Origin of the sequence: Pseudarthrobacter sp. WHRI 8279 (genome assembly GCF_040224115.2) — a bacterium.
Lineage (GTDB): Bacteria > Actinomycetota > Actinomycetes > Actinomycetales > Micrococcaceae > Arthrobacter.
In genome coordinates, this window is record NZ_CP168162.1 from 2,283,875 (window position 1) to 2,396,359 (window position 112,485).

Below are 112,485 nucleotides of genomic sequence, written 5' to 3' on the forward strand. Positions count from 1 at the left end.
GGGCAAAGAGGAGCGCAAAGACCACCAGTCCAAGGGCTCCTCTGACGGCGAGTTCGTCCCAGCTCACGCGACGCCGATGTTCAGCAGGAAGGCAGGGCGAAAGGAGACGCTCATGAGAAGCCTCTCCCTTGCCGTGGAACTCCCTGAGGAGTTGCGGAACATACAGAAGCACCCTCGGTGCGCTTCGAGACCGGAAGCTCAGGGTGCTTCTAATAGTGTACGGAGTGGACATTTGACGCTACAACTTTTTGTGTACCCGTCTTTTTGCTACCCCACTACTTGGATTGACGGGGCCGCGGAGAGGCGTACGAAACATGCCCGAAACCCGGCAGTGGGATCACTTGGGCAGTAACTTCCTGCCGGCCACGTGGGGCAACGTCCCTACCGTAATATCCGCGCACACATGCGCATGGGCAGTTGCATCGCGCGGAAGGTTATTCGACACGTCATCAGAGAGAAATACGCGTTCAAGAAAGACCGGGGACCTATGGTAGCCCTACATACCTACGGGAGACCGGAGCAGCAAGTGACGCCGAGCAAAACCCCATCAGACGTGCCTGATCACAATGAACCAAGAGGTACGAACGGGCACGTGGTTGCCGCGTACATCACAGCGGCTGCGGCCATTCTTGCCGCGCTCGTCACCGCTTTTGCCCCCAAAGTATTCCCTGGGGGCGACGAGTCGCCTGCCCCTCTCGCAGAGGCCACCGAGGCAATGACAGCAAGTTCAGTTGTCCTCGTCGACGACCTACCCGATACCATCGCGGCCGACGACCTGGGTGTCACCATAAAAGGCCGGCTCTCGCATCCTCTTCCCAGCGGAACACAACTCTGGACGGCAACGCGCCAGAGCCCCAATAAAGAAACTGATGACATCGGCGGGCCAGGGTTCTCTGTTTCAGAGCTCTGTGACGTTAGCGACGATTCCACCGCCTTCAATTGTGGGCTCTCGCAGCTGGGGAACGATGAACTTCCTCCGGGCCGATACATCGTCTACCTTGGACTGGCCGATTCATCGACAGCGCGGGACCTTCTAAATATTCGCATTGAACAGGAGCGAGATGACAATTGGGGTCACACCGTTCCACGCGGATTTGATGCGCTGGAACCAGAAATTGTGGTGCGCAACTAGTTACCGCAGATCGGCGGCTTGACGGGTCGGTTGGTGACACGCAAGGGCTCAGCGGCGATCCAGTCCTGCTTGAGGGGATCGAACCCGCCGTGCCAGTCGCCGCGGAAGATGGTCATCACCTGCACGGGGTCCACGCCGCGGGTCATCACGGCCACGGCGTCGCGGTAGGTGGGGAACATCCAGTCGCCCTGGGAGAGGCACAGGGCGGCCGCCACCTGGCAGGCCTCCTGGCCGTGGCTGGAGGGGTACACGGCCATGCGGCCCTGCCGGACCAGGGCGGAGTTCTGGTCATTGACGCGGCGCCCGACGACGAGCTGCTCGTACGCGGCCAGCAGTTCGTCATCGCCGGGCAAAGGGTATTCATGGCCGGGTTCGGTGCCCTGCTCACCTTGGGGCTTGAGCCGGCCGTCCGGGTCCACCATCTCGATCTGGTGCCGGGCGGGGAGCATGTAGTCCTCGGCCGTGATGCCGAACTTCTTGGCGGCCTCGGTAAGGGCGTCCTCGGCGAGTGCCTGGCTGGTTGCGTCCGGGTGCGCGGTGTGGTCTGCGGAGATCGTCATTGTTCCGTCCTTCTGTTGCCACTATTCCTTCCCAGTATCGTCCTGTGGCCGGTTTCGTATCCAGCACCTGACGGAATCGTGGAGAAGCTGCACAATAACGCCGTTTCTGAAAGACGATTTGGCAGTGTGAGCCAGGTTACGGATATGCGTGGTGGACAAATTGGCTGGTCGGCTAGGGACGGAAGGCCCTTGACCCCTATCCGCAGGGGGAACACACTCAGGGGGACGCGATTGACGGAACGGTCTCTCCGTTGCATCACAAGGGATCTTTTCCACGCCTCGGGCGGGGAGAAGACTCCGTACCAGGTGGCAGGGTTTTCCCGTGTTGGGGGCGCATGGTGCGGCGATGGACGCGGAGGGGACAGTGCGGTTCCCTCCGCCCCTGAATCATTTTCCATCGGCCAGCAGCCTTTCCTGCGGCTGCCCTGGACCGGAGAATCTCGCGCCGCCCGTACCTCGGGGGCGCCGAATCATGCATGCGGAAAGTACAAAGGGCGGGGCAGCTGTAATGGGCATTGAGAACTTGTGGGACCGGCTGGAACCAGAGACGCGGCAGTGGCTGGTGGAGAACCCCGGCTGCAGGATCCTTCCCCGGACGGTGGTGGCGTCGATTGCCAAGGCCACCGGCACCGAGCTGGAGCAGGACAGGCACGGTGAAATCAGCCTTTCCTCCAGCGACTGCGACTTCATCCGCAGGGCGGCCGAGCTTCGGGAGACTGAGAGCCGCACGTCCTCGTAGCTGCACCTCCGGCTGCGTTTCGTATCCCCCAGCTGCCCGGGCTGCTCACAGCTGTGCCGTTCGCCCTACACTGGGAGACGAATTGCAATGTGAGACAGCTTACTGACGGGGGCCTTGGGCAACGTGGCAGCAAGGGATGCCGGGACTGAACCTGTCCCGTTGGACGACATCGACCGAAAAATCATTTCGGAGCTGACCCGCGACGGCCGCATGTCCGTGACGCAGGTGGCGGAGAACGTCCACATCTCCCGGGCGCACGCGTACACGCGCATAGCCCGGCTCACTGGTGAAGGCGTACTGTCCAGGTTCACCGCGCTGGTGGACCCGATCAAGGCCGGGCTCCGGTCCTCCGCCTACGTGACGCTGAAGCTGAAGCAGGACGCGTGGCGGGAACTCCGGGACCAGCTGGGCGCAATACCCGAGGTGCACCACGTGGCCCTGGTGGGCGGCGACTTCGACGTGATCCTACTGGTCCGTGCCGTGGACAACATCGACCTGCGCCGGGTCATCTTCGACCAGCTGCAGTCCATGCCCGGCGTGCTGGATACGCAGACGTTCCTGGTGTTCGAGGACTTGGATACACGGTAGGTCAGTGGCGGGCTTTCGCCCGGGTGAGCCATGCTGCCAGAAGAGCCGCCCGCAAAAGATGCCACTATGCGGCGACGTGATGAGCTCTTATCGGTCTATGGGTCCTGCACAGCTCTGTCACGGCTCAGAGGGGGCATAGATTCGTTCGGCCTTGTCCCTACCAGGGTCTGTCACGTTGGCACAACATAGCGTCGCGTCCCTGAGTGGCTGGCCCTCCCCTGGTAAGCGCCGAGCCTTGGCAATGACAGCCAGCCGAACAGCAGTCTCGCTTAGAGCTGGCTGGAAAGGGATATGAGATCGACATAGTTACCGTCCGCAAGCTGTATGCCTTGAAGATCACGCTGATCCAAACTGGCAATCCTGCTCGTCAGCAGCCGTTCCGCCGCCGCCACTACCGCCGCATCCGACGCCCCAAGTCTACGGGATTTATAGGTCTGGGCGAGTTCAAGTACGCGCTCCCACTGGTCCTCGAAATAGACAGGTACTATCTCGCGGTCTACGACGGCTTCTAGTAGCCCAAGTTCGGCTTCTGCCCCCAGCTCTCTGTCGATGAAGTACGACGCCTCAGCAAGTGCCAGCACCGGAACGTACAGTGGTGCCCCTATTGCCGTCACAATTTCGGCGGCCTGTAGGTGCCGATCATCGGAGTTAATATAGGCGGCGATAATGACATTGGCATCTACCACAACTAGTGTCATGTGACGCTTCGACGCTCCTCGTCGAAAACGCTAGATAAATCCCGACGTTCAGTAAATCTGGAGCCCTGGCCGACAAAACTCGGCAGTTTCTTCACCGATTCAGGGGCGCCCTTCAACGTGGCTTGGATAGCTGCCACACTCGTTACGTCAGGTATGTTGATTTTCGGCACAACAACCCTCGACAGGTCCACCTTCGGCACAACAACCCTCGACAGGTCCACCTTCGGCACAACAACCCTCGACAGGTCCACCTTCGGCACAACAACCCTCGACAGGTCTAGCTTCGGCACAACAACCCTCGACAGGTCTAGCTGTGGCAAAACTATCTTGGCGGCGATAATCCGTCCGTCGATCGTGGACGGTGAAATTTTAAGGTCCTCCGCCCCGGCTAGGCGGTTACGATGGTGCGCCTCGGTCATGATGCCGCAATTTGAATCTGGGAGCGGAAGAGTTCAGCAAAATCCTTGGGGCCCGCGAAACCGATCATTTGGAAACGGCAACGTAAGAACGTGCAATTCTCCATCTGAATCGCTCCAATAATTTGAAGTCGCTCAGGAGGGATTTCCCACAGAAGGGCGTCCACATCACCATCGAAAATGCACTCTTCAAGGGTCGATCCAACAAGCGCTAAAACAGCAGGGCCGAGAATCAAGCAATCTTCAAATATGCGATCTCTTATGACCGAAGTAGTGACAGTAAGATCGCTAATCCGCAGGACCTTCCCAACCTCACGTCCGTTCGATATAGGCATGGCATCATCCTCTCACGAGCGAAGGTAGCCGCAGTAGTGCTACCGATATCCGTCCACAATCGCCGCGGCAATTTCCTTATAGGCGCGGCGCGTTTCAGGTTTGAGCACGTCCAAGGTGACGAGGTCCCCGTCGGCCACACCACGGTCGTGTGGGACAGCAATGAGCTCGCGGCAGATACCAGCCAGGTGCTCCTCGATGGCGTCCTTGTCCACGCGCGACGAAACCTCGTCCTTGTCGGTGATCACCACAATGGCGTTCCGGGCCAGGTCCTCGTACCCGTGGCTGGCAAGCCACTGCAGGGTGCTGCGGGCACGCTTGGCACCGCTCACCGCATAGCCGGCGGCGATCACGAGGTTATCTGCCGACTGCAAGATCCCGCTCATAGCGTTATGGGTCACTCCGGTGCCACAGTCGGTCAGGGCCACGGAGTAGTAGGCGGAGATCAGCTTGCGGATCCGCAGGTACTCCTCGGCAGTGAGCGAGTCCGAGACCTCAGGGTCCTGCTCCCCCGCAATCAGATGAAGCCGGCCGGCGTGGTGCATATACCTGGACAAGGAGGTCAGCGAATCGATGGACTCGATGTTCTCCAGTAGATCTGAGATAGTGCGCGGGCTGGACTGCTGGTAGATGCCCTCCCCCAGTGCACGCTCCACCAGGTCCCCAGAGTCAGGGTTGGCGTCGATAGCGCAGGGAGCATCCCCGCGGTATTCGGCGAGGGTTAGACCCACGCCCACGGTGGTCGATGTCTTGCCGATGCCGCCCTTGAGGCTCAGCACAGCGGTGTTGTAGCTGCCCTGCAGCTGCCGGGAAATGCGGCGGCCCAGCTCCTCTTCCTGGCGCTGCTTGGGGCCCGGGCCCACGTTCCAGGCGCCGCCGGTCATGTTGTAGATCGCACCCCGGATGCCGCCGACGGGCCGGGGTTTCTGTTCCTTTACAAACAGTCCAGGGGAGCTGATGAAGTCGGGCATGGGGTTTTCAGCAATGGTGTCAGCAACTGTGGGGCGGGCCCGGCGGAAGGTGGGAGTTTCAGAAGGAGCGGCCGACGGCGTCGGCCGGGCTGCCGCAGCAGCTGCGGCAGGCACAGAGGTAGTAGAGTCCACCCCAGCCGGCCGGGCAGATACAGGCGGCCGGGTGGGTGCCGGGATGCGCGAGTCCGGCTTGGCTGCATCAGCCGCCGCGGCCGCCTCCGCCCAAGAGGTTCGTCGCGTCAGGGGCGCGCCCGGCTCCGGCTGGCTGGAAGAGTTGGGGGTTACGGCTGGCATGGTTCCTGTCCGGGCATCCGCCAGCTCCCCGTCGCCGCGACGAAGGGCACGGCGACGGCGCCGCTGCGGCTGCCCTGCATCCTCTGCGTGGGCGCGTGCGTTTTGATCCGCCGGATCGGGCATTTCTGTCCCCCCAGGACGTTCGGCAAACTCTTGTGCAGCACTTGTTCTAACAGCAAGTCTAGAGGTTGTGGCATCTTCCCCCGGTCAGATGCGAGCAAGTGCAGCGGCAACCACTGCGGTAGTGAGGACCAGAAGAAGCGCGACAACGGCGTAAGCCTGCCACTTGGGGCGGCGTCTATGGGGATTGATGTCGACGTACGGCATAGCTAACGGCGGCCACCTCGGCATGATGCGAGATCAACGCTCCGGATGGTACGGCGCTTGAGCCGAAGCATCTGGTACAGAACAGCAAAAGGAATAAGCAGGGTGCCCATCAGCATGCAGAGCCCCAGCACAAAATCGGCAATAGCCAAAACAGACCTCCGTTGGCGAGCAGTGATCCCCCATGTCAGATCGCTTGGACGTTACCCGGCCGGTCATGACATTGACAAGTCATGTCAACTCTCATGGGCGGGACGCGCTGACCAGGTGCACGCATTTGTCGACCGATCCCGCTTCCAAACGGGGAATCATGAGTGGCAGGCCTCTCAGACGCCGGTTTGCGAACCTCTCAAGTCATGGACAACATGACTCGCGTGGTTCCACTGAGATGTGAAAGGAGGACTTATGGTCCCTGCGGGGGCTTAGGAGCGGCTTGGCCCATCGATATGCGCAGTCGTGCCGTCACCTACATTCCCGGCGTAGAACCGACATTCTCTTTTTGATTTATGGCCCTAACATGAAATGCTTGCGGCGTGATCCTCATGTTGGATCAACACGATCTGAAGGGCTGATGTTGGCGAAAACTCTAGTTATTGGCGCAAACGGATTCATCGGTTCACACCTCGTCGACGCTTTATCCTTGGACGGACATGAGGTTACGGCCTTTGACAGGTTCCGATCGGACCGAGCCAATCTCTTCGCAAGTGACGCACGTCCGCTCGCGGGTGATTTCCTCAGCCGCTCCGACATCGAACGTGCCGTGTCCGGACAGGATTATGTGTTTCATTTTCTTTCCACGACGACACCAGCGACGGCGGAAAACGATCCGACCTTCGATCTCCGAACCAATGTCGCGCAAACGGTGGAGCTCTTGGAGGCATGCGTTGCGGCTTCGGTAAAGCACTTCTACTTCGCCTCAACCGGCGGTGCTATATACGGCAGTCAAGGCCAGTCCCAATATTTCGAGACTGACCGGGCCCTACCCATATCACCTTATGGAATTGGGAAGCTGACGATCGAAAATTATTTGAGTTACTTTAAGGCCAAGCACGGCCTCCATTCAACAATTTTTCGTATATCCAATCCTTACGGCGGACGCCAGCGAGCCAACCGTAAACAAGGGCTTATCCCAATCGCTCTGCGACAGATAGCGTTGGGGGAGCCCGTTGTACGGCTAGGTGACGGTCAGATGGTGCGTGACTACATTTACGTTGATGACTTGGTGAGTATGATCGCTCGTGTAGTCGGCAAATCCCCGGAGCACACGGTGTACAACCTTGGGAGCGGTCATGGGCATACGGTTGCGGAAGTTCTTGAATCTTTGCACCGTGTGACGGGCAAGGACTTCGATATCGTTGAGCAACCAAAGCCTCCGACCTTCGTTGATCGTGTGGTGCTCGACACCTCTCGATATGTAGGTGAGTTCGGTCCTCACGACTTAACTCCCCTGGACGAAGGTATAAGCAGAACCTACGGGGACATTCTGGAGCAGCTTCGCCGCGAGCTGGATGCCGCAGCGAACAATTACAAGTTAAGTTCCGTCAGACAGCCTCACTGATCCTCGCGGCACAGGTGATCGTTGTGTTCATAACAGTCGCATGGCTCAACGAAAACCCAGAGCGGCTCGTTCAACGTCTGCTGTTGGTACTATCGAGCAACAGCACCTTGACGTGATTCGGCGATTTATCGCAAAGCCAACTTCGCTTCCTTCAGCACTAAGAACGAAGAGCCTGGGCTCTTCGGTAAGGTTCGAGGATCTCTGGCCTGCCTAGATCCCAGCCATCACGGCAACTCACGCGCTCTAGAATGGACTTCTCGTTGACTCAACCCATGGTGTCTCTGTGCATACCAACGTATAACCCAGACATCGTCTACTTACAGGAATTGCTCGAATCAATCGAACGCCAGACATGGCCGAATATCGAAGTATTAATTTCCGACGACAATAGCTCTAACTTCGACGATTTTGCCGCCACCTTGCAGAATACAAGATTCCGTCGGACCGTCGTAAGGGCGAATAGACGCCTTGGAATGGCTCAAAATTGGAATGAGGCTGCCCGGTCCGCCCAGGGTGATTATCTACTCGTTGTGGGACAAGATGACTTACTTCAGGAAACCGGGGTTGCAACGCTCGTGGAGGCGGCAGCACACAGTGGCGCCGGCTTAGTCTTCGGTGGCCAAGGCCATATCGGGCCCGAAGGTCAACGCGTGTCAAATCCTAGCCGCAGCCTAACCCGGAATTCTGTTCTACCTGAAAAAGGCATGGAGCTGTCGTCAGCAGCCGTGATTGCACTCGGACTATCCTTCGGAAATATCCTCGGCGACCCTTGTTCAACCCTTATACGACGGGATGCCTTTGAAGATGCAACGGGATTTAGTCCCGACTTTCGACACGCGGCTGATCTTGAACTCTGGCTCCGCCTCGCGTCGGCAGGAGTAACTGCTGTGAGCTTATCCACCGAGGTTGCCTTTCACCGCTCACACAAGGCGAATGCAACCGCCACACACGTCAGCTCCGGCATTGCAGAGATTGATCGCTTGGGACTTCATGAGAGGTACGGGGCGTGGATCTCGGACGACAAACTGTGGAATCGCTCTGTTTTGCGCCTTTACCTTCATGCCGCATACGACGTGATTCGATACCGAATACGTCCTACTGCTGGTTACCCACGAATGCGAGGTGGGACTCACGCTTGCCTAGAGGCATGGCTCAGGGAAGTCGCAGAGCAGCTGCGGCTGACAAGACCTGACCTGTCCACACTCGTTTGACAGACATCTTTCGCTTGCGATCTGGGGGAGTACTAATGAATGAAGTTCGAAATAAGAAAGTCGTCATGTGGCGACGCGAACTTCTGCCAGGATCTGAAACTTTTGTTCGTAGTCAGATAGAAAATTTGTGCGCATGGCGGAGTCTTGCTCTTGGCCTCGACAAGGTTCCCTCTCCTCTGGCGGCTGATACAGATGAAGTCCTCTTTGGACAGAGTTTCACCGATCGCATGCGCAGGGGGCTCTTTACGTACACGCGATTGTCCTGGACGCTCGTTCGGCGCCTTCGGCAGATCAAGCCGGATGTCGTACATGCACACTTCGCGATGGACGGCATTCTGATTGCGCCAACTTGTCGCCAACTCGGCATACCGCTAATAGTGTCCGTCTATGGGATAGACGTAACGGCACTTGCTGCTCGGTCCGGACTGCGGGGGTACATCTACAAGAGGCGCCTTGCTTCAACTTTCAAAGGCGCATCGAAAATTTTGGCCGTGTCCAAGCATCTGGCTGATGCAGCCATCCAACTTGGCGCACCCCGCCATAAAGTCGTAGTGCATCGCCTCGGAATCGCTGTCCCAGACGCCGTCACGAGAAGCGATACGAGCGTCTGGGACTGGGATGTATTGGTTGTAGGGCGACTCGTGGAAAAAAAGGGCATCGATGACCTTATAGAGGCCGCTTCCTCTATTGCCCGACCGGATGGTAGCGGGGTTCGAGTCGCTGTGATCGGTGATGGACCACTACGCCAGTCCTTGGAGGAGCGGGCGACTCTCTTGGGGGTGCACGTAGATTTTCTTGGCGGGCAGAGCCCCAGCGACGTTGAATCTATAATGAATCGCTCACGCGTGCTGGCCGTCCCTTCGAAGACGGCTGGAAACGGGGACCGGGAGGGGCTACCAATGATCCTCCTGGAGGCGTCTGCACGTTATATGCCCATTGCAGCAACGCGTCATAGCGGAATTCCAGAGTTTATAACGCATGGTGTTTCAGGGTTGCTTTCCGAGGAAAAGGACATTGAAGCACTAGCGGCCAACATTCGGCAACTTCTTAAAGATGAAGCGTATGCGAATACGCTCGCCTCACGGGCTCGGCAGAAAGTAGCGACAGAGTACAACATTCGAATACAGTCAAGCATCTTGGAACAATTTTACGACGACACCGTAAAGTCAAGTTGAAGTGAACCACACCCCTAACGTTGGTCGCGGAATTGCAATCAGCACGATCGGCAATCTCGGGGCCCCACTCGTAGCCTTAATCAGTGCTCCCATCCTTGCCCAGTCACTTGGTGTCGCCAGTCGAGGGGAAGTTGCTGCGGCCACAGCCCCGTTGCTACTTGCAGTAAATGCACTTACGCTCGGGCTTCCCGAAGCGATAACTTATTTCACAGCAGCCGGCAAACGGGATTCAACCAAGGTCATCGTCCGAGGTTCCCTCTATCTGACCGCGCTCGGTCTAGCCGGAAGCCTTGCACTGTGGTTGCTAGCACCCGTCCTAGCCCCTCCGGTATCACCGGTTTATGAGGCGATGTCACTGTCGGCACTGGCCTTGGCGCCCTGCCTAATACTTGGTGGTTTACGAGCCTTTGCGGCGGGCCAGGGTCGGTGGACCCTAATCAGCGTAGAAAGGTTCTTCAGTGCCACAATACGGCTAGCCGCTTTTCTTGTCCTGGTCGCTCTTGACTCACTAACCGTGATCTCCGCCTCGGTTGCCATCTCGGCCTCTAGCTTCGCAGGTCTCGCCGTCTACCTGCTGTTACTCCGGAAGAAGACCACGCATCTGAGGGGAAGCAGGGTTCGTAGAAAAACACCGTTGATGTCTTACGGCATGAGGGTCTGGATCGGGGCGCTCACCGGGATTCTGCTGTCCCGGCTCGACCAAGTACTCATGATTCCCCTCTCAAACGTCTACCAGATTGGGCTGTACGCGGTAGCGGTAAGCATCAGCGAAGTAACACTGGTATTCAATAGCGCCGTCCGGGATGTGCTTTTTTCCGCTGAATCCGGAAAAACAAATAGCGCGCGTCTGACAAGAGCATCCAGAGTCTCAACATTTCTGACATTTATAGGTGCAGTGGCAGTAGGAATTACTTCTATTTGGCTGGTCCCCCTCTTATTTGGACGTGACTTCGCTGACGCCGTGATCGTTATTGAGATATTATTGATAGGCGTTGTTCTAGGAAATCCGGGGTCGGTAGCCGGGGCCGGGTTATCTGCTCGTGGCCGCCCGGGACTGCGCAGTGTCGCGCTGTCTGTAGCCTTTGCCTGCAATTTAGCAATGGTCTTCCTCCTAGTTCCACGCCTTGGTGCTGTTGGTGCTGCTTGGGCGACCGTCGTAGGAAATGTCGCGGCCGGAATGCTTTGCGTAATTTTCATGCGCGCGTACTTCGGCTTTTCCGTAGCAAGTTTTTTTGGTATCCGCAAAGGAGATCTGGCAGGTCTTTCCAAGGTGCTGACGTTTAGCCGATCAAAGAAGCAAGCGGACAGTGTAGGCCCCTCCGTCGAAACACCAGTCGGCCACAAAGCGTAGCGGAGTTACACCGCCATTCGCGGTTCCCGGGAAAGGAAATTCGGATAATTTGATGTCACGGGACGAAGCGCATTTCTCGGAGCAGAACTGATTCGCCGCTTGGTAGGCCTTAGCCCGCGGCAGTTTGTTGATGCTAGATGCGGGCGAAGGTTGCGGTGACGATCGGACATCCATCCGAGCACTATGAGGCCGTCAGCGGAATGAGCGCACCCATTGCCCAGGGTGCGGGACACTGGCTCCAGTCAATGCGGCGCGGCAATTGACCAGGGGCTGGCTAGCTGCGGCTGTCTCGGCAACGGTCGGGAAGAACTGATGATAGCGAAAAGATCCAAGTGCCTGCCGGTCGGACCGTACATAGCGCATTATCTGGTTGTTCAATTTTATGGACGAACCGCGGAAAGACAATCTTCAGTGCCTTCGCTGTTGGAGCACGGCCACTACGCATGCCTAGGAATGTCCAGCATTCGTTAGAAGCGGGGGGACTGCCCCGGCCATTGTCTGCGGGGCTGCGAGGGCGGCGCAGGTAGGGCTTCCGAATGGCTTATCTGTTTCGAGGCTCTTCCTAGTCGTGGGGAAAGGGATCTTAGGAATGAGGGTCCTGCCGCCGTCGTTACCACACTTCTCAAGAAGATAAGTGAGCTGTAGTTGGCGGCCTTACGGTAGCTGCGGGCAATTCGCTTGATGTTCTGGATCGCGGTGTGTTGGCCGAAACCTTTGGCGGGGAGGCGCCGGTGATGACCAGCACCCGATTTCACTCCACCACCGGCGAATGGTGCGGTAGAACCTGTTCGGTGGGGGCTACCCGCTGCCTTGCCCAGTTCCTCGAGTTTTGCCTTGGCTGCAGCGTCTTCAGGGCGCCCGGTGCGGAGCAGGGCCCGGAGTTGTCCCTTTCCTCTCCAGACGGCTTGCAGGGCACCGGTTAAACGGTCCGGGAGGAGACTTCCTCGAGTCGGATGGCGGCCCGCCAGTTGGGCATGTGCCCACCGATCAGCGGGATCTTGCGATTTGCCCAACACCTTGTAGATATGTCAAAGGCAACCTAGGAATGACCGGTGGCGGCAGGTTGGTTTGCCCGTTGGCGGCAGGTGATTGACCGGTCACGGCAAGTATTTTTGGACAGGGTCAGGCGCCCCGGGCGTGCCGGGTTTTGGGGCGCCTGACCGGGTTTTGGGTTAGTTCATGGGGCGGGTGCCTTTCCCGTTTTGGGCTTGCATGAGCCTGACGGACTCGCCGCTGGTTTGGCAGAGGTGGGCGTGGTGGAGGAGCCGGTCAACGGTCGCGGTGGCGATGGTTTTGGGCATGAGTTCATCGAACCCGGAGGGGTGGATGTTCGAGCTGATCGCCAGGGACCGCTTTTCGTAGGAGGCTTCCACGACGCGGTAGAAGCCCTCGGCTGCGTCCGCGGAGACCGGCAGCAGGCCTATGTCATCGATGCAGATCAGGTCCACGTTGGTGGCGCGGGTGATGGCTTTGTTGACGCTGTCGTCGATGCGGTGCCGGCGCACCAGGGCGCCGAGGTCTTCCATGCTGAGCCAGGACACGGACATGCCCTGATCGATGGCCAGTTGGCCGAGGGCTTCCAGGAGCAGTGTCTTGCCGGTGCCGGAGGGCCCGCAGGCAATCAGGTTCTCCCGCCGCCGGACCCATTCCAGGGTCCGCAGGAACGACGTTGTTGCAGCCGGCAGGGTGGAGAGGGCTTCGTCCCAGACATCGAAGGTCTTCCCTGTGGGGAATCCGGCACGTTTGCGCCGGGTGGCCAGCATCGAGGCGTTCCGGCCGGTGGCTTCGGCTTCGAGCAGGACGCGGACGACTTCGGTGGGGTCCCAGCGTTGGGCTTTGGCGGTGGCAAGGACCTCGGCGACCACGGCCCGGGCGTGTGGCATCCGGGTCGTGCGCATCAGTGCGATCACGTTCTCCACCGCCGCGTCAGCCAGGGGCGGGGTTATGGTGTTAGCGCTCATCGATGGCTCCTTCAAAGTCTTGATCAGTGGTGGTGTTAGGGGTGGTGCCGAAGTTGGCCCAGGCGCTGGTGCCCTGACTCAGCCACCGGCCCTGGTCGGTAACGGTGTGGGTGGCGCCGGTCGTGTGGCTTTTGCCGTTGCCGGTGTTGACGATGGAGATCAGGTCCTCGTGGGTGAAGCGCTGGTGCACCGCTGCCGCTCCCAGGCCCTTGTCGACCTCGTCGACGCCAAGGACCTTGGCGAGGGTGACAGCGCGTTCCATTTTGTGCCGGATCTTCTGGGTACCCGCGGCAGCGGCTTCCTTGAGCCAGAGCGCGGCTCCGGCGCCGAGGGCCAAGAACTCCTCCTCTGCCTTGTTCGTCGGGCGGATCACCCGTTCCAGGGCCCCTGCAGGGGCCGGCGGGAAGTGGGTCTCGATGATCGCGGGGGTGCCGGGGCGGGTGAGCTTATGCCGGGCGACCTCGACCGGGCCGGAGTCCCCAACGTGGACGATGATCACCTCGGTCTCGGTGCCCCGCACCCACACCATCTGACCCATCAGGGTGTGCGGGACGGAGTACCGGGACTGCTGAAAGGTGATCATGGGCATGTTCGGCGGGACCTGCCGGGTATGGCCGAAACTCGCTGTCACCGGGGTCGCCGGAACCGGGTGCAACCGGGGCTGTTCGAGAACCCGGAGCATGTCCTCCGGGATCTCGAGAGTGGCCCGGTGCACCCGCGAATTCACCTCCTCCATGAACGCCTCGCAGGCAGCCTCCAGCTCGGAGAAGGACCGGTATTCGGGCAGGAGGTTGGTCTCTTTCGGGACGATGTCGGCTTTGGCGATCTTCACCGCGTTCTCCACCCCGCCCTTCGAGGCCGGGTCCGCCGGCAGACACGTCTGCAGCGAGGTTGAGTAGTGCCTCGCGAAGGCCACGATCTGATGGTTGCGGACCGGGATCCCGGCGACGTGCTCGACCGTGACGGTCTTCTCGTTATCGGTCAAAATGTAGGTCGGGACCCCGCCGATCAGGCGGAACGTCCGGTCGAGGGCGGCGAACACGCTCGGCATGGTCTTATCCCGCAAAGCAATCACAATCCGGAACCGGGAGAACGCCAGCCAGGCCACGAACAGCACAGTCTTGACCCCGTCCACGATGGGACCGTCGCCGTAGTCATACTGCAACCACAGACCCGGCTCAGGAGTCCAAGGACGGTGCACACGCACGTTCCGTGCACGGTATTTCGCCTTCAGTTCAGCCAGCGTGGTCCTGGTCGTCCGCTCACACCCGGTGAACCCCAAAGCGACGAGTTTCTCATGCACCACGTCGCCGCGGATCTTCCCGCGGGACTGCTCGACCCAGGAGATCATCTGTGGCAGGAACGGGTCAGTCATCCGGCCGCGCTGCCGGGCCACCGGCGCCTGCGCACCGTCCTGGCGGGCTTTCACATAAGCGCGCACCGTGTTGTGTGAGACGCCGCAGATCTTCGCGGCATCCCGGTACGACCGGGTTAAATCGTAAGCAGCTAAAATTTCCATGAACTCTCCTGGAGACTTCACAACGAGCCCCTTCCTCCCCACAACGGGTGAAATACAGACGATTGGCATCGCCATTTCACCGCGGAAGGAAGGGGCTCTCCCCGTAACGACACGAGGGATGGACAAGAGGAATCCCAGCACGCCCAGCCACACACCGTGGCCTACTGCTGTCCAAAAATGCTTGCCGCCGCTGGTCAAAACAACTGCCGCGAACGGTCAACCAGTTTTGCCGTCTCCGGTCAGTTTAAAGTTGCCGCTTACATAGATAAAATGGGCGGATGCCCTTGACCTGCTGTGAGAGGTCATGCAGGCTCTCACTCATTTGCCGGTTGTCCAGGGAGATCAGGTGGGAACGATCAACCGTGCCAGCCGACCTAGTATTCGGCCACGTCCGCAACGCTTTGCAGAACGCAGCAGAGGGTTGATCGCCACGACCTGAAGTTCCAGTCACCAACGCCCTTTTGGTCCCGGCCGTCGACCACGCCCGAGACAGGACCAGTAGCCAAATCCGCGACGGTTGGTCGTGGACACGGTTCGAACCGTGTCCACCCTCTGTTGAGTGACACCGCAGACTCAGGCACCTGTCAGCTCGTCCGCTTCGATAATGACCTGCCTGCAGCCGGCCGTCACAGCGGTGGTGATGACGTGCTGGTAGGGCTGGTTGAGGAGGATAATGGCAGCGTCGCCTGCCCGAGTACGCTCGATCAAAGGCTCGTAGCCCTGTTCCAGGTGGAATACTGAACACACTCATCCCACAACGGGGCCACAGGCCCCCTTGTCTTCAACGCCACGAACTCAATTCCGTACTGTCCACGAAGAGCCGGTTCAGTCAAGGCTCTTGTCCCGTTGACTCATAAATTCCTCCTAGCGAACTCATGTCAGGAGGGTAAATAATTTCTTCTGTCCTCTACGAAAGAAGATCAGCCACCGCGAACTGGCTACGCTCTGCAGTAAGTTGCATCCAGAAAGAAAAAATCATCGGCTTGGAGTTACTTCGAATCGTTTAGTGTCAGTTCGGCATTGAGACGCACTTGCTGGGAGGAGAAGAGTCGTCCCATGCGTCCACCGTTTAGCGAATCGCGGATTGCAGGGTATACGTTCTCTGACTCAATCTTTTTGACCTCAAAAAGCGGCCCTGAGGCCGCAATCACGAACAAGGTCATCAGAAGATTCCAACTTAACGTATCAAAAGAGAAAAACGTTACCGCAAGACAAATTAGAACCAGACGGGACGGGACATTTCCTCTTCGTAAGCCTTCGAGTAGTGCCAAGACGAGCAAACTGAAACCGATAATACCGGTAGCCGTAAGAGTACGGATATATTCCTGGTCGAAAACCTGTATACCACTTCCCCCGGCAAAGACGGACGACTGAAGCAGCGATGAAATCGAAGTAAAGCCTGAACCAAAAAAGAGCTCAAAAAGATCGCGCTGCCACAGTTGGGGAAAAAACTCAAGAACATTTGCGCGGTGCGTATATGACTCGGACGCAGAGAATCCGGACATCCCCGGAATTGTCTCCGGATCAACGGAAGATATAACTATCAGAAAAGCCATAGTAGCTAATACATAACTGGGAAGTCTTCTTGGCCCGCCAGTAGTGCTGAACCAGAAAACAATAGCAACAATGAGAGCAAGAATAGCACTACGAGTTCCGGAAAAGAGCAGGACAACCGCGGCAGCGACGGCAATTATCCAATAGCTCGTCCGCCCCTTCTTGATCGCCGCCCACAAGCAAAGGACTACACAGATTGCCATTAGTATTCCCAAGGGAATCGGATGGGAGGTCGAACCAAGAGCACGACCGGCCAGCCATGGAGCGATTGGATTCAGCCTATGAGCAATGACATCGCTTCCATTCGTGAGCGGCCACAGCGCTTTTACACCCAAGAACTCCTCCGTGCCGGACAACACAAGTTGGACAATGACGATGACCGGAACGAGAAGGAATGGAACGGGAGTCCGGTACATATGGCGTTGCGAGGCGAGAACGGCGACGAGGAGGTAAGACACGCATGTAAGGAGGATGAACGATGCATAAGGGCCGTCCGACTCGAGAAACGATACAAGTGACGAGTAGAATATAAAAAGAACCAAAAAAATATTGGGAACACCCCTGGCAACCAAGGAATGACCTCGGCTAACTGCAACGCATAGGATGGCAACCGACCCCCCGACTGCAACCAAGAGAATGTCACGCGAGGGAGTGTGGGAAGGGACCAACACCGCTAGTCCTACAACAAAAAAGAAAGCGTATTGCGATGATCTCGAAGCTTTACAGAAAGCCGTCAGAATAATACCGGTTAATGCGGCTGCTATGGGTAGCGCAATCATTGTACATCAACAATCAAACGGGAAACTGTCGACTCACTCATAATACAATTGCAGGCTAATGGAACCGCTCGATTGTTTATCATCTCAGCGGATTCGTATCAGGAGTTTAGCCACGGCGGTCTGTAGAATTAAACTCGCGGCGTAAGCTATTGCCCAACCTCCAGGTCTACCTATCCTAAGGCCCGTACGGAGCGTTCTAATCATCGCAATAAGAGACCCTGAATTCTTTGCTCCCTGGATTGAATGAACAACGACAAAATCGCCGATTGTTCGGCGATCCGCGGGATCGAGCCTGTCAGCCCATGAGATAGATTGGGACGCAGTTATTTTTCTAGACACGGTAGCCGAGCCAATATAATAGATAACTGATGGTTTCGGGGCCTGATATACGGCAATGTCATCGTCGAGTTTCGATAAGTCGACGAGCCAACTCACATCCTGGTGAAACTTTAGGGCTTCGTCGAAAGGAACTTCTAGAGCGAGCTGCCGAGGAAAGAGTAGCGTTGAGGCCTGGATGAAGCCGACACCACCTACGAGCGATGTCTTCCGGAATATGTACTGCGGAAGCGTTTCGGACGCGCTCATCAAACGTTGCGGCCAAACTTCCGAATCTCCTTTTGCGTCCTGTGCAAACAACCTTGAGCTGGCGATCCAATGCACATTAGCTGGGTCTTGAGGAATAATGTCATGCTGATTGGCTAAGTGATCATGAAGCCACTCATCGTCGTCATCTAACAACGCAATTAGCTCACCTTTTGCTGCTACAATGCCAGCCTGACGAGCGACGTTTCCGCCGGCCCCAGGGCCCACCCGCAGCAGCTTGACCAACGGATGATCCGGAAGGTCGATAGGGGCTAGCGTGTCGGCAACAACCAGAATTTCAGAGGGCATAGCCTGCTGAGACAAAGCCGATGCTATAGCACGTCCGAGCTCGGGCCTACCCACAGTGGGAATAACAACGGAGACAGAGCGCATTTCTTTTCCTCTCTGGCTGGCCATAAAAGGCCGGGCAACAGGCAACATGGTGTTCGCAGCGGCAGTGCAATGCTCAGCTTCGGACATTTAAGAACTTGGCCGTTGGCTGACCGCCAACGTATCGGGCACAGAAAGTGCACGGTATATGGATATAGACTCGGCGCCAACCCGCGTATCCAGGAGGGCGTCCCCGGCCCATTCCACCGCCGCATGAGACATCTCAGCGCGGAGTATGTCGTCGGTGAGAAGTTGGTGAACGCGCAAAACTAGTTCGTCGTCAGATGAACATACAAAACCGGTCCGGCCATGAACGACGCTATCTACATTGCCGACTACGTCCGATACGACCGCCGGAACGCCTTGGGCCTGTGCCTGCATGAGCGACAAGGCCATCCCTTCCCAGAGGGTCGGAAATAGGAGAATATCCAGTTCATCGATTTGACGAGTGAGTTCCTCCGGGGTTAGCCAACCAGTTATGGAGACAGCGGTGTCATCAAGCCAACGCTCGACATCATCTTGCGCACCTCCGCCGATCCACACGAACTCAGCCTTGTTCTTCAGTGCGCGCGCGACCGTAGTGAATCGCCAAGGTGCCTTCTGATAACAAACCCTACCTATCATCCCGACACGCAAGGGTCGATGTCCCCTTGTCTCAGCTGCAGCGGACGGGAAGCGGAGCTTCTCCTTGGGGATACCAGTATTAAGAAGATGCGTACTAGCACCCAGCATGTTGGATTCCGCCAGCTTGCGTTCAGAGTTCGATGTTAAAACGAGGCCATCACAGTATTTTGCGAGCATAACCTCGGCAAGCCGTGTGGCTCCCCGTTCAAATTTACTTGTATCTTCTCTTAGGAAGGCAAACCCGTGTGGTGAGTAAACCACCGCACCGGTGCGGTTTTTAATGAATAGCGTCGCAAGCCGACCAACAGCACCGGCCTTGGAAGAATGCAGATGTATGGCGTCGAAGTTGCCTCTTCGAGCTGCTTCCCGCACCGCCCCAACTAACGCGCCGTAGCGCCTAACGCCAGTACATTCTTCTGAGAGTCGCCGCAAAACGACATGCTCGTCAAACATGTCTTCCAACTCGTAGTCATGTGGCGTTTCAGGGCGGGGGAGGAACCAAACCTCAACCTCTGCTCCCTGTTCTGCCTGCCGTCGGCTGAGGGTATCCATTAAGGTGAGTACCCCTCCACCCATTGCCTCGGTTACGTGCAATATCCTCAATTTAGGACTCCCCCGCTAGTTTCCTAAGCTCAACCGGCACAGCGATGCTCGCGCCCCGACATTGGAACAGCACTAACCGGTAGACCACCGTCGTCACCGGAAGTCAGTCGGCCCCTTCGAGTGTTCTCCGCGTTTAGTGCCGTCCCCGATGACTAATACTGCAAAACCGGCGCGTACCGCTTTGCCGCTCCATGTGATATGAGACCTGCGCAAACACAGACATCTACGCGTCTAGTATTTTAGCAGCCCGAACCGAAACCCACGCGCGCCCGATGAAGGCCTCTCGAATCCCTATTGGAGCAATAGCACCCCTCCCAGCGTCCCTCGCCTTTTAAGTACGAGCTTGCGATGTGCCAGTGGTGCTACGAGGGTTGACTGAAACAGTTGAGCTACCGGCGGTACGTCCGAGAGGAGTCGGCGGTGCTTTGAACGGCAACCTATCGCTTGCTAGTCAAAAGACCTTGCCTCTCGTCACGTGTCTCAGTGGTAGTTGTGCAGTATGGCAAAATCATGACGGGGGCACCGCGCTACCTGATCAAATGTCAGATTGCCGCGGCCGGCGTGGTCATGCTTAAACGCTCCAGTCTGAAACCAGTTCAATGAGAGGTCTCGATATTGGAGCTCAACGAGTACTTGAAGATAGCCAAGCGCAATTGGCTGACTATCGTCGCATCCGCCCTCTTGGGCCTACTGATTGCTGGAGCTGCGTCTCTCATCGTTAAGCCAAGCTATGTGGCGGAAACCAAGCTTTTCGTCGCTATCCAGGGCTCGGGGTCTATAACCGAGTTGCAGCAGGGCAATACGTTCAGCCAAGCGCGAGTCAGGTCTTATGTAGAGACCGTGAGCACACCGGCCGTGCTTCAGCCAGCGATAGATAGGCTCGGATTGGAGCTCACGGCCGCTGAACTTCAAGAAAAAGTCGACGCCGGAGCCGATCTGAATACGGTCATAATCACGATTTCAGTCAGCGACGCTTCTCCTGTCAGTGCAGCGGCGATTGCTCAGGCTGTTGGCACAAGCCTTATTGAAGTAGTCAACACACTAGAGAGTCCGTCTAGCGACGGACTCTCGCCGGTAAAACTGTCGGTAGTAACGCCCGCTACAGCGCCTGTAGCTCCATCGGCGCCTAACACTCGCTTGTACCTTTTAGTCGGACTCATTGCTGGCGCAAGCCTGGGTGTGGCCGTTGCAGTTCTGCGGACAACGTTGGACACGCGCGTCCGGGGGGAACAGGACGTACGTCGGTTGTCCCAAGCCCCGGTGCTAGGAGGGATTGCTTTCGACAATGAAGCGGCGAGGAACACATTGCTTACGCAAGTACACCCCCAGAGCCCCCGTGCGGAATCCTTTCGACAGATCCGAACCAACCTTCAGTTTGCCCACGTAGGACACAAATCAAAAGCCGTTCTCATCACCTCGTCTCTTCCAGGAGAGGGCAAAACGACTACAGCAACAAATCTCGCTATCGCATTGGCACAGGCAGGTCAGTCCGTTGTCTTAGTCGACGCCGACCTTCGGCGTCCTCGTGTCGACGACTATTTAGGTCTAGACCGGAATGCTGGTCTTACGACCGCACTTGTCGGCGCCGCGGACGTAAATGACTTGTTACAGCCGTGGGGAGAAGATGACTTCTTCGTCCTAACATCGGGGCAGATTCCTCCAAATCCGAGTGAGCTTCTGGGGTCTGAAGCGATGAATCAACTGATTTTGGGGCTTGAAGCTGCATTCGACGCGGTCATAATCGATGCCCCGCCGCTCCTACCTGTGACGGATGCAGCTGTACTCGCACAACAAGTCGGCGGCGTCGTCCTCGTCATCGGGTCGTCCAAAGTTAAGTCACCCGAGTTGGAGAAGTCTCTTCGTGCACTCGAAATGGTTGACGCAGATTTATTGGGAGTCGTATTGAATCTTCTCCCTTCTAAAGGGCCAGACGCTTACGCCTACGGATATGCCACCTACCAGACCACGCCTGGACAGCCTCAGCAGGACTTGACTCGTCCTGCAAGACGGCTCAGTAACGCCCGGAACTCGAAGGCTTCCGCCACTCCGGAAACCTTTTACCAAGAGTCGCGGTCTGAGTGACAGCTGAGACGACTAAGAAGTCGGTTGGGGGCACTTTGACTAGGCAAGACTCGAAAAGTTGGCGAACTCGAATGTCCAGACTTTTGAAAGTCAGCGACGCTTTCGTAATCACTTGGGCAGTGACTGGTGCCTTCGTGGTGCGTTTCGGCGCGGATTCTGATCTCACGGTCGTTGGCCAGGACATAAGCTACATCTGGTTGTCCATCGCCCTAGCCGCTTCTTGGTGGCTAATGCTGGGCGCGTGGAACAGCCGCCAGAGCAGAATTCTCGGCTCGGGACCTGATGAATACAAGCGCGTAGCAGCTTCTTCCCTTTGGCTTTTCGGACTCGTAGCGATCTTTTCGTACGTATTTCGTGTCGATACCGCGAGAGGCTATGTCGGTATCGCACTCCCTACAGGTCTCGCTGGCCTTCTCTTAGCGCGATGGCTTCTTCGTCAGCACCTAAGTGTTGATCGGCAAAAAGGCGAAAGTATGTCGAGGCTGCTTTTGCTCGGTGGTCCAAGCGCTGTGGCGCATCTGGCGGCATCCTTGGAAAGAGCAAAGCATTCTGGATATCTTCCTGTGGCTGCTTACACTCCCGGCGCCCAAAATGATGCACGAGAAGAGCAGTCTTCAGGACTACCTATTCTCGGCTCTCAAGCGGACACAGCCTCGATACTATCGGCGATTGAAGTGTGCCAGGCCGATGCAGTTGCTGTCTCAGCCGGCGTTCAACTCCATCCCCAAACTCTCCGTCACTTGGGTTGGGAACTAGCCGCTCGAAATATTGGCCTCATCATGGCGCCTGCACTAACGGATATCGCAGGGCCTCGCATACACACTCAGCAAGTTGCGGGCCTGCCGCTTATACATGTCACGACTCCGACTCTGGAGGGCGGGCAGCGGGTCGCTAAACGACTATTCGATGTCGTCGTCTCCGGGGGGATGATCCTTGTGTCGAGTCCGCTCATGCTGTTGATTGCTGTCGCAGTCAAGCTGGATAGCCCGGGTCCTGTGCTCTTTGTCCAAGAGCGTGTTGGGATGCAAGGTAAACGATTTGGAATGCTGAAATTCCGGTCTATGGTCGTTGATGCTGAATCAAAGCTTGATGCCCTCGCAAATCAGAACGAGGGTCATGGTGTGCTGTTTAAAATCAGGAATGATCCCCGCATAACGCGGATTGGCAGATTTCTTCGGAAGTACAGTCTTGACGAGCTCCCGCAGCTCATCAACATTTTTATGGGTTCGATGAGCTTGGTCGGACCGAGACCTCCACTACCACGTGAAGTTGAAGCGTATGAACATGACGTTAGGAGACGACTCCTGGTCAAGCCCGGACTTACAGGTCTATGGCAAGTAAGCGGACGGTCTAACCTATCTTGGCAGGATTCCGTTCGATTAGATCTCTACTACGTAGAGAACTGGTCTCTGGCGGGGGATCTCGTCATCATTCTTCGTACCGTACGTGCCGTTTTTCACAGCACAGGTGCTTACTAATATCAATTTTGCACGAATGCCCTCTTGGGGAAGGAAAGATACATTGCGTATATCCGTAATAGGCTGCGGTTACTTGGGTGCCGTCCACGCCGCTTGCATGGCCAAACTTGGTCACGAGGTTGTTGGCATAGATGTCGACGAGAAAAAAATTACGGAGCTAGCACAGGCTGTTGCGCCCTTTTATGAGCCTGGGCTGGACCTGCTGTTAAGGGAGGTCCAAGAGACGGGACGGCTGACCTTTTCAAGAGACATGTCCAAAGCAGCCGGCAGCGATGTGCACTTTATATGTGTGGGTACACCACAGAAGAAGGGCGAAAACGGCGCCGACATGACGTACGTCGACGCCGCCCTGCATGGGCTACTACCCCATTTGTCTCCCGGTAACCTTGTTGTTGGTAAATCCACAGTCCCCGTAGGAACTGCGTCCAGGCTCGCGGAGCTCGTGAAGGCCCGAGACGAGACCGCGCATTTGGTTTGGAACCCCGAATTTCTTCGCGAAGGACACGCGGTATCGGATACCCTCAATCCCGATCGTTTGGTTTACGGCGTCGCTGATGGCTCAGAGGACCACCCTGCGGTTGCAGTTCTAGACGAAGTGTATGCCTCGTCCCTGAGTAACGGAACTCCGCGCCTAGTAACAGATCACCCGACTTCTGAACTGGTAAAGACTGCTGCCAATTCTTTCCTAGCTACAAAGATATCTTTCATAAATGCGATGGCTGAGGTTTGCGAGGCTGCGGGGGCCGACGTTACACAGCTAGCCGACGCCATAGGAATGGATGATCGAATTGGCAGGAAATTTCTCAATGCCGGTATTGGATTTGGAGGGGGTTGTCTACCCAAGGACATCCGTGCGTTCATGGCCCGCGCCGGGGAACTTGGAGCCGACCAGGCTCTTACATTCCTGCGCGAGGTTGACGCTATCAACATGCGCCGACGCTCAAGAGTCGTGGAGCTGACTCGCGAGGTTTGTGGTGACATGCTCCTCGGTCAAAGGATTACGGTCTTGGGAGCGGCCTTCAAGCCAGAGAGCGATGATGTCCGCGACTCTCCTGCTCTGAGCATCGCTGCGCAGCTACAGCTTCAAGGTGCTGTTGTGACGGTCACCGACCCGAAGGCATTGTCCAGTGCGGCACGCAGATTCCCGGAGCTCCACTATGAACCCGACCTAGATTTGGCAATCAAGGGCGCGGATGCGTTGCTTCTTCTAACGGAATGGCAGCAGTTCCGCGACCTGGATCCCTATGCGATCGCTGGAGTGGTAGCCTCACCCCGTATACTTGACGGCCGTAACGTTCTTGACGCCGCGAAGTGGCGGGCGGCCGGCTGGACCTACCGTGGACTTGGACGCCAGTAGCGATGAGCGAAGAGCTCAAGAAGACAGTCACTCAGGAGACCCGGTCTAGCGCTCAGCAAGCTTTGAAGGGTGGACAACCGAAACCGCGTAGCCGTCGAATTTTCACTGTCCTCTGTCTGGGATCAGCTGCGGCAATATTCTGTGTCGCGACCACTGCCTGGCTTGGCGCTAAAGCTACAAGCATCAACTCCGAATTAAGCGCGGCTTCTCAACTAATCCCTTCAATAAAGGGCGCCCTCGCCGCTAACGATTCAAACCGAGCGATTGCCGTGGCCGGTGAACTTCGCCTTCACACCTCCGCAGCGAAGGAAGCTGCTGAAGACCCGGTTTGGGTTCTCGCTTCGTCACTTCCGGTTGCCGGTCCAAATTTTAGCGCCGTATCAGAAGTCTCCCGTACAGCAGACGATGTCGCCACACTAGGGCTAGCTCCCCTAGTCGGAGTTTTCAGCGCTCTGGACTGGGATGAATTGTTACCCAGTAGTTCGGGTGCCGATCTCCGTTCCCTGGAATCTGCTGCACCGGCTGTTACCTCCGCAGCGCAGGCGGTACGCCTTTCTGCTGAAAGGCTCCAGCAAATTGACGATACGCAGTTGCTACCGCAGATTGCAGATCCTTTGAACCGCGCACGCGGGGAATTACTGGACGTCACAGAAACCCTGAATGCGGCTTCACATGCGTCAGAGACCCTGCCCGCCATGCTGGGGTCGAATGAGCCGCGAAACTACTTGTTAATCATCCAAAACAACGCGGAATCTCGCACTTCTGGAGGTATTCCTGGCGCGCTTGCGATCCTAAGCGTCGACGGCGGCAGGATGACTCTGGGTTCTCAGAGCAGCGCAAGCGAACTAGGAGTCCTGTCTCCCCCGCTGCCCGTCGACCCTGCGCAGCAACAAATCTACTCAGCACGGCTCGGCAAGTTCATGCAGGACGTGAATCTCACTCCAGATTTCCCGACAGCGGCCAGCACTGCACAAGCCATGTGGGAAAGAAAGACTGGGGATCGGGTAGATGGAGTCGTCTCTATCGACCCTGTCGCACTCAGCTACATAATGGCGGGAACGGGATCAATCAGTCTTTCCACCCAAGAGCTAAGTGCCCTAGAGGTCAGCGGCCTTCCCACGGAACTGACCAGCTCGAATGTAGTTACGACGCTACTGTCCGACGTGTACGCAGAGATCGAGCAACCCAACCTCCAAGACATCTACTTCGCCGGGGTAGCGAAAGAAGTTTTCGCGAAACTGTCTAGCGGTGGTGCCGATCCCCAAAAGCTGCTGGATGGGATTGGAAAGGGTATATCCGAAGGCCGTGTTTTGGTCTGGTCCAACAGGTCGGAAGAGCAATCCGTAATTAACCGCTACCCTCTCAGCGGATCAGTCGCAGGGCCGAGCGTATCCCCAGCACAGTTCGGTGTTTACTTCAACGACGGCACTGGCGCGAAAATGGACTACTACGTGAAGCGCTCTGTTCAATTGGTGAAGGAATGCCCCCGCGACGGTTACGAGCAAACCACCGTGCGCATTACCAACACCAATACTGCGCCTGCGGATGCGGCCACTTCCTTGCCCGCATACGTTACGGGTGGTGGAATCTACGGCGTGCCACCGGGGTCCGTGCAGACAAACATCGTTGCTTACGGCCCTGTACAGTCCAATGTCGAGATGGCGAAGGTGGACGGCCAGAAAACCGAGTTTGCACCTCATTTGCACGGCACTAGGCCGGTCGGGGTTCTCGCCATACGACTGTCACCAGGCGAGAGTAAGACCGTCGAGTTCACGTTCGGAAAAATCGTGCAGCATACTGAACCTAACGTAGTTGTCACGCCTACTGTTCAAGACGTAAAGGACGTGACTTTGCCCACCGAAAACGCACCTTGCCACTAGAACGTGGGGATGACGCGTTAACACTATGTAAACCGTCTTGATTGACGTTGCTCACAAACGGCGGCAGATGGTAGCGTCTCTGTTGGGATCATTATCCGTAAGTTCCGCATAGGTCTCGTGTGGAGAGGAAAATTTCCTCAAGATCGGGTACACCAAAAACTTAAACGTCTCCGGGGGGACAATCATGAAAAAAACACTCGCAGCACTCGCACTTGCTGGCTCAATCGCCCTTATTGGTTCACCGGCCGTCGCAGCCGAATACCCGGCACTCCCGCCGCAGGCTGCGGTTTCTGATGGCACCGTGGGCCCTGGCGAAAACTTCGTCTTCCGGGGCCAGGGCTTCCTGGCCGGTGAATCTCTCACCATTACCGTCACTCCCGGCAATCCGCCGGCAGCCGGTGGCGCCAACATCGCCGGTGGCACGTCATTCGCCGCCAAGATTCCTGTGTTCGCGGCTCCGCAGACCCTTTCCGCAACGGCTGACGCACAGGGTGCATTCTCCCTGCCGATTTCAATCAGCGAAGCCGGCACCTACAGCCTGACGGCAACGGGCAACACCTCCGGTGTCACCGTTGGCCCCGTCACGGTCACCGTGGCAGCCTCACTGGCCAACACCGGTGGCAACGCTGGCGGTGCTCCCCTGGCCAACACCGGCAGCGGACTGGCCAACACCGGCGCCGATTCCGGTCTGGTCCTCTGGACCCTTGTGGGCGCAGGCGCACTGGCCGCTGGCGCAACCTCGGTAGTGGTAGTTCGCCGCCGCGCCAAGGCTGAGGTCGCTGCATAACTGCACGCCTTAACCAACGAAGAAGGTGGGTGTACTCCGGAAACGGAGAACACCCACCTTCTTCGTTTAAGGTCTCAGCGAGCTAAGCTGACCAGCCGGGCGGCCGGGCTGTGGTATCAATATGAGCTATGGGGAGACATTGGCGCAAAGCACCACGGGAGTACGACTTTGCGTTTCCCCTCCCCGGTCCCCAGATGCTCCCCTACGTTCTGCTAGCGCTGCTGGCGGTCTCTGCCCTGGGTACCGCAGCCTTGGCCCTGCTATGGACCTCCTGACGGCCACGTGAAACAACTTGCGAACTCCCGACTGTGGCGTATGGTCCTCATCGCCATAATGGTCCCCCTGGCGTTTATCGCCTTCTGGCCTAACCCCGTGGACCAGCCCGTACAGGGCCAGCTTGCAAGCGTCCTGAACTTCCTTCACCGCCACGGAATTCCAAAGTGGGTCAATTACAAATTTGTGGAGGCGTCCGCCAATGTGGCCCTTTTTGTCCCAATTGGACTTGTAAGCTCGCTGGCGTTTCCCAGCTGGCCCTGGTGGCGAATCGGCTTATTTGGACTGCTGATTTCCTGCTGCATGGAGCTCGGCCAACTGTTGTTTCTTCACGACCGTTTTCCAAGCGCCCTTGATCTTGTGACAAACACGTCAGGTTCTGTCATCGGCGCCCTTCTGGCTGCGGCAGTCCTCGAAAAGCTGTGGGCCCGCAGTATTTCTGCTGCGAGCCCGCATGGCCCCGGAAACATCGTCTAGCGGGTCTACTGGCCTTGTTCCTTGTACTTGGCTTCGGTCTGCGCCTTCTGCGGGCGCCACCAGTTTTCGTTCTCGCGGTACCAGGCGATGGTGTCCTCGATGCCGGCGTCAAAGTTGGAGAACTTCGGTTCCCAGCCGAGCTCGTCGCGGAGCTTGGTGGAGTCGATGGCGTAGCGCAGGTCGTGGCCCGGGCGGTCGACAACGTGGTCGTACGCGTCCGGGGCCTGGCCCATGTGCTTCAGGATCAGTTCAACAACGTCCTTGTTGTTCTTCTCCCCGTCGGCACCGATCAGATAGGTTTCACCGATCCTGCCGTTGGCGATGATCGCCAGCACGGCCGAGGAATGGTCGTTGGCGTGGATCCAGTCGCGAACGTTCTCGCCCTTGCCGTAAAGCTTGGGCCGGATCCCGTCAATCACGTTGGTGATCTGGCGCGGGATAAACTTTTCCACGTGCTGGTAGGGCCCGTAGTTGTTGGAGCAGTTGCTGATGGTCGCCTGCAGGCCGAAGGACCGGACCCAGGCGCGGACCAGCAGGTCAGAGCCGGCCTTCGTGGAGGAATAAGGGCTTGAGGGGTTGTACGGGGTCTGCTCCGTGAACCGCTCCGGGTCATCCAGTTCCAGGTCGCCGTAGACCTCGTCGGTGGAGATGTGGTGGAAACGCTTGTTGTGCTTCCGTGCAGCCTCGATCAGTGTGTAGGTACCAATAATGTTGGTGTCCAGGAAGGGGCGAGGATCATGCAGCGAGTTGTCGTTGTGTGACTCCGCCGCGTAATGGACAACGACGTCGGTCTCAGCCACCAGGCGGTCCACCAGCCCGGCATCGGCGATATCTCCCTGAACAAACGTAAAGCGGTCCTCAGGAAGGCCCCGCAAAGATTCCAGGTTCCCGGCGTAGGTCAACTTGTCCAGCACAGTGACCCGGTCATCTGTGCTTTCCAGAACGTAGTGGACAAAATTTGAGCCTATGAATCCGGCACCGCCGGTTACGAGAAGTTTTTGCATTTATACATCGTTCCATGCCCACACGATTTGGCTGAATTTGCAACACCCCGGAAAATGGCGGTATGCGCGGAATAATCCTCGCCGGGGGAACCGGTTCACGTCTTCATCCAATTACGCTCGGCATCAGCAAGCAGCTAGTGCCGGTGTATGACAAGCCCATGATCTATTACCCGCTCTCCACACTCATGCTGGCGGGGATCCGGGACATTCTCATCATCACTACGCCGCATGACGCAGACCAATTCCAGCGGCTCTTGGGCGATGGCAGCCGCTTCGGCATCAATCTCACCTACACTGAGCAGCCGTCACCAGACGGCTTAGCCCAGGCTTTCGTCCTTGGGGCAGACCACATCGGCGACGGGCCAGTTGCGCTGGTCCTTGGCGACAACATCTTCTATGGCCAAGGCATGGGCACGCAGCTGCGCCGCTTCGAAAATATCGACGGCGGAGCAGTCTTTGGATACCGGGTGGCAGACCCGTCCGCTTACGGTGTGGTGGAATTCGATGAGAACGGAAAGGCAATCTCGCTGGAGGAGAAACCAGCAAGACCCAAAAGCCATTACGCCGTTCCCGGTCTATATTTCTACAACAACGATGTGGTGCAAATTGCGCGGGACCTTAAGCCCTCGCCAAGAGGCGAACTCGAAATTACTGACGTCAACCGCGTATACCTGGAACGCGGAAAGCTTCAGGTGGAGATCCTGCCGCGCGGCACCGCCTGGCTCGATACCGGGACGTTCAACGACCTTAGTGATGCCGCAGAGTTCGTGAGGACTGTACAGCACCGCCAGGGACTGTCCATTGGGTGCCCGGAAGAAATCGCCTGGCGCCTTGGCTTCCTGACGGACGATGAACTGCGGGAGCGGGCAGAGCCCCTCGCAAAGAGCGGATACGGCAAATATCTTTTGGAATTGCTCGCTGAGGATGCCTTATCCGAAGACCGTCTACAACTGGTAGGTCGGTAACCAGCACTCCCCCTCTTAACGAACTACGGGCCACCCCTTCCTGAGGGAGGCCCGTAGTTCGTTTTGCTGTAGCGTCGCCTAGTTGACGAAGCCCTTCATCCAGGTCTTCAGGTCCTCGCCGAACTCCACACGCTCTGAAGCGAGGGTGATCACGGCCTTGAGGTAGCTGAGCTTGTCACCGGTGTCGAAGCGGCGGCCCTTGAACACCACGCCGTACACGCCAGAGCCTTCGCCCTCGCCGGCGGCCAACGTCTGCAGCGCATCCGTCAGCTGGATTTCGTTGCCGCGGCCCGGCTCGGTCTCCTCAAGGATGCCGAACACGGCCGGGTGCAGCACGTACCGGCCGATCACGGCCAGGTTGGACGGGGCATCCCCCACGGCCGGCTTTTCCACCAGGCTGTTCACGCGGACGTAGTCCTCGCCGTCCACAGCGGTGATGTCCGCGCAGCCGTACGCGCTGATCTGGGCCGGATCCACCTCAATCAGGGCGATCACCGAACCGCCGGTCTTCTGCTGCACCTCCATCATGGTGGTCAGCAGGTCCTCGGCCTCGTCAATGAGGTCATCACCCAGCAGCACGGCAAACGGCTCGTTGCCCACGTGCTGGCTGGCGCACAGTACCGCGTGGCCCAGGCCCTTGGCCTCGCCCTGGCGGACGTAGTGGATGGGGCCGAGTTCGGAGGCGTACTGCACGGACTCCAGTTTGTCCTTGTCCCCCTTGAGCTCCAGCGCGCGCTCCAGGCCGGGCTCGCGGTCAAAGTGGTCCTCGAGGGAGCGCTTGTTGCGACCCGTGATCATCAGCAGGTCGGTGAGGCCGGACTTCACGGCCTCCTCAACGACGTACTGGATAGCCGGCCGGTCTACCACCGGCAGCATTTCCTTCGGCATTGCCTTGGTGGCGGGCAGGAAGCGAGTTCCCAATCCGGCAGCAGGAATGACGGCTTTGGTTATTGCTTTCCCCGTTGTCATAGCTGAACCTTACAAATCAGCGGCAGGCAAAGGCAATTTCGTCCCGGTAAGTCAGCGCCTGGAACAGCGGGACCTTCAGCCCTAGAAGCCGGCCGCCTTTGGACGGATCCTCGAAGAAGACCCACCGGGTCCACCGCTCCATCCCCTGCCATCCTTCCCCGAGCGATCCCTCCCTATGCCATGAACTCCCACCGGACTATGCCAGCCCACGGCGCCACCGCCACGGACGCGCCAGTCCCATCGCGGCGCCGTCGGGCCATTGGCTGGAAGACAGCCCTCGCACTGGTGGCCGCCTCCATCCTGCTCCTGCCGGTGGTGCTGCTGCCCCTTACCACGGGGTTCCGGTCCTGGCCTGGCTGCCCCTGCTGCTGGTGGCGCTGGCTGCGGTGGCCTGGCTGGTGGTCCGCCGCCGGCAGCCCTACGCCCAGCCGGCCGGCCTGGGGGTCCTGGTGCTCATCGCCGTCGCTGCCGTCCTCGCCTCGCACGTATTCACGACGACGGCGCCCATCATCGGCGCAGACGGCCGCCCCCTGCCCGGCAGCATCGCGAGCGTTGAGAAAGTGGAGCTGAACGGCAGCGAGCAGTGGATCATGGTCCGGGGCAGCGACACCTCCAACCCCGTGCTGCTCAACCTGGGCATGGGCGGCCCGGGCGGCGGCGGGTTCTTCAATTCCATGGAGTTCCGGCCGCTCGAGGAGCACTTCACGGTGGTCAACTGGGACGAGCCGGGCACCGGAAAATCCTACGGCGCCGTGCCCTTCAGCGAGCTGGACAAGGAACGGTACGTGGCTGACGCCGTGGCCCTCACCAACCTGCTCCGCGAAAGGTTCGGGCAGCAGAAAGTCTTCATCTACGGGGTGTCCTGGTCCAGCATCATCGGCATCTGGCTCGTCCAGGAACACCCGGAGCTGTACCACGCGTTCGTCAGCAGCGGACAGATGGTGAACACCACCCAGAACGACCGCATGGGCTACGAGCTGGCCCTGCGGCATCTCGAAGAGCAGGGCGACACCGGGCGGGCGGAGGAGCTGCGCCGCAACGGCCCGCCGCCCTACCGCGGGGACAACGTGGTGGCCCCCTATGTCGACTTCCTGGACGTGCTCAACGAAATCATGGGCACCCCGCGGTTCACGGTCATCGTGCCCCTCATCCCGTTCTTCGTCCCCGAATACGGCTACATCGACAAGATCAACCACACACGGGGGCTGATCGAAACGTTCAACGTGGTGTACCCGCAGCTGGAAGGCCTGGACTTCAAGGAACAGGCGGCGGAACTGCAGGTGCCGTTGTACTTCTTCGTCGGCCGGCACGACGTCAACGCCATGGCCTCCCTGGTGGAGGAGTACTACAACGCCCTGACGGCCCCGGACAAGAAGCTGGTCTGGCTTGAGGGCGGGCACGGCCTGGGCAGCGCCGACAACCAGAACGTGTTTATGGACGAGATGGTCAACCACATCCGCCCGTTGTCCGGGGCTGGCTGATGACCCCGCCTCCCGCCGGTCCCCTGCCACTCATCAAACGGCATCCCGTGGCAGCCTTCGTGGTCATAGCCGTCACGCTGTCCTGGGCCGCCCAGATCCTGTCCCTCCTGCTGCTGGGCAACATCCAGCCCGGAATCCTCGCCGAACTGCTGATACTGCTGGGCACGGCCATCCTGGTCACGGGCGCCGCGGACGGCCGGCCAGCGGTCCGTGAGCTTTTCCGCCGGGCGTTCCGCTGGCGGGTAGGCACAGCCTGGTACGTGATGGCGGTTCTGGCCCTTCCCGCGCTGACGGCCCTCATGGCTGCGCTCACGGGCACCTTCCACGCGCCGGCTGACGGCTGGGCGCCCCTGGCAGGGAACTACCTGCTGAACACCGTGATCATCGGCGCCCTGCTGGCCAATATCTGGGAGGAGCTCGCCTGGACCGGCGTGGTGCAGCACCGCCTCATGGACCGGCACGGACCTGTCATGGCTGCCCTGCTGACCGCCATCCCGTTCGCACTCATCCATCTGCCCTTCGCCTTCGCCGAGAAGGGCTTCGCCGGCACGCCCCGGACCGACGTTGCCGTCTCCTGGGCGGTCCTGTTCCTCTTCGCCCCGTTCTTCCGCCTGCTCATGGGAATCGCTTACTTTAGGACGGGCTACTCCCTCCTGATCGTGGGGCTGCTACACGCGTCCTTCAACGCTTCCGCATCCACGAAGCTTGACGTGTTCGACGGCGAGTGGCAGCAGATTGCCGCGGTCATCGTCCTGCTGGGGATTATTGCCGCGGCTACCGCGTCCCGCCCGGTCCGCTCCAGGCCTGCGCCTGCCTGAAGGAGCACATGGACCTTCCTAAATGACTGAATCTTCGGTGCCTTTTCCCTGTCTGGAACAAGCCGAAAAAGCCCCACCCTCGATGATCGAGGGTGGGGCTTTCCGCCGTTCCTATTCGCAGGCGATGCCGTCGGAGTCGCCATCCAGTGCGGAGCGGTAGCCGGGCTGCCAGCTGTAGAGGGGCGCTTTCCCTGCAGCACGCACTGCATCGCAGTTCGCGTAGTAAACCGGGGCCGGAGCGGGTGCCGGCGCAGGTGCGGGTGCGGGTGCGGGTGCGGGTGCGGGCTGGTAGGCGTCGGACGCGTACTCGATGCCAACACTGCCGGAGCGCCACGTGATGCGGCCACCCTGGTAGTCCTGCGAGTACCCGCCTCCGCTGGCACCATACTCATTGGTGGTCGGGTAGCCCAGGCGTCCTCCTTCGGAGCCCTGGCCGACCCACGCTGCCCTGATTCCACCGGTCATGACGCGCGCGCCCGAAGCAGGAGACCAAACCACCTCTCCGCCTTGGAAGTACTGCTTCGCACCGCCGCCGACAAGGCCACCGACCTCATCCGATGTAGGGTAACCCAGTCCGCTGTTAGGCCCGCCAGCGTTGATCCACGTCTGGCCGATACCGCCCTTGATGAACCGGGAGCCCGTTGCAGGCGACCAGACGATCTGCCCGTACTGGAACGCCTGCGTCACGCCTCCATTGGCGGTGGCGTACTCGTCCGTGGTGGGGTAGCCAAGGCCACTGAGTGGACCTCCTACTTTGTCCCAGGTGGCACCGATACCACCCTTTGTGATGCGAGACCCGGTTGCAGCGTTCCAGGAGATCTTTCCGTACTGGAAACCCTGCATGACGCCGCCGGGCATCGGAGCGTATTCATCCGTTGTGGGATAACCGAGACCGCTGAGCGGGCCGCCCGCGTTGTCCCACGTGACGCCGATGCCACCCTTCGTGATCCTGGACCCGGTGGCCGGGTTCCACGATATTTTGCCGAACTGGAAGTTCTGCATCACGCCGCCGGCCATCGGCGCGTACTCATCAGAAGTCGGGTAGCCGAGATCGCTGTCTTGGGCGCCGATTGAATGCCATACGGCGTTGATGCCGCCGATGACAGCGTATGCGCCGAACTGCTGGAGGTAAGCGATAGTCCCACGCTCAAAGAGCTGGTAGGACCCGCCGAACCGCTGGTTGACGAACTCCTGGGAGGTGGGAGAACCCAACACCCCCGCTGCTGCTGCATGTTTGTCGGCAATAGCGCCTTGCACTAAGTACGTTCTATCGGCAGTCGGTTCGGTGGTGCCGGCCTTCTCCGGGTAGTACAACGTGTCGTAGCCGCAACTTCCGAGGGAGAGGATCCGCTCGATCCCATAATATTCGTCTTGATCCACAGCCAGATTCCAGCGGTACTTAACCTTCAGCCAGGAGGTCGCGTACCTGCACCAAACTGAGGGGTCCGCCGGCAGCCAGCCGGTGGGGTCATGATCGCTTTTGCTCTGGTTGACAGCCGACGGGACGGCCTCCAGCGATTCGCCGATCACCATGTCATTTGCGAAGGCACGGCGCTGCTCCGGCGTCCAATATGCAGCGCCCGAGTCCCACGCCTCCGACAGGGCAACAAAGTGGTCGATCTCGATGGCAGAGGCATCATGTGCCGTGCCTCCTCCGTACCATCCAGTCCAGAGGCCTGCTGTCACTGTGCAGCCTGCACCGACGGTGGCCGGGACCTGCGATTCTGCAATCAGGACTTCTTTGCGTGTGTGGCAGCCATCCCCATCAGCATCAATCCAATGCTCAAACAGGGACCGGTCGTACTGCACCGTCGACTCAGGCAGAACCTTCAGCGAGCCCAGGAGCCCGAAGACCTGGCCGAACGTGGTGCCGGATTCGCTGGCGGTGTTCAGGCTTTCAGCCGAGGCCACCTGGGGTGCTTCCGAAGTTACATGCGGAGCCGGTTCCGGGGGGACAGTTGCAGGAGCGCTGGGCCCTTCTGTCGGTGCTGGCTTGCTTGCCTCTGTGGCGGGAGTCGCCGCCAGGGTTTCAGCGGGAGCCGTTCCCGTTTCGGCGGGTGAATTTGTTGGTTCCGTAACCTGCTCGTTGGTTACAGTCGTTGGTGCTGCGATGGCCGGTGCAACAGATCCGAAGCTGCATGTTGCGATGGCAAGTGAAGCAGCGGCGGCGAGAAGCCGCCTCTGAGATGCCCCCATGTTGATTCTTTTCTCATTCGTGCTGCCACGGCGCATCGACAGGTGAGAGAGCACCATTTGCTGTGGAAGCGACCGGCATATAACTGCCGGAATGAATGCTGAATCGGTGACGAGCCGAGTCCCACGTCACCCATCGGGTTGCCGCTCGCCCCGGCCGGATTTTGCTTACCGGCTCGGTGCAGCGTGCTGTGAACTGGTTTATCCAGGCTCGCTCACTCTTTCGAAGTTGAATCAAGGTCACCGCAGCTGTAGCCCAATATTGGCTCAAGATCTATGAAGGATGACAGGCAGATTGAATGGACGAGTGGAGGCTTTAGACAGCTCCGTCAGCGGGTTTCGGTTTCGACGAGCTCAACCACCGCTGGCGGCAGGCTCACCCAGCGAAACCGATGAATTTCGGCTCACGCTTTTCCTGGAAAGCCCGGAAACCCTCGGCGTAATCGTCCGTGGTGCAAAGGCGCGCCTGCTCGGCGTTCTCCTGCTGCATGGCCTCCCACAGGCCAAGGCGCTGGTCCCGGATGTGCGCCACCAGCTCCTTGCTCGCCACAAACGCACCGGTAGCGCCGGAAGCGACCCGGCCCACGATCCCCCGCGTGATTTCCAACAAGGAATCCGCGGGCATGGCACGGCTGAACATCCCCTGCGCCACGGCCTCGGCGCCGGAGATCAGGTCCGCCGTGTAGATCAGGTCCAGCGTCCGGTGCATGCCCAGCCGCTCGGTGAAGTACCAGTGACCGCCGGAGTCCAGCGTGGCGCCCAGCTTGGCAAACGGCGAGCCGAACTTCGCGTTCTCCGCCACGTACACCACGTCCGTGGCCAGCAGCAGCCCCAGCCCCACGCCCAGGCACGCCCCGTGCGCCGCGGCAAAGGTGGGCGCCGGGAACTCCGCCATCTTCTTCAGCAGCGGCTCCACCAGCCCACCCAGGTATGCGGCGGCGTCGTCGCTCTCCGGCGTCACGTTCTGGATGTCCCGGCCCGCGCAGAAGGCGCGGCCCTCTCCTCTCAGCAGCAGTGCCCGCACCTCACCACGGGAGGCGGCGGCAGCAGCGTCGTCGTACGCCTGTGCTAAATCCTTCAGCGCCTGCTCATCCAGCGAGTTCAGCTTGTGCGGGGCGTCCAGCACCACCTCGGCAACGGCGTTGTTGATGGAAAGCGAAATCATGGGGCTCCTTCGATAAGACCGGGCAAAGACTTAGACGTCGAAGTCGACGGTGACTTCCTTGCTGGTGGGGTGGCTCTGGCAGGTCAGCACGTAGCCCTTGTCCAGCTCATCCTGCTCCAGCGCGTAGTTCTCGTCCATGGTCACGCTGCCGGTGACCACCTTGGCGCGGCAGGTGCCGCACACTCCCCCGGCGCACGCGAACGGCACATCCGGGCGGACCCGCAGCGCGGCGTTGAGGATGGACTCGCGGGCGTGGGTGGGGCTGGCCACCTCGCCCTGCAGGCCGTCCAGCTTGAACGTGATCTTGTACGTCTCCTTGGACTCGTCCACCAGCACGGGACGGCCGGCGTTGCCCTCCGGCTTGTCCGGCTTGCCGGAGGTGAACAGCTCGAACCGGACGTTCTCCGGCTTCACGCCGCGCTCGGCCAGGGTGTCCCGGCACAGCTGCACCAGCTCGAACGGCCCGCACAGGAACCACTCATCCACATCGTCCGCGTGGATGGCGGTGCCCAGCAGCTGCTGGAGCTTCTCCGAATCAATCCTTCCGGAGAGCAGCGGCGCGATCCGCTGCTCGCGGGAGAGTACGTGGTGGATGGCCAGCCGCTGCGGGTACTTGTCCTTCAGGTCCGCCAGCTCCTCCAGGAACATCACGTCCATGGCGGCCTTGTTGGCGTAGATCAGATCGAACCGGCACTCCGGGTTGGCGGCCAGCAGCGTGCGGGCGATCGCGATCACCGGAGTGATGCCGGAGCCGGCGGCGATGGCCACAAAGCTCGCTTCCCCCTGAGAGGCGACGTCCCCCGCCAGCTCCTCGGGGTTGTTCATGGAGTTCATCCGGTTCTGCTCCACGGCCTGCCCGTCGCGGCCGAACTTGGAGACGAACGCGCCCATGGGGCTCATGACGTCCAGGGTGTCCCCGGCCTTCAGCTCGGCGTTGGCCCAGGTGGAGAAGAGCCCGCCCAGGTCCTTCTTGATGGCCACGCGGATCTCGCTGGTGCCGTCCTCGAAGCTGCGCGGCTCTGCGCAGATGGAGTAGCTGCGGCGGATCTCCTTGGGCTCGCCGGACTCGTCCGGCAGCGTGGTGCGCAGCGCCACGTACTGGCCGGGCAGGTAGTCGAACTGGCCGGCGAGCTCCGCGGGCACGTGGAAGGACACCTCGATGGCGTCATCGGTGAGCCGGCGCACCTCCTTCACGGCCAGGGTGTGGAAGGACGGACGACGGCGGCCGGTGGCCTGCGCCTCCTCGGCGGCAGTCTGGCGGACAACAGGCATGGGGCTTCCTTACAGCACTTTGAAGTAGTCGAACGGTTCCTTGCAGTCCTGGCAGACGTAGAGCGCCTTGCAGGAGGTGGAGCCGAAGCGGGTGAGTTCCTTGGTGTTCAGGCTGGCGCACTGCGGGCACTTGACGGCCATGGTGAGGCGGATGGGGCCGGCGTGCCGTGCTGCATGGGATTTCCCCGTGGGCGGGGCGATGCCGTACTCCTGCAGCTTCTGCTTGCCTTGCTCGGTCATCCAGTCCGTGGTCCAGGCCGGGGAGAGCACCAGGTCCACCTCCACGTCCTGGTAGCCCTCCTTGGCGAAGGCCGTTTTGACGTCGTCCCGGATGGCGTCCATGGCCGGGCAGCCCGAGTACGTGGGGGTGATGGTGACCTTTACGTGGTCCCCTGCAACTGCGACGTCCCGAAGGATCCCCAGGTCCGCGATGCTCAGCACGGGGATCTCCGGGTCCACCACGGTGGCGGCGATGTCCCAGGCCTTCTGCCGCGGCGTGGCTGTCCGGGATTCGAAATCGGAGATGTACATGGCTGCGGTCACCACTTCGCTCCGGGGTACTCGCGGGCCAGCACCTGCATCTCGGCCAGGATGTAGCCCAGGTGCTCGGAGTGCCTGCCCTGCCGGCCGCCGCCGGGGGCTGCGGGAACGTCCGGCACCTCGAGTTCTGCCTCATCGAGGATTTCGCCGGTAAGCCGGTCAAAGTCCTCCCTGAGCGAGGAAGGCGCGACGGCGATGCCCGCCTCCGCGAGCCGTTCCGTCAGGGCGTCGTCCCGGAAGAGTTCCTCCACGTAGGGCCACATGATGCGGAAGCCGTGGATCATGCGCTTCCGGGATTCGTCGGTGCCGCCGGCCAGTCGGAGGACCCACTGGGCGGCGTGGTCCCGGTGGTAGTCCACTTCCTTCACGGCCTTGGCGGCGATGGCTGCCAGGGTGGCGTCCTTCGATTCGGTGAGGCGGCTGTAGAGCAGGAACTGGTAGTAGCTGACGACGAACTGGCGGGCGATGGTGGCCGCGAAGTCCCCGTTGGGCTGCTCGAACAGCTGCACGCTGCGGAACTCATGCTCGCGGCGGAAATAGGCGAGGTCGTCCTCAGACTTGGCAGAGCCGTCGTCGTTCGTCATGGCGCCGCCGGCGTAGCTGAGGAAGGAGCGGGCGTGGCCCAGTTCATCCAGGGCGATGTTGCCCAGGGCGATGTCCTCCTCCAACTCGGGGGCGCGGGAGATCCAGTGGCCCAGGCGCTGGGCCAGGATCAGGGCGTCGTCGCCCAGCCTGAGGGCATACTCGGCGGTGTCCTCGCTTGGCTTCGCGAGGCCGGTGCGGACCTCCAGCGCGATGTCCTCGGGGCGGAGGGCGTTGCCGGGGGTGATTCTTGTTGCGGAGGCGTTGGCTTCACTCACAGGTGCTTCACCCCTTCGCTCTTCGTGTAATACGTGGCGTGGCGGTAGTCCTTGCCCTGGGGGGACTCGAAGAACGCGCCCTTGGAATCGGGATCGCTGGCGGCGATGGCGTCCGCGGGGACAACCCAGATGGACACGCCCTCGTTGCGGCGGGTGTAGAGGTCCCGGGCGTTGCGCAGGGCCATGGCGGCGTCCGGTGCATGCAGGGAGCCGGCGTGCACGTGGCTCAGGCCGCGGCTGGACCGGACGAACACCTCCCAGAGGCCCCAGGCGTGGTCTGTGTGTTCCTGCGGCTTGGGGGATGCCTTGGGGGCTTCGCGGTTGATCTCGGTGGCGGAACTGGCGGGGGCTTCCGGGTTGCCGTGGGGGCTCATGCTGCGTATTCCTTCGTCGTCATTGACTGTTTCTGTGCATAGGCTGCGGCTGCCTCGCGGACCCAGGCGCCGTCGTCGTGCGCTTCCCTGCGGCGCTCAAGGCGCTGGGAGTTGCAGGGGCCGCGGCCGGCCAGGACATCGTGGAACTCGTCCCAGTCCAGCGGGCCGTGCTCCCACTTTTTGGTGTCCTCGTTGAAGCGGATCTGGTCATCCGGGAGGCTGAGGCCCAGGACCCGGACCTGCTCCACCATCATGCCCACGAAGCGGCTGCGGAGCTCATCGTTGCTGAAGCGCTTGATGTTCCAGGCCATGGACTGCTTGGAGTTGGGGGAATCGTCATCCGGCGGGCCGAACATCATCAGGGCCGGGGCGTACCAGCGGTTCACGGCGTCCTGGGCCATCTGCTTCTGGGCGGGGGTGCCGTTGGAGAGTTCCAGCAGGATCTCGAAACCCTGGCGCTGGTGGAACGATTCCTCCTTGCAGATGCGCACCATGGCCCGGCCGTAGGGGCCGTAGGAGGCGCGGCACAGCGGGACCTGGTTACAGATGGCGGCGCCGTCAACCAGCCAGCCGATGGCACCCATGTCCGCCCAGGTCAGCGCCGGGTAGTTAAAGATGCTGGAATAGCGGGCCTTGCCGGCGATCAGCGCGTCCGTCATCTCGTCCCGGTTCTGGCCCAGGGTCTCGGCGGCGGAGTAGAGGTACAGCCCGTGACCGGCCTCGTCCTGGACCTTGGCCATGAGGATGGCCTTGCGCTTCAGGCTGGGTGCGCGGGAGATCCAGTTGGCTTCCGGCTGCATCCCGATGATCTCGGAGTGGGCGTGCTGGGAGATCTGGCGCAGGAGGGTCTTACGGTAGGCCGCCGGCATCCAGTCCTTGGGCTCGATGCGGGAGTCCTCGGCGATGACGCGGTCAAAGTTGGCCTGGCCGTCCGCCTCTGCCGTTTCGCTGGTTCCAGCCGTTAGCTCGACCGGCACTGACTGCAAGTTCTGGGCTGCCATGGTTGCTCCTATGCAAAGACCGTCTGGGACGTGCGGAATTATTTACCGACCGTTCGTTCAGGATATGCGGAAGCCCGAGGGCCCGTCAAGGCCACCCCTCCCCGGCCTTCCCCCTCCCGCCTGCCGGCCCCGCCCCCTGCCTCTTGTCCGCCCCGCCCCCTGCCCTGCCTCCCTGCCCGCGGGTGGTGCGGGCCGCCGTCGTGCGTTCCTGCTCCCTGCTTCCGTGCGGCAGGCCGTGACGCCCGGATTCGTTTTCGACGCGCTCGTTCGCCCGCGCGGCCCACATAGCCTGTGCGCCACCTATCCTGCGAGTCGAAAACGGAGATGCGCGTCGGGCAGCACTTCTCCACATAGTGGAACCCGCCCCTACCACCGGCGGGCGCGCAGCTGGCAACGTCGGTTCATGCCCGATCTTCCGCCGCTCCTGCTGTCCCGCGACCGCCTCCTGCATGGCCTCACTCCGGACGAGCTCACCAAGCGCGTGAAGGCGGGTGCCCTGGTCCGCATCCGGCACGGCATCTACACCGATGGCGCTGCCTGGCGGAGCTTGAAGCCCTGGGAGCAGTACCGCCTCCGGGTCCAGGCAGCGGCCGAAACGTTCGAGAAGCCCACCGTGTTCTCACGGCACTCTTCGGCCAGCGTGTGGGGAATATCTACCATTGGCCTGCACCACCCGGTTCAGGCCCTCACTTTCACGAACGACGGCGGCAGGTCGCGTGCCGGAGTCAGCCGGCACTATGCCGCGCGCGCCGGCCTCAACGTGGTCCGTCGTGAAGGCCTGCTGGTCACGGACCGCATCCGTACCGTCCTGGATCTGGCGGCGTACACGCCTTTCGCCGAGGCTGTGGTTCCCGTGGACCATGTGCTTCGGCCGGACAGGGCGCGCCGGTTGCCCGCGGTGACCAAGGCAGAGCTCGAGGCGGGAATCGGATCGAATTATTCCGCGGCGGCCGGCCGGAGGATCCGGGCGGTTATTGAGTTCGCCGATCCGGCTTCGGGCTCGCCTGGGGAATCGCTAAGCCGGGCACTGATCCATGTGGCCGGCTTCGAAACCCCGCTCCTTCAAAGTGAGATCCGCGACCGCGATGGCCTGGTGGGCTACTCGGACTTCTACTGGAAGCAAGCAAGAGTTGTTGGTGAATTCGACGGCGAGGAGAAGTACGCCAAGCCCGAACACCTCAACGGCCGGACCCCGTCCCAGGCCGTGGTGGGAGAGAAGAATCGCGAAAACCGGATCCGGGCCACAGGATTGAATGTGGTCCGCTGGGACTGGGCCGAGCTCATGGATCCGAGGACGCTGGAACGCAAGCTGGCGGCGGCGGGCGTGCCCCGTCGTCGTACGCGTTCTGCGATTCTCGACGCGCAAGTGCGTATGTGATGTGCACGTTCGTTGGCGCTAGGGGTATTTGAGCGTCGTATCCGGATATGCGTGTCGTAACCGAAGATGTGCAGCGAGGGCCCACGGCGGCCCACCTCTGCAAGCCGACCGATCTGGGAACGCGGGCACACAACGGGCCGGACTTCTGAAACAGCTGACCAGTAACGCGGCAGTAACGGCTCCTTGCTCTACTTGGCGTTGGGAGGTTGTGCCGTGCCCAGGAAAGCCAAACCGGAGAAACGGAACCCCCGGTACAGGCCGGCCAAAACATCCGCCGGCGGTGCAGGGGCGGGAAAGACCAAGCGCACAAACAAACCTCCCTGGTACAAACGCACCTCAACGTTCATCATCGCCGCGGGCGCTCTGGCGGCCGCGATCCTGGGTGTGCTGAACCTCTGGGACAGGATCTTCCCGCCGCCGGACGACGACGTGGCCCGCATCGAAGCAATCCACATCATCAAGCGCACACCGCTGACCGGCTTTGCCCCGGAAGGGATCGGCGGGCTCCTGCCCCTGACCGCCGTCCCTGAGGCTGCCTCCGCGGGGCGGATTTACGACGACGGCGGGCTGGCCGGGGCGGTTGTCGCCGAGGCGGAGCCAGCAGCCGTACGGAACGCAGTGGCCACGCCACAATTCACGGGTCTGGAACAGTTCACCATGCGTCCCCTGCCCACCGTGCGGCCGGTTCCGAGGCCCACCTTCCGGACATTCACGCCAACGCCCACCCCCACGACGCCCACGCCGACGCGTACGACGGCGACGCCCAGTCCCACGCCCACCGGCACCTCTACAGGGACGGACAGCCCGACTCCCTCCCCCGGACCGACAATGACAAAGCTCAGGGTTCCTAAGCCGTTGACAGCGGACGTCAGGGACGTCATCGCGGAGCAGAAGGTCCTCGCCATCTACGTCCCCGAGGCTGCCAAGCGCGCCATCCAGTACTTGAGCATCGAGCCGGTGGACGAAAAAGGCCAGACGCTCCCCCCGGCCGAACTGGCCAAGGAGCTGGCGAAGGCGCTGGAGGAGGTGGAGTCAACCACCGGCCCGCAGGGCGAGGATCCGCAGGGCTGGACCGTGGCCGTCAGGGTAGACCTGCAGGGACTCGCGGATGTCCCCCTGCTCCTGACCTGGTCACTTGACGGCCTGGATGTACCGCTCACCTGGCAGGCCGAAAAACTCGCCTACAGGGTGGTGGGAGGCACCCCTCACGATGCGGGGGTGGCCGAGATCTGGGTGCCGGACCTCAGACGAGCCGGCAGCTACAACGTCAACATCAAACTTTCCTACGAAGACACCGGGATCATTGCCGACTGGCGCCCGCTGGCGTTGCCAGACACGGGAGTCACCCAGGGCGGCTGAGTCCCGCAGCCGCCATAACCGGCGTTCAGAGGCGGGCGCCGGGCTGCAGGCGGCAGAGTTCCAGTGCCGTTTCCCGCAGCGTGCTTGGAAGGAAGGGCTTTGTGAGATACGCGGCGGCTCCGGCCGAGAGCCCGGCAAGAACGTCGTCGTCTTCTGCCCTGGCCGTAAGGAACAGCAGAGGTGCAGGGCTCAGCTTCCGCAGCTCAAGGCTAAGGTCCCGTCCTTCGATGTCCGGCAGGCCCAGGTCAAGGGTGATCAGGGCCAGGGTGGGACCGGCTGCGGCGGCTGCTGCTTTGCCCTCGGCCCCTGTGCCGACGGCGAGCACTTTGAATCCGGCACGGCTCAACACGGCGGTAATCAATCCGCGAACGTCAGGGTCATCTTCAATGACCAGGCAGACGTGTTGTTCTTCCACTAAGCGCCCCCCGGCTCCTTGTAGTTGTGGCCAGTGTACGGCTGACCGGCCGGGACCGGAGATTAAAAGCGGAAACATTTCGTCCCCTTGCCTGGCGGTAAAAACGCTCAGTATTCGCGGACAACGACGACCGGCCTATTCTGTATCCGGGTGAGCCTATCCGCCACCGCACCCTCCATGCTCCTGCCGAGTTTGGCGAGAACGCCGGGCCGGCCGTTGCCCACCATGACCATGCAGGCACCGGTGCTTTCAGCCAGCCGCGCCAGTGCGGTGCTGACGTCGCCGTGCAGTTCCCGGAAGGACCATGCTGTTCCGTCCGGCCCAAGAAGCCCCGTGATGCGTGAACGTACTTCCTTGGCAGGGTAAAGCGCTTCTTCATTGACAACGGGGTCGAGCGAGAGCGCTGTACGTATCCGTTGGGGCTCCCACTCGGTGAGAACACTGGACGGATCAACGTAGGCGCAGACAAGGTGGACATCCAGTGCGGCAGCCAGCTCTGCGGCAGAGTAGACAAGCCTCGGCGGAACCGGCCACGGGGCCCCGAGAATCAGCGGCCCTTCATAAGCCATACCGAATTCAAGCATGCTTGACGCCCGGCAATGCCACCCCCACAATTTGTCGGATGGACCAGGACCCAGAGGAACCCCTTGTACTGCGCGTGGTTGATCGGCTTGCTGCAAGCTATCCGGACACCCCCAGGGACTACATCGAGGACATCGTGGCTGCCGAATTCGGCACCCTGGGCCACGCCCGCATCCGCAGCTACCTGCCGATCCTGGTGGAACGCAGCGCCTGGAACCGGCTTCACCGGGAGGCCGGCCACCGGCCGGGCTGATCATTCCGCCTCACACCTGCCGCAACTGTTCACCGTCCGTTCACTCCCGCAGAGTAACTTCAGCCGGTGAATGTTTCTGATCTGACTGAACCGGCCGGGAAGCAGGCAGCATACCTGCCCCAGTTGGCCGGAGGCGGCAGGGCTGCACCGCCGCGCACCCTGGTCCAGGTTTTTGAGGAAACGGCCCGGCAGTTCCCTGACGCCTCTGCGCTCGACGACGGCAGGGCCTCCCTCAGCTACGCGGACCTTCACGCCGCGGCCAAGGCGTATGCCCGGCGCCTGCACCGGGACGGGATCGGGGCCGGCGACAAAGTCGGGATCCGCATCCCGTCGGGCACCAACGAACTCTACGTAGCCATCCTCGCCACCCTGCTGGTGGGTGCAGCCTACGTTCCGGTGGACGCGGACGACCCCGAAGAGCGGGCGGCCCTGGTCTTCGAGGAAGCCGGGGTGGCGGCGGTCCTCCGCGCCGGTGAGATCTTCACCGTTCCCGGCAGACAGGGCCCCTTCCCGGCGCCCCGGCAGCCCGGGGTTGAGGATGACGCCTGGATCATTTTCACCTCCGGCTCCACGGGCAAACCCAAGGGCGTGGCGGTGACGCACCGGTCAGCCGCGGCCTTCGTTGACGCCGAAGCCAGGCTGTTCCTTCCTGAGAACCCCGTGAACTCCTCCGACCGCGTCCTGGCGGGGCTCTCGGTGGCCTTCGATGCGTCCTGCGAGGAAATGTGGCTGGCCTGGCGGAACGGCGCCTGCCTGGTGCCCGCCCCGCGGTCCCTGGTGCGGACCGGGATGGATCTGGGCCCGTGGCTGATCACGAACGGGATCACCGTGGTCTCCACCGTTCCCACCCTTGCCGGCCTGTGGCCGGCAGAGTCGCTGGAAGCCGTCAGGCTCCTGATCTTCGGCGGCGAAGCCTGCCCGCCCGAGCTGGCGGCCCGGCTTGCCGTGGACGAACGCGAGGTCTGGAACACCTACGGGCCCACCGAGGCCACCGTTGTGGCTTGCGCCGCACGGATGGACGGATCCGGCCCGGTCCGGATTGGGCTGCCGCTGGACGGGTGGGACCTCGCCGTGGTGAACGCCGCCGGCGTTCCCGTGGACGAAGGCCAGACCGGTGAGCTGATCATCGGCGGTGTGGGCCTGGCCCGCTACCTGGACCCGGCCAAGGACGCGGAAAAGTATGCGCCCATGGACACGCTGGGATGGGACCGCGCGTACCGCAGCGGTGACCTTGTCCGGTACGAGGCTGAAGGCCTGGTGTTTGTGGGCCGGGCCGATGAGCAGGTGAAACTCGGCGGGCGCCGGATCGAACTGGGCGAAATCGACGCCGCGCTGCAGTCCCTGCCCGGCATCCAGGGCGCGGCCGCCGCGGTCCAGGCCACCGCTGCAGGGAACCAGATCCTGGTGGGCTACCTGGCGCCGGCGCCAGGCACCACTCCTGACCTGGACGAGTCACGGCGCCTGCTGGCCGCCCAACTCCCCGCGGCACTCGTTCCGCTGCTCGCCGTCGTCGAAAACCTCCCGGTGAAGACCAGCGGGAAGGTGGACCGCCATGCGTTGCCGTGGCCGCTGGCGCAAGCGTCTGCAACGGAAACCGCGGCCCTGGATCTGGACCCCCAGTCAGCGTGGATCGTTGAACAGTGGGCGGCCGTCCTGGGGACGCCACCGGACAGCCTGGACGCCGATTTCTTCGCCTACGGCGGCAGCAGCTTGGCGGCCGCCCGCCTGGTCTCCGCCCTCCGGGTGCGCTACCCCACCATCACCGTGGCAGACGTCTACGCCCGCCCGCGGCTTGGCGCACTGATTGAGCTCGCCCGGCTTTCATCGCCCGACGGCGGCATGGCGGCTTCCGAGCAAATGGAACGTTCAGTGCGGCCCACCGCCCGGAAATCGCAGGTCTTCCAGATCCTGGCCGGGCTGCCGCTGCACGTGCTGGTGGCCATGCGCTGGCTGACCTACCTGATGGCCGTCAACAACATCCTCGCCGCGTGGGGTGTCCTGACCAATGCCCCCACCGTGTCCTGGTGGTGGGTGCTGGCGTCCTGGCTGGTTTTCGTGAATCCGCTGGGCCGGATGGCCATCTCCGTCGCAGCAGCCCGCTTGCTGCTCCGCGGCGTGGTTCCCGGCAGTTATCCCCGGTCCGGGAAGGTGCACCTGAGGCTGTGGCTGGCAGAACAGATCGCGGACCTGTCCGGAGCTGTGAGCCTGGCCGGTGCCCCCTGGGTTCCGTACTACGCCCGGGCCCTGGGCGCCAAAGTGGGCAAGGATGTTGACCTTCATTCTGTCCCGCCCGTGACCGGCATGCTGAGCCTCGGGGCCGGCTGCTCGATCGAACCCGAGGTGGACCTTTCGGGCTGGTGGATCGACGGCGACCTGGTCCACATTGGGCATGTCCGGGTGGGCCCCGGGGCGACGGTCGGTTCGCGGAGCACCCTGATGCCCGGTGCGCGCATCGGTGCCGGGGCGGAAGTTGCCCCGGGCTCGGCCGTCCTGGGCAAGGTCAAGGCGAACCAGCGGTTTGCCGGCTCGCCGGCCCAGCGCCTCGGCAAGGCACAGCGGGACTGGCCCGCCCGGCCGCCGTCGGGCCTGAAGTCGGTGCTCGCGTTTGGTGCCTATGCGCTTGCCGCGGCGGCGCTGGCGCTCATCCCCTTCGCCTCCGCCGCGCTCGGCGCCCTTTCGGTGATCGCCGCCGTCCAGGGCCAGGACACCCTGTTCTCCTCGTGGCCGCAGCTGCTGTGGGCCGTGCCCGCTGCCGCCGTCGTCTGGTTCCTGTCCAACATGGCCCTGACGGCCGCCGTCGTCCGTCTGCTGGGCCTTGGACTCAGGGAAGGCCACTACCGCGTGCGCAGCTTCACGGGATGGCGGGTGTGGGCCACCGAACGTGTCCTGGACATGGCCCGGGACCTGCTCTTTCCCCTCTACGCAAGCCTGTTCACGCCGGTCTGGCTGCGGCTGTTGGGGGCCAAGGTGGGCCGCAACGTTGAGGCGTCCACCGTACTCCTGCTGCCCTCCATGACCACCGTGGGCGACGGCGCGTTCCTGGCCGATGACACCATGATCGCCTCCTACGAACTCGGCGGCGGATGGATGAGGATCGCTCCGGCGAAGATCGGAAAACGGGCGTTCCTGGGGAATTCGGGCATGACCGGGGCAGGCCGGAGCGTGCCCAAGAACTCGCTGGTGGCTGTGCTGTCCGCGACTCCGGCGAAAGCGAAATCGGGGACGTCCTGGCTGGGCAGCCCGCCGGTGCGCCTGCGCCGTGCACGGATGGAGGTTGACCAGAGCCTCACCTATGACCCTCCCCTGCGGCTGAAGATCTACCGCGCCTGCTGGGAACTGTGCCGCGCCGTCCCCGTCATCCTCACCGCGGCTATCGCCGTCGCCCTCCTTGCGGTTCTGGACTGGATAGCCGGCACCGCCGGGTATGCCGCCGCCGCTGTGCTCGGGGCGCCGGTGGTGCTGGCGGCCGGGGCTGGGGCCGCGGCAAGCTCGGTGGCGGCCAAGTGGCTCCTGGTGGGGAAGATCGATGCGCGGGAGCACCCCCTGTGGAGCTCATTCATCTGGCGCAATGAAGTGGTGGACACCTTTATCGAGATGGTCACGGCGCCCTGGTTCGCGCGTGCTGCCGCGGGCACCCCTGCCCTGGTCTGGTGGCTGCGCGGGCTCGGGGCCAAGATTGGCTCCGGTGCGTGGTGCGAAAGCTACTGGCTGCCCGAGGCGGACCTGGTGACGCTGGGTGAGAACTCCACCGTGAACCGCGGCTGCGTGATCCAGACCCACCTCTTCCACGACCGGGTGATGAGCATCGACACCGTTACGCTTGAAGCCGGGGCAACCATGGGCCCGCACGGGGTCATCCTGCCGGCAGCCCGGATTGGTGCCGGCGGTACAGTGGGTCCGGCATCCCTTGTGATGCGTGGCGAGACCGTTCCGGCGGCCAGCTACTGGATCGGAAATCCGGTCAGCCCATGGACATCCCCGGCCGCCGCCGTTCCCGCCCGAGAGGCCCAGCCACAGTGACCGCACACCAGGAGCACCTGCCGGCCGGATCGCGGACGGCAGCACCCTCCCGTTCCCTGCCGGACTCCTACACGCCGGGGCACGGATCCGCCGACTATGGGGTGTCCCGCTACGAGCTGTACCTGGACTACCGCGTCTCCACCAACAGGCTCTCCGGCCACGCCGCCATCACAGCGCACGCCCACGTGGAGCTGGCCACAATAACCCTGAACCTGGCCGGGCTGCGGGTGCTGAAAATCCAGCTGGACGGGCAGCGAGTACAGCGGTTCAGCCAGCGGGGAAACCAGCTCTTTATCACCCCCGCCCGTCCGGTGGCCGCCGGCAGCGACTTCAGCCTGGACATCCGGTACGAGGGCTCCCCGGGTCCGCTGCGCGGCAACTGGGGGGAAGTGGGCTGGGAAGAGCTCACCGACGGCGTGCTTGTGGCCGGCCAGCCCACCGGTGCGCCGTCCTGGTTCCCCTGCAACGACCATCCCAGCCAGAAGGCCAGCTTCGGATACACCATCACCACGGAGGCCAACTACAGGGTGGTCTGCAACGGTGTGCTGGTCTCGCGCCATGCCAAGGCGAGCCGAGAAACCTGGGTCTTTGAACAGGCCGAACCCATGGCCACCTATCTGGCCACGGTGCAGATAGGCCGCTACGAGCTTCTTCCGCTGGCCATCCAGCCCTCTTTCCCGGCGCACCGGGCCGTCATACAGCACGACGGCGGCCAAGGCCCCGTCCCGCAGTTCGTTGCGGCACCCCGGGCGCTCATGGCCGCCGCCACTGCCGCCCTTGGCCGGCAGGGCCAGATGATGGAGACTTTCGAGACCTGCTTCGGCCCGTACCCCTTTGCGAGTTACACGGTGGTGGTGGCGGACGACGCCCTCGAGATCCCCCTGGAAGCCCAGTCGCTGTCCGTGTTCGGCCCAAACCATCTCACCCAGCAGTGGGAGGACCAGCGGCTTATTGCCCATGAGCTTGCCCATCAGTGGTTTGGAAACTCCCTGACCGCCACCGCGTGGGCTGACATCTGGTTGCACGAGGGGTTCGCCTGTTACGCCGAGTGGATCTGGTCCGAGGCGTCCGGGAACGCCACCGCAGAGCAGCGGGCCGGCAGCGCCTGGCAGCTGCTCGCGTCCCAGGCGCAGGACCTGCTGGTGGGCGACCCCTCACCGGAGCTGATGTTCGATGACCGGGTGTACAAGCGCGGCGCCCTTGCCCTGCATGCCCTGCGGCGTGCCACCGGGGATGTGCTGTTCTTCGGGCTCCTGAGGACGTGGACGCACCGGTACCGTTTTGGCGGCGTCAGCACAGCTGACTTTGCGGACACTGCCAACCAGGCGTGCGGCGAACTCCCCGGTTTCGATGCCCGCGCCATCCTGGCCCCCTGGCTCTACCAGTCCGCACTCCCCCCGCTCCCGTGACGCCGCTCCAGGGCCTCTCGCTGGCAGCCGTCCGGCTGTCCGACGCGGACCTGGGCCTGACTCACATCCTGGACGAGGCGGAACTGGCCAGGGCCGCAACCTTCCGCTCCCCCGCCCTGCGGGACACCTTCACAGCCGGCCGGATAGCGTTGCGCCTCCACATCAGCGCACTGACCGGGGACAGCCCAGGGTCGCTCACGGCGGACTATTTCTGCCCGACCTGTGGTAACCGCGCCGGCCACGGGATCCCCCAATACCGGCTCCCTTCCCGTACCGGCCACCTCCGTGCCAGCCTCAGCCGGTCCGCGAACTGGTGCCTGCTGGCCGCCAGCCTGGATGAAGGCCTCGCCGGTATCGGGGTGGATCTTGAGGACGGGTCCGCGGCGGACTTTGACGGTTTCCCGTCACTTGCGCTGACCGCGACCGAGCGTGGCCAGCTGCAGGAAGTGCCGCCCGCGCTGAAGGCCAAGTTCCAGACCCGGCTTTGGGTCCGCAAGGAAGCAGTCCTGAAAGCACTCGGGACGGGCCTGGCGAAGGCACCCTCCGCGGTTGATGTGTCCGGCCCAATTCCCGCAGGACTAAGCGGGCCTCCCGCCGCCGCCCTGTGGAAGGTTGAAGATCTAAGCCCCGCCGCTCTGGGCCTGCCAGGGGGCTTCGCTGCCGCAATCGCCACCTGGCAACCCCGCGACGTCCGGGCCAGCTGGCCTGATGGGATTGGGTCTTTACCTCCGCGGTGATGCGTCACGCCAGCTGGACGGTGGGGCGCCAGGGTTGCCCGCCGGTGGGGCGCCTTCAGCTGGCTGCCGGCGGCCCCTGGGAAGGAAGCGCTCCATCCGCGGCTCCACCGCCGGCGGGGGCAGGCGGACAATGTCGATCTCTGACACGTCGATAAGGCGCCTGGAACCGGTCACGGTGTCCAGGATCCAAAACAGGCCACACTGCGGAATCGCCTCCACCACCGGTCCGCGGTGAACCATCCTGCCGTTGCGGTACGCTTCCACGGCATCGCCCGGACGCAGTTCCTTAAATGAGCCGGCAACCGGGCCGTCACCCGTTGTCATGCCTAGTGGCTGTCCCGGGCCATGAGCATCTCGGTCAGCTGGCGCGGCGTGGCGCGGGCGGCCGCGAGGGCCACGATGGCCAGCGGCGGGACTGACACGAGGACCATAACAAGGAGCGCGACGGCGGCCTCAACAGCTGGTGCGTCCATTGCGTTATTCCTTCCGCTTGGTTTGGTTGTGATCGGCACGGCTGCCTGGCCGCCCCTTTCGCTGCAAGGACTCCCCCGGCTCCAATGCTGCCGCCGCCAGGTTGACTGCAGGTGTCTTCGGGATGATTTTTGCCCGATGTTTAGGGCTGGCCGAGGTGTGCATCTGCTGCGTTCTGACGGGTCATCGATACATCAGGTCATGAATACATCCAAGGCTGTACTATTCAAACCATGGAGACGCTGACCCATTCCTCTGTCCTGGCCCGATTCGGGTACGCCCTGTCCGATCCCACCCGGGCCCGGATCCTGCTGGCGCTGCGGGATGCGGCGTCGTACCCCAGCGATCTGGCCGAGCTGATCGGCGTGAGCCGGCAGAGCCTCTCCAACCACCTCGCCTGCCTGCGGGGCTGCGGCCTGGTGGCGGCCGTCCCCGAGGGCCGGCGCATGCGCTATGAGCTGGCCGATCCGCGGCTTGGGCTTGCCCTGACCAACCTCCTGGGCGTGGTCCTGGCCGTCGACCCCGAGCACTGCAGCGTCAGCGCAGAGGAAGGGTGCTGCTGATGGCCGCCCCGCACACCACAAAAACTGCGAACCGCGAGGCCGTCCTGGCCCGCCGGATCCGCCTCCTGGTGGCGGCAACCATCTCCTACAACGTCATCGAGGCGATTGTGGCCCTCAGCGCGGGAACAATTGCCTCCTCCACGGCCCTGATCGGTTTCGGCCTGGATTCGGTGATTGAAGTGTCCTCGGCGGCTGCCGTCGCCTGGCAGTTCTCCGGCCGAGACCCGAAGTCGCGCGAAAAGAAGACACTGCGGCTCATCGCCATAGCCTTTTTCGCCCTTGCCGCCTTCGTCACCGTGGGCGCTGTCCGCTCACTGCTGGGGGCAGGTGAGGCGGAGCATTCAACGGTGGGCATTGTCCTGGCGGCTGTCAGCCTGGCCGTGATGCCGTTCCTGTCCCTGGCCCAGCGCAGGGCGGGCCGCGAGCTCGGCTCACGGTCCGCCGTCGCCGACTCCCGCCAGACCCTCCTGTGCACGTACCTGTCCGGCGTCCTGCTGCTGGGCCTGGTGCTGAACAGCACCCTGGGCTGGTCCTGGGCCGACCCCATGGCGGCGCTGGTCATTGCGGCAGTGGCCGTCAAGGAAGGCCTGGATGCCTGGAAGGGCGAGGGATGCTGCGCGCCCGCCCCTCCGGTCTCCACGCGTGCAGGCCAGCGAACGACGACGGCGGCACCGGCCTCCGGAGTGGACGCGCCTGCCGCCGGGCTGCTGATCCCGGAGAAGGCGGGCGATGGCGCCGACGCGTGCGGCTGCTGCCAAGACGCCGCAGCGCAGACCGCCTCGCAGACGGCAGCACCCGGCCAGCCGCGCCCGAGCTGAGGGGGCGCTGCCGGCCGGGTGCCCTAATGGCCATCAGGGTTTTAGCCCTGGCGTGCTTTCATGCGGGGATTCTTCTTGTTGATGACGAAGGTCCGGCCGCGGCGGCGGACAATCTGGGCTCCCGGAATTTTTTTCAGGGCGCGCAGTGAGTTGCGAACTTTCATGAACTGCTCCTTTCTGGGGTCTCGGCGGTCTGGTTCAGGCCAAAGGGGTCCGGGAACGAGTCTTCGCTGGCGGCCATTTCCGCCTCGGTCAGTTCACAGGCGTTGAGCAATTCGGCGACCTCGGCGGCGTCCAGGTCGTCCCCCGTAAAGGCCACGATGGTGCCGCGGTCACCGTACTCGGGATGCCAGTCTTCCAGGCCAGCGCCCGGCATATTTGGCACAACCGGAAGGGACTCCGGCTTGCCTGCCAGGGCCCGGTGTTCTCCAGCCAGACCCGCGGCCCAACGCCCTGGACGGCGATCCTGCAATCCGGCGCCGATGCCACCCAGAGCCGCCCGCGGAGCCAGCAGCACGCCTCGGCTAGGGCAGCCAGGGCGTGGCGGAAGCGCTCCGGGTGCAGGGGCCGCTCCACCCGGTGCACCACGGTTGCGAATGGAGCCGAGGATTCGGGGGCTGCCTGCACCGAACCGGGCATGCTGCGCGCGGTGGCCTCCGCGAGGCTGTGGACTCCGGTGCACACGTCGCCGTCGCTCTCGGCCAGCACCGCATACGGCGCCAACTCGCGGATCAGCTGGACCCCCCGGACGTTCATGGAACACAACAAGGGCACCCGGCTGCTCGGCGGCCAGTGCGGCACAGGCTTTCTGGCGGCTAAAAACGTCAAGGGAGCTGACAAGGGTCAAAGACATACCGGAGATATTACATGCGAACCATTCTCATTATACGGAAGTCCAGCCGCCTACTCTCGCCCTGATCTAAAAGCCCTGATCTTAAAAAAGGGTGCTGGCCAGAAGCAAAATAGTAAGGCTACTGTGTTTTATGGGTCGGCGGCCCGCTGGCCCGCTTTTTTCGACAATGGACCAGGAGCGAAACGATGAGCCACATCACGTCAATGCTGGAAACCTACCCGAAAGACCTGGGCGGCGTGGACCGCCAAAAGCTGGCTGACTGCATCGCAGCGTGCTTCGAGTGCGCACAAACCTGTACAGCCTGCGCGGACGCCTGCCTCAGCGAGGACATGGTGGCCGAGCTGACCAAATGCATCCGGACCAACTTGGACTGCGCCGATATTTGCGCCACAACGGGCACCGTCCTGTCCCGCCACACCGGCTACGACGCGAACATCACCCGCGCCCTCCTGGAGGCATGCCGGACGGCCTGCAAGGCGTGCGGCGACGAGTGTGGGCAGCATGCTGGGATGCACGAACACTGCAGGGTCTGCGCTGAAGCGTGCCGCCGCTGCGAGCAGGCCTGCGCGGAGCTGCTGTCCTCGCTCGCTTAACAACCGGCTCTGGGATGTGAGGAGAAGATTATGGACTCGACGGAAAATATGCGAGGACATCACGACGCCGGGCCTCCCCGACCCGAGCGAAAGCAGGCGGGGCAGGACCACAAAGAACACGGCGGATCAGTCCGGATGTACGTGAAGTTCGGCATCATCCTGTTGGTCAGCCTGGGACTGATGTGGACGCTGTCCATGTCCATGGTGCGGACCATCGACCACTTCTACTACAACCTGAGCAATTTCTGGATGGCTTTGCTTATGGTTTCGGCCATGGCGATTGTCATGGTCGTCGGCATGTGGTCCATGTTCAAGAACACAAAAGCGAACATTGCGATGCTGGTGGGCTTCGCCCTCCTTTTCGGCGGCGTGTTCGCCCTTGGCCGCACCGAAACTTTCGTGGGCGACGAGGAGTTCCTGAAATCCATGATCCCGCACCATTCCCGGGCCATTTTGGTATGCCAGGAGGCCAACGTTACGGACCCGGAAATCGTGGAACTTTGCGAGCAGATCGTAGAGGCGCAGCGGGAAGAAATCTCCCAGATGCAGTCCATCCTTGACCGGTACGAGTCGGACTAGGAGACAAGACAACCGCAGCCGCGTGCCCAGCACCTTCGGCGCGGGGCGCACCCCTAAATGCGCAGTCCGCCCTCCCTGGGAGAGGGCGGACTGCGCATTTAACTAGCGGCGGTTGCGCGGGGGCTGCGCCTGCTGGGCGGCGCGGAGCTGCTTGGCCTTCCGGGCTTTCTGTACCTTGCTGATGATGGTGGGCAGGAAGAACAAGAACAGTCGCTTCATGACTTCGGTCCTTTCGTTGGTGTTCCACGGTCCCGCCCGCCGGATCCTCCAGGCCCTTGTGGGACGCTGTCGGAAACCGGCAGATCGAGATAGTAAGCATGGTTACTAAATAGATCCTAGGCACAGTGGACATCCATTGCGCAAGGCCCCGACCATCCCGGGCCCACAACTTGGGACGGGGCACACATGGTGAGGGCCGCCGTCGTAAGCCCTGCCGCAGCCGGCACAGATACACGTGATGATGGTTAGGATGGCGGCATCCGGAACCGACTAACGTCCAGCCGGTCGATGGCCGGGCAGTCCATCCGGCCGCCGGCCCCGAACCACCAATGGCATTGACCGCAGACCAAAGCAAACCACAGCAAAGGACGAAACAATGGCCGACCTCACCGCGCTTGCCCTGATTTGCTCCCTGACCCCCTCCCCGGCGGCGTCCAGCAGCGAGCTCATGGCCCGCCACGTGCTGGATGAGCTGGCCGCCCACGGTGTCAGCGGCACGTCGCTGCGGGTGGTGGACCACAACGTGATGCCCGGCGTCCAGGTGGACATGGGCGACGGCGACGCCTGGCCCGCTATCCGGGACAAGATCCTGGCGGCGGACATCCTGGTGCTCGCCACCCCCATCTGGATGGGGCACCCGAGCAGCATCACCCAGCGGGTCATGGAGCGGCTCGATGCGGACCTCGCCGAAACGGACAACGAAGGCCGGCCCATCATGTACGGGAAAGTGGCCATCGTGGCCGTGGTGGGCAACGAGGATGGCGCCCACAAGACCGTGGCAGACACGCAGCAGGGACTGAACGACGTCGGCTTCACCCTCCCCGCCCAGGGCGCCACGTACTGGGTGGGCGAGGCCATGCAGACCGTGGACTACAAGGACCTGAAGGCCGTGCCGGAGAAGGTTGCCGCCACCACCGCCGGTGCCGCGCGCAACGCCGCGCACCTGGCCCGCTTCCTCCGCACCTCGCAGTACCCCGCCGGGTAGGCAGCCGGCGCCGGCCGTTTGCTGGGGTGGGCGGGTCAGCGGGAGGACAGGAGGAACGGTGCTGCTGCTTCGGCCATCTTCTTGTGCTCGTGGGCGGCACCCGGAACCACCATCAGGCCCCAGTTGAACTCGTCACCCTCCCCGGCCGCATCCCGGGACGCCTGGTAGAAGTTCAGCCCCCGGCTCAATCTGTTGTCCCCCTGGGTATCCGTTTTCCGGTCACGCTGAAGCAGCGTGTCGTCCGGGTCGATGTCGTCGGCACCCAAAAGGATGACCAGGCGCCTGGAGAAGGCCTCCCTTAACTCTTTTGAGGAAAGGGGCGAGTTCTTCAGGCCGTGCGGGTACTCAACGTCCCGGTCCGGCATCGTGTACCAGCCGGCGTTTGCTGCGACCGCAACCCGGACATGGTTTTCTTGGGTGAACTCCATGAAGCGGTGCACGAATTGGCCGCCAGCTGAGTGCCCAAAAAGGGCATAGTCCCTTTCCCCGCTCTTTGTATCCCGGACGACGGCCTCGAAAAGGGCCTCGACCATATTGAAGGTCCATGCCTCCGGCGGATTTATATCCCCGGAGGCATCAAGGATGTTGCCTTGGTTGTAGGAGGAAGATCCGGGGTAATCGTCTTTGGGAAACTCCAGCACCAAAAGCAGGGCATTGTGGTCCTGCACAATGGGCAGCCAGTCTTCCCGGTAGCCCTCCCCGTCGCGGTGGGCCCCGGTCATGACCATCAGGATCTGGGCAGAGGAAGGATCGTCCGGAGCGTCGTACCAGACCCGGATGGGCTGGTTGGCCAGCGGGCCTTTCCACGAAAAGGATAAATCTCCCATGGTGCCTGGCGTAATTAATTTTGTCTGGGTTTCTGTAGCTGAGCCGCCCGGCATATCGTCTCCCTGGTCCGACGCTGTTGGTTCCCGGCGCTGTTCTCCTGCCACCTCGGTGCAGGATGCCAGCACTGCCAGTACTGCCACAAGCCACAGCAACACCCAAGAAACCCTCTTATGCGGCCCTGGCATGGCAGGGGGTCCCGTCATTCCGGCGGCTCAAGGCAGCGGCAAGGCATCCTCGCTACATCGCCCTGGATTTGGAGCGCCGGGTTAATTTCCGACATGACGCCCACCATTTGGGGGGCAGTGCATGCCTGAGTGAGGAACCCGTTGATGCGGTTATCGGTGACAACGCACCTGACTGCCATTTGGGTAGGAGCGCTGGGGCTCAGTTCCAGGCTGAGCATGAGCCCGACTCCCTGCTTTCCAAACGACTCGTAGCGGCCACGCGTACCAAAGACAAAGTTGCCCAGGCCGTAGGCCACCGGGACGTCACCGATAAATTCGATCTTCTCCGCGATGTGGGATCCTGCCCCAACGATCACGTCATATCCGGCGTCAACCAGCACTTGCGCCCAGTACCGCTGCTGCGGTGTTGTGTCGGTGTAGTTGTCACCCCAATGCACGTACCCGATGACCCAATCGGCCCCAGCAGCGCGGGCAAGGTCATACCCGCGCTGCACCGCTTCCGGGCTAAAAACCACAGTGCCGGGGTTGACTTCGTCCGCTTTTGATAACTTGCCGAAGTTCTCACCGATTGCCACCACACCGATCGTGCCTGCTTCGGTCCGAAGCATCAACGGGCGCTCAGCCTCAGCGAGGTTGTTCCCGGCGCCAAAACTGGCCATTCCGGCATTGCGGGCATACCTGATGGTGTCCTGAAGTCCAATGAGCCCCATGTCCATGGAATGGTTGTTGCCCAGGCTGATCGCGTCCACGCCCGCCTTGGATAACGCCCAGGCCGCCTGCGGGGCCACACGGTGCGAAAACGCTTTTCCCGGGATCAAGGGTTGCTCGCTGAAGGTCATAGGGCCTTCTGCGTTGGCGATGACAAGGTCTCCATCAAAGAGAGGCGCCACCCCCGACAAGGCAGCATCGAGTGCAAGAGGGTCCAAGGTTCGGATTTCTCCGTTGCCCAGCATGGTGTCCCCCACGAACTGGACCGACCACTTTCCCTCGGCGTCGTTGCCGGCCCACACTTCAATGGCCTGCACTTCCGGAGCCTGTTTCCCTCCATAGTTGGCTGCAATTGCGCCGGTACCGCCGAGCGAAACAGCCAGGGCCGTCACCATGAGCAGCCTGTCGCGTGTTGTCGGTTTCATCAGGCATCGCTTTCTGCGCCGGAAGCTTGACTGAGTGCTGCTTTGGCCGTGCCGCCTTGGGTTGCCCTGGGCGACGGTGCGGGGAGCGCTGGCAGGTTGCTTTCCAGCCATATGCGGTCCCGGAATTCTTCGCCGGATATCACCTCGGCGATTGTGCCCTTGGACAAAACCACAATCCTGTCCGCCAAAGCGAGTTCCTGGGGATCCTGCGTGGCCAGGAGAACCGTGCCGTCGAATCTCTTAAGCATCGTGGCGAAGACCTGCTTCGCTGCGGCGTCCAATCCGGTGGTTGGCTCATCGAGGAGCAGGATGGGAGGGTTTCCCATCAGCGCCCTGGCAAGTGCTATGCGTTGCCGCTGGCTCCGCGACAAGTTGAGCCCGCCTTCGGAAACCCAGGTTTGCAGCCCAAAGGGGAGGTCGGCAAGCATGCCGTCCACTCCGGTGGCAGCCAGAACCCGCTCGACGTCTTCTTCTGAAGCACTGGGGGCGGCGTACGTAAGGTTCCGCCACAAGGTTCCGCGCATCAGTGGAAGTTCAGGGCCCACGCACCCTATCCACTGAGCCGCAGATCGCAAAGAGGTATTCGCCAGAACCTGCCGGTCAACGATGATGCAGCCCTGGTCAGGGTCAATGGTTCTTGAAACCAGCCCGAGAAGGGATGATTTGCCGCTTCCACCATCTCCTGTCACTGCAACCAGTTCTCCCGGTTTGACCCGCAAATTGACGTCATGGAGGGAACCGTTCACCGTTACCGAGGAAAACTCGATAACGCCGTGCCGGACTTGCAGGGGACCGTGGCCATCGCTGTCCAAGTCCCGGCTGGAACTGCGAAGGTATTCGTTGATCTTGCCGACGGACACCTGGGCACGGTGCCAGTAGTCATGGGCCAGGCCGAGGGTGCGCACCGGGCTGGAAAGCTGCCTGGTGACAACGATGAAGGCAATCACTGTTCCTATGCTTGCTGTTCCCTGCCGGACTTCGAACAGACCCGCGGCCAGGACAGCGCCCAGCGCAAGCAGGGAGAAAGCGGTTGCGACGCCGCGGAGGTAGCCCCGCAGGCGGGCGACCCTGATGAGGGCACGAGTGAGCTCGTCATTTTGATGTGAAAGACGGGCATACTCCCCGGCAGAGCGTCCAAAGACCTGGACAACACGTTGGGCATTGAGCTGCTCGTCCAGGTTGCTCATTACCAGCGAGCGGCGCCGACGCATAACACGGGTTGCCTGGCGCATGCGCTGTCCGGCCACCAGGGACGCGGCTGCTCCGGCGGATATTGCCGCAACGATTGCAAGTGACATCCAGAAGCTGAAGAAGAAGAGCACAGTGAGTGTGCCAACCAGCACCATGGCGGCAATCATTCCGCCGAGTACTCCACGGCTGATCCACATTCTGGTCATCGAGAGGTCACCCAGGAAACGCAGGAGCAGGCCGCCCCGGGCCCTGCCCTGGAACTGCCGCGGAGTCATGCCCTGCAAGTGTTTGTACATCTTCATCCGCAGGTCCCGGACCACGTTGTAGCCTGCGGTCTCGGCCACGTTGAAGCCGAGGGCCCGGAGCCAACCGTGGACCAATGCCACTGCCCCCAGGAGGGCGGCCTGGGCCAGCGCCCAGCGCCACTGCAGGTCCGCAGCTTCCCCAACTGTGACCGGTGCCAGGTTATCCACGATGCTGCGCAGCAGCAGGATGTAAGCCACCAAAGTGAGGACTTGGGCCAGGCCGATGACAATGATTTTTGCGAAGGCGGCTGGCGGAATATGGTACAGCCTATTCTTGCCGGGCACTGGTTTTACCACGCATCCGGGCTGCCAGAGGGGGTGGCTGGTCGAGGGAATCCGAGGAACCCCCGCTTGGGTTCAGCCCACTCAGGCGTAGCGACGAAGGGTCCGATCAGGACATCGCTTGTGACGGTGGCTGGCTGCACCGTGCCGGCGGCCTCGGTGCCCGCGGTGGCGGCGTTGGCCAGGATATCCGGTACGTGAAGGATCGAGGCGGCAAATTCAGGGTCCGCGAGTTCGTCCCGGGTCACCACAGGGAGTCCCGTAGCTGCCGCCGCTTCCCGCATTGCCAGGGGCGACCGCGTTAGCAAGCCCGTCACAGCCAGGACATCGTGTCCCACCTTCTGCAGGTGGGAGACCCCGGCCACTGCCCCCATGGCGTCCGGAGCAGCGAAAATGACGGCGTCAACATTCGCCCGAAAAACCGCTGACTCCAACAAATGCGAGGTTTCATGCTGGTAGATGCCGTCCGCGATCTCCACAAGGTTCAAGGCCGCGCCTGAATCCGTGAGGTGGTCCACCAGTTCGCCAAATTTAGCCTCCACCACGTTCATGGGCTGCCGGTACGTCGAGGCCAACCCGACGTCCGTGAAATCCAGCATGATGTGGGCGCCGGCATCCAGCATGCACCAGTAGTCGTTGCCGGACCCCGTCCCGGTTGCTTTGGTAGCCCCCACCCGGACGCCCGCTTTGCTGAATCCGTTTACCAGGCAGTGGACAGCTGTTGTCTTACCTGAATTCATCGCTGTTCCAAGGACTGCGATGGTCCGGGGCCGGGGCACCTGCGGGGACACCGGCTGCAGCGAAAAGTCCTGGATATTCAGCGGCCGGCCTTTGGCATCGCCCAGAAGTCCCAGGGGCTCTATTTCCGTCGCCCTCCTAACCGCCGTGCTCCGGCTCAGCACCTCGGAGGCGATTCCCCCCGAAGCAACCAGCTGGGCGTTGGCCAGTGTTGCCGGCACCTGTGATTCAAATTGGTCAGTGGCGTACCTGTCTCCATACGTGACGATAATTTCGTCGTCGTCGTGCAACACCGCCCGGCGTCCGTTCGGCTGCTCAATATGACGGTGATGCCCCAACTGCACGATTCGAGCCAGTACCAGGTCACCGGACCGGGGCCGGACTGCGCCCGAGACCAGGGAGGCTATGGCTTCCGGCACTACTCGACGGGTTGTAAACGCTGCTTTTGCCCTCGCGACCCGCTGCGCGTCGATCGGCTTGACCCACACTCTTCGGTCTGCTCTCATGACTCGCACCGTACGCCCGGAGTAATTGGCGGGGAATGGGGAGGGGGTACCCGAACTTGCGATTAGGTATTACTTGCAAGAAGCAGGAAGAAAAGCCCCTAAAGCAGCTTCACTCACCTATTCCGCTCCCCATGAACGCCCGGATCTCCCCTGCCATCCGTGCGGACTGCGTGTGGTGCAGGTAGTGCCCGCCCTCAACGGTGACAACCTGATGCCTGCTGACGTTGTCCAGCAGGTTCCGGGCTGATGACACCTTGGTGGCTGTGGAGTCCGCGCTTTCGTCGGCAATGAAGGCCAGGACGGGCAGGTCCCCGGGGTAGGTGACTCCCCTCAAGGCTGCCGCGTTGTTCGCGATCCTGGCTGTTTCGTCCGCCACGGCGGGATTGCCGAAATTCCAGTTGGCCATCAGGCGCATGCGCTGTAGCTCATCCTCTGTGTAGGCACCACCCTCCGGGTCCACCAGCCCAGGGGCCAGGAACGTCACGGCCCGCACTATCCCCGTAACGGCCAGTGCACGCTCCCAGCTGATGCCTGGTTCGGGCTCGTCAACGGCCTCCGGCCCGGGTTTCGGTATGGTGGCGTCAATGCCCACAACCGCGGACAGTTCCGAAGGGTACCTGTTGGCGTAGTCCAGCATGTAGAAGCCGGCTATCGAGTGCCCTGCCAGGACGTACGGCTGCCTGACCTGGAGCCTAGCCAGGACTTCGTGCAGTTCGGTGCTGATGTTTTCGTTGGTCCGCGGAGGACCTTCCATGTCGCTGTACCCGTACCCAAACCCCTCAACAACAATGACGTCGAAGCCGTCCAGCTCACGGGCCAGCGGCGCAAAGTCGAGGCCGGGAGCCGCGGTGCCCAGTCCGCTCAGGAGGACGATCGGCTGCCCCTCTCCCCCGCTTCGCCAGACGTTCAGGGCTCCGCCGTCCACCTGGACGCGCTCGCCGTAGGCAGGGGTGCCGGATTTCTCCGCCCGCTCCATGGCCGCGTTGACCGCCGTCGACACCAGAAGCAGCCCCAGCACCACCAGCACGGCGATACCAAAACGCCGCAACCGGCGCCGGGGCTTCTTCCGGGAGCGGGGCCTCCGGGGCGCGGCATCCGTGGGATCCCGCTGCCCCGAAGCCCTCCTAGGAAGGACGCGCACAGCTGCCGGGCTCAGGCCGGCTTGGCGAAGGTGGCCGCGCTCATGACCTCGTAGCCCACGAACGCCTCGTCCCCTTCGACCCAGGCGTCGTGGCCGGCCGGAATGGTGTACGCGTGGCCGGGGCTGACCGTGGCCCGCGATCCGTCCGCCATTTCCACGGTCAGTGTCCCGGCGGCGCAGATCCCCACATGGTTCACCTGGCACGTGTCCGTGTTGACCACGGTCTTGACGGTCTCGGACCACCGCCAGCCCGGTTCAAAGGTGAACCTGCCCAGCGTTGTGTCACCGAGGTTCACCACATCCACCTGGGTCTTTGGCGGACGGCGTTTTTCGTCGGGCTGGTCGAATGATTTCGCTTCCAGGGCGTTTACGGTCATTTCGTTCTCCTGACAGGAGGGGTGTGGCAACAATGCATCCGGAGCGCCCAGACAGCTCCGGGTTTCGGTTGGCGGGCCTGCGGCGGATCCGCTGCCCGCCAGCCACCGGCACCCAGCGCTATCAGCGTGCGCCCGCGGGTGGGCCGTGTCAATATGCCCTGTCACCGGCCATCGCGGCTAGGCTTCCGGGCATGGGACTCATCATCACACTGCTTATCATTTGGCTCGTTCTGTCCATCTTGGGCTTCGTTATCGAGGGGCTGCTGTGGCTGGCCCTGATCGGCCTGGTGCTGTTCGCTGCCACCGCCGTCTGGGGCTGGATGAAGCGGCGGGTCTAGGCCAGGCCCACTCCCTGCTTTGACCGCCCGGGGTGAGCGCCGCCGTCGTTCGTTCCTGCCCGGTTACTTCCCGGGGCACCCTTGCGGCGCGCCCCGAACGACGGCGTGTCCCGGCCCGGGAGGGCAGTCCGCCCTGACGAACCGGGCAGGAACGCGCGCCCCTGCTCAAGCTGCCCACCTGGGTGAGGTGCCGCCGTCGTGCGTTCCTCCCCGGTTACTTCCCGGGGCACCCTTGCGGCGCGCTGCAGACGACGGCGTGTCCCGGCCCGTGAGGCCAGCCCGCCCGGACCAACCTGGCAGGAACGCGCGCCTGACCCCGGAGGATGTGAGGTCCGTTGCATCCGGCAGGCGGCGCCGGGCTGCGGTGGTACCGTGGCGCCTATGCACCTGAAGGCTTACCAGCGAAGCCCCCACCCCCAGCGCCGGAGGAAAAAACCAAGGGCCGTCCTGGCCGGGTACAGACGCTCCCTGGCGGAACTCCAGGGGCAGCAGGTGTCCACCCTCCGGCGGGTTGCCGGGAAGCTGGTTCCGCGGCACCCTGCGCAGCTGATCGTCCTGGGCTTCGTCCTTGCCATCGCCGCGGGAACAGCGCTCCTGATGCTGCCGGCCGCCACCACAGGCACGCGGCCGGCCACACTGCTGGAAGCACTGTTCACCGCAACGTCCTCAGTCTGCGTCACCGGACTCATCACCGTGGATACCCCGGTGTTCTGGACCGGCTTCGGGCATGCGGTCATCCTGGTGCTGATCCAGGTGGGCGGGTTCGGCGTAATGTCCTTCGGCGGGCTCCTGGGCGTGCTGACCGCCCGGCGGCTGGGACTGCGGTCACGGATGCTGGCCGCCACGGAGACCAAAAGCACGGGGTTCGGCGATGTGCGCCGCGTCCTGGTCGGCGTCCTGGTGATCACCGTCATTGTTGAGGCCATCCTGGCGCTGGTGCTGATGCTCCGCTTCCTGCTGGGCTACGGCTACACGCCCGGCGAGGCCCTGTGGCACGGGGTGTTCCACTCAGTGTCCGCCTTCAACAACGCTGGGTTTGCGCTGTACTCGGACAGCCTGATGGGGTTTGTGGGCGATCCATGGGTGTGCCTGCCCATTGCGGGCGCGGTGATCATCGGCAGCCTGGGTTTTCCGGTCCTGTTCGAGCTGCGCCGCCAGTACCGCCGGCCCGTCTACTGGAGCATGCACACCAAAATCGTCCTTGCCGGCAGCGCCGTTCTCCTGGCCGGCGGGACCGTGTTCCTTACGGCCGCAGAGTGGACCAATCCCGCCACGCTGGGCGCCCTGCCCCCTGGGGACCGCATCCTGGGCGGGTTCTTCCAGTCCGTGATCACCCGCACCGCCGGGTTCAACAGCGTTGACATCAGCCAGATGCACCCCGTCTCCTGGCTGGGCATGGACATCCTGATGTTCATCGGCGGCGGCCCGGCCGGCACCGCGGGCGGACTGAAAATCACCACCTTCGCCGTGCTGTTCTTCATCCTGGCCACGGAACTCCGGGGGGACACCGCCGTAAACATCTTCGGCAAGCGCCTCTCCCGGGCTGTACACCGCCAGGCCATCACCGTGGTGCTGCTGGCCATCGCCCTGGTGACGGCGTCCACCATGTTCCTGATGCTCATCACCGACTTCGGCCAGGAACGCATCCTGTTCGAGGTGGTGTCCGCGTTTGCCACCGTGGGCCTGTCCACCGGCATCACGGCCGCGATGCCTCCGGCGGGGCAGGTGGTGCTGATCCTGCTCATGTTCATCGGCCGGCTCGGCCCCGTCACGCTCGGCACGGCGCTGGCCCTGCGGAAGCGCCCCATACTGTACGAAAACCCGAAGGAAAGGCCCCTCATTGGCTAAGGACATCTTCACCCGCAGGGGCGAGCGCGCCGCGCACCCCGATTCCGTGGCCGTGATCGGCCTGGGACGGTTCGGCGGCTCCCTGGCGCTGGAACTCGAAGCACAGGGCACCGAGGTACTGGGAATCGACAGCAGCGAGGAAATCGTGCAGTCCTACAACGGACGGCTGGCCCATGTGGTCCGTGCGGACTCCACCAAGGAAGAAGTGCTGCGGCAGTTGTCCGTCCACGAGTTCGACCGGGCCGTGGTGGGCATCGGCTCCGACCTGGAGGCGAGCATCCTCACCACCTCCCGGCTGCTTACCTTCAAGCACCCGGAAATCTGGGCCAAGGCCATCAGCGAGCCGCATGCGGAAATCCTGGCCCAGCTGGGGGTGCAGCACGTCATCCGGCCCGAGCACGACATGGGCCGCCGCGTGGCACACCTGGTCCGCGGGGCCATCCTGGACTACGTGGAATTCGAGGACGACTTTGTGATGGTCCGGACCCAGCCGCCGTCCGACGCCCGGGACCGGCCGCTGGGGGTGCTGGGCCTGCGGGACAAGTACGGGATCACCATCGTGGCGGTCAAAAGGCCCGGCGGCACCTGGCAGCACACCACCGCCCAGACCGTGCTGTACGACGACGACCAGATCATTGTCCAGGGCCCCAAGAACCTCGCCGAACGGTTCAGCACCCGCCCCTGAACCGTTCGGCCGAAGGCCCTCTGGGCTTGCCTAGTGCCCGGCGCCGAGCTTCCCGCCGAGCCGCTCGCGCATTGTGGTGCTGGCGTCGTTCAGGCCGATGATCTTCACGTCCTTGCCGTGGTGTCGGTACTTTTCGGTGATGGCGTCCAGGGCTGCGATGGTCGAGGCGTCCCAGAGGTGGGAGGCGTGCATGTCGATGACCACCTGCTCAGGGTCCAGCGCGTATTCGAACTGGGTGTAGAGATCGTTGGACGAGGCGAAGAACAGCTCGCCGTTCACCGTGTAGGTGGCGGTTTCGTGGCCTTCCACGTTCGTTACGGTGCGTTCGACGGTCACGAAGTGGGCCACCCGGCGGGCGAACATCACCATCGCCACCAGCACGCCAACGCCGACGCCGATGGCCAGGTTGTGCGTGGCCACCGTGACGATGACCGTGGCCACCATCACCAGCGTTTCGCTCTTGGGCATCATCTTCAGCGTGCGGGGGTGGATGCTGTGCCAGTCGAACGTGGCCCAGGAAACGAAGATCATCACCGCAACCAGGGCGGCCATGGGGATGACCGAGACCACGCCTCCGAGCGCCGCCACCAGGATCAGCAGGAAGACGCCGGCCAGGAAGGTGGAGATCCGGGTGCGGGCGCCGGAGGCTTTGACGTTGATCATGGTCTGGCCGATCATGGCGCAGCCGCCCATCCCGCCGGTGAAGCCGGTGACGATGTTGGCAACGCCCTGGCCCCAGGCCTCGCGGCTCTTGTGGGAGCGGGTATCGGTGATGTCATCCACCAGCTTGGCGGTCATGAGCGACTCGAGGAGCCCCACAAACGCCACGGCCAGGCCGAAGGGGAAGATGACCTGGAGGGTTTCCAGGGTGAACGGAACGTTGGGAATGAACAGCGACGGCAGGGATTCCGGCAGCTCGCCTTTGTCACCCACGGTGGGGACTGCGATGGATGCCAGGACGGTGATGAGGGTGAGGACCACGATGGCCACCAGCGGGGCGGGCACCGCGTTGGTCAGTTTCGGCAGCCCGAACACGATCACCAGGGCAAGCGCCGCCAGCGGGTACACGAGCCAGGGGACGCCGAGCAGTTCGGGAACCTGGGACATGAAGATCAGGATGGCCAGGGCGTTCACGAAGCCCACCATCACCGAGCGCGGAATGAAGCGCATCAGCTTCGCCACCCCGGAGAGGCCCAGGATGACCTGGAAGATGCCGCCCAGGATGACGGCGGCAATGAAGTAGTCCACGCCGTGGGACTTCACCAGTGGGGCGATCACCAGGGCGACCGCGCCGGTGGCCGCGGAGATCATGGCCGGCCGGCCGCCCACGAAGGCGATGGTGACGGCCATGGTGAAGGAGGCGAACAGGCCCAGCCGCGGATCCACGCCGGCGATGATCGAGAAGGCGATCGCTTCCGGGATCAGGGCCAGGGCAACAACCAGTCCCGCAAGGACCTCGGTCTTAAGCCTTCGGGGCGACTTGAGGGTTTCCCGGACAGACTGCAGCTGTTCCGGAGTGTAGGCGGGGGCTTCCCCGGCGGTTTTGACGGCCATTGCTGGCTCCGTTCATGGTCAGGAAGACGCATAGGGACGCCCTCGCTCTTTCGAAGAATGAAGGGGCGCAACCTCGCGCCGGGATGCCGGGAGCCCGCTCAGGCGGCTCACCAACCGCACACAACTCTACCCTAACGTGATGGTAGAGTTGCACGCGGACATTACGGAGGCCCACGCATGACAGCACGAACCGGAACTTCCACCATGCATATCGGCGAGCTGGCGGAGCGGACAGGTTTGTCCCTGCGCACCATCCGCCATTACGACGACGTGGGGCTGCTTCCAGCCACGGCCCGCACCGATGGCGGTTTCAGGGTTTACTCCGAGGACGACTTTGAACGCCTCATGGTGATCAAGCAGATGAAGCCGCTGGGGTTCTCACTGGAGGAAATGGCGGACATCCTGGAGCTCTTCTCGCAGCAGGACTCGGGTACCGCTGGTGACAGGCAGGCCAAACTCGCAGCGTACCTGGAGAAGGCAATGGCTGAGCGCGCCAAAATGGCCCGCAACCTGGCCCAGGCCGACGAACTCATCGCAAGGCTCGGCGGCCGGGACTGACCAAGGTTTCGGCGGGTACGTCCATGGCCGGGCTGCCCTCGGCGCCCCCAATAAGCGCCAAGGACAACCCTGCCGTTGGATCCGGGCCTGTCAGCCCTCGCTGTGATCGAAGCTGAACCCGCAGGCGCACCGGTAAGTGAGCGGGCCGCCGTCGTAATTTTCCTGCCGTGCCCCTGCCGGCGGCCCTGCACTGACCAGGCGCATCGGCTCACCGCAGTGGATGTGCGTGGCCAGCATCCGCCGCAGCTGCGGGTCCTCCGCGCGCCTGGCACGGGCCGGTCCCCTGCGCCCGGGGCGGCGAACCGCAGGCGGAATCTGTGAAGGTGCCATGGCTTCCACCCCCGCCTAGTCCAGCGAGGCCAGGAGGTCGGCGCAGGCCTGCTCACAGCGGCGGCAGGCCTCGGCACACACCTCGCAGTGCCGGTGCATGGAGGCGTGCTGGCCGCATTCCTCGGCGCAGGCACGGCAGGCGGTGCGGCACGCTTCGAGCACTGCCCGGGTGATGCCGACGTCGTAGTTACCGTGGCGGGAGAGGATCTTTCCGGTGGCGGCGCAGATGTCTACGCAGTCGAGGTTGGTGCGGATGCACTTGGTGAGCTCGGCGACCATATCCTCGTTCAGGCATGCGTCGGCGCAGGCGGTGCACGTCTGGGCGCAGTCGAAGCACGCCTGGATGCATTCGGCGAGCTTGGCTTTGTCGACGCCCGCCACGTCCTTGGGGTAGGCGTCCAGTATGGACTGTACATAAGTCATTGGTATCTCTTTTCCAGGTTCTTTCAGCAGGTCTTGATGGCGTGGAGCGGCGAACCGGTTCTACGTCCTGCTGATGGAAAGGTCCACGACCCTGAGCGCGGGCAATTCAGGCTCCCGCGGCACATCACCGGCGGAATGCAAGGTCCCCCCGGGCAGCCGCTGGATGAGCGACGGCGGGTCCACGGCCCCGGTGCGCACGGGCACCGGTTCGCCGCGGGGGGCCTTGCTCCGCTCGCCTTCCCTCTCCAGCCCCGCAGGCTCTGCGGACGGGCCGGCCTCGTGGATGACATGGACGGAGTGCTGGGCGGTTGCTGCAGGTTCTGCCGGACCGGCCGATGTTTCCGCCTGCGCCGGGACTTCCGCCGCGTCCTGTTCGGCTGCTGACTGCACGGGGCCGTGGCCGGGAACCAGGGCGTAGCGGCTGCCGGAGGTGTAGGAGGCCGCCCCGGCAATGACCCTATCCCCCGTGGACTGAGTCAGCCAGGTCCATCAGGGTTTTCCGTTCCGGCGTTGAATAGCGGGCCGAGCCGATGGCGTTGCGCATCCGGCCAAGGTGGTCCGCGATCTCCGCCCGGTACCGGCCCTTCCGGTCGCACCACGCAAGCTCCTGGAGGAGCCGGAGGAGGCGGGCTGCGACGGCAGGGTCCGCGGCGCCGTAGTGCCGGGGCTGGTCCATCGCCACGCTAAGGAGTTCCGGGAGCCCGGGGAGTGAAAGCACCACCCTGACCCGACCGTCGTCGTCCACCATCTGCTCAGGGCCCGGATCCCGCTCCGCCAGCCCGCACAGGAGCGCCGAAAGGTGCCCCACGACGTGCACTGCCGTGGTGGGATCGTTGATGCCTGGGGAGAGAGCCCGTGCCGCAACATCCACGAGTTGCCGGAACCCGAACCCGACGTCCTGGACGTTGGTCCGTTCAAATCCGGTTGCCACGGCGGCGTTGATGTCTCCAGCCAGCTTCTCCCGGGCTTCGGCGCTGAGTGTTGCTCCCGGCGCCACGGGCCAGGCAGTGGCAAAGGGCACGCCTTTTACCAGGGAGCTGCCAGCTTCCCGGTCGATGCGGACAACGGCACCGGCATTTTGGGCGGCCTCCAGGAGGGCTCTTTCGTCATAGGAGGTCAGGAACCCTGACGAAGCGGCAAGGATGGGAAAACTGCCGGGCGCCGGAAGCGGCTCCGGGCCGCGTGCGGGACGGTCCTGCGGAAAGACGCGGGCGATGGTCTCCCGGGTTTCCGCGTTGACCCTGCGCAGCATGGTTTCCACCCGGATTTCCCGCGTAAGGTGCGCCAGGAAGAGCACCAGGCCAACCACGCTGGCAATGGCCAGCACAAAGGCGACCGTCACCGAGATCTCGGGGACGAAAGCTGCATTGCCGCTGCCCTCATCCCGCACGCTGCGCAGGACCGTCAGGGCGAAGGCGAACGCGGCCAGGAACAGGGCAAGCGTTCCGTGGACGAACCGGTCCGAGGTAAAAGTCCGGAGCAGCCGGGGTGAGAACTGGCTGCTGGCCAGCTGGAGGGTTACCACGGTGAGTGAAAAGGTCAGCGAGGTGACAGTGATGAGCGAACCAGAAATGGCCTGCAGGACGGCCCGCGCAGCCTCCGGTCCCCCGCTGAAGAGGAAAACGGTCACGCTGTCCGGCAGTTCGCCGTCGACGGCTGAGTCAAGCGCAGGCAACGCCATGCCCAGAAGGACAGCAAGGGCAACAGCCAGCACCGGAAGCGGCCACAGCTGTGTCCGCAGGGCATCGATCCAGTGCGCACTGCGGGTGTTCATGGGCAACTGATCCCCTGTTCCGTGACATGCGGCCGGCCGGACCGGACCTGTGAAGAGCAAAGGGTGCGGCTCCAGTGGAACCGCACCCTGTGCATGTGGACCGGAAGTCAGTCCTGCTTGAAAGCGTCCTTGACCTTTTCGCCGGCCTGCTTCAGGTCGCCCTTGGCCTGGTCGTTCTGGCCTTCGGCCCTCAGGCGATCGTCGCCGGTTGCTTCGCCCGCGGCTTCCTTACCCTTGCCGCCAAGCTTCTCGGCTGCGTTGCCAATCTTGTCGTCCAAACCCATGGTGTTGCTCCCTACGGTCGGCTCCCGCCGGCGTGCCGCCAGCGGCTTACCTTCCCATCGTAACCACAAATCACTAAGGGTGCTGATCATTGTGGGCGGTGAGCTGCGGCGCGGACCTCCCCGACAGCCCTAGCCGTGGCTGGGTTCGCCCGTGATGCGGTGGTCCGCGTGGTTGATGGTTTCCCGGATCAGCCGCACCAGGTGCCCGTCATGCAGGGAGTAAATGACGTGGCGGCCGTCCTTGCGGGTGTCCACCAGCCCGCTGAGCCGCAGTTTGGCCAAGTGCTGGCTCGCCACGGTCCGCGGCACTCCTACGGCTGCCGTCAGCTCCGTTACGGTTTTGGGGCCCTGCGCCAGTTGCCAGAGCAGGTTCAGGCGCGTGGGTTCAGCCAGCATCCGCAAGGTTGCGGACGCTGCTTCCAACAACTCGGGGCCCGGTGTTACCTGATGGACCAGGGACGGGACGTCAGCGGCGGGGACGGCTTCGCTGCGGGGCTGGCTGGTCACTCTTCTGTTCCTCCCCTGCACGGCCCATGGCTCCCGCGGCCTCATGCCGGGGCCAGGACAGGAATGCTCCTGCACTGCCTATCATCGCAACAATTGTCAGCCCCGCTGCGGCCCAGCCCAAACCGGCCGCCGCTCCCACCCAGCCCGCCAGCGGATAGGCCAGGATGTAGCAGGCGTGCGAGAGCGAGAACTGGGCCGTAAAAACATACGGCCGGGTTTCCTCCGTTGAGGCTTCCCGCAGCAACCTCGACGACGGCGTGAGGATCGTGGAGTTCGCCGCGCCCAGCAGGAACCACAGGAGAAGCAGCAGCCACCACCCGCTGTCCGGCGCGGCCCACGTCATGGAGGCGGCGCCCGCCATGGCAAAGGGAACGACGGCGGCCCCGCTGAGCATCACCGTCCGGTCACCCAGGCGTTCCAGCACCCGCGGGGCGGACAGGGCCACGGCCATGGATCCCACGCCGAAGCAGGCCAGCGCTACGGCAAGGTCCGCATCCGGCCGCTGCAGCACATCGCGGACATAGACCACGGTGTTCACCAGCACCAGGGCGGTGGGCGCTGCCACCACCAGGTTCAGTGCCAGCAGCGACCGGAGCCGCCGGTTCCGCCAGAAGATCCTGGCACCAAGGGTGGTCCGGTGCCAGAGCGGGGATTGCGGTGCCTCAGCGGCGGAGACTGCCGGCAGGACCGAGCTGGCCACCATGAAGGCCGAGACCAGGAACCCGGCCACGGTGCCAAGGAACACCTTGTTGTAGCTCATGACGGTCAGCAGCAGCGCCGCCAGCGCAGGACTTGCCAGCGCCTCCATGTCATAGGCCAGCCGGGAGAGGGACAACGCCCGTGTGTAGTCCCGCTCGTCCGTGAGGATGGTGGGGATCAGCGACTGGAACGCCGGGGTGAACGTGGCGGAGGCGGACTGCAGCAGGAAGATCACCACGTAGATCTGCCAGGCTTCGGTGATGAACGGCAGGGACAGGGCCATCGCCGCGCGCACCAGGTCGGCACCGATCAGGACCGGCTTCTTCGGCCAGCGCGCCACCAGGGCATTGATGACCGGCGCCAGGCCCACATAGGCAAGCATCTTGATGGTCAGTGCCGTTCCCAGCACGGCGCCGGCGTTGCTGCCGGCCAGGTCGTAGGCCAGCAGCCCCAGGGCCACCGTCAGCAGGCCCGTGCCGATCAGCGCCACAACCTGGGCAGCGAAAAGCCTCCGGTACGTTGCGTTCCGCAGAACGGAGATCATCCAGCCCACCCCTTAAGTGCATAGGTGCACGTATATGCACTCATTAGAGTACCCGCTGCTCCGTCAGATCACATAAGGCCAAAATGGCGGAAGGCGCCGCCCCGTGTAGGGGCGGCGCCTTCCCGGCTTGTGGTGCCGTGGCTGCAGCAGGGAGGGTCAGGCGCTGGTGGCGTCCTGGACCTCGCCCACCAGTTCCTCGATGATGTCCTCCAGGAACAGGACGCCGGTGGTGTTGCCGTGCGCATCGAACACCCTGGCAACGTGGGCGCCCGTGCGGCGCATCGCGGCCAGGGCGTCCTCGAGCTCGCTGCCGCTGTAGGCGGAGGCGAGGCGGCGGATCCGCTTCGCCGGCACCCGCTGGGTGAACTTCTCCTGCGTGGTCAGGTCCATGACGTCCTTGAGGTGCAGGTATCCGGAGGGCTCGCCGTCGTCATTGGTGAGGATGTACCGGGAGAACCCGTGCCCGGCCACCGCGCGCTGAATGTCAGCCGGCGTGGCGGACTCCGGCAGGAGAACCATCTCGGAGATGGGAACTTCAACGTCCGCCACGGTCTTGGCCGTGAACTCGAAGGCGGCGCTCAGGGTTCCGGTGGTGTCTGTCAGCATGCCGTCCCGGGTGGACTGCTCCACGATGCTGGCCACCTCATCCAGGGTGTAGGCACTGGTGGCCTCATCCTTGGGTTCCACCTTGAACAGGCGAAGGATGGAGTTCGCGATGCCGTTCAGCGTCCAGATCACCGGCCTGACCACGCGCGAGACCATCACCAGCGGCGGGGCCAGGATGAGGGCTGCCCGGGTTGGGACGGAGAAGGAGATGTTCTTGGGGACCATCTCCCCCAGCACCACGTGCAGGAAGGTGACCAGCAGGAGCGCCGTAATGAAGGCAATGATACTGATCGCCTCGTAGGAGAGGGATGTCAGGCCCAGCGGGATTTCCAGCAGGTGGTGGATGGCAGGTTCGGAGACGTTCAGGATCACCAGGGAACAGACGGTGATGCCCAGCTGGCTGGTGGCCAGCATCAGCGTGGCATGCTCCATGGCCCACAGGGTGGTCTTGGCGGCCTTGCTGCCGGCCTCGGCTTTTGGCTCGATCTGCGAGCGGCGCGCGGAAATAACGGCAAACTCGGCACCGACGAAGAAGGCGTTGACCACCAGGAGCACCACCAGCCAGATGATGCCGGGAAGGTATTCACTCATGGGTCAGCTCCTGCGTCAGGCCATCGATAATGCGGTCATGGGCGCTCTTCGGCGCGTCCTCCGAGGCGTAGGGGGTGAACCGGATCCGCTCCACGTGCGTACCCAGGACACGCTCCACCCGGAGCGTGCCGCCGTCGATCCCTACTTCATCTCCCAGCTCCGGGATACGGTCCAGCTGGTCCGTGACAAACCCGGCCAGGGTGTCGTACTCCTCGCCGTCGGGCACGGTGATGCCTGTCCGGTCCAGCAGTTCGTCGGGCCGCAGCGACGCGTCAAAGGTGATGGACCGCCCGGTCCGCACCACGCCGGTGCGCGCGCGGTCGTGTTCGTCTTCAAGCTCGCCGACGATCTCCTCCACCAGGTCCTCCAGCGTCACGATGCCGGCGGTACCTCCGTGCTCATCGGAGACGATGGCCACCTGCAGCCCCTGCTTCCGCAGCAGGACCAGGAGCGTATCCACTCCCATGGACTCAGGCACCCGGAGCGGCTCGATCATCAGCTCCGAGGCGAGTACGCGTGACCGGTCTGCCAGGTCCACGGCGAAGGCCTGCTTCACGTGGAGCACGCCCTGCACGTCGTCGCGGTCCTCGCCGATGACGGGAAAGCGGGAGTACCCGGTGGTGGTTGCCAGTGCCACGATCTCTTCGGCCGTGTCGTCAGCGTTGACTGCCGTCATCCGCACGCGGGGAGTCATGACGTCGGCGGCGGAGTGCTCCGAGAACCGGAGTGTCCGGTGCAGCAGTACGGCATGGTCGGCGTCCAGGAGACCTTCGAGGGCTGACCGGCGGACCAGGGAGCTGAGTTCCTCGGCACTGCGGGCGCCGGAGAGTTCTTCCTTCGGCTCGATGCCGAAGGACCGGATGATCTTGTTGGCCGTGTTGTTGAACAGCAGGATCACGGGCTTGAACACGGTGGTGAAGAGAGCCTGGAACGGGACCACGAACTTGGCCGTGGCCAGGGGAAGCGCCAGGGCGAAGTTCTTGGGCACCAGCTCGCCGATCACCATGGAAAAGACAGTGGCGATGAAGATGCCAACAACTGCACCGATACCAGGCACAACAGCTTCGGGGAGGCCGGTCGAGAGCAGGGGGCCACGCAAGAGGGAGCTGATTGCCGGCTCGAACGTGTAACCCGTGAGCAGCGTGGTCAGGGTAATGCCCAGCTGCGCACTCGAGAGGTGCGTCGAGGTGATCTTCAGTGCTTTGATGGTGGGCTTGAGGCGCTTTTCGCCGCGCTCCTGGCGGGCTTCGAGGTCATTGCGGTCCAGGTTGACCAGCGCGAACTCGGAAGCGACAAAGAAACCGGTACCAACCGTCAGGACGAGGCCAATACCGAGCATGATCCATTCATACATTGAGGCGCCCCTCTCCCGTGGTGGCCGGCGAACCGGTCAGAAGGCGGAGGGGCTTGGGCATATGTGAAGGAGGGTCATCCATAATGTATTCCATCCTACGGGCACAGGATGCGTGCGATCGTGCCTGTACGCCCACAGCAGACCGCCCTGCCGCCCCCGCCGGGCGGACAGTTCAGGCGTTCCCCACCGTGCACTCGACGGCGTCCTGCACCACATCCCTGAGGCCGCCGGTGCGGTGCAGCACCTCGAGCTGCCGCGTTGCGCCGGTGCCGGCCCGCAGCAGGTCATCGACCAGCTTTTCCACCGGCGCCAGGTCCCCGGTGCCCGCCAGTGCTTCGTGGATGTGGATCAGGAGGGAATTGACGACGGCGAGCGCCGGGGCCGGGCGCGACGTGTACGGATCGAGAAGTTCCCCGCGCAGTCCCCAGCGGCCCGCCTTCCACCCCGCCAGCCGCAGCAGCGCTGAAGGCACGCCCAGCGGCTCGATCCCCTCGCGCCATTCCCGGGCGGCAGTGTCCACCAGTGCCCGCGCGAGCCCGGCAAGAAGCACCGTGTTTTCCGGGCGCAGGCACACGTCCGGGACCCGGAATTCCACGGTGGGATAGTGCCGGGAGAGCCGGGCGTCGAAGTAGATCATCCCCTCGTCAAGCGCCACGCCGGTACTCACCATGTCATGCACGAGCTGGTGGTACACCTCGGGTGAACCGAGGATCTCCAGCGGACCGGCGGACGGCCAGCGGTTCCAGACCTGCGAACGGTAGCTCGCATACCCGGTGTCCTCGCCATGCCAGAAGGGCGAGTTGGCGCTCAGCGCGGTCAGCACCGGCAGCCAGATCCGGATCCGGTCCAGGACGGCCACCGCCTCTTCCGCTGATTCCACCGAAACGTGGATGTGGCAGCCGCAGGTGAGCTGTTCCCGTGCGGTGAGCCCATACTCCTCTGCCATGGCAGCGAAGCGGCGAAGTTGGACGGGATGCGGATCGCAGGGCATCGGCGACGTTCCCAAGGCAGCGGCGCGCACCCCCACATCCCGGGCCGCCCGGTCCGCGATGGCGCGTCCCGCGACAATGTCTGCCTTCAGCGTATCCATGGTGGGATGAGGCGGCGAAACCACCTCGATCATTTCCTGCTGGAACTCGGCCGTGAGCACAGGGCCCTTGCTGGAATCCATGGGACGGACGTACAGGTCCAATAGTCCGCGGGCCATGGGCACCGCCTCACCCGTGCCCGGATCAACGAGGAGGAGCTCCTCCTCGATCCCGAACGTCCGGACCTGCCGGTCGCCGCTCTCGCTGCCGGTGCCGGTGCCGTCATTGCCCGTGCCGGTGCCTGTGCCGTCATTGCCCAAGCTGGCCATCGCCGTCGTCCTCTGCCCGTTGCGTCTCTGCCCGGTGCGTCTTTGCCCGTTGCGCCTTTGCCACGTCCGGGGTCAGGGTGTGGCCGGGGGCGCCCCCAATAGTTGCTCCGGGAAATGGCGCCACGCCGTCGCCATCCGCTGCACCAGCGGCTGCGTGCGTCCCCGGCCCGTCCATGTCCGCACCGCGGCCTTACCGGCGCGGCTGCGCGGGGTTCGTGGGAACGCCCTGGGACGGCGGGTTAACCGGCGGCCCTGCAGTGCTTGCCGGCTGCTGCGTCAGAGGCTGGCCGGTGTTGACCTCCGGTGTGCCCGGATTGAGCGGTCCGCTGGGAACGGCGCCGGCCTGCAGGTCCTGGAGTCTCTTCTCGAGGATCTGCAGGATGGGAAGCCGGTTCCCGTGCGCTTTCTCATACCCAACCAGCCGTGCCACGTCCCCTTCTGCCAGGCCGGAGATCCGCGAGGGCAGAGTTCCCGCCGGCAGGTGGTCGTAGTCCGGCAGCGGAAGATCTCCGTGCTGCGGAACGTCGGCGCTCTGGGGCATTTCGTTCATGGTGGTTGAACTCCTTACCGTAGATCACAGGCTTAGTAAGTACCCTTACTTGTTTTACGGTACGGTGATGCCAGCCGCAGTACAAGATCCGGCTGCCCTGTACTTCCGGCCACAGCCCGGGTACATTCGGAAGTGTGACGGGGGTCATGCCCCGTCCCCTCCCCGGCCCCTCTGCACAGCCGGCGGAGCAGCCGCTGTAGTAAAACGGCGGCAAAGGATGCAGAAGCGGAACGGGCCTAAACCTTGGCAACCTCGCACTTTCAGCAGTTCCTCGACGAAGCAACTGTTCTTGATCCATCCACCGATTCGACCCTTGGGCCCGACTGCCTTTACGGCCTCTACGTCAGCTGGGCAGAGCTTCACGGACTCCAGCCCAAACCGGACCAGGCTTTCCGCGCAGGGATGCAGCGCTGCGGAGTGGACCTGCACGATATCCGACTGCACATGACGGGTCCTGCCGCGGCTGACTACATCCTCCGCAGCTACCCGGCCGTGGCATGATGTCCCGCCAGCCGGGCGGGTGTGGCGCCGGACCGCCAGTCAGCACTGCGCCGTGAACTACTCAGCAGGCGGCGCCAGCAGGCTTCCGCTGGATGATCTGACGCTGGCGGTGGCCCGCATCCGTGGGATCCTCCTGACGGAGGAAAAAGTGGACCGCGCGGTCCACCTCCTGGCCCAGGCCATCAAGGAGTCCATTCCAGGAGCTTCGGGAACCGGGGTTTCCCTCATGGATGCGGGAGGCAGAAGGACCAGCAGCGGCTTCACCGATGCGTTGGTGCAGCAGGCCGATAACGCCCAGTACCGGCTCGGGGAGGGTCCCTGCCTGACAGCCTGGGCCACCGAACAGGTGGTGATAGTGGACGACGTCAGTACAGACGGGCGATGGCCGGCGTGGAGATCCGAAGTCGCGGAGCTCCCCGTCCGCTCGGTCATCAGCGCGCCGCTGCTCCACGGAAAGGAAACCATCGGCGCGTTGAAGATCTATTCGGCCCTGCCAGGGCAGTACGACGACGCGACCGGCCGCATCCTGTCCCTGTTCGCAGGGGCGGCAGCCACTTTGCTGGCACACATCCAGGGTACGGAAACGCCGTTGCAGATGAGTGAAAGCCTCAAGGCTGCACTGGCTGGACGGGATGCCGTGAACCGTGCCTGCGGAATTCTGATGGAACGCCAGGGCATCAGCCAGGACAGGGCGATGCAGCAGCTCATTCAAAATGCCCGGGTTGCCGGCGTACCCCTTATCTCGATGAGCGAGCAGCTGATCGGTAAGGTGCCGCCGCCCGAGGGGCGATGAGGGGGAAGTAAGGACAATGGGATTCGATCCTCACGAACCGGAGCAGCGCGGGAAGCTTAACGATGCCCTCCGCGCGGCCGGCATCAGCGTGGGGGAACTCTGGCTGCGGTATTTCAGCATGAGCGGCTCGGCAGGCGAGTATGAGGTGCAGGCCTACGCCCAGGGCCTCATCTCCCTGCCCGTGGCACAGCGCGACCTGCTGGCCATGGCGGCCAACGAACTCATTGACGAAAAGCCGCAGCTCCGCGCGCCCTACGCGGACGAGCTCGACAGTTTCAGCGCTGAAGCCGGAGGGCAGGACACTGCCCAGGGCTGCACGGCTCCCGTGGCTGGATTCCAGGGAACCATACGGGGAGGGGCTTTTCCAGCCCGGACGGTACGGCCTGACACCCCTGCTGGCTGCCCCGGGCCCCCTAGGCCTGGTGGAAACGCTCAGGCGTCATAGTGCGTGATTACGGACGGATCGTCGGTAACAGAGGCAACCACGCTGGCCGCCACTTCACGCAGCTTGATGTTCCGGCTGCTCGATGCCCTCTTGAGCACGGACATTGCAGCGTCCTGGCTGCAGCGGTTCTGTCCCATGATCACACCCGCTGCAAGGTCGATAACGGTCCGGGACGACATGGCCGCTATGAGGTCATCCCGGGAATCAGTCAACTGGGCGATGCGCAGCGCCAGCCCCAAGGAGGTGCTGGCATCCCGGGCAAATTTCTCCGCAGCGCTGATCGCTTCCCCGGAAAAGGCGTGTTTCCGGGTGGAGTACAGGTTCAGTGCCGCCCTCGCCTCGCCCCCTCCAGCATGGAAACCGCCAGGACGGACTCGAGCGGCGACTCGTGCACGGCGGCAATGTAATGCGGCCAGCGGTGTTCACTGCGCACGTCCGGAACATGCATTGTGCCGCCCTCCCGGATGGCCGACAGGCAGGGTCCTTCATCAAAGGCGTACTGCACCTCGTCCAGGCTCCGGGCCCTGTCATCGCTGCTGGCCACCGTGGTCGGCTTCTTCCGCCGCAGCACGGTCACTGAACACGAGATGTCCTGGCCGGGTGAGGAAAGGTCCGCGGCCGCCGCAACGGCCAGATTATGAAGGAATTCCTCCACGTGGGAACTGCTGAGGACAAGATCATCCAGCGGTACGGCAAGGGGTTGCCTGATTGTTTCGTGAGCCATGGCGTGGCCTCCTCCTCGTAGCCCTGCGCCTGCCGCCCGGCGCCGAAAACGCTAACCTGCACCACAGCAGACTCCTGCGGCTCTTCCAGCGTACTACCGGAAAATGCTGCCGAAACTGCCCTCCCACCGCGTGGCCAGCCTTGATCCGGGAGGGGTATGGACACGTTACCCGTCCCCCCAAAGCCATTGGGAACTGATCTGTTGCGACTGCCGAATTCAATCAGCGTGCTTACTATCCTGCGGCAGGACCCGTGCTTTTTCCAGACCCTGGACTACCCCGGTACAAAAGCCAGCCGGCCGCCACCAGGACCACGCTGAGCCCCAGGAAGCCAAGGTCCCAGGCCAGCGGTCCGCCCAGATCGTCCCGGACGTGGTGGATCTGCAGCAACTGGTGGTTGATGAGGCCCTCCACGATGTTGAACACCCCCCAGCCGGCCAGGACAAGGCCGGTGTGGAACCGCCAGCTCGCCGAGAGGCGCCCCAGCCTTCGGGCGCGGACGGCCAGGACGGCGGCGGCTGCCACCAGCACCCACATGGCGCCATGGAAGAGGCCGTCAGCCAAGGTGTTCAGCTCCAGCCCTGCCAGCGTTTTGGTGTTCCCGCCGGCGGTGTGGCTGAGCATGTGGTGCCACTGCAGAAGCTGGTGCAGCACAATGCCGTCAACAAAACCGCCCATGCCCATACCGAACAAAAACGCGGGCGCGGCAGCCGGTGACAGCGACCGGCGGGCTGCCCCGGCCGGCGTACTTGGGATTTCCCGTGTCACGCCTGTTCCTCCTTCTGTGCCGTTCGGCTATCGCTTAAGTCCCTACCCGCCGTCGTGCGCGGTAACCACTAAACTCACCAAAGATTCCTTCCGGCGGAACCCTTGCCCCGTCCGCGTGAGGCAGAAGCCTGCGATTCACTTGGTCACAGAAAAAACACCACATTGAAACAATTCAGCAACCTGGCCACGGCATGCTGTCTCTTACGGGGACACAACAGCAGGAGGCGCATCATGGAGGCACAGGGAGTGCTCACCGGCCAGCTTCGGATCGGCGACCAGATCGAGGCATGGCACAACGGCAAACTTTTCCACCGGGGACGGGTGATGGACGTGGTGCCTGCCCTTGAACTGTTCTGGATCCTGGACGCGAGGACTGGCACGCGGAAGCTGCTGGACCCGGAGGCGCTGGAGATCCGGCACGTTGGGGAGCAGGCCACGCCGCTCGCCCCGGCCTAAGGAAAAGCAGGCGTACGACGGCGGCCTGCCGGGCTCCCAGCGTTCAGAGCGTTCAGGCCGTCCAGCGTTCAGGCGCGCGCGCCGGCCGTGCATAGAATGAACCCATTGCGGCACCGCTGCGGCAGTACGGGCGCAATCCGCCCGCCACCACCACTAAGGAGCACACCGTGATTGGATTCATCGTTGCCGGCCTGATCATTGGCGCATTAGCCCGCCTCATCAAGCCGGGCAAGCAGAACCTGGGCCTGCTGGCCACTCTCCTGCTCGGCCTGGCCGGCTCGGTCATCGGCGGAGTGATCGCTTCGCTACTGGGCACCGGCGACATCTTCGAGCTGAACTTCCTGGGCTTTATCGTGGCCGTCATCGCCGCGGTGCTGTTGGTGGGAACAGCCGAGGCCATCGTGGGCCGCCGGAGGTCGGTGCGCCGCTAGGCGCCCTCGCCGGTCCGGGCTGCACCGCCCACTGCTACGCCAAAACGCGGGGTCGTTCCGCACCCTCCCGAGGTTTCGGGAAGGCGCGGAACGACCCCGCGTTGCTGTTAGGTGAGTGCGCCGTCAGTTCCGTTCCTGGTACACGTCCGGGATGCCGTCCTGGTCCGCGTCCACCTTCTCCAGCGCCTCGGCTTCCCGGTACTGCCGGTTCCTGGTCTTCAGCACGGCAGTGGCCAGCAGCGCCGCCAGGACGGATGCGGCCAGGATGCCCACCTTGGCGTGGTCGTCGTGCAGGCTGCCCTGGCCGAAGCTGAGCTCGGCCACCAGCAGGGACACGGTGAATCCGATCCCGGCCAGGAGTGCCACGCCGAAAATATCGATCCACTTGAAGGACTTGTCCAGCTCCGCCCGGGTGGCCTTGGTCAGGAGCCAAGTGACGCCCAGGATGCCGATGGGCTTGCCCACCACCAGGCCCACGATGATGCCCAGCGCCACCGGATCCGCAAGGGCTGAACCGAGCCCCTCCCAGCCTCCAACCGCAACGCCGGCGGAGAAGAACGCGAAGATGGGAACGGCCACGCCCGCCGAGATGGGCCGGAAGCGGTGTTCGAAGATTTCCGCCAGGCCGGGCCCTGCATCCGGACCGCCGGAAGCCTGGGAGCGGAAGACGGGGACGGCAAAGCCCAGCAGCACGCCGGCCACCGTGGCGTGGATGCCGGACGCGTGGACAAGGGCCCAGGTGACCATGCCAAGCGGCAGCAGGATGAACCAGGCAGCGGAGGCCTTCATGCCGAAGAAGTGGCGGTATTTGTGCGCCAGGAAGGCGTAGAGCGCCAGCGGAATGAGGGCCAGGAGCAGCGGCGTGACGTCTAGGTCGCTGGTGTAGAAGAACGCGATGATGGTGATCGCAATGAGGTCGTCCACCACAGCGAGCGTCAGCAGGAAGATGCGCAGGGCGCTGGGCAGGTGGGACCCGATGATGGCCAGGACCGCCACCGCGAACGCGATGTCCGTGGCCGTGGGGATGGCCCATCCGCGCAGGGTTTCGGGGCTGGTGAGGTTGATGGCAACGTAGATCAGCGCCGGAACCACCACGCCGCCCGCGGCCGCGGCAACGGGGACGATCGACTTGCTGATCTGGCGGAGGTCCCCCGCCACGAACTCGCGTTTGAGCTCCAGGCCAACCAGGAAGAAGAAGATGGCCAGCAGTCCGTCCGCCGCCCAGGCCCCAAGGCTGAGTTCAAGGTGCCAGGGCTCGTAGCCAACCTTCAGATCCCTGAGGGCAAAGTAGCTGTCCGACGCCGGCGAGTTGGCCCAGATGAGGGCGATGACCGCAGCGGCAACCAGCAGGGCGCCGCCAACGGTTTCCTTGCGGAGAATCTCCCCGATCCGGAGTGCCTCGGCGTAACTGCCACGGGAAAGGACTGCGGATTTGCCCGGCCTGGACGGGGGTGTAGTGGGCGTGGGCTGGTTCATGGAGTCTCCTGGCATTTGGGGTCTACAAGACTATGCCGACCAGACTTCCCGGCGCACCTTCGTTCCATCCTACAGGGGTGCGTTGCCCTTGCCCCCGCCGGGTTTTGCGTACCCCACGGCAGCGGCCGCTGTGGTTCATTTCACTTATTTCCCATCCGTAACAGCAGTGGCTCCGAAGTACTCCTGTCCCTCATCTGGGACGAACGTCACGTGTATGAGGAGACTGCTTTCCGATGAACAAGACACTTCGCTTCCTTGCCGTACCTACCCTGGCTTTGGGCGCCCTTGCGCTTTCAGGCGCCCCCGCCATGGCCCACGACGGCGCCGACCACTACCAGTCCACCCTGGGCCAGATCAACGGCAGCTCGGCCTCCGGCACCATCACCGTTGATGTCACGGGAAACCAGGCGCACGCCGTCCTCAAGGTCTCCGGCCTGGCCGCAACCTTCATGGCCGCCCCCTACCCCCACGTCCAGCACATCCATGGCGGCGCCCAGGGCGTGTGCCCGGCACCGTCCGCGGACAAGGACGGCGACCAGGTTGTCTCCACCACCGAAGGCGCACCGCGCTACGGCGGCATTGTCACCACCCTGTCCACCAGCGGTGACACCAGCCCCGCCGCCGGCCTTGACCTCAAGGTGGCCGGCCAGGGTGCAAGCTACACCGTGGACCGCACCTTTGAAGTGAACGCCGAAACCAAGGCCGCCCTGGAAGCAGGAACCGCCGTGGTTGTGGTCCACGGCCTCGACCTGGCAACCCTGAGCGCAGCAGGCCAGGCAGCCAAGAGCGACCTTGTTCCCGAGCTTCCGCTGGCGGCCACCTCCCCCGCCCTCTGCGGAACCCTGACCGCCGGACAGATGAAGATGCCCGCGGGCGGCGCTGACACCGGCATCGCCCAGGAAACCGGCACTGACACCGGCGCCCTGGCCCTCGGTGGCGGCCTGGCCCTGGTTGCCCTTGCCGGCGGCGCCTACGTTGTCCGCCGCCGCAGCGCCGGATCCGAAGCCTAAGCCCGGGCTGACTGGACCAATACTGTGACACTCATGAAATCCGGCCGCCGCGGGGGCCTTCGGGCCACCACGGCGGCCGGGCTTCTGCTCATTCTGGCCCTTACCGGCTGCGGCACCTCAGGTGCCGGGCCGTCCGACGCCGGTGCCGCACCTTCCGCTTCCGGTGCGCCTTCCACGGCCCCTGCCCCGCCTGCGGCCGGCCCGGCGGTGCCGGCACCAGCCCCGTCCACTCCAGCGCCTGCAGCCGCAGAACCGCCAGTCCTGTCCCGGTCAGAGCCGGTGGTCCTTGAAATCCCCGCCATCGGTGTGCGGACCGATCTGCTCAAGCTGGGCCTGCGGGAGAACGGCTCACTTGAGGTACCGCAGGACTCCGGCAGCGGCGCTCCGGCCAGCTGGTACAACGGTTCCCCCACCCCCGGCGAACGTGGACCGTCCGTCATGCTGGGCCACGTCAACTCCCCCAGCGGCCGTGGAGTGTTCGCGGACCTCCGCAAGCTCACCCCTGGAACCGAGATCAACGTCTCGCGAACCGACGGCAGCACCGCTGTGTTCACCGTTGACCGCGGAGCCCTCTACAGCAAAAACGATTTCCCCACGCTTGAGGTCTACGGAAACACTGCAGGGTCCGAACTCCGGCTGATCACCTGCGACGGCTACGACCCCGCCACGGGGCTCTTCGACGACAACTACGTCATCTACGCCAAGCTCAAAGCCTGAACTGTTACCCGCCAAAGCCCTTCCCCGCCACTGCCCAATCCCTCAGGAACCGAAGAAACGGCCGCGAACCCGTACAGGGGTGCGGCCAGGACGGACGAGTCATGACCCACCGCACCCCGCTGCTTGCTTCGTTTGCTATCTCAGCCCTGCTGCTCTCCGGCTGCGCTGCTGCGGCCGGGTCCGTGGGAGCGGTTCCAGCGCCGTCGTCGGACATTTCCTCTCCTGCGGACGGAGTACCGGAAGCCGAATCCCCGTCAGCCGCGTCCCCCTCAACGCAGGGCGGCCACGCGGGGCACCACGGCGGGGGCTCCCCCTCCCCGCGCACTACTGCCAGCGGACCCAGTGAAGCCGCCAAGATGGTGTGCGGTGAACAGCCAATGGACAGGCTCACCGAGATCCTGGACCTTGGGCAGGATCCGCACACCGTGGACAGCTGGGCGGACAGCACCTTCACGTGCACGTACCACCTGAATGAGGGTGCCTTGGACATTTCCGTCAGGGAGGCGCCGGACAAGGCCGCCGCGCTGACCTACTTTGACGCCATGCAGGCGCTGGCGGTGGACGCGGCGCCCATCGAAGGGCTCGCCAACCTCGGCTTTCCGGCCTACGAAACCGCGGACGGATCGGCAGTGTTCCAGAAGGACAACTTCATCCTGCACGTGGACGCCTCGGACTTGCCGGAGGCCATGGGACCGGACGGCATCAGCCGCAATGCCCTGGCCTACCAGTTGTCCACCACCATCCTGGCGTGCTGGGTGGAGCACCACTAACCGGCCCTAGACAGCCCGCTTCCGCGTCGCGGCAGCCCCCCGGCCATCCATCTGGATGGCCTTGACGGCAGCGTCCAGGTACTGGCGCGACTCTGCCACGTTGGCCAGTTGCACCAGCTCCGCTGCCACCACCACCAGCTTCACGTTCCGGTGGCTGCTGGTGCTCACCAGCATCTGGAAAGCGTCCTCGGAGCCCATACCCAGCTGGCCCATGAGGATGCCCCGGGCCTGGTCTATGACAGTCCGCGTTGACGTGGCTCCAATGACCGCTTCCCGGGCCGTCTGCTCGGTTTCGCGCTGGAGCGTGGTGGTGAGGTCCACCATCACACCTTCGAGGGCGGTGACCTTACCGTCCTTGGTAATGGCGTCACCGGAGGTCAGGACCCGGCGGGTGCGCCCCTGGGCGTCGATGATGCGGTGGTACATACAGAAATAGCCGCCGGTCCGGACAACCTGGGCAACAATTTCCTCGCACCGGGGCCTGTCCTCCGGATGCTTGTGGGAGTAGAGCAGCTCCAGGGTGGGCACCACCTCGCCCCGGCGGTATCCGTGCAGTTGGAACATGTCGTCAGACCAACTGATCTTCCCGGTTTCAAGATCGGCAAGGAACGTCCCCGCAAGGCACTGGTTGTCCCCCAGCGCGCTCGAGTAGCTATAAGGGCCGGTCAGCTCTGACACAAGGCCACCTCCATGTAGCGTCCAACACGTCCCCGGCCGTTGGCACAGTCCGCACTATTTCCCATTATGGCCGGGTATGGCCCCTGCTGGTAAGGCCTAATGGCCCCTTCCCCCTTGTGGGGTGTTGCATGACGGGAGAAAGGGTTGACGCGTATACCCCCTAGGGGTATATTCAAGGTGTTGTCAGTGAAGTGGTATGTCCCGGCCGGTGCCCCGCACCGCCATCACAGCCGTTCAACCCCAGCACCTGCCCCGCAAGGAATAGCCCTTCACCAAGGAATGGAACTGACATGTTCGACATTGAGAACCGCACCGAGCTCCCCCTGGCCTCCAGCGCCGGCTGCAGCTGCTGCTCCCCCGCCGGCCACGCGCAGGAGGCGCCGGCCGCCGTCGTAATTTCCGACGCCGATGCCCCCTCCCCGCGGACGTTCGCCGTTGAGGGCCTCACCTGCGGGCACTGCGTGCAGACGGTGGAGAAGGCCGTCTCCGCCCTTGACGGGGTCGACTCGGCGTCCGTTGACCTGGTGGCAGGCGGCCGTTCCGGCCTTACCGTTGCCGGCTCCACCACAGACGCGGCGGTCCGCCAGGCCGTCACCGCAGCCGGGTATTCCCTGGCTTCCAACTGATTTTTCCGCACCGGGGCTGCTGCCCCGGGTGCGACGTCCTCCAAGGAGGAACAGATGCAGGACCACCAGCACCACCATCACGACGACGACCGCCCCTCAGGCGGAACAGTCACCGCAGCGGAAACTGCCTCAGCCGGCGCCGGGCACGCGGGCCACGGCGGGCACCAGCATCCCGGGCACCACGGTCCGGGGCACCACGGTGACGAATCCACCGCCCGCCACGACGACGACCACACTGTCCACACCCACGGGCAGCATGCCGGACACAGCACGGCCATGTTCAAGAACAGGTTCTGGCTGACGCTGGCCCTCTCCATCCCCGTGGTCTATTTCAGCCCCATGGTGGGGCACCTCCTGGGCTACATGGCCCCCATGTTCCCCGGCTCAACCTGGATCCCGCCCGTTTTGGGCACGGTGATCTTCCTCTACGGCGGCCAGCCCTTCCTCAAGGGCGGCCTGCAGGAGCTCAAGGACCGCCGGCCGGGCATGATGCTGCTGATCGCCATGGCCATCACCGTGGCATTCGCCGCCTCCTGGGTCACCAGCCTAGGGCTGGGCGGCTTCGACCTGGACTTCTGGTGGGAACTCGCCCTGCTGGTGGCCATCATGCTGCTGGGCCACTGGATCGAGATGCGCGCCCTGGGATCTGCCCAAGGGGCCCTGGATGCCCTTGCCGCGCTGTTGCCTGACGAAGCCGAGCGCATTACGGACACCGGCACGGAAACCGTTCCCGTGTCCGAACTCCAGCCTGAGGACCTGGTCCTGGTCCGCTCGGGCGCCCGGATGCCCGCCGACGGAACAGTGGTGGAAGGGCAGGCCGAGGTCGACGAATCCATGATCACCGGCGAATCCAAGACCGTTCCCCGCGGCCCCGGAGACGCCGTGGTGGCCGGAACCGTGGCCACTGACACCAGCGTCCGCGTCCGCGTCACGGCCGTGGGCGACGACACCGCCCTGGCAGGCATCCAGCGGCTGGTGGCCGAGGCACAGTCGTCGTCCTCGCGCGCCCAGGCCTTGGCCGACCGTGCCGCAGCCTTCCTGTTTTACTTTGCCGCCGGCGCAGGTGTCCTGACGTTCATTGCCTGGACCCTGCTGGGCAGCATCCCGGAAGCCGTCACCCGCACCGTCACCGTCCTGGTCATCGCCTGCCCGCACGCCCTGGGCCTGGCCATCCCGCTGGTGATCGCTATTTCCACCGAGCAGGCAGCGCGCGCCGGGGTCCTGATCAAGAACCGGATGGCGCTGGAGCGGATGCGCACCATCGACGTTGTCCTCTTCGACAAGACCGGCACGCTCACCACGGGCGCACCGCAGCTCAAGGACGTGGCGGCCGCCGAAGGAGTGGACCCCGATGAGCTGCTGGCCCTGGCCGCCGCCGTCGAGGCGGACAGCGAGCATCCCGTGGCAAAGGCGATCGTCCGCGCGGCCCGGGAACGCAACCTCACCCTTCCGGTCGCCAGCGGGTCCACCTCCCTCACCGGACGCGGCGTCAAAGCCAGCGTGGACGGACGCACCGTGCACGTGGGCGGGCCCGCGCTCCTGCGCGAGCTGGACGCCGTCGAACCTTCCGCACTGGCACAGTCCACCCGGGCCTGGATGGACCGCGGCGCGGCCGTGCTGCATGTGATTGACGGCGACGGCCGCGTACTGGGCGCCGTCAGCCTGGAGGACGCGGTGCGTGCAGAGTCGCGCCAGGCCGTGGCGGCGCTGCAGAACCGCGGCGTTAAGGTGGGCATGATCACCGGCGACGCCCGGCAGGTGGCCCAAGCCGTGGCCGAGGACCTGAATATCGACGAGGTGTTCGCCGAAGTCCTGCCGGCGGACAAGGACAAGAAGGTTGCCGAACTGCAGGCCCGCGGGCTGAAGGTGGCCATGGTGGGCGACGGCGTCAACGACTCCCCGGCGCTGGCACGTGCCGAGGTGGGCATCGCGATCGGCGCCGGCACGGATGTGGCCATGGAGTCCGCCGGGGTGGTGCTGGCCGGAAATGATCCGCGTGCCGTGCTGTCCATGGTGGATCTGTCCCGCGCCAGCTACCGCAAGATGTGGCAGAACCTGGTGTGGGCCACGGGCTACAACGTCCTGTCCGTGCCGCTGGCCGCGGGTGTCCTGGCGTTCGCCGGGGTGGTGCTCTCGCCGGCAGCCGGAGCCGTCCTGATGTCCGCATCCACTATTGTGGTGGCCTTGAATGCCCAGCTGCTGCGGCGGGTGAAACTCAACCCGTCGGAGGTACGTTGAAAGAACTGGGCACCGCCTGCCCTGCAGCAGTCCAGTCCAGCCCCGAGAAGGAGGAACCAGCATGACCGCACGCGCCAGCGTCCTGTCGGCAGCGCTCCTCCGCGCGGGGCTGCTGGCTGCGGTGATGGCCATCGTGGCCGGAATCTTCGGCATGCACGTCATGACCGCGGACCATTCGTCCCACGCAGCCCCCACGGATGTCACCCTCACGGCCGGGGACCCCGCCGTCGGGCACGCTCCCGTTGCCCATACCGCGGAGGAACACGCGGCCGTGGGGCACACGGCCGGGCACGCCGCCGTCGGACATTCTGCAACTGGCCACCCAGCCAGCGCGGCAGACGCAGCTGGTGCGGGCGCATCCTTCACCACCTCCGCATCCTGCAGCGCGGGCTGCCCGGATGCGCGGGAAGCCGGCGCGTCCTGCACCCCGCTGGCAAAGGCCGGATCGCTGGCGGCCGTCCCGCCCCCGGCCGGCCAGACCGCACTCCTGGCGCCGGCGGCCGGCACCCTAGGGGCCAACCGCTACTCCTTCATTCCGCCAAGCCCAACGCCCTGCGAATTGTCCATCAGCCGAACGTAAAGAGACTGCGGAGGCGTGGCCACCCACGCCTCCAGACGTCCAGTTCACCTACTTCCCTGAAGGACCATCAAGAATGAACAGCACGATCAAAACCCTGTCCGTCGCCGCTGCGCTGGCAGCCTCGCTCGGCCTGGCCGGATGCGCCGCCGATTCCGGCAGCACCGGCGGAAGCACCATGCCCATGAACCACAGCTCCGGCCCCGCTGCCAGCATGATGCCGGATGCAAGCGCCAACCATAATCCGGCGGACATCGCCTTTTCCCAGATGATGATCCCGCACCACGCGCAGGCCGTTGAGATGAGCGACATGATCCTGGCGAAACCGGACATGCCCGCGGACGTCACCGCCCTGGCCACCAAGATCAAGGACGCGCAGGCTCCTGAGATCGAAACCATGACCGGGTGGCTCGAGGGCTGGAACGTGCCCGCCATGATGTCCGACCACTCCGGCCACGGCATGACCGGCATGGTCGATTCGGAGGGCATGGAGAAGCTCAAGGATGCGCAGGGAATGAACGCCGTCCGGCTCTTCCTGGAGCACATGATCGGACACCATGAAGGCGCCGTGGACATGGCGCAGCAGGAGATCGGCGCCGGCAAGCACCCCGAAAGCATCCAGCTCGCCCGCGACATCATCACCGCCCAGGAGGCGGAGATCGCCGAGATGAAGGAGATGCTGGCCGGGCTCTAACCCTCCCCCGGACGCTCTCTCACTTAACGTCGGTTCTCCCCGGACGCTCTCTCACTTAACGTCGGTTCTCCCCGGACGCTCTTTCACTTTCCTTGGGAAGGTGGGAGAGCGTCCGTCTGGCCGTCAGGCCGAGGCTTGGATCGCATGGAGGCAGGTGCCGCCGGTTTCACGTGCTCGGGGCGGATTCCGACGCCGATGAAACGTGCGGTGAAGCGGCGCAGCAGCGGCGAGGCGAGACGGATCAGCGCAACCACCCAACCCGGTGCGAAGCGGCGGCCCGTGGCTGCCCTGGAGATGGCCTTGTGACCGTTGCGCTGGATCAGCTGCATAACCTTCACCGGCAGCTCGCGGCGCCGCTGCACCGCTGCGAGTTTCTCCACCGGAACCGCACCGGCAGCCAGGTCCCCGGAGATGGCGTTGAACAGCGCTACCGCGTCCTGGATGGCGAAGTTCACGCCCACGCCGAACACCGGTGACATTGCGTGGGCGGCATCGCCGATCGCCATGAACCCGGGCCGGTACCAGCGCCGCAGCCGGTTGATCTGGACGGAGAGGAGTTTGACCTGGCCCCAGTCCTGCAGGGTGCCCACCACCGGCTGGAGCACGGGAGCTGCGCGCGCAAGCCGTTCACGGAAGGCGTCCAGCCCTGCTCCGCGCAGCTCGTCCAGACCTCCTTTTCGGATGGCCATGCCCGACTGGTACCTGTCGCCCCGGTCAAGCGTGAGGACCATCCCGCGGGAGGAGATATACCCGAGGGTTACGGGCGGCGGCGATGGCGGTTTGGGAAGGTTGAACCACAGCACATCGATGGGCACACCGAATTCATCAGGTACCAGCCCGGCCGCAGCCCGCAGCACCGACGCCCGCCCGTCGGCTGCGACGGTCAGCGTGGCACGGACCTCCCGTCCGCCGTCGGGCGTTTCAATCCGCACGCCCCGCACCTGGTCCTGCTCAATGATCAGTCCAGTGGCCCCTGAGTTCATAAGCAGCTCGAACGTGGGGAACGCCGCGGCCTCGCGCGCCAGGAAGTTCAGGAAGTCCCACTGCGGCGCCAGGACCAGGAAGTTGTCCGGGCCCCCGAGGCTGCGGAAGTCAGCCATGGTGATGCGCTGCCCTTCCACCACGGCGTCCAGGGTGGGCAACCGTGTGAGGGGCAGTTGCAGGAATTTTTCACGCAGCCCGAGCTCGCCGAGCAGGGTCACGGTGGAAGGATGCACCGTGTCGCCGCGGAAGTCGCGCAGGAAGTCTGCGTGCTTCTCCAGCACGGTGACTTTCAGGCCGGCGCGCGCGAGCAGGTAGCCGAGCACCATGCCGGCCGGGCCGCCGCCGGCAATCACGCAGTCGCGTCCGGGCTGGTCTCCTGGGCTCATGGTGCCACTCCTCCGCATCGGTGCCTGCCTCAATGGTGGCCGCAGTGCCGCTGGAATGGTAGTGACGCGCACCGGTTTCGCCGACGTCTGGTGAGAGAGCGTCACGTCAAAAGCAACGTCAAGTGAGAGAGCGTCACGGGAAAAGCAGCGTTAAGTGAGAGAGCGTGGGGGTGTTGCGTGTTAAGTTGAAACGTGCGGGCCGGACGGTCCGCGCACCGGCTGGAAAGAGAAAATCCCCTTGGACACATCCGCACCAGTACGAATCCTCACCGTCTGCACCGGCAACATCTGCCGCTCGCCGGTGGCCGAGAGGCTGCTGCAGGCAGGCCTGAACCAGGCGGTGCCGGGCGGTTTCGTGGTTGCCAGCGCGGGGACGCGTGCCATGGTGGGTGAGCCCATGCAGCCCATCTCAGCTGACATCGTGCGCACCTTTGGCGGGGACCCGGACAACTTCGCGGCCCGCCAGCTGACCCCGGCCATCCTGCGCGGCGTGGACCTGGTGCTCACCATGACCACGGCACATCGCGGCGAAGTGCTCCAGCTGGACGCCTCGCTCCTCAAGCGGACCTTCACCATCCGCGAGTTTGCCCGCATGCTCGACGTCCTGGACGAGCGCGCGGCAGCAATGGACGGGGGCACACCTCCTGCAGGAGCGTCCGACGACGGCGACCGGCTGGCTGCCAACGCCGCCTTCTGGAAGAGCCTGGCAGCGCGCGCCGCGGGGGTCCGGCACTTGTCCCTGCCGCCCAACGCAGGGGATAACGACATCATCGACCCCTACCGGCGCTCGCCCGAGGTGTACCGGCAGATGGAAGACGAACTGGCTCCGGCCATCGTCTCCATCCTCCGCCATGCCCGACTTAACGTTCCCGCCTGAGCCGGCCTCCGCCGTCGTCATTCCAACCTGTGGTTTTCTCTGTGGTTTTTCTGCGGATTCCCCCGATGTAACGAAAATTTGCCGATGCTAATTTTCCCAAATGGGCATCCAGCTGCACGATCCAAGCACCCAGCCAGCCGACGCGTCCGAGCCGGCCAAACGCCGCAGGCGCCACCCGTTGCGGACCATCCTGCTGGTGCTCCTGGCCGTGGCAATCATCATTCCTGCCTCCGCCGGGGCCTACCTGTACAGCCTGGGACAGATCTACGAGTCCGAGATCACCACCATCGACTCTCCCTGGCCGGCGGAATCCACCCGGCCCCAGCGCCAGCAGCCGGGCGCGGCCGCGGGAGAAGCAGCACCGGGTGACGCCGGGGGGTCGGGCGGAAGCCAGACCGGCGGCGGAACGGCGGAGGGCAGCCAAAATGCCGTGGCCGACGGCATGCTGAACATCCTGGTGATGGGCAGCGACAGCCGCGGCGCCACAACGGAGGAAGCGCTGTCCGGCGGCAACTCCAACCAGCGCGCCGACACCCTCATGCTGGTGCACGTTCCTGCGGACAGGTCCAAGATCTTCACCGTCTCACTCATGCGGGACCTGTGGGTGGACATTCCGGGCAATGGCCAGGCCAAGATCAACGCAGCCCTCGCGTACGGCGGCGTCCCGCTGATGGTGCAGACGGTCGAGTCATTGTTCAACCAGCGCATCGACCATGTGGCCATGATCGACTTCGAGGGCTTTGTGGGCATGACCGATGCCCTGGGCGGGGTGGAAGTGAACGTCACGCAGCCGTTCGTGTCGCCGCACAGCAGCAAGAAGTACGCCAAGGGCCCCACGGTCCTGGACGGCAAGGGCGCCCTTGACTTCGTCCGCGAGCGCTACGCCTACGCAGACGGCGACTACCAGCGGGTGCGCAACCAGCAGGCCTTCCTGCAGGCGCTGCTGGCCAAGAACCTCAGCCGGGACACGCTCCTGAATCCTGTGAAGGTCCACAACGTCATCAGCTCCATGGCCCCGTTCGTTAGCGCGGACAGCGGCCTGAACGCCGGAACCCTGGCACGGCTGGGGCTGGAGCTCCGGAACGTCCGGTCCGACGACATGGAAATGTTCACCCTCCCAACCCTCGGAACGGGAACGTCGGCGGACGGACAGTCGATCGTGATCCCGGACCGCAACGCCATTGCGGGGCTCTCAAGGGCGCTGGCAGATGACAGTTTGGACAAGTTTGTAGCCAGCAGGGGCCTTGCGGGCTGACACTGATCCCACCTACCCACAATGAGGTGAGACATCGTGAGCACACCTGGCGGTCCTGATTCCTCCGGTCCGGGTCCTGGTTCGTCCGGGGCCGGTTCGTCCGGGGCCGGAGGCACAGGCCCAACCGATCCCCCTGCGTCCGGTCCGCACGGCGGCAGCTGGGTGGCGCACGGCCGGCGGCGGTGGATCGCAGCGCTGCTGGCGTTCGTCCTGGTGGCGGTGGCCGCCGTCGCCGTCATCAGCCTCAACCGGCCCGGCACCGAGGCACAGCCCGCCGCAACGCAAAGTGAAACGCCGTCGCCCTCGCCGTCGGAGACCCCGTCCCCCTCGCCGTCGGAGACACCTTCAGCAACACCTCCCCCGGCCCCGGCTCCCCCGCCGCCTCCGGAGCCCATCCCGGATCTGCCTGCTGTGCCCATGAACGTGCTGGTGATCGGCAGTGACATGCGCGGCGTTGCGAAGGACGCGGCGGCGCACACGGCAGCAACCGGCGAAGCGATGGACCACCGTTCGGACACCCTGATGGTGGTGCACGTCCCGGCCGACCGCAGGACCCTGTACATCGTGTCCATCAACAGGGATACCTGGGTGGACATCCCGGGCTTCGGCGGCGGAAAGATCAACGCCGGGCTGCAGTACGGCGGGATCGATATGACTACCCAGACGGTGCAGCAGCTGCTCGGGATCACCATCGACCACACCCTGATGCTGGACTTCGGCGGCCTCAAAGTCCTGGTGGACGGGCTGGGCGGGATCGACGTCAACGTCCCCATTCCCTTCCAGTCCACGCATGACACCGGCCACGTCTTCGGCCCCGGCGTGAACCACTTGGACGGACAGGCGGCGCTGGAGTTTTCCCGGGAGCGGTACGCCTTCGCGGACGGCGACTTCCAGCGGGTCCGCAACCAGCAGATCCTGCTCAAGGCGGTCCTGGCCCGGCTGACCTCGGGCGGGGGCCTGAACGATGTCAATGCCGTCCGCGGGCTGGTGGACTTCGCTTCCTGCTGCCTCACCGTGAACAAGGGCTTCGACCCAGTCCAGGCCGCCATCCTGGCCTACAGCCTGCGGAACCTGGACACCAACGCCATCGGCACCATGACGCTGCCCACCGCCGGAGCCGGGTTCGTGGCAGGCCAGTCCGTGCTGTTCCCGGACTACGGCGGCATCGCGGCTGTTGGCGCGGCGCTGCGGGAGGGGCGGATCGGCGAGTTCGCGGTTCCGTAAGCCGGCCGGGGGTCAGCGCGGACACATCGGCGTAGACGCTGGCGACCAGGATAGTGGCGGGCGACGCGCACATTCGCTGGCGCGGGTGAAATGTCCGGTGCGCCGGCGATCCTGCGCGTCGTCAAAGAATTGGAGCATCGAAAACAGGCGTCCTGGCCACAGCCCTCCCGCTGTTCATCACCGAATCATCCCGTGTTCACCCGCGGGCCAGCGTCCGTGCGCCCGGCGGCGGCAGCCTGAGGGGCATGACTTCCACTCCATCGGCCGACGTATCGCGCCGCACCATCGTCAGGGGATCCGTCCTCGCCGCCGCGCTGGCCGCCGTGCCCGCCGCAGCGCAGGCCGGCCCCGTCCAGGCTGCCCCGCGCAACACAGGAGGGGTTGCGCTGGTCCGGAATCGGCTCACGCTGCCCAGCGGCATCGCCACCGGAGACGTTACGTCGGACTCGGCGGTGCTGTGGTCGCGCGCTTCGGGGGCCGGGCGGATGACGGCGGTCCTGCGGGCAGTGAACGACGGCGGCGCGGTGTTGCGCGGGCGCGGCGCCTTCGAGCGCGTCCTGCGGGGACCGCGTGCCACCCCGGCGTCCGACTTCACGGCCAAGATCCACGCCGGCAACCTGCCTTCCAACACCCGCTTTGCGCTGGAGATCAGCTTCGAGGACGACGGCGGCGCGTCCGGTGAGAGCGTGCGCGGCACCTTCCGCACGGCTCCGGACGCCGGGACGTACAACGGCCGGGGCCGCACCGGCGACTCAAGCAACGGAGGCGACGCGCCGTCGTCGTCCGCCCAAAGTTTTGTATGGACCGGTGACACGGCCGGGCAGGGCTGGGGCATCAATGAGGAGATCGGCGGTATGCGCGGCTACCGGGCCATGCACCAGACGCGGCCGGACTTCTTTATCCACTCGGGAGACACCGTGTATGCGGACGGTCCGCTCACTGAAACGGTGGTTGAGAAGGACGGGCAGGTGTGGCGGAACCTGGTCACCGAGGAGGTGTCCAAGGTGGCCGAAACCCTCACGGAGTTCCGCGGCCGGCACCGCTACAACTCGATGGACGCCAACATGCGAGCCATGTTCGCCGACGTCCCGGTGATCGCCAACTGGGACGACCACGAGACCACCAACAACTGGTATCCCGGCGAAATCCTGGAGGACCCCCGCTACACCGTGCGCGACGTCAATACCCTCGCCGCCCGCGGCCGGCAGGCGTGGCAGGAGAACATGCCCATCGCCGAGTCCGCCGCGCTGTGGCGGCCGGGAACGTTCGACGACGCCGGCCAGTACCAGCCCGCCCGCATCTACCGCAAGATCTCCCGCGGCCCCCAGCTGGACATCTTCTGCCTGGACATGCGCACCTTCAAGTCCCCGAACACGGACGGCAAGGAGCCTTACGCCACTGCCCTCCTGGGCCAGGAGCAGGTGGACTGGCTGATCCGCGAGGTCTCGAAGTCGAAGGCGACGTGGAAGGTGATCGCAGCGGACCTGCCGCTCGGGATCATCGTGCCCGACGGCGCCGTGAACCAGGAGAGCCTGGCCAACCGCGATCCCGGCGCACCGCTGGGCCGCGAGCTCGAAATTGCCGGGGTGCTGAGCGCCTTCAAGCGCAACCGGGTGAAGAACGTGGTGTGGCTGACCGCGGACGTGCATTACTGCGCGGCTCACCACTACTCCCCCGAGCGGGCGGCGTTCACCGACTTCGACCCGTTCTGGGAGTTCGTGGCCGGCCCCATTGCCGCGGGATCTTTCGGCCCGAACGCCATGGATGGGACGTTTGGCCCCGAGGTGGTGTTCTCGAAGGCCGGGCGCTTCCCCGGGGAGTCACCGCGCGACGGCGAGAACCAGTTCTTCGGACACGTCCAGCTGGATTCCGACACTTTCACGGTGAGCCTGCGGAACGCCAATGGCGCCACGGTGTTCTCGAAGGTGCTGACGCCGGAGCGGTAGGGCTGTCGCGTCGCCGCACTGCCGCCAGCCGCCGTCGTCCGTTATTTTCCCCGGCCCATGGGTACGCCGCTGGTAGTGTTCCTGCATTCGGCAAGGCACGCGGACGGAGTGATTCTTTGTGAAAGACGACGGACTGACAGAAGCTGTGCAGGAAGCCGGGGCGGTGGAGCTGCTGCTGATCCGCCACGGTGAAAGCGAAGGGAACGTGGCTGCCACCGATGCGCGGATGGCCGGGGCGGAAGTCATCGCCGTGCCTGCCCGGGACGCCGACGTGAACCTCTCGGGCACCGGCCAGGACCAGGCCAAGGCCCTCGGCGCGGCACTGGCCCGGATCGCCGAGGAGTTCCGGCCGGACGCCGTGGTCTCCTCCCCCTACGCGCGGGCCTTCCAGACCGCCGAGATCGCTGTGGAGGCTGCCGGCTGGCCGGTGAAGGTCCAACTGGATGAGCGGCTCCGGGACCGCGAACTGGGCATCCTGGACAGGCTGACCCGGCTCGGCGTGGAAAAGCGCTACCCGGAAGAGGCCGAGCGCCGCGAGTGGCTGGGCAAGATGTACTACCGGCCGCCGGGCGGGGAATCCTGGGCGGACGTGGCGCTCCGGCTGCGCTCCGTCCTGGACGAACTGAACAACCTCGGCAGCGGGCACCGGGTGATGCTGGTGTGCCACGACGCCCTGATCATGCTGTTCCGGTACGTGCTGGAGGGAATGACCGAGAAGGAGCTCCTGGACCTGGCCGCCAGCACCTCCGTACTCAATGCCTCCATCACCCGGTTCGTGCGGCCTGCCGGCGAAGGCCCGTGGACGCTGGAGAGCTTCAACGTGGCGGACCACCTGACCGAACAGGGCGTTGCGGTCACCGAACACGGAGGGGATTCCAGTGTCCACCCGAAGTGATTCCGGTTCGCCCACCCTTGTAACGCCGTCGCTGCTGCGCGACTGGCCGCTGCCTGCACCCGGGGAGGACAAGTATTCGCGCGGCTCGGTCCTGGTGATCGGCGGCGCGCGGGCCACGCCGGGGGCGGCGCTGCTCGCCGGTGCGGCAGCACTGCGCGCCGGGGCCGGGAAGCTGAGCCTTGCGGTGGCGGAATCCGTGGCGGTCCAGCTGGGTGTGGCGCTGCCTGAGTGCGGGGCGATGGGACTGGCGGAAACGTCCAGCGGGTCCGTGACAGGCCAGGGACTGGACCGGATCTCCTCGTACCTCGACAACGCCGACGCCATCCTTGTGGGCCCGGGCCTGGACGATCCGGACCTCGCCGAGGACCTGCTCCGTGCCCTGCTGGAGCGGGAGGAAGGCGCCGGGGAGAAGAACGACGGCGGAGGTCCCGCCGTCGTCCTCGATGCCTATGCATTGGGTGCACTGGTAAACGTGGCGGACCGGTTCGGCCCGTGGAAGGGCCGCCTGATCCTGACTCCCAATCCAAAGGAGGCGGAGATCCTGCTGGGGCGGGACCTGAAGGACCTGCCGGCGGATGTTGCGGAAATTTCCGACAGGTACCAGGCCGTGGTGAGCTGCCAGGGGCTCATTGCCCGCCCGTCCGGTTTAGATGTGCCCGAGGGATCAGAGCTCTGGAAGATCACCACCGGCTACGGCGGGCTGGGCACATCCGGCAGCGGGGATGTTCTGGCGGGTGCCATCACCGGCCTGCGCGCCCGTGGAACCACGGGCCCGCAGGCTGCCTGCTGGGGAACGCATCTTCACGCGGCTGCCGCTGACCGGCTTGCCAGCAGGCTGGGACCCTTGGGATTCCTGGCCCGCGAACTGGCCGACGAGCTGCCTGCCCTGATGCTGGAACTGAACACCTGATTCCGGGGCCGGGCCACGGGCGCCGGGCCACGGGCCTAAGAGGCCGGGCCTAGGAGTCCGGGCATGGGACGACCCCCGGCCGAAGCCGGGGGCCACCGTATCGGGAAGTCCAGGCGCAACCTGCCGATGCGCGAGAAGCGCTGTGGCGTGCTCAGAATGGCCATCCGCCCTAAGAGGCAGTACACAATCAGTGCCCGACGTCCCGATCCTGTGTTGAAACTAGGCGGCGATTTCCTGCTTTGCCCCCTTCGTCTCAATTTCGATCTTCCGCGGCTTGGCCTTTTCGGCGACAGGAATCCGCAGCGTCAGGACACCGGCGTCGTACGTAGCCTTAACCTTCTCAGCATCCAGGGTGTCCCCGAGGATCAGCTGGCGGCTGAACACGCCGCGCGGCCGCTCGGAGGCGATCAACTCGGTGTCCTTGCCCGCAGGATCAGGCCGCTCGGCCTTGACCGTGAGGACGTTCCGTTCCACATCCAGGTCCACTGAATCCACATCGACGCCGGGCAGATCAAAGGCGACTACAAATTCCTGGTCCTCACGCCATGCGTCCATCGGCATTGCTGCCGGACGCGCTGCGGTGCCGAGGACCTGCTGGGCCAGCCTGTCCAGCTCGCGGAACGGATCGGTTCGCATCAACATGGCTTCCCTCCTCGTAAGAGACGGTCCAACACTTTTTGATTTCAGCCGATCTGTATTGGCTGATACAGATTTTTTATCACTGGAGAGGCAGGTCCGCAAGCGTCTCGCGGGATATTTCTTACCCTTTTTTTGGCTGGTGTGACGCGCGCAGGAATGCGGAAAAGGGGCCCTCCGCTTTGTGCGGAAGGCCCCTTCGGAGAGACTGTTGGGTTGGAATTTGGCGACGTTCCCCGGTGCCGGCCTAGTCCCGGGTGGGGTCCGGCCGCAGCGGAGCGGGTCCCGGGTCCGGCACAGGCAGGGGCCCTGGAGGTTCGGGGGCAGGGAACGGATTGGGCGCCGGCGGGCCGGGGTGCCCGGGATGGGCTGGATCAGGCTGGGTGGGGCCCGGTTCCGGCGGGAACGGCTCGGGCTCGTGCACTGGCGGGATGGTCATGAACTTCCCCTCTCACGCTGGGCGGATGTGCCTTGGCGTGAACAGGATACGCCTGCCACCTCAAGCCCACTAGGCGCCGCCGGTTGCCTTCGCGTTGCCATTCCCTCTCTGCCACCGGAACCTCCTGCCATCGGCCGCCCCGGTCTTCTTGTGCGGTCGGGTGAGAGAGCGTCCGGGGAAAACCGACGTCAAGTGAGAGAGCGTCCGGGGGTGGGAGGAGACGGGTTTGGCGGTGTAATCCCCCGGTAGCGAACGGCGGCAAAATTGTCCGGGCGGCTCTATATATTGAAGGAATGACCCAGACGCCGCTGCAGGATTCCGCCGCCACCGCCGTTCCCACCGCGCCGGCAGCCAAGAAAATCCCGTCCGAACGCCTCCACCACGGGGACACCTTCGTGGACAACTACGAGTGGCTGCGGGACAAGGAATCCGCCGAGGTGGTGGAGCACCTGAAGGCCGAGAACGCTTACCAGGAAGCCGTCACCGCACACCAGGAGCCGCTGCGGGAGGCCATTTTCCAGGAGATCAAGGGCCGCACCCAGGAAACCGACCTCTCCGTGCCGCACCGCAAGGACGGCTGGTGGTACTTCAGCCGCTCGGCCGAGGGCAAGGAGTACGGCATCCAGTGCCGCGTCAGGGCCGCGGATACCGAGGACAAGATCGCCGACTGGACTCCGCCGGCAGTACAGCCCGGCGTCGAAATTCCGGGCGAGGAAATCCTCCTGGACGGCAACGTCGAGGCCGAGGGCAAGCCGTTCTTCTCCGTGGGCGGATCGGCAGTGACTGTGGACGGCAACCTCTACGCCTACGCCGTGGACAACTCGGGAGATGAGCGTTTCACCCTCCGCATCAAGGACCTCCGCACCGGGGAGCTGCTGCCTGACGTCATCGAGAACATCTTCTACGGCGTCACTTTCTCCCCGGACGGCACCCGGATCTTCTACACCGTGGTGGACGACTCCTGGCGCCCCTACCAGGTCAAGGCCCACACGCTGGGAACGCCCGTGGCCGAGGACGTCGTCATCTACCAGGAGGACGACGCCGCCATGTGGCTGGGCTTCGAGCTCTCCTCCGACCGCCGGTACCTGGTGCTGGGCATCGGATGCTCGGAATACAGCGAGACGCGCCTGCTCCGCTTTGACGATCCCGCCCAGGAACTGACCACCGTCATTTCCCGCAACGAGCGGGTGCTGTACGAGGCCGAGCCGTTCCTGCTCACCGGCCCGGACGGCACCGCCAGCGAACGCATCCTGCTCACGCACAACCGCGGCGCCATTAACTCCATGGTCTCCCTGGCGGACCCGGCTGAGCTTTCCAGGCCGCTGTCCGAGCAGGACTGGGCCACCGTCGTCGCGCATTCCGATGACGTCCGCGTCAACGGAGCCGGCGTCACCTCCACGCACCTCATCGTGTCCATCCGCAAGGACACCATCGAGCGGGTGCAGGTCATCGGGCTGAACGGGCTGGGTACCCCGGCGCAGGAGGCACCTGTTGAACCCGCCTTCGACGAAGAGCTCTACACCGCGGGCGTGGGCGGCTCGGACTACGAAGCCCCCGTGATCCGGCTGGGCTACACGTCCTACTTCACGCCGTCGCGCATCTACGACTTTGTGCTGCCCACGCCGGAGGTGCCGGCGGGAGAGCTGCTGCTGCGGAAGGAAAGCCCGGTCCTCGGCGGCTACGACGGCGACGACTATGTGGCCACCCGCGAATGGGCCACCGCCGCCGACGGCACCCGGATCCCGCTGTCCGTTCTGCGGCACAAGGCCGTGAAGCAGGATTCGACCGCGGCAGGCCTGGTGTACGGCTACGGCTCCTACGAGATGAGCATGGACCCCGGCTTCGGCATTGCGCGGCTGTCGCTGCTGGACCGCGGCGTGGTGTTCGTGATCGCCCACATCCGCGGTGGCGGCGAGCTTGGCCGGCACTGGTACGAGAACGGCAAGAAGCTCACCAAGAAGAACACCTTCACCGACTTCGTGGACGCCACCGACTGGCTGGCGGCCTCGGGCTGGGTGGACCCGGCCAGGATCGCCGCCCTGGGCGGTTCGGCCGGCGGCCTGCTGATGGGCGCCGTGGCGAACATGGCACCCGAGAAGTACGCCGTCATCGTGGCCCAGGTGCCGTTCGTGGACCCGCTGACCAGCATCCTGGATCCGGAGCTGCCGCTGTCCGCCCTGGAGTGGGAGGAATGGGGCAACCCCATCACCGACCCCCACGTCTACGAGTACATGAAGTCCTACTCCCCCTACGAGAACGTGCGCCCGGCCGCCTATCCAAAGATCGCCGCCGTCACGTCCTTCAACGACACCCGGGTCCTTTATGTTGAGCCTGCGAAGTGGGTGCAGGAGCTGCGCAACAAGACCACCGGCCCAGAGCCGATCGTCATGAAGATTGAGATGGACGGCGGCCACGGGGGTGCCTCCGGCCGCTACGTGCAGTGGCGCGAGCGGGCCTGGGACTATGCGTTCATCGCGGATTCCCTCGGCGCCACGGAGCTGCTCCCGGGTGCCGGCCTGAAATAGCGGCGGAACAAAAGCAAACGTACGACGGCGGGCGCTTCCCGCCGTCGTACGTTTGCTTTGGCGGTGCTTCAGCCTGCCGGACCTTAGGTTTGCGGGTGCTCCACCAGCCACTCGGCCAGCGTTTCAAGGTTGGCGCGGACAGTGCGGCCCTGGGCACGCTCAACGAGCGGGTCTGCCAGCTTGCCGAAGACGCCGCCCAGGCCGGACGCGGCGTCGATCCGCTGGGTGAGGCGGGTGCCGCCGTCGGCCGCTTCAAGGGTAAAGGTGATGGTGAAGTCGAGCTTGCCCTCGACGGAGCGGGACACCATGCGCCGGGGCGGATCGAACTCGATGACCTCCACGGTCCAGTCGAACTGCCGGCCCATGACCTTGCTGGTGCCGCGGCCGCGGGTGCCGACGCCGAGGGGGCCGTCCCCCACCTGTTCCGAGGCGGTAACCGAGGAGTCAAAGACCGCAACGTTCTGGAACTTCGACACGAAGTCGAAAACTTCCTGCGGCGGTCGGGCAACTACAACACTTTCTTCCACAACAGGCATTGGAGCCTCCTTCAAAGGGCACCTGATGCCGGCTCGGCTCTGCCGGCACGATAGGCAGGCACAGCGCCAGAGTGGACCGCCCGCCAAGCCCTGTCAAGAGGGCGCCGGCCAGCCGATTATTTCTCCACTCAATGGTCTATAACAGCGCTTTTTACTTAGGTGAGGCTTAGCTAATACCATCGTCGGATGACCACGCAGCTTGATTTCGCGCGGGTACCTTTCGCTGCCGATCTTTCGAGCTACGGCAACAGGCCTGCCATCATCACCGACGGACTGACCCTCACCTACGGCGAACTCGCCGACCGGGTGGACAGTTTCGCCCGAAGCCTGGGCACCGAACGGCGCCTCGTCGCCCTCGCCGCCTCCAACGAAGTGGAGTCCGTGGTCGCGTACCTGGCAGCCCTCGCCTCCGGCCACCCGCTGATCCTTCTCCCGGAGGACAAACCCGCCGCCCTTGACTCCCTGGTGGCCGCCTACGATCCGGACGTTGTGGTGCGTTCAGCCAACGGGCAGTGTGTCTTGGACGAACGCCGCCCGGGGACCCGGCACACCCTGCATCCGGACCTTGCCCTGCTCTTGAGCACCTCAGGGTCCACCGGCTCCCCCAAGCTTGTGAGGCTTTCCCACGCCAACCTCCAGGCCAATGCCGAATCCATCGCCACCTACCTGCAGATCACCCGGGACGACCGCGCCGCCACTACGCTGCCCATGTCCTACTGCTACGGGCTGTCCGTCATCAACAGCCACCTCCTGCGCGGTGCAGCCCTGGTGCTCACCGGACTGTCCGTCGTCGATCCGTGCTTCTGGGAGCTGTTCCGGCGGGAGGGGGCCACGGCGTTCGCCGCCGTCCCGTACACCTTCGAACTGCTGGAACGCGTGGGCTTCGCGGACCTGGACCTGCCCAGCCTGCGCTACGTCACCCAGGCCGGCGGCCGGCTGGCCCCTGACTCCGTACGGCACTACGCCGAACTGGGCCGCCGGCAGGGCTGGGACCTCTTTGTGATGTACGGGCAGACAGAAGCCACCGCCCGCATGGCCTACCTGCCGCCGGACCTCGCAACCGACCATCCCGGTGCCATCGGTGTTCCCGTTCCCGGCGGAGCCTTCCGGCTCGAGCCAGTCCCGGGACTTGCAGACGGCGAACTGGTGTACACCGGGCCGAACGTGATGCTGGGCTACGCGGAGGCCCCGGGTGACCTGGCGTTGGGCCGCACGGTGACCGAGCTGCGCACCGGCGACCTGGCCCGGAAGAACAATGCCGGGCTCTACGAGGTGACGGGACGGCGGAGCCGGTTCGTCAAGATCGTGGGGCTGCGGGTGGACCTGGGCCAGGTGGAACGCCTCCTCGCCGACCTCGGCGTGGTCGCCGCCAGCGCCGGGACGGACCAGCGGCTCGTCGTCGCCGTCGAAGGGGACCACGACACCCACCTGCTCACCAAGGTCCTCGCCCAGGGGCTGGGACTGCCGCGGGCCGCCGTCGACCTCCATGCCGTGGAGGAGCTCCCCCGCCTGGGCACGGGCAAAGTGGACTATCCGGCCGTGGCTGCCCTGCCAGCAAAACACCCCGCAACGGTCCCGCCCGCGGTGGACGTTTCCGGCGGAACGGCCCGGCACAGCAGCGCTGTACAGCCAGACACTGTCAGGCGGATCTTCCAGGACACGCTGGAACTGACGGACATTGCCGACGACGACACGTTCGTTACGCTCGGCGGCGACTCGCTGTCCTTCGTGGCCGCCTCCGTCCGGCTGGAGCAGGTGCTGGGCCACCTGCCGCCGGACTGGCACGTGACGCCGGTCCGGGACCTCAAACGGCGGCCCGACCGGCGCCGGGAGCGGCATCCCGCCAGTGAAGCCGGCGGGCATCCGGGCGGGCGCCGCGGTGGAAATCCGGGCCGCGCGTGGACGGCCAGGCTGCTGGCCCCGATGGACACCAGCCTCGTCCTCCGCGCCGTGGGGATCTTCCTCATTGCCGGCACCCACATCGGCCTGTTCAGCTGGCAGGGCATGGCGCACGTGCTGTTCGCCGCGGCAGGATTCAACTTCGCCCGCTTCCAGCTCTCCGGCGACAGGCTGCCCCGCCTGCGGCGCCAGCTCACCAGCGTGGCCCGGATCGCGGTTCCCAGCATGGTGTTCATAGCCTTCGCCTACCTGGTGACGGACCGGTACGGCCTGGTGAACATCGTGCTCCTGAACGCCGTCCTCGGCCCGGAGCAGGTGACCACGCAGTGGCATTTCTGGTTCATCGAGGTGATGGTCTACATCCTGCTGGCAATGACGGCCCTGCTCAGCGTCCCCTGGCTCCACCGTGCTGAACGCCGTTTCCCGTTCGTCTTCCCGCTGGTCCTGTTCGGCGCCGGCCTGCTCACCCGCTTTGAGCTTGTGGAGCCGGGCGTACCCCATACCGTTCCGGCCCTGTGGCTGTTCGCCCTGGGCTGGGCGGTGGCCCGCTCCCGCACCCTTGTCCAGCGTTGCGTGGTCACCGCCCTCACGGTCCTTACCGTCCCGGGGTTCTTCGAGAACCCCTACCGGGACCTCACCGTGATGGCCGGGATCCTGATGCTCGCCTGGCTGCCCACCCTCCCGGTGCCCCGCGCCATGAGCCGCCTGGCAGTCCTGCTGGCCAGCGCGTCGATGCACATCTACCTGGTCCACTGGCTGGTCTACCCCCTGCTCACCGGCATCAGCGTTCCCCTGGCCGTGGCAGCCTCGCTGGCTGCCGGGGTGGCCTACTGGGCCCTTTGCAACAGGGCCGCCGGGGCGGCAACCCGCTACGTGGCACGGAGGTGAGGAGACGACGGCGGCCGCCTCCCGCCGTCGTCCGCCCACCTTCAGGCCGCGGCAGTATCCGGAAAAGCTAACCGTGCTTACTATTGTGGAGCATCCGTATTTCCACCGGAGACCGCCACGGCCCGGACCCCACCAAAGGAGCAGTCATGCCGCTACGCAAGGGAACATCCGTCGAATGGAACACGTCGCAGGGCATGACCCACGGAAAAATCGTTGAGAAGAAGACCAGCGACTTCGAGCTGGACGGACACACGCACCGTGCCAGCGAGGACGAGCCGCAGTACGTTGTGGAATCCGCCAAGACCGGCGCCCGGGCCGCGCACAAGGCGTCCGCCCTGACCGAAAAGAAGTAGCGCCGTGGCCGCCCAGCATGAAGTGGTGATCATCGGCGGGGGCAACGCCGGCGTATCCCTGGCAGCCCGCCTGGAACGCTACGGGGTCAAGGACGTGGCCGTCATCGAGCCCAGGGACCACCACCTCTACCAGCCGCTGTTCTCCCACATTGCCGGCGGCCGGGCGCAGGCCCAGGAGGCCATCCGCTCCCAGGAGTCGGTGATGCCCCAGGGCGTGACGTGGATTCATGACGGCGCCGTGGACGTGGACACGGACACGAACACCGTCAGCCTGGCCTCGGGCTCGTCCGTGTCCTACGGGCAGTTGGTGGTATGCCCGGGCCTTCAGTACGACTGGGACGGCGTGCCGGGCATGGCCGAGGCCGTGCATTCGCAGCATGGAGCGTCGCATTACGAGTTCGAGCTGGCACCCAAGGCCTGGACCCTGCTGAGCAGTCTCACGTCCGGAACCGCCGTGTTCACCATGCCCGCCGGCCCCATCAAATGCGGCGGCGCCAGCCAGAAGCCCATGTACCTTGCCTGCGACTACTGGCGGGAACAGGGAGTGCTGGACCAGATCCGCGTGGTGATGGTCCAGCCCTACCCCACAGTTTTCGGGGTTCCCGAGATAGACCGGGAACTTGACCGCAAGATCGCCGAGTACGGCATTGAACTGCGGACCAACAGTGAACTGGTGTCCGTGGACGCGGCGGGCCGGAACGCCACAATTCGGGACATCTCCACGGGCACCGAGGACACCATCCACTACGACGTGCTGAACGCTGTTCCGCCGCAGTCGGCACCGGACTGGCTCAAGGCCACGGACCTGCCTGCCGCCGGGGACGCCGGCGGGTTTGTCGAGGTGGACCGCCAGACGCTCCGCCACATCCGGTTCCCGAACGTCTGGTCCCTAGGGGACGCGGCAGGGACCACCAACTCAAAATCCGGCGGCGCCCTCCGGAAACAGACCAAAGTGCTGGCCCAGAACCTGGTCTCCGCCCGGAAGGGGAAGCCACTGCACGCGAAGTACAACGGCTACTCCGTGTGCCCGTTCACGGTGTCGCGGGACACCGTGGTGTTCGCCGAATTCGACGACCGCTACCGGCCCATGCCCACCATTCCCCGGGTGCCCACGTGGAACGAGAGCAAGCTGTCCTGGGTGGTGGACCGGGACATCTTCCCGCAGGTCTACTGGAACCTGATCCTCAAGGGCCGGGCGTGAGTGAAGGAGCGTCCCGGGAAAACCGCCCTCAAGTGAGAGAGCGTCCCGCGAAAACCGACGATAAGTGAGAGAGCGTTGGTTGCCCGGGGCGGATTTTAACCGCTGACGACGGCGGCCGTCGCCTCCGCGATGGCGCGCTCCTCGTCGGTGGGAACCACCAGGACGGGGATGGCGGAGCCCGCCGTGGAAATGACGCGCGGTTCCTTGGACCGCTCGGCGTTCAGGCCGGCGTCGAGCTCTACGCCCAGCGCGCCCAGCCGGTCCGCCACCAGCGCACGGAACTGGTGCGAGTTCTCGCCGATGCCGGCGGTGAACACCAGGGCCTTCGCCCCGCCCACGGCCACGTGGTATCCGCCGATGTACTTGGCCAGCCGGTAGGACGTGACGGCGAGCGCCGTGGCGGCCTTGGCGTCGCCGGACTCGGAGGCCTCCACCACCGAGCGCATGTCGTTGTTGCCGGCCAGGCCCTTGAGCCCGGAATCGCGGTTAAGCATGGTGTCCAGGTCCTCAGGGGTCCAGCCGGCCCGGCCCAGGAACACCAGGATGGAGGGGTCCAGGTCGCCCGAGCGGGTTCCCATCACCAGGCCCTCAAGCGGCGTGAAGCCCATGGAGGTGTCCACCGAGTGGCCGCCCCGGATGGCCGTGACCGAGGCGCCGTTCCCGAGGTGGGCGATCACGCCGTCGAACTCTTCCACAGGGAGGTCCAGCAGCCCAGCGGCGCGCCGGGTCACGTACTCGTGCGAGGTGCCGTGAAAGCCGTAGCGGCGGATGCCGTGGTTCGTGTAGAGCTCGTCCGGGACGGCGTAGCGCCAGGCGTGCTCGGGCAGCGTGCGGTGGAAGGCGGTGTCGAACACGGCCACCTGCGGCATGTCCGGCCACTTTTTGGTGATGGCACGGATCCCCAGGACGTTGGCCGGATTGTGCAGCGGCGCCAGCGGGTTGAGGCGCTCGATGGCGCGGGTGATCTCATTGTCGATCAGTACAGGCTCCGCGAAGCGCTCCCCGCCGTGCACCACCCGGTGGCCCACCGCGGCCAGCTCCAGGCCGCCAAGTTCCTGGTGGATGGCGGCGTCCACCTGCTCCAGCGCCTCGGCGTGGTCCCGCGGGCCCTCGATCTCGCCGTCGCCGTCGCCGCCGTTGCCCATGCCGATCTTCTCGATCAGCCCCTCGGTCAGGACGCTCCCGGCGGCGACGTCGCGCACCTGGTACTTGAGCGAGGACGAGCCGGAGTTGATGACGAGCACGAGCATGTGGGGCCTCCTGAGCCTTGCTTCTGCGGTTCAAACCCCACTATAGGCGGGCCGGGGCGCGGGTTTCTTGCGGACAGGCGCCACCGGCGCCTAGAGTCGGCAACACGAGCTGGACCACGCCCGAGAGGACACTTCCATGACGAACGAGCCGAATTCGATCGACGAGAACGACCCCACCAACACCGGATCCAGCAGCACGGCGCCCTTGGACCCCCAGGCGGATTCGGATTCCGGTTCCGGGAAGAAGGACCCCACGGGCGTGGAAGGTGCCAACCCCGCCCTGGACGACACCGGCGCCCTGAAGGCCGGGGAGACCGGCGAGGCACCCGAAGCTCCCGAGAACGCCGAGGACCTGGACCTCACCCCGCAGGGCCTGTCCGATGAGCCTGCCAAGCAGGAGGACCCGGCCAGCCTGGCCAAGCCGGACAACAGCTGACAATTCACCGCGCAGGCAAAGGACGACGGCGGCACCTGGCCAGGTGGCGCCGTCGGACGTTTAAGCCGTGGCGGGCGCCTGCGCCTGGATGGCCGTGATGGCCACCGTGTTCACGATGTCCTCAACGGTGCAGCCGCGGGAGAGGTCGTTGACCGGCTTCCGCAGCCCCTGCAGGACCGGACCGACGGCCACCGCCCCGGAGCTCTGCTGCACCGCCTTGTACGTGTTGTTGCCGGTGTTGAGGTCCGGGAAGATGAACACGGTGGCCTGCCCAGCCACCGAGGATCCCGGCATTTTGGACTCGGCAATGGAGGCGTCCACGGCGGCGTCGTACTGGATGGGGCCTTCGACGGCGAGGTCCGGACGGCGCTCACGGACCAGCTCGGTGGCCTGCCGCACTTCGTCCACTGCCTCCCCCGAGCCCGATCCGCCGGTTGAGTAGGACAGCATGGCCACCCGCGGATCCACCCCGAACTGCGCCGCGGTCTCGGCCGAAGCCAGCGCGATGTCCGCCAGCTGCTCAACGTTCGGGTCCGGGTTCACGGCGCAGTCGCCGTAAACCAGCACCCGGTCCGGCATGAGCATCAGGAACACCGAGGACACGATCTTCACGCCTTCGCGCGTCTTCACGAACTCCAGCGCCGGCCGGATGGTGTGGGCGGTGGTGTGGGCCGCACCGGACACCATGCCGTCCACCACGCCGAGCTGGACCATCATGGTGCCGAAGTAGCTGACGTCCTGCATGATTTCCAGCGCCTTCGCCACGTCCACACCCTTGTGCGCCCGCAGTTCCGCGTACTTCTCGGCAAACTTCTGGCGCAGGTCCGAGGTGGCCGGGTCCACGATGTTGATGCCGGAGAGGTCGATACCCCGGGCGGCCGCCAGTTCGCGGACTTCCGACTCGGGGCCCAGCACGGTGAGGTCACAGACGTCGCGGCGGTGCAGGATCTCGGCAGCCCGGAGGATCCGCACGTCGGTCCCTTCCGGCAGCACCACGTGGCGGCGCTGGGACCTGGCGCGTTCAATGAGATCGTGCAGGAAGCGCAGCGGGGTCATCCTCTCGGCCCGAGGCAGGTGCAGCCGCTCCACCAGTTCGGTCTCATCCACCCGGCGGGACCAGAGGCCCAGGGCCGACGCCACCTTGCGGCGGTGCCCGGACCAAATCTCGCTGCGGACCTCGGAAACCCGGCGGGCCGTGGTGTAGGTGTCCTCCCTGGCGGCGAACACGGGGAACGGGGCCTGCGCCAGGAGCGGGTAAATGTTTGCATCCGGGGCAAGCCCGCCGGTGAGGATGAGCGCGGAGGCAACCGGGAACTCCGGCGAGAAGGACGCTGCCAGGCATGCCACCATCACGTCCGCCCGGTCGCCGGGGACGATCACCAGGGCACCGTCGTCCAGCACGTTCAGGAAGTTGCCCACGTTCATGGCAGCCACCTTGATGTCCTTCACGTCGCGTTCCATGTCCGGCCGCCCGGCGATCTGGCGGACGCCCAGCGCTGCGGCAACCTCGCCGGTGGTGGGCCGCGCGATCGCCTCAAGTTCGGGCAGGATGTACACCGGCCGCTTGGAGGCCCCGGGCTTTACCGCGGCGGCGATCGCGTCCAGGTCCTCCGGATCCGCGCGGTTCACCATGATGGCCAGCAGGGTGCACCGCTCGGCGGCGAGTTCCTTCCGGGCAACCTCGACGGCAGCCGCGGCCTCGGCGACGGTCCTTCCCTTAGCGCCCACCACCGCAACAATGGGGGCGGCCAAGTTGTTGGCCAGGCGGGCGTTGAGGTCGAATTCGACGGCGGAGTCCTGGCCCACCAGGTCCGTCCCCTCCACGATCACCACATCGCAGTGCCGCGAGATCTCGGCAAAGATCTCCACGCAGCGGGCATCAATCTCGGCCCGGTTCCCCTGGGCCAGCAGGGACCGGACTTCCTCGTGGGTGAGGCCGCCGCGGCAGCGCTCGTCCTCCAGCGCGAAGCGGGACTTCATCAGCGCGACCATGGGATCGGCCGCGGCGTCCGGGCCATGGACCACGGGCTTGAAGAAGCCGATCCTGTCCGCGTGCCGGTGGAGGGTGTCCGCCAGACCCAGGGCCACAAGTGACTTGCCCGATCCGGGGGTGGTTGCGCTGACGTAGATGCCTTTGGCCATGGTCCGCCCTTTGCTGTGCTGGTGTCCCTCCATCCTTGCACTTCCCTCCCCGCGAGATGGCACTTCACAGCAATGTCCGCCGCCGGACCGCCGTCAAGTGCCACCTCGCGGGGAGGTGCGGGGCCGCCGACGTACATTCCAGCCCGGTTTTGGACCGGCCCGCCCGGAGGTAGCCGCCAGAAAGCGGGTCTGGCGCCGGAAAACCGGGCTGGAGCGGCGGCCGCAGACGCCCCGGCCCTTGACACCGGACCCCTCCATGGGATTACCTAATGAACATTCGGTAAATAAAGCTGGAGGCAATGACGCATGGCTGAAACCACCCTTTCCGGGCCCACACACCAGATCCTGGAGAACGACTACGCCTCCGAGTGGATGGGCATCGAAGTCCTCGCCATCAGCGACGGCCACGCAACCATCCGGATGACCCTCCGGCAGGAAATGCTCAACGGCTTCGGCATGGCCCACGGCGGAATGATCTTCGCCTTCGGCGACACCGCGTTCGCCCTCGCCTGCAACCCCGCTGTCCAGGCACCCGGTGAGGAAAACAGCATCACCGTGGCCTCCGGCGTCGACATCAACTTCCTCAAGCCAGCCTTCCGCGGCCAGGTGCTGACCGCGGTGGCGGACCGCCGCTCCAGCGCCGGACGCAGCGGCCTGTATGACATCCAGATTTTCGCCACGGATGCCGCGCCGTCCCCAAGCGGCCAGTCTGCACCGGCCCAACCCAGTTCAGCCCAGCCCAGTTCAGCCCAGTCCAGTTCAGCCCAGCCCGGCGAGCTCATTGCCGAGTTCCGCGGACGCAGCCGCACCATCCCCAAGAAGTAGGAAAACCATGACCCTGCATGCCCCCGAAACCCCCGCCGCTGCAGCAGCAACGGCCGCAGGCACTAACGTCATCCTGGACCGCGAGGAGACCATGTCCCGCGACAAGCTCGAGGCCCTGCAGCTCAGCCGCCTGCAGCACACCGTTGCCTACGCGTACGAGCGCGTGCCCCTGTACAAGCGCAAGTTCGACGACGCCGGCATCCACCCGAACGACCTCCGCGAACTCAGCGACCTGGGCAACTTCCCCTTCACCACCAAGGACGACCTGCGCGAGGAATACCCGTTCGGGATGTTCGCCGTCCCGCAGCACGAAGTAGCCCGGGTGCACGCCAGCTCGGGCACCACGGGCCGGCCCACCGTAGTGGGGTACACCAAGAAGGACCTGGCGGACTGGGCAAAGCTGGTGGCCCGGAGCTTCCGCGCCTCCGGCATCCGCCCGGGCATGAAGGTCCACAACGCCTACGGCTACGGCCTGTTCACCGGCGGCCTGGGCGCGCACGCCGGCGCCGAAGCCCTGGGCTGCACGGTCATCCCCATCTCCGGCGGGCAGACCGAACGCCAGATCCAGCTGATCCAGGACTTCAAGCCGGATGCCATCCTGGCCACCCCCACTTACCTGCTCACCATCGCGGACGCCATGGCGCACATGGGCATCGATCCTGCATCCACGTCCCTCAAGTACGCAGTGCTGGGCGCCGAGCCGTGGACGGAGGAGATGCGGCACGAGCTTGAGGTCACCATGAACATCAAGGCCTGCGACATCTACGGGCTCTCCGAGGTCATGGGTCCCGGCGTGGCCGGCGAGGCCGTGGAGACCCAGGACGGCAGCCACATCTGGGAGGACCACTTCCGCCCCGAAATCATCGACGCCTTCAACCCGGTGGTGGGCAAGGAGAACGTGCTGCGCGACGGCGAACACGGCGAACTGGTGTTCACGTCCCTGACCAAGGAAGCGCTGCCCATCATCCGGTACCGCACCAAGGACCTCACCCGCCTGCTCCCCGGCACGGCCCGCCCCGCGCACCGCCGGATGGGACGCATCACCGGCCGCAGCGATGACATGATCATCCTCCGCGGCGTGAACGTCTTCCCATCCCAGATCGAGGAGATCGCCCTCCGCATTCCCGAGCTCAGCCCGCACTTCCAGCTTGAGCTCACCCGCCCCGAGGGCCAGCGGATGGACCAGATGACGGTGAAGATCGAGCGCCGGGAGACCGTCACCGTTGAGCAGAGCACGACGGCGGCGCGCGCCTTGAAGGAGCAGATCAAGATCCACGTGGGTTCTTCGTGCACGGTGGCCGTGGTGGAGCCGGGCTCGCTGGAGCGGTCCAACGGCAAACTGCGCCGGATCTACGACATGCGCCCCAAGGCGTAGGGAAATCCAGCGGTGGCGCAGGCTCCGGGCTGCGCCACCCTACCGACCGTTCATGAGAAACTAGCCACTATGCCCAGCAGCACTGAGACAGCCAGCACCGCCAAGCGCGGCCGCCCCGGATACGACCAGCAGTCGGTGCTGCGCATCGCCGTCGACGTCTTCAACCGGCACGGTTACGACGCCACGTCCATGGGGATCCTTGCGGACAACCTGGGCATCTCCAAGTCCGCCATCTACCACCATGTGCCATCCAAGGGCGACCTCCTGAAGCTCGCGCTTGAGCACGCGCTCGGCGGGCTTGAGGCCATCCTGGAAGAACCCGCAGCCACATCCGGTGCGGC

At 64.1% G+C, this 112,485-nt stretch carries 112 protein-coding genes and 2 pseudogenes (1 of these 114 running past the window's edge); 57 read left to right on the forward strand and 57 right to left on the reverse strand.

All coding sequences use genetic code 11. From position 1 onward, the window contains the following. The first annotated feature begins 526 nt into the window (after nt 1–526). Entirely contained in the window at nt 527–1,132 is a 606-nt protein-coding gene (locus ABRP28_RS10485) for a hypothetical protein (RefSeq protein WP_374152834.1), read from the forward strand. A 68-nt stretch (nt 1,133–1,200) separates the two neighbouring features. Here the strand turns inward: ABRP28_RS10485 and ABRP28_RS10490 are convergent. Beyond that, nucleotides 1,201–1,692: pseudogene (locus tag ABRP28_RS10490) on the reverse strand (thiamine pyrophosphate-dependent enzyme); the annotation flags it as partial. 508 nt (nt 1,693–2,200) lie between these two features. Between ABRP28_RS10490 and ABRP28_RS10495 the strand changes: the two are divergent. Together ABRP28_RS10495 and ABRP28_RS10500 are read left to right on the forward strand one after the other, a co-directional pair. After that, nucleotides 2,201–2,431 (forward strand): hypothetical protein, encoded by a 231-nt coding sequence (locus ABRP28_RS10495; RefSeq protein ID WP_350004376.1) that lies wholly within the window; start codon nt 2,201–2,203, stop codon nt 2,429–2,431. Between the two features lie 123 nt (nt 2,432–2,554). After that, complete coding sequence (locus tag ABRP28_RS10500) at nt 2,555–3,019, forward strand: Lrp/AsnC family transcriptional regulator (protein WP_102975370.1); 465 nt, start codon at nt 2,555–2,557, stop codon at nt 3,017–3,019. 269 nt (nt 3,020–3,288) lie between these two features. Here the strand turns inward: ABRP28_RS10500 and ABRP28_RS10505 are convergent, their stop codons facing one another. Genes ABRP28_RS10505 through ABRP28_RS10520 form a run of 4 tightly spaced genes read right to left on the reverse strand, consistent with a single transcriptional unit; the run spans nt 3,289 to nt 5,854 of the window. Next, nucleotides 3,289–3,717, reverse strand: a complete 429-nt coding sequence (locus ABRP28_RS10505; RefSeq protein WP_350004375.1) for a PIN domain-containing protein — start codon at nt 3,715–3,717, stop codon at nt 3,289–3,291. Beyond that, nucleotides 3,714–4,136, reverse strand: coding sequence for a hypothetical protein (locus ABRP28_RS10510; RefSeq protein ID WP_350004374.1), 423 nt, complete (start codon nt 4,134–4,136; stop codon nt 3,714–3,716). The genes ABRP28_RS10505 and ABRP28_RS10510 overlap by 4 nt, the downstream gene beginning before the upstream one ends. Continuing rightward, on the reverse strand, nt 4,133–4,468 hold the full coding sequence (locus tag ABRP28_RS10515) for a hypothetical protein (protein WP_350004373.1): 336 nt from the start codon (nt 4,466–4,468) through the stop codon (nt 4,133–4,135). Before ABRP28_RS10515 ends, ABRP28_RS10510 begins: the two co-directional genes overlap by 4 nt. Nucleotides 4,469–4,507: 39 nt before the next feature. After that, nucleotides 4,508–5,854 (reverse strand): MinD/ParA family protein, encoded by a 1,347-nt coding sequence (locus ABRP28_RS10520; RefSeq protein WP_374152835.1) that lies wholly within the window; start codon nt 5,852–5,854, stop codon nt 4,508–4,510. A gap of 772 nt (nt 5,855–6,626) precedes the next feature. On the opposite strand from ABRP28_RS10520, the gene ABRP28_RS10525 reads away from it, so the two are divergent. From ABRP28_RS10525 to ABRP28_RS10540, 4 genes are all read left to right on the forward strand, one after another. Beyond that, nucleotides 6,627–7,613 carry an NAD-dependent epimerase/dehydratase family protein gene (locus tag ABRP28_RS10525; RefSeq protein WP_374152836.1) on the forward strand — a complete coding sequence of 329 codons (987 nt, stop codon included), beginning with the start codon at nt 6,627–6,629 and terminating at the stop codon, nt 7,611–7,613. A gap of 272 nt (nt 7,614–7,885) precedes the next feature. Further along, a complete protein-coding gene (locus ABRP28_RS10530) occupies nt 7,886–8,824 on the forward strand; it encodes a glycosyltransferase family 2 protein (RefSeq protein WP_374152976.1) in 939 nt (312 codons plus the stop codon). 35 nt (nt 8,825–8,859) lie between these two features. After that, nucleotides 8,860–9,999, forward strand: a complete 1,140-nt coding sequence (locus ABRP28_RS10535) for a glycosyltransferase (RefSeq protein ID WP_350004369.1) — start codon at nt 8,860–8,862, stop codon at nt 9,997–9,999. Nucleotide 10,000: 1 nt separating this feature from the next. Then, entirely contained in the window at nt 10,001–11,350 is a 1,350-nt protein-coding gene (locus ABRP28_RS10540) for an oligosaccharide flippase family protein (RefSeq protein WP_350004368.1), read from the forward strand. 1,172 nt (nt 11,351–12,522) lie between these two features. Here ABRP28_RS10540 and ABRP28_RS10545 read toward each other — a convergent pair. The 6 genes from ABRP28_RS10545 to ABRP28_RS10570 all read right to left on the reverse strand — a co-directional run bounded on the left by ABRP28_RS10545 (nt 12,523) and on the right by ABRP28_RS10570 (nt 19,335). After that, nucleotides 12,523–13,311, reverse strand: coding sequence for an ATP-binding protein (locus ABRP28_RS10545; protein ID WP_350006261.1), 789 nt, complete (start codon nt 13,309–13,311; stop codon nt 12,523–12,525). Continuing rightward, a complete protein-coding gene (gene istA, locus ABRP28_RS10550; protein ID WP_350006263.1) occupies nt 13,301–14,851 on the reverse strand; it encodes an IS21 family transposase in 1,551 nt (516 codons plus the stop codon). The genes ABRP28_RS10545 and istA overlap by 11 nt, the downstream gene beginning before the upstream one ends. Before the next feature lie 552 nt (nt 14,852–15,403). Beyond that, a complete protein-coding gene (locus ABRP28_RS10555; RefSeq protein ID WP_374152837.1) occupies nt 15,404–15,538 on the reverse strand; it encodes a hypothetical protein in 135 nt (44 codons plus the stop codon). Nucleotides 15,539–15,819: 281 nt separating this feature from the next. Continuing rightward, nucleotides 15,820–16,842 (reverse strand): O-antigen ligase family protein, encoded by a 1,023-nt coding sequence (locus ABRP28_RS10560; protein ID WP_350002673.1) that lies wholly within the window; start codon nt 16,840–16,842, stop codon nt 15,820–15,822. A gap of 405 nt (nt 16,843–17,247) precedes the next feature. Further along, a complete protein-coding gene (locus ABRP28_RS10565; RefSeq protein WP_350002674.1) occupies nt 17,248–18,225 on the reverse strand; it encodes a glycosyltransferase family 2 protein in 978 nt (325 codons plus the stop codon). Beyond that, nucleotides 18,226–19,335, reverse strand: coding sequence for a glycosyltransferase (locus ABRP28_RS10570; protein WP_350003043.1), 1,110 nt, complete (start codon nt 19,333–19,335; stop codon nt 18,226–18,228). 642 nt (nt 19,336–19,977) lie between these two features. Between ABRP28_RS10570 and ABRP28_RS10575 the strand changes: the two genes are divergently transcribed. The 6 genes from ABRP28_RS10575 to ABRP28_RS10600 all read left to right on the forward strand — a co-directional run bounded on the left by ABRP28_RS10575 (nt 19,978) and on the right by ABRP28_RS10600 (nt 27,696). After that, nucleotides 19,978–21,444, forward strand: coding sequence for a polysaccharide biosynthesis tyrosine autokinase (locus ABRP28_RS10575; protein ID WP_350002675.1), 1,467 nt, complete (start codon nt 19,978–19,980; stop codon nt 21,442–21,444). Between the two features lie 71 nt (nt 21,445–21,515). Next, nucleotides 21,516–22,922, forward strand: coding sequence for a sugar transferase (locus ABRP28_RS10580; protein WP_350002676.1), 1,407 nt, complete (start codon nt 21,516–21,518; stop codon nt 22,920–22,922). Nucleotides 22,923–22,965: 43 nt separating this feature from the next. Continuing rightward, nucleotides 22,966–24,279, forward strand: coding sequence for a UDP-glucose/GDP-mannose dehydrogenase family protein (locus tag ABRP28_RS10585; RefSeq protein WP_350002677.1), 1,314 nt, complete (start codon nt 22,966–22,968; stop codon nt 24,277–24,279). 269 nt (nt 24,280–24,548) lie between these two features. Then, nucleotides 24,549–26,159, forward strand: coding sequence for a DUF4012 domain-containing protein (locus tag ABRP28_RS10590; RefSeq protein ID WP_374152838.1), 1,611 nt, complete (start codon nt 24,549–24,551; stop codon nt 26,157–26,159). A 184-nt stretch (nt 26,160–26,343) separates the two neighbouring features. Then, nucleotides 26,344–26,946, forward strand: coding sequence for an LPXTG cell wall anchor domain-containing protein (locus ABRP28_RS10595; protein WP_350002679.1), 603 nt, complete (start codon nt 26,344–26,346; stop codon nt 26,944–26,946). Nucleotides 26,947–27,228: 282 nt separating this feature from the next. Next, the gene (locus ABRP28_RS10600; protein WP_374152839.1) at nt 27,229–27,696 is read left to right on the forward strand and encodes a VanZ family protein; all 468 of its coding nucleotides are present in this window, start codon (nt 27,229–27,231) and stop codon (nt 27,694–27,696) included. A 5-nt stretch (nt 27,697–27,701) separates the two neighbouring features. On the opposite strand, the gene rfbB is transcribed toward ABRP28_RS10600, so the two are convergent. Continuing rightward, nucleotides 27,702–28,700: a dTDP-glucose 4,6-dehydratase gene (rfbB, locus tag ABRP28_RS10605; RefSeq protein ID WP_350002680.1), complete on the reverse strand. Its 999-nt coding sequence runs from the start codon at nt 28,698–28,700 to the stop codon at nt 27,702–27,704. 62 nt (nt 28,701–28,762) lie between these two features. Between rfbB and rfbA the strand changes: the two genes are divergently transcribed. Further along, a complete protein-coding gene (rfbA, locus tag ABRP28_RS10610) occupies nt 28,763–29,665 on the forward strand; it encodes a glucose-1-phosphate thymidylyltransferase RfbA (protein ID WP_350002681.1) in 903 nt (300 codons plus the stop codon). Nucleotides 29,666–29,743: 78 nt separating this feature from the next. Here rfbA and galU read toward each other — a convergent pair whose 3' ends face one another. Together galU and ABRP28_RS10620 are read right to left on the reverse strand one after the other, a co-directional pair. Then, nucleotides 29,744–30,634: a UTP--glucose-1-phosphate uridylyltransferase GalU gene (gene galU, locus ABRP28_RS10615; RefSeq protein ID WP_174181587.1), complete on the reverse strand. Its 891-nt coding sequence runs from the start codon at nt 30,632–30,634 to the stop codon at nt 29,744–29,746. 16 nt (nt 30,635–30,650) lie between these two features. Continuing rightward, the gene (locus ABRP28_RS10620; RefSeq protein WP_350002682.1) at nt 30,651–30,776 is read right to left on the reverse strand and encodes a hypothetical protein; all 126 of its coding nucleotides are present in this window, start codon (nt 30,774–30,776) and stop codon (nt 30,651–30,653) included. A gap of 229 nt (nt 30,777–31,005) precedes the next feature. Here ABRP28_RS10620 and ABRP28_RS10625 point away from each other — a divergent pair, with 229 nt between their 5' ends. Further along, nucleotides 31,006–32,115, forward strand: coding sequence for an alpha/beta hydrolase (locus tag ABRP28_RS10625; protein WP_350002683.1), 1,110 nt, complete (start codon nt 31,006–31,008; stop codon nt 32,113–32,115). After that, the gene (locus ABRP28_RS10630) at nt 32,115–32,933 is read left to right on the forward strand and encodes a type II CAAX endopeptidase family protein (protein ID WP_350002684.1); all 819 of its coding nucleotides are present in this window, start codon (nt 32,115–32,117) and stop codon (nt 32,931–32,933) included. The genes ABRP28_RS10625 and ABRP28_RS10630 overlap by 1 nt, the downstream gene beginning before the upstream one ends. A gap of 111 nt (nt 32,934–33,044) precedes the next feature. Here the strand turns inward: ABRP28_RS10630 and ABRP28_RS10635 are convergent, their stop codons facing one another. The 7 genes from ABRP28_RS10635 to paaA all read right to left on the reverse strand — a co-directional run bounded on the left by ABRP28_RS10635 (nt 33,045) and on the right by paaA (nt 40,338). Continuing rightward, on the reverse strand, nt 33,045–34,844 hold the full coding sequence (locus ABRP28_RS10635) for an excalibur calcium-binding domain-containing protein (protein ID WP_350002685.1): 1,800 nt from the start codon (nt 34,842–34,844) through the stop codon (nt 33,045–33,047). A 658-nt stretch (nt 34,845–35,502) separates the two neighbouring features. Then, nucleotides 35,503–36,291, reverse strand: coding sequence for an enoyl-CoA hydratase/isomerase family protein (locus ABRP28_RS10640; protein WP_350002686.1), 789 nt, complete (start codon nt 36,289–36,291; stop codon nt 35,503–35,505). Nucleotides 36,292–36,321: 30 nt separating this feature from the next. Beyond that, nucleotides 36,322–37,563: a 1,2-phenylacetyl-CoA epoxidase subunit PaaE gene (gene paaE, locus ABRP28_RS10645; protein ID WP_350002687.1), complete on the reverse strand. Its 1,242-nt coding sequence runs from the start codon at nt 37,561–37,563 to the stop codon at nt 36,322–36,324. Between the two features lie 9 nt (nt 37,564–37,572). After that, a complete protein-coding gene (paaD, locus tag ABRP28_RS10650; protein WP_350003047.1) occupies nt 37,573–38,094 on the reverse strand; it encodes a 1,2-phenylacetyl-CoA epoxidase subunit PaaD in 522 nt (173 codons plus the stop codon). Between the two features lie 8 nt (nt 38,095–38,102). After that, nucleotides 38,103–38,963 (reverse strand): 1,2-phenylacetyl-CoA epoxidase subunit PaaC, encoded by an 861-nt coding sequence (gene paaC / locus ABRP28_RS10655; RefSeq protein ID WP_350002688.1) that lies wholly within the window; start codon nt 38,961–38,963, stop codon nt 38,103–38,105. Next, nucleotides 38,960–39,337 (reverse strand): 1,2-phenylacetyl-CoA epoxidase subunit PaaB, encoded by a 378-nt coding sequence (paaB, locus tag ABRP28_RS10660; RefSeq protein ID WP_104184541.1) that lies wholly within the window; start codon nt 39,335–39,337, stop codon nt 38,960–38,962. Before paaB ends, paaC begins: the two co-directional genes overlap by 4 nt. Next, nucleotides 39,334–40,338 (reverse strand): 1,2-phenylacetyl-CoA epoxidase subunit PaaA, encoded by a 1,005-nt coding sequence (paaA, locus tag ABRP28_RS10665; RefSeq protein ID WP_350002689.1) that lies wholly within the window; start codon nt 40,336–40,338, stop codon nt 39,334–39,336. Before paaA ends, paaB begins: the two co-directional genes overlap by 4 nt. 403 nt (nt 40,339–40,741) lie before the next feature. Here paaA and ABRP28_RS10670 point away from each other — a divergent pair, with 403 nt between their 5' ends. Both ABRP28_RS10670 and ABRP28_RS10675 read left to right on the forward strand, forming a co-directional pair. Continuing rightward, nucleotides 40,742–41,716 carry a hypothetical protein gene (locus tag ABRP28_RS10670; protein ID WP_350002690.1) on the forward strand — a complete coding sequence of 325 codons (975 nt, stop codon included), beginning with the start codon at nt 40,742–40,744 and terminating at the stop codon, nt 41,714–41,716. 213 nt (nt 41,717–41,929) lie between these two features. After that, nucleotides 41,930–43,075 (forward strand): hypothetical protein, encoded by a 1,146-nt coding sequence (locus ABRP28_RS10675; RefSeq protein ID WP_350002691.1) that lies wholly within the window; start codon nt 41,930–41,932, stop codon nt 43,073–43,075. A 25-nt stretch (nt 43,076–43,100) separates the two neighbouring features. On the opposite strand, the gene ABRP28_RS10680 is transcribed toward ABRP28_RS10675, so the two are convergent. Next, nucleotides 43,101–43,490 carry a response regulator gene (locus ABRP28_RS10680; protein ID WP_350002692.1) on the reverse strand — a complete coding sequence of 130 codons (390 nt, stop codon included), beginning with the start codon at nt 43,488–43,490 and terminating at the stop codon, nt 43,101–43,103. Between the two features lie 107 nt (nt 43,491–43,597). Beyond that, a complete protein-coding gene (locus ABRP28_RS10685; RefSeq protein ID WP_350002693.1) occupies nt 43,598–44,074 on the reverse strand; it encodes a universal stress protein in 477 nt (158 codons plus the stop codon). 38 nt (nt 44,075–44,112) lie between these two features. Here ABRP28_RS10685 and ABRP28_RS10690 point away from each other — a divergent pair, with 38 nt between their 5' ends. The 4 genes from ABRP28_RS10690 to ABRP28_RS10705 all read left to right on the forward strand — a co-directional run bounded on the left by ABRP28_RS10690 (nt 44,113) and on the right by ABRP28_RS10705 (nt 50,491). Beyond that, nucleotides 44,113–44,325, forward strand: coding sequence for a three-helix bundle dimerization domain-containing protein (locus ABRP28_RS10690; RefSeq protein WP_350002694.1), 213 nt, complete (start codon nt 44,113–44,115; stop codon nt 44,323–44,325). Nucleotides 44,326–44,391: 66 nt separating this feature from the next. Then, on the forward strand, nt 44,392–48,345 hold the full coding sequence (locus ABRP28_RS10695; RefSeq protein ID WP_350002695.1) for a Pls/PosA family non-ribosomal peptide synthetase: 3,954 nt from the start codon (nt 44,392–44,394) through the stop codon (nt 48,343–48,345). After that, nucleotides 48,342–49,754, forward strand: coding sequence for a M1 family metallopeptidase (locus ABRP28_RS10700; protein WP_374152840.1), 1,413 nt, complete (start codon nt 48,342–48,344; stop codon nt 49,752–49,754). Before ABRP28_RS10695 ends, ABRP28_RS10700 begins: the two co-directional genes overlap by 4 nt. Then, nucleotides 49,751–50,491, forward strand: a complete 741-nt coding sequence (locus ABRP28_RS10705) for a 4'-phosphopantetheinyl transferase superfamily protein (RefSeq protein WP_350002696.1) — start codon at nt 49,751–49,753, stop codon at nt 50,489–50,491. Before ABRP28_RS10700 ends, ABRP28_RS10705 begins: the two co-directional genes overlap by 4 nt. Here ABRP28_RS10705 and ABRP28_RS10710 read toward each other — a convergent pair. Both ABRP28_RS10710 and ABRP28_RS10715 read right to left on the reverse strand, forming a co-directional pair. Continuing rightward, complete coding sequence (locus ABRP28_RS10710) at nt 50,477–50,815, reverse strand: hypothetical protein (RefSeq protein ID WP_350002697.1); 339 nt, start codon at nt 50,813–50,815, stop codon at nt 50,477–50,479. The genes ABRP28_RS10705 and ABRP28_RS10710 overlap by 15 nt on opposite strands. A 2-nt stretch (nt 50,816–50,817) precedes the next feature. Then, nucleotides 50,818–50,964 (reverse strand): hypothetical protein, encoded by a 147-nt coding sequence (locus tag ABRP28_RS10715; protein WP_350002698.1) that lies wholly within the window; start codon nt 50,962–50,964, stop codon nt 50,818–50,820. Nucleotides 50,965–51,195: 231 nt separating this feature from the next. Between ABRP28_RS10715 and ABRP28_RS10720 the strand changes: the two genes are divergently transcribed. Together ABRP28_RS10720 and ABRP28_RS10725 are read left to right on the forward strand one after the other, a co-directional pair. Continuing rightward, nucleotides 51,196–51,525: a metalloregulator ArsR/SmtB family transcription factor gene (locus ABRP28_RS10720; protein WP_350002699.1), complete on the forward strand. Its 330-nt coding sequence runs from the start codon at nt 51,196–51,198 to the stop codon at nt 51,523–51,525. Next, the gene (locus ABRP28_RS10725) at nt 51,525–52,343 is read left to right on the forward strand and encodes a cation transporter (protein WP_350002700.1); all 819 of its coding nucleotides are present in this window, start codon (nt 51,525–51,527) and stop codon (nt 52,341–52,343) included. Before ABRP28_RS10720 ends, ABRP28_RS10725 begins: the two co-directional genes overlap by 1 nt. 41 nt (nt 52,344–52,384) lie before the next feature. Here ABRP28_RS10725 and ykgO read toward each other — a convergent pair whose 3' ends face one another. The 3 genes and pseudogenes from ykgO to ABRP28_RS10740 all read right to left on the reverse strand — a co-directional run. Further along, nucleotides 52,385–52,507: a type B 50S ribosomal protein L36 gene (gene ykgO / locus ABRP28_RS10730; RefSeq protein ID WP_011693081.1), complete on the reverse strand. Its 123-nt coding sequence runs from the start codon at nt 52,505–52,507 to the stop codon at nt 52,385–52,387. Continuing rightward, on the reverse strand, nt 52,504–52,719 hold the full coding sequence (locus tag ABRP28_RS10735; protein WP_374152999.1) for a hypothetical protein: 216 nt from the start codon (nt 52,717–52,719) through the stop codon (nt 52,504–52,506). The genes ykgO and ABRP28_RS10735 overlap by 4 nt, the downstream gene beginning before the upstream one ends. Nucleotides 52,720–52,766: 47 nt before the next feature. After that, nucleotides 52,767–53,099, reverse strand: a pseudogene (locus ABRP28_RS10740) (GTP-binding protein); the annotation flags it as partial. A gap of 282 nt (nt 53,100–53,381) precedes the next feature. On the opposite strand from ABRP28_RS10740, the gene ABRP28_RS10745 reads away from it, so the two are divergent. The 3 genes from ABRP28_RS10745 (at nt 53,382) to ABRP28_RS10755 (ending at nt 55,572) form a co-directional block, all read left to right on the forward strand. Beyond that, nucleotides 53,382–53,789 carry a four-helix bundle copper-binding protein gene (locus ABRP28_RS10745; RefSeq protein WP_350002701.1) on the forward strand — a complete coding sequence of 136 codons (408 nt, stop codon included), beginning with the start codon at nt 53,382–53,384 and terminating at the stop codon, nt 53,787–53,789. Between the two features lie 30 nt (nt 53,790–53,819). Further along, the gene (locus ABRP28_RS10750) at nt 53,820–54,368 is read left to right on the forward strand and encodes a DUF305 domain-containing protein (RefSeq protein ID WP_350002702.1); all 549 of its coding nucleotides are present in this window, start codon (nt 53,820–53,822) and stop codon (nt 54,366–54,368) included. A gap of 595 nt (nt 54,369–54,963) precedes the next feature. After that, nucleotides 54,964–55,572 carry an NAD(P)H-dependent oxidoreductase gene (locus tag ABRP28_RS10755; protein WP_350002703.1) on the forward strand — a complete coding sequence of 203 codons (609 nt, stop codon included), beginning with the start codon at nt 54,964–54,966 and terminating at the stop codon, nt 55,570–55,572. Nucleotides 55,573–55,607: 35 nt separating this feature from the next. On the opposite strand, the gene ABRP28_RS10760 is transcribed toward ABRP28_RS10755, so the two are convergent. The 6 genes from ABRP28_RS10760 to ABRP28_RS10785 form a co-directional block, all read right to left on the reverse strand. Beyond that, on the reverse strand, nt 55,608–56,555 hold the full coding sequence (locus tag ABRP28_RS10760; RefSeq protein ID WP_374152841.1) for a hypothetical protein: 948 nt from the start codon (nt 56,553–56,555) through the stop codon (nt 55,608–55,610). A gap of 44 nt (nt 56,556–56,599) precedes the next feature. Next, the gene (locus ABRP28_RS10765; protein ID WP_350002705.1) at nt 56,600–57,718 is read right to left on the reverse strand and encodes a CapA family protein; all 1,119 of its coding nucleotides are present in this window, start codon (nt 57,716–57,718) and stop codon (nt 56,600–56,602) included. Beyond that, nucleotides 57,718–59,499 (reverse strand): ABC transporter ATP-binding protein, encoded by a 1,782-nt coding sequence (locus tag ABRP28_RS10770; protein ID WP_350002706.1) that lies wholly within the window; start codon nt 59,497–59,499, stop codon nt 57,718–57,720. Before ABRP28_RS10770 ends, ABRP28_RS10765 begins: the two co-directional genes overlap by 1 nt. A gap of 5 nt (nt 59,500–59,504) precedes the next feature. Next, nucleotides 59,505–60,740, reverse strand: a complete 1,236-nt coding sequence (locus tag ABRP28_RS10775; RefSeq protein WP_350002707.1) for a DUF1611 domain-containing protein — start codon at nt 60,738–60,740, stop codon at nt 59,505–59,507. Between the two features lie 109 nt (nt 60,741–60,849). Continuing rightward, entirely contained in the window at nt 60,850–61,788 is a 939-nt protein-coding gene (locus ABRP28_RS10780) for an alpha/beta hydrolase (RefSeq protein ID WP_350002708.1), read from the reverse strand. Between the two features lie 104 nt (nt 61,789–61,892). Continuing rightward, the gene (locus ABRP28_RS10785) at nt 61,893–62,258 is read right to left on the reverse strand and encodes a cupin domain-containing protein (RefSeq protein WP_231457207.1); all 366 of its coding nucleotides are present in this window, start codon (nt 62,256–62,258) and stop codon (nt 61,893–61,895) included. 191 nt (nt 62,259–62,449) lie between these two features. Here ABRP28_RS10785 and ABRP28_RS10790 point away from each other — a divergent pair, with 191 nt between their 5' ends. The 3 genes from ABRP28_RS10790 to ABRP28_RS10800 all read left to right on the forward strand — a co-directional run bounded on the left by ABRP28_RS10790 (nt 62,450) and on the right by ABRP28_RS10800 (nt 65,129). Then, complete coding sequence (locus tag ABRP28_RS10790; protein WP_350002709.1) at nt 62,450–62,596, forward strand: hypothetical protein; 147 nt, start codon at nt 62,450–62,452, stop codon at nt 62,594–62,596. A gap of 492 nt (nt 62,597–63,088) precedes the next feature. Then, nucleotides 63,089–64,444, forward strand: a complete 1,356-nt coding sequence (locus tag ABRP28_RS10795) for a TrkH family potassium uptake protein (RefSeq protein WP_374152842.1) — start codon at nt 63,089–63,091, stop codon at nt 64,442–64,444. Next, complete coding sequence (locus ABRP28_RS10800; protein WP_231457899.1) at nt 64,437–65,129, forward strand: TrkA family potassium uptake protein; 693 nt, start codon at nt 64,437–64,439, stop codon at nt 65,127–65,129. Before ABRP28_RS10795 ends, ABRP28_RS10800 begins: the two co-directional genes overlap by 8 nt. Before the next feature lie 30 nt (nt 65,130–65,159). Here ABRP28_RS10800 and ABRP28_RS10805 read toward each other — a convergent pair whose 3' ends face one another. Next, nucleotides 65,160–66,683 (reverse strand): SulP family inorganic anion transporter, encoded by a 1,524-nt coding sequence (locus ABRP28_RS10805; protein ID WP_350002711.1) that lies wholly within the window; start codon nt 66,681–66,683, stop codon nt 65,160–65,162. Nucleotides 66,684–66,860: 177 nt separating this feature from the next. Here ABRP28_RS10805 and ABRP28_RS10810 point away from each other — a divergent pair, with 177 nt between their 5' ends. After that, a complete protein-coding gene (locus ABRP28_RS10810) occupies nt 66,861–67,241 on the forward strand; it encodes a MerR family transcriptional regulator (RefSeq protein WP_350002712.1) in 381 nt (126 codons plus the stop codon). 90 nt (nt 67,242–67,331) lie between these two features. Here the strand turns inward: ABRP28_RS10810 and ABRP28_RS10815 are convergent, their stop codons facing one another. From ABRP28_RS10815 to ABRP28_RS10865, 11 genes are all read right to left on the reverse strand, one after another. Further along, nucleotides 67,332–67,571 carry a hypothetical protein gene (locus ABRP28_RS10815; protein ID WP_350002713.1) on the reverse strand — a complete coding sequence of 80 codons (240 nt, stop codon included), beginning with the start codon at nt 67,569–67,571 and terminating at the stop codon, nt 67,332–67,334. A gap of 15 nt (nt 67,572–67,586) precedes the next feature. Further along, complete coding sequence (locus ABRP28_RS10820; protein ID WP_350002714.1) at nt 67,587–67,994, reverse strand: four-helix bundle copper-binding protein; 408 nt, start codon at nt 67,992–67,994, stop codon at nt 67,587–67,589. A gap of 23 nt (nt 67,995–68,017) precedes the next feature. Beyond that, nucleotides 68,018–68,284 (reverse strand): phage DNA packaging protein J, encoded by a 267-nt coding sequence (locus ABRP28_RS10825; RefSeq protein WP_350002715.1) that lies wholly within the window; start codon nt 68,282–68,284, stop codon nt 68,018–68,020. Between the two features lie 167 nt (nt 68,285–68,451). Beyond that, a complete protein-coding gene (locus tag ABRP28_RS10830) occupies nt 68,452–69,768 on the reverse strand; it encodes a DUF2254 domain-containing protein (protein WP_350002716.1) in 1,317 nt (438 codons plus the stop codon). Nucleotides 69,769–69,875: 107 nt separating this feature from the next. Continuing rightward, a complete protein-coding gene (locus ABRP28_RS10835) occupies nt 69,876–70,052 on the reverse strand; it encodes a CsbD family protein (protein WP_350002717.1) in 177 nt (58 codons plus the stop codon). A 129-nt stretch (nt 70,053–70,181) separates the two neighbouring features. Then, complete coding sequence (locus ABRP28_RS10840) at nt 70,182–70,559, reverse strand: helix-turn-helix transcriptional regulator (RefSeq protein WP_231456970.1); 378 nt, start codon at nt 70,557–70,559, stop codon at nt 70,182–70,184. After that, nucleotides 70,519–71,802 carry an MFS transporter gene (locus ABRP28_RS10845; RefSeq protein WP_350002718.1) on the reverse strand — a complete coding sequence of 428 codons (1,284 nt, stop codon included), beginning with the start codon at nt 71,800–71,802 and terminating at the stop codon, nt 70,519–70,521. The genes ABRP28_RS10840 and ABRP28_RS10845 overlap by 41 nt, the downstream gene beginning before the upstream one ends. Before the next feature lie 156 nt (nt 71,803–71,958). Further along, nucleotides 71,959–72,999, reverse strand: a complete 1,041-nt coding sequence (locus tag ABRP28_RS10850; protein ID WP_350002719.1) for a hemolysin family protein — start codon at nt 72,997–72,999, stop codon at nt 71,959–71,961. Next, nucleotides 72,992–74,353, reverse strand: a complete 1,362-nt coding sequence (locus ABRP28_RS10855) for a hemolysin family protein (RefSeq protein WP_350002720.1) — start codon at nt 74,351–74,353, stop codon at nt 72,992–72,994. Before ABRP28_RS10855 ends, ABRP28_RS10850 begins: the two co-directional genes overlap by 8 nt. A 172-nt stretch (nt 74,354–74,525) precedes the next feature. Then, nucleotides 74,526–75,710: a glutamate--cysteine ligase gene (locus ABRP28_RS10860; RefSeq protein WP_350002721.1), complete on the reverse strand. Its 1,185-nt coding sequence runs from the start codon at nt 75,708–75,710 to the stop codon at nt 74,526–74,528. Nucleotides 75,711–75,900: 190 nt separating this feature from the next. After that, the gene (locus tag ABRP28_RS10865; RefSeq protein WP_350002722.1) at nt 75,901–76,260 is read right to left on the reverse strand and encodes a hypothetical protein; all 360 of its coding nucleotides are present in this window, start codon (nt 76,258–76,260) and stop codon (nt 75,901–75,903) included. Between the two features lie 243 nt (nt 76,261–76,503). Between ABRP28_RS10865 and ABRP28_RS10870 the strand changes: the two genes are divergently transcribed. Genes ABRP28_RS10870 through ABRP28_RS10880 form a run of 3 tightly spaced genes read left to right on the forward strand, consistent with a single transcriptional unit; the run spans nt 76,504 to nt 77,999 of the window. Beyond that, complete coding sequence (locus ABRP28_RS10870) at nt 76,504–76,761, forward strand: hypothetical protein (RefSeq protein WP_350002723.1); 258 nt, start codon at nt 76,504–76,506, stop codon at nt 76,759–76,761. A gap of 52 nt (nt 76,762–76,813) precedes the next feature. Beyond that, nucleotides 76,814–77,554 carry a GAF and ANTAR domain-containing protein gene (locus ABRP28_RS10875; protein ID WP_350002724.1) on the forward strand — a complete coding sequence of 247 codons (741 nt, stop codon included), beginning with the start codon at nt 76,814–76,816 and terminating at the stop codon, nt 77,552–77,554. Nucleotides 77,555–77,570: 16 nt separating this feature from the next. Continuing rightward, on the forward strand, nt 77,571–77,999 hold the full coding sequence (locus tag ABRP28_RS10880; protein WP_350002725.1) for a hypothetical protein: 429 nt from the start codon (nt 77,571–77,573) through the stop codon (nt 77,997–77,999). On the opposite strand, the gene ABRP28_RS10885 is transcribed toward ABRP28_RS10880, so the two are convergent. From ABRP28_RS10885 to ABRP28_RS10895, 3 genes are all read right to left on the reverse strand, one after another. Next, entirely contained in the window at nt 77,987–78,211 is a 225-nt protein-coding gene (locus ABRP28_RS10885) for an ANTAR domain-containing protein (RefSeq protein ID WP_350002726.1), read from the reverse strand. The two genes, ABRP28_RS10880 and ABRP28_RS10885, sit on opposite strands and share 13 nt — an antisense overlap. A 110-nt stretch (nt 78,212–78,321) precedes the next feature. Further along, nucleotides 78,322–78,723, reverse strand: coding sequence for a hypothetical protein (locus tag ABRP28_RS10890; protein ID WP_350002727.1), 402 nt, complete (start codon nt 78,721–78,723; stop codon nt 78,322–78,324). 232 nt (nt 78,724–78,955) lie between these two features. Then, nucleotides 78,956–79,489 carry a DUF2243 domain-containing protein gene (locus ABRP28_RS10895; RefSeq protein ID WP_350002728.1) on the reverse strand — a complete coding sequence of 178 codons (534 nt, stop codon included), beginning with the start codon at nt 79,487–79,489 and terminating at the stop codon, nt 78,956–78,958. Between the two features lie 231 nt (nt 79,490–79,720). On the opposite strand from ABRP28_RS10895, the gene ABRP28_RS10900 reads away from it, so the two are divergent. Together ABRP28_RS10900 and ABRP28_RS10905 are read left to right on the forward strand one after the other, a co-directional pair. Continuing rightward, nucleotides 79,721–79,945, forward strand: coding sequence for a hypothetical protein (locus ABRP28_RS10900; RefSeq protein WP_350002730.1), 225 nt, complete (start codon nt 79,721–79,723; stop codon nt 79,943–79,945). A gap of 167 nt (nt 79,946–80,112) precedes the next feature. Then, the gene (locus ABRP28_RS10905; protein ID WP_350002732.1) at nt 80,113–80,376 is read left to right on the forward strand and encodes a hypothetical protein; all 264 of its coding nucleotides are present in this window, start codon (nt 80,113–80,115) and stop codon (nt 80,374–80,376) included. Between the two features lie 123 nt (nt 80,377–80,499). Here the strand turns inward: ABRP28_RS10905 and nhaA are convergent, their stop codons facing one another. Then, nucleotides 80,500–81,852 (reverse strand): Na+/H+ antiporter NhaA, encoded by a 1,353-nt coding sequence (gene nhaA, locus ABRP28_RS10910; protein WP_350002734.1) that lies wholly within the window; start codon nt 81,850–81,852, stop codon nt 80,500–80,502. Nucleotides 81,853–82,085: 233 nt separating this feature from the next. On the opposite strand from nhaA, the gene ABRP28_RS10915 reads away from it, so the two are divergent. From ABRP28_RS10915 to ABRP28_RS10925, 3 genes are all read left to right on the forward strand, one after another. Next, nucleotides 82,086–82,862: a hypothetical protein gene (locus tag ABRP28_RS10915; RefSeq protein WP_350002736.1), complete on the forward strand. Its 777-nt coding sequence runs from the start codon at nt 82,086–82,088 to the stop codon at nt 82,860–82,862. 33 nt (nt 82,863–82,895) lie between these two features. Further along, on the forward strand, nt 82,896–83,579 hold the full coding sequence (locus tag ABRP28_RS10920) for a class F sortase (protein WP_350003050.1): 684 nt from the start codon (nt 82,896–82,898) through the stop codon (nt 83,577–83,579). Between the two features lie 101 nt (nt 83,580–83,680). Next, nucleotides 83,681–84,349, forward strand: coding sequence for a hypothetical protein (locus tag ABRP28_RS10925; RefSeq protein WP_350002738.1), 669 nt, complete (start codon nt 83,681–83,683; stop codon nt 84,347–84,349). 6 nt (nt 84,350–84,355) lie between these two features. Here the strand turns inward: ABRP28_RS10925 and ABRP28_RS10930 are convergent, their stop codons facing one another. Continuing rightward, entirely contained in the window at nt 84,356–85,027 is a 672-nt protein-coding gene (locus ABRP28_RS10930) for a PAS and ANTAR domain-containing protein (protein ID WP_350002740.1), read from the reverse strand. A 290-nt stretch (nt 85,028–85,317) separates the two neighbouring features. Between ABRP28_RS10930 and ABRP28_RS10935 the strand changes: the two genes are divergently transcribed. From ABRP28_RS10935 to ABRP28_RS10950, 4 genes are all read left to right on the forward strand, one after another. Further along, on the forward strand, nt 85,318–85,653 hold the full coding sequence (locus ABRP28_RS10935) for a cation transporter (RefSeq protein ID WP_350002742.1): 336 nt from the start codon (nt 85,318–85,320) through the stop codon (nt 85,651–85,653). Nucleotides 85,654–85,707: 54 nt separating this feature from the next. Continuing rightward, nucleotides 85,708–87,891 carry a copper-translocating P-type ATPase gene (locus ABRP28_RS10940; RefSeq protein ID WP_350002744.1) on the forward strand — a complete coding sequence of 728 codons (2,184 nt, stop codon included), beginning with the start codon at nt 85,708–85,710 and terminating at the stop codon, nt 87,889–87,891. A gap of 61 nt (nt 87,892–87,952) precedes the next feature. After that, a complete protein-coding gene (locus ABRP28_RS10945) occupies nt 87,953–88,471 on the forward strand; it encodes a hypothetical protein (protein ID WP_350002745.1) in 519 nt (172 codons plus the stop codon). Between the two features lie 73 nt (nt 88,472–88,544). After that, on the forward strand, nt 88,545–89,162 hold the full coding sequence (locus ABRP28_RS10950) for a DUF305 domain-containing protein (protein ID WP_350002747.1): 618 nt from the start codon (nt 88,545–88,547) through the stop codon (nt 89,160–89,162). Between the two features lie 83 nt (nt 89,163–89,245). Here the strand turns inward: ABRP28_RS10950 and ABRP28_RS10955 are convergent, their stop codons facing one another. Next, nucleotides 89,246–90,532 carry an FAD-dependent oxidoreductase gene (locus tag ABRP28_RS10955; protein WP_350002749.1) on the reverse strand — a complete coding sequence of 429 codons (1,287 nt, stop codon included), beginning with the start codon at nt 90,530–90,532 and terminating at the stop codon, nt 89,246–89,248. A gap of 238 nt (nt 90,533–90,770) precedes the next feature. On the opposite strand from ABRP28_RS10955, the gene ABRP28_RS10960 reads away from it, so the two are divergent. From ABRP28_RS10960 to ABRP28_RS10985, 6 genes are all read left to right on the forward strand, one after another. Further along, on the forward strand, nt 90,771–91,409 hold the full coding sequence (locus ABRP28_RS10960) for a low molecular weight phosphatase family protein (protein WP_350002751.1): 639 nt from the start codon (nt 90,771–90,773) through the stop codon (nt 91,407–91,409). A gap of 100 nt (nt 91,410–91,509) precedes the next feature. Next, nucleotides 91,510–92,664: an LCP family protein gene (locus tag ABRP28_RS10965; RefSeq protein ID WP_350002753.1), complete on the forward strand. Its 1,155-nt coding sequence runs from the start codon at nt 91,510–91,512 to the stop codon at nt 92,662–92,664. 36 nt (nt 92,665–92,700) lie between these two features. Continuing rightward, complete coding sequence (locus tag ABRP28_RS10970) at nt 92,701–93,888, forward strand: LCP family protein (RefSeq protein WP_350002755.1); 1,188 nt, start codon at nt 92,701–92,703, stop codon at nt 93,886–93,888. Nucleotides 93,889–94,133: 245 nt separating this feature from the next. Continuing rightward, a complete protein-coding gene (locus ABRP28_RS10975) occupies nt 94,134–95,834 on the forward strand; it encodes an alkaline phosphatase D family protein (RefSeq protein WP_350002757.1) in 1,701 nt (566 codons plus the stop codon). Nucleotides 95,835–95,952: 118 nt separating this feature from the next. Then, a complete protein-coding gene (locus ABRP28_RS10980) occupies nt 95,953–96,729 on the forward strand; it encodes a histidine phosphatase family protein (protein WP_231456995.1) in 777 nt (258 codons plus the stop codon). After that, entirely contained in the window at nt 96,713–97,639 is a 927-nt protein-coding gene (locus tag ABRP28_RS10985) for an NAD(P)H-hydrate dehydratase (protein WP_350002759.1), read from the forward strand. Before ABRP28_RS10980 ends, ABRP28_RS10985 begins: the two co-directional genes overlap by 17 nt. Before the next feature lie 219 nt (nt 97,640–97,858). Here the strand turns inward: ABRP28_RS10985 and ABRP28_RS10990 are convergent, their stop codons facing one another. Together ABRP28_RS10990 and ABRP28_RS10995 are read right to left on the reverse strand one after the other, a co-directional pair. Then, nucleotides 97,859–98,281 (reverse strand): Hsp20/alpha crystallin family protein, encoded by a 423-nt coding sequence (locus ABRP28_RS10990; RefSeq protein WP_190613259.1) that lies wholly within the window; start codon nt 98,279–98,281, stop codon nt 97,859–97,861. A 241-nt stretch (nt 98,282–98,522) separates the two neighbouring features. Beyond that, on the reverse strand, nt 98,523–98,714 hold the full coding sequence (locus tag ABRP28_RS10995; protein ID WP_104184607.1) for a hypothetical protein: 192 nt from the start codon (nt 98,712–98,714) through the stop codon (nt 98,523–98,525). Between the two features lie 293 nt (nt 98,715–99,007). On the opposite strand from ABRP28_RS10995, the gene ABRP28_RS11000 reads away from it, so the two are divergent. After that, on the forward strand, nt 99,008–101,239 hold the full coding sequence (locus tag ABRP28_RS11000; protein ID WP_350002764.1) for a S9 family peptidase: 2,232 nt from the start codon (nt 99,008–99,010) through the stop codon (nt 101,237–101,239). A gap of 83 nt (nt 101,240–101,322) precedes the next feature. Here the strand turns inward: ABRP28_RS11000 and ABRP28_RS11005 are convergent, their stop codons facing one another. Further along, nucleotides 101,323–101,775: an SRPBCC family protein gene (locus ABRP28_RS11005; RefSeq protein ID WP_350002766.1), complete on the reverse strand. Its 453-nt coding sequence runs from the start codon at nt 101,773–101,775 to the stop codon at nt 101,323–101,325. A 186-nt stretch (nt 101,776–101,961) separates the two neighbouring features. On the opposite strand from ABRP28_RS11005, the gene ABRP28_RS11010 reads away from it, so the two are divergent. From ABRP28_RS11010 to ABRP28_RS11020, 3 genes are all read left to right on the forward strand, one after another. Continuing rightward, complete coding sequence (locus tag ABRP28_RS11010) at nt 101,962–104,562, forward strand: AMP-binding protein (protein ID WP_350002767.1); 2,601 nt, start codon at nt 101,962–101,964, stop codon at nt 104,560–104,562. Nucleotides 104,563–104,708: 146 nt separating this feature from the next. Further along, entirely contained in the window at nt 104,709–104,915 is a 207-nt protein-coding gene (locus tag ABRP28_RS11015) for a DUF2945 domain-containing protein (RefSeq protein ID WP_104184611.1), read from the forward strand. A gap of 4 nt (nt 104,916–104,919) precedes the next feature. Then, nucleotides 104,920–106,116, forward strand: a complete 1,197-nt coding sequence (locus tag ABRP28_RS11020) for an FAD/NAD(P)-binding oxidoreductase (protein ID WP_350002769.1) — start codon at nt 104,920–104,922, stop codon at nt 106,114–106,116. 95 nt (nt 106,117–106,211) lie between these two features. Here the strand turns inward: ABRP28_RS11020 and ABRP28_RS11025 are convergent, their stop codons facing one another. Further along, on the reverse strand, nt 106,212–107,366 hold the full coding sequence (locus ABRP28_RS11025; protein ID WP_350002771.1) for an acetate kinase: 1,155 nt from the start codon (nt 107,364–107,366) through the stop codon (nt 106,212–106,214). Between the two features lie 136 nt (nt 107,367–107,502). Here ABRP28_RS11025 and ABRP28_RS11030 point away from each other — a divergent pair, with 136 nt between their 5' ends. Then, a complete protein-coding gene (locus tag ABRP28_RS11030; RefSeq protein WP_350002773.1) occupies nt 107,503–107,802 on the forward strand; it encodes a hypothetical protein in 300 nt (99 codons plus the stop codon). A 60-nt stretch (nt 107,803–107,862) separates the two neighbouring features. Here ABRP28_RS11030 and pta read toward each other — a convergent pair whose 3' ends face one another. Beyond that, complete coding sequence (gene pta / locus ABRP28_RS11035) at nt 107,863–109,944, reverse strand: phosphate acetyltransferase (protein WP_350002774.1); 2,082 nt, start codon at nt 109,942–109,944, stop codon at nt 107,863–107,865. A 306-nt stretch (nt 109,945–110,250) separates the two neighbouring features. Between pta and ABRP28_RS11040 the strand changes: the two genes are divergently transcribed. The 3 genes from ABRP28_RS11040 to ABRP28_RS11050 form a co-directional block, all read left to right on the forward strand. Further along, the gene (locus tag ABRP28_RS11040; protein WP_350002775.1) at nt 110,251–110,769 is read left to right on the forward strand and encodes a hotdog fold thioesterase; all 519 of its coding nucleotides are present in this window, start codon (nt 110,251–110,253) and stop codon (nt 110,767–110,769) included. A 7-nt stretch (nt 110,770–110,776) separates the two neighbouring features. Then, a complete protein-coding gene (gene paaK / locus ABRP28_RS11045) occupies nt 110,777–112,144 on the forward strand; it encodes a phenylacetate--CoA ligase PaaK (protein ID WP_350002776.1) in 1,368 nt (455 codons plus the stop codon). Between the two features lie 69 nt (nt 112,145–112,213). Continuing rightward, on the forward strand, nt 112,214–112,485 hold the 5' end (the start) of the coding sequence (locus tag ABRP28_RS11050) for a TetR/AcrR family transcriptional regulator (protein WP_350002777.1). The gene runs 346 nt beyond the window's last position; 272 of the gene's 618 nt are visible here — the first part of the coding sequence; its start codon is at nt 112,214–112,216; its stop codon lies beyond the right edge, outside the window.

What these genes read in the sequence shown, in the direction of transcription:
- ABRP28_RS10945 (WP_350002745.1), top strand. Translation starts at nt 87,953, where the DNA reads ATGACCGCACGCGCCAGCGTCCTGTCGGCAGCGCTCCTCCGCGCGGGG.
- ABRP28_RS10790 (WP_350002709.1), top strand. Translation starts at nt 62,450, where the DNA reads ATGGGACTCATCATCACACTGCTTATCATTTGGCTCGTTCTGTCCATC.
- ABRP28_RS11030 (WP_350002773.1), top strand. Translation starts at nt 107,503, where the DNA reads ATGACGAACGAGCCGAATTCGATCGACGAGAACGACCCCACCAACACC.
- ABRP28_RS10640 (WP_350002686.1), bottom strand. Translation starts at nt 36,291, where the DNA reads ATGATTTCGCTTTCCATCAACAACGCCGTTGCCGAGGTGGTGCTGGAC.
- ABRP28_RS10620 (WP_350002682.1), bottom strand. Translation starts at nt 30,776, where the DNA reads ATGGAGCGGTGGACCCGGTGGGTCTTCTTCGAGGATCCGTCCAAAGGC.
- ABRP28_RS10580 (WP_350002676.1), top strand. Translation starts at nt 21,516, where the DNA reads ATGTCCAGACTTTTGAAAGTCAGCGACGCTTTCGTAATCACTTGGGCA.
- ABRP28_RS11040 (WP_350002775.1), top strand. Translation starts at nt 110,251, where the DNA reads ATGGCTGAAACCACCCTTTCCGGGCCCACACACCAGATCCTGGAGAAC.
- paaK (WP_350002776.1), top strand. Translation starts at nt 110,777, where the DNA reads ATGACCCTGCATGCCCCCGAAACCCCCGCCGCTGCAGCAGCAACGGCC.
- ABRP28_RS11000 (WP_350002764.1), top strand. Translation starts at nt 99,008, where the DNA reads ATGACCCAGACGCCGCTGCAGGATTCCGCCGCCACCGCCGTTCCCACC.
- ABRP28_RS10595 (WP_350002679.1), top strand. Translation starts at nt 26,344, where the DNA reads ATGAAAAAAACACTCGCAGCACTCGCACTTGCTGGCTCAATCGCCCTT.
- ABRP28_RS10720 (WP_350002699.1), top strand. Translation starts at nt 51,196, where the DNA reads ATGGAGACGCTGACCCATTCCTCTGTCCTGGCCCGATTCGGGTACGCC.
- ABRP28_RS10525 (WP_374152836.1), top strand. Translation starts at nt 6,627, where the DNA reads ATGTTGGCGAAAACTCTAGTTATTGGCGCAAACGGATTCATCGGTTCA.
- ABRP28_RS11005 (WP_350002766.1), bottom strand. Translation starts at nt 101,775, where the DNA reads ATGCCTGTTGTGGAAGAAAGTGTTGTAGTTGCCCGACCGCCGCAGGAA.
- ABRP28_RS10530 (WP_374152976.1), top strand. Translation starts at nt 7,886, where the DNA reads ATGGTGTCTCTGTGCATACCAACGTATAACCCAGACATCGTCTACTTA.
- ABRP28_RS10745 (WP_350002701.1), top strand. Translation starts at nt 53,382, where the DNA reads ATGAGCCACATCACGTCAATGCTGGAAACCTACCCGAAAGACCTGGGC.
- ABRP28_RS10805 (WP_350002711.1), bottom strand. Translation starts at nt 66,683, where the DNA reads ATGGCCGTCAAAACCGCCGGGGAAGCCCCCGCCTACACTCCGGAACAG.
- ABRP28_RS10830 (WP_350002716.1), bottom strand. Translation starts at nt 69,768, where the DNA reads ATGAACACCCGCAGTGCGCACTGGATCGATGCCCTGCGGACACAGCTG.
- ABRP28_RS10775 (WP_350002707.1), bottom strand. Translation starts at nt 60,740, where the DNA reads ATGAGAGCAGACCGAAGAGTGTGGGTCAAGCCGATCGACGCGCAGCGG.
- galU (WP_174181587.1), bottom strand. Translation starts at nt 30,634, where the DNA reads ATGACAACGGGGAAAGCAATAACCAAAGCCGTCATTCCTGCTGCCGGA.
- paaB (WP_104184541.1), bottom strand. Translation starts at nt 39,337, where the DNA reads ATGAGCCCCCACGGCAACCCGGAAGCCCCCGCCAGTTCCGCCACCGAG.
- rfbA (WP_350002681.1), top strand. Translation starts at nt 28,763, where the DNA reads ATGCGCGGAATAATCCTCGCCGGGGGAACCGGTTCACGTCTTCATCCA.
- ABRP28_RS10495 (WP_350004376.1), top strand. Translation starts at nt 2,201, where the DNA reads ATGGGCATTGAGAACTTGTGGGACCGGCTGGAACCAGAGACGCGGCAG.
- ABRP28_RS10785 (WP_231457207.1), bottom strand. Translation starts at nt 62,258, where the DNA reads ATGACCGTAAACGCCCTGGAAGCGAAATCATTCGACCAGCCCGACGAA.
- ABRP28_RS10855 (WP_350002720.1), bottom strand. Translation starts at nt 74,353, where the DNA reads ATGTATGAATGGATCATGCTCGGTATTGGCCTCGTCCTGACGGTTGGT.
- ABRP28_RS10850 (WP_350002719.1), bottom strand. Translation starts at nt 72,999, where the DNA reads ATGAGTGAATACCTTCCCGGCATCATCTGGCTGGTGGTGCTCCTGGTG.
- paaD (WP_350003047.1), bottom strand. Translation starts at nt 38,094, where the DNA reads ATGTACATCTCCGATTTCGAATCCCGGACAGCCACGCCGCGGCAGAAG.
- nhaA (WP_350002734.1), bottom strand. Translation starts at nt 81,852, where the DNA reads ATGAACCAGCCCACGCCCACTACACCCCCGTCCAGGCCGGGCAAATCC.
- ABRP28_RS10690 (WP_350002694.1), top strand. Translation starts at nt 44,113, where the DNA reads ATGGACCAGGACCCAGAGGAACCCCTTGTACTGCGCGTGGTTGATCGG.
- ABRP28_RS10920 (WP_350003050.1), top strand. Translation starts at nt 82,896, where the DNA reads ATGAAATCCGGCCGCCGCGGGGGCCTTCGGGCCACCACGGCGGCCGGG.
- ABRP28_RS10520 (WP_374152835.1), bottom strand. Translation starts at nt 5,854, where the DNA reads ATGCCCGATCCGGCGGATCAAAACGCACGCGCCCACGCAGAGGATGCA.
- paaA (WP_350002689.1), bottom strand. Translation starts at nt 40,338, where the DNA reads ATGGCAGCCCAGAACTTGCAGTCAGTGCCGGTCGAGCTAACGGCTGGA.
- ABRP28_RS10950 (WP_350002747.1), top strand. Translation starts at nt 88,545, where the DNA reads ATGAACAGCACGATCAAAACCCTGTCCGTCGCCGCTGCGCTGGCAGCC.
- ABRP28_RS10880 (WP_350002725.1), top strand. Translation starts at nt 77,571, where the DNA reads ATGGGATTCGATCCTCACGAACCGGAGCAGCGCGGGAAGCTTAACGAT.
- ABRP28_RS10955 (WP_350002749.1), bottom strand. Translation starts at nt 90,532, where the DNA reads ATGAGCCCAGGAGACCAGCCCGGACGCGACTGCGTGATTGCCGGCGGC.
- ABRP28_RS11025 (WP_350002771.1), bottom strand. Translation starts at nt 107,366, where the DNA reads ATGCTCGTGCTCGTCATCAACTCCGGCTCGTCCTCGCTCAAGTACCAG.
- ABRP28_RS10535 (WP_350004369.1), top strand. Translation starts at nt 8,860, where the DNA reads ATGAATGAAGTTCGAAATAAGAAAGTCGTCATGTGGCGACGCGAACTT.
- ABRP28_RS10710 (WP_350002697.1), bottom strand. Translation starts at nt 50,815, where the DNA reads ATGACAACGGGTGACGGCCCGGTTGCCGGCTCATTTAAGGAACTGCGT.
- ABRP28_RS10890 (WP_350002727.1), bottom strand. Translation starts at nt 78,723, where the DNA reads ATGGCTCACGAAACAATCAGGCAACCCCTTGCCGTACCGCTGGATGAT.
- ABRP28_RS10670 (WP_350002690.1), top strand. Translation starts at nt 40,742, where the DNA reads ATGCCCGATCTTCCGCCGCTCCTGCTGTCCCGCGACCGCCTCCTGCAT.
- ABRP28_RS10750 (WP_350002702.1), top strand. Translation starts at nt 53,820, where the DNA reads ATGGACTCGACGGAAAATATGCGAGGACATCACGACGCCGGGCCTCCC.
- ABRP28_RS10975 (WP_350002757.1), top strand. Translation starts at nt 94,134, where the DNA reads ATGACTTCCACTCCATCGGCCGACGTATCGCGCCGCACCATCGTCAGG.
- ABRP28_RS10995 (WP_104184607.1), bottom strand. Translation starts at nt 98,714, where the DNA reads ATGACCATCCCGCCAGTGCACGAGCCCGAGCCGTTCCCGCCGGAACCG.
- ABRP28_RS10515 (WP_350004373.1), bottom strand. Translation starts at nt 4,468, where the DNA reads ATGCCTATATCGAACGGACGTGAGGTTGGGAAGGTCCTGCGGATTAGC.
- ykgO (WP_011693081.1), bottom strand. Translation starts at nt 52,507, where the DNA reads ATGAAAGTTCGCAACTCACTGCGCGCCCTGAAAAAAATTCCGGGAGCC.
- ABRP28_RS10900 (WP_350002730.1), top strand. Translation starts at nt 79,721, where the DNA reads ATGGAGGCACAGGGAGTGCTCACCGGCCAGCTTCGGATCGGCGACCAG.
- ABRP28_RS10860 (WP_350002721.1), bottom strand. Translation starts at nt 75,710, where the DNA reads ATGGCCAGCTTGGGCAATGACGGCACAGGCACCGGCACGGGCAATGAC.
- ABRP28_RS10565 (WP_350002674.1), bottom strand. Translation starts at nt 18,225, where the DNA reads ATGTCCGAAGCTGAGCATTGCACTGCCGCTGCGAACACCATGTTGCCT.
- ABRP28_RS10965 (WP_350002753.1), top strand. Translation starts at nt 91,510, where the DNA reads ATGGGCATCCAGCTGCACGATCCAAGCACCCAGCCAGCCGACGCGTCC.
- ABRP28_RS10835 (WP_350002717.1), bottom strand. Translation starts at nt 70,052, where the DNA reads ATGGGTTTGGACGACAAGATTGGCAACGCAGCCGAGAAGCTTGGCGGC.
- ABRP28_RS10725 (WP_350002700.1), top strand. Translation starts at nt 51,525, where the DNA reads ATGGCCGCCCCGCACACCACAAAAACTGCGAACCGCGAGGCCGTCCTG.
- ABRP28_RS10685 (WP_350002693.1), bottom strand. Translation starts at nt 44,074, where the DNA reads ATGCTTGAATTCGGTATGGCTTATGAAGGGCCGCTGATTCTCGGGGCC.
- paaE (WP_350002687.1), bottom strand. Translation starts at nt 37,563, where the DNA reads ATGCCTGTTGTCCGCCAGACTGCCGCCGAGGAGGCGCAGGCCACCGGC.
- pta (WP_350002774.1), bottom strand. Translation starts at nt 109,944, where the DNA reads ATGGCCAAAGGCATCTACGTCAGCGCAACCACCCCCGGATCGGGCAAG.
- ABRP28_RS10735 (WP_374152999.1), bottom strand. Translation starts at nt 52,719, where the DNA reads ATGCCGGGCGCTGGCCTGGAAGACTGGCATCCCGAGTACGGTGACCGC.
- ABRP28_RS10825 (WP_350002715.1), bottom strand. Translation starts at nt 68,284, where the DNA reads ATGTCATCCACGAGGCCGGCCCGTCCGCAGAGCCTGCGGGGCTGGAGA.
- ABRP28_RS10845 (WP_350002718.1), bottom strand. Translation starts at nt 71,802, where the DNA reads ATGATCTCCGTTCTGCGGAACGCAACGTACCGGAGGCTTTTCGCTGCC.
- ABRP28_RS10820 (WP_350002714.1), bottom strand. Translation starts at nt 67,994, where the DNA reads ATGACTTATGTACAGTCCATACTGGACGCCTACCCCAAGGACGTGGCG.
- ABRP28_RS11010 (WP_350002767.1), top strand. Translation starts at nt 101,962, where the DNA reads ATGACCACGCAGCTTGATTTCGCGCGGGTACCTTTCGCTGCCGATCTT.
- ABRP28_RS10715 (WP_350002698.1), bottom strand. Translation starts at nt 50,964, where the DNA reads ATGGACGCACCAGCTGTTGAGGCCGCCGTCGCGCTCCTTGTTATGGTC.
- ABRP28_RS10815 (WP_350002713.1), bottom strand. Translation starts at nt 67,571, where the DNA reads ATGGCACCTTCACAGATTCCGCCTGCGGTTCGCCGCCCCGGGCGCAGG.
- ABRP28_RS10765 (WP_350002705.1), bottom strand. Translation starts at nt 57,718, where the DNA reads ATGAAACCGACAACACGCGACAGGCTGCTCATGGTGACGGCCCTGGCT.
- ABRP28_RS11015 (WP_104184611.1), top strand. Translation starts at nt 104,709, where the DNA reads ATGCCGCTACGCAAGGGAACATCCGTCGAATGGAACACGTCGCAGGGC.
- ABRP28_RS10935 (WP_350002742.1), top strand. Translation starts at nt 85,318, where the DNA reads ATGTTCGACATTGAGAACCGCACCGAGCTCCCCCTGGCCTCCAGCGCC.
- ABRP28_RS10915 (WP_350002736.1), top strand. Translation starts at nt 82,086, where the DNA reads ATGAACAAGACACTTCGCTTCCTTGCCGTACCTACCCTGGCTTTGGGC.
- ABRP28_RS10810 (WP_350002712.1), top strand. Translation starts at nt 66,861, where the DNA reads ATGACAGCACGAACCGGAACTTCCACCATGCATATCGGCGAGCTGGCG.
- ABRP28_RS10505 (WP_350004375.1), bottom strand. Translation starts at nt 3,717, where the DNA reads ATGACACTAGTTGTGGTAGATGCCAATGTCATTATCGCCGCCTATATT.
- rfbB (WP_350002680.1), bottom strand. Translation starts at nt 28,700, where the DNA reads ATGCAAAAACTTCTCGTAACCGGCGGTGCCGGATTCATAGGCTCAAAT.
- ABRP28_RS10755 (WP_350002703.1), top strand. Translation starts at nt 54,964, where the DNA reads ATGGCCGACCTCACCGCGCTTGCCCTGATTTGCTCCCTGACCCCCTCC.
- ABRP28_RS10990 (WP_190613259.1), bottom strand. Translation starts at nt 98,281, where the DNA reads ATGTTGATGCGAACCGATCCGTTCCGCGAGCTGGACAGGCTGGCCCAG.
- ABRP28_RS10865 (WP_350002722.1), bottom strand. Translation starts at nt 76,260, where the DNA reads ATGAACGAAATGCCCCAGAGCGCCGACGTTCCGCAGCACGGAGATCTT.
- ABRP28_RS10630 (WP_350002684.1), top strand. Translation starts at nt 32,115, where the DNA reads ATGACCCCGCCTCCCGCCGGTCCCCTGCCACTCATCAAACGGCATCCC.
- ABRP28_RS10925 (WP_350002738.1), top strand. Translation starts at nt 83,681, where the DNA reads ATGACCCACCGCACCCCGCTGCTTGCTTCGTTTGCTATCTCAGCCCTG.
- ABRP28_RS10570 (WP_350003043.1), bottom strand. Translation starts at nt 19,335, where the DNA reads ATGGGTGGAGGGGTACTCACCTTAATGGATACCCTCAGCCGACGGCAG.
- ABRP28_RS10940 (WP_350002744.1), top strand. Translation starts at nt 85,708, where the DNA reads ATGCAGGACCACCAGCACCACCATCACGACGACGACCGCCCCTCAGGC.
- ABRP28_RS10510 (WP_350004374.1), bottom strand. Translation starts at nt 4,136, where the DNA reads ATGACCGAGGCGCACCATCGTAACCGCCTAGCCGGGGCGGAGGACCTT.
- ABRP28_RS10545 (WP_350006261.1), bottom strand. Translation starts at nt 13,311, where the DNA reads ATGAGCGCTAACACCATAACCCCGCCCCTGGCTGACGCGGCGGTGGAG.